This is a genomic window from Telluria sp. ZT3P26 (assembly GCF_059686035.1).
This window is the reverse complement of sequence record NZ_JCASII010000003.1, coordinates 286,892-401,514: the sequence shown is the minus strand read 5'-3', so window position 1 is coordinate 401,514 and position 114,623 is coordinate 286,892. Positions and strand designations below refer to the sequence as shown.

The 114,623-nt window shown below is 64.6% G+C and carries 104 protein-coding genes (1 of these 104 cut by a window edge); 56 read left to right on the top strand and 48 right to left on the bottom strand.

Features of this window, described 5'->3' with window-relative positions:
* On the top strand, window positions 1-933 hold the full coding sequence (locus tag AC56LN_RS12525) for a LysR family transcriptional regulator (protein ID WP_499572095.1): 933 nt from the start codon (window positions 1-3) through the stop codon (window positions 931-933).
* 18 nt (window positions 934-951) lie between these two features.
* On the opposite strand, the gene AC56LN_RS12520 is transcribed toward AC56LN_RS12525, so the two are convergent.
* Together AC56LN_RS12520 and AC56LN_RS12515 are read right to left on the bottom strand one after the other, a co-directional pair.
* On the bottom strand, window positions 952-2,559 hold the full coding sequence (locus AC56LN_RS12520) for a TonB-dependent receptor domain-containing protein (RefSeq protein WP_499572093.1): 1,608 nt from the start codon (window positions 2,557-2,559) through the stop codon (window positions 952-954).
* 9 nt (window positions 2,560-2,568) lie between these two features.
* On the bottom strand, window positions 2,569-3,105 hold the full coding sequence (locus AC56LN_RS12515; protein WP_499572091.1) for a TonB-dependent receptor plug domain-containing protein: 537 nt from the start codon (window positions 3,103-3,105) through the stop codon (window positions 2,569-2,571).
* 251 nt (window positions 3,106-3,356) lie between these two features.
* On the opposite strand from AC56LN_RS12515, the gene AC56LN_RS12510 reads away from it, so the two are divergent.
* The 6 genes from AC56LN_RS12510 (at window position 3,357) to AC56LN_RS12485 (ending at window position 9,930) form a co-directional block, all read left to right on the top strand.
* A complete protein-coding gene (locus AC56LN_RS12510) occupies window positions 3,357-3,671 on the top strand; it encodes a c-type cytochrome (RefSeq protein WP_499572089.1) in 315 nt (104 codons plus the stop codon).
* An 88-nt stretch (window positions 3,672-3,759) separates the two neighbouring features.
* Entirely contained in the window at window positions 3,760-4,491 is a 732-nt protein-coding gene (locus tag AC56LN_RS12505) for a hypothetical protein (protein ID WP_499572088.1), read from the top strand.
* Between the two features lie 358 nt (window positions 4,492-4,849).
* Window positions 4,850-6,436 carry a flavin monoamine oxidase family protein gene (locus AC56LN_RS12500; protein WP_499572086.1) on the top strand — a complete coding sequence of 529 codons (1,587 nt, stop codon included), beginning with the start codon at window positions 4,850-4,852 and terminating at the stop codon, window positions 6,434-6,436.
* Window positions 6,433-6,837, top strand: coding sequence for a c-type cytochrome (locus AC56LN_RS12495; RefSeq protein ID WP_499572084.1), 405 nt, complete (start codon window positions 6,433-6,435; stop codon window positions 6,835-6,837). Before AC56LN_RS12500 ends, AC56LN_RS12495 begins: the two co-directional genes overlap by 4 nt.
* A gap of 38 nt (window positions 6,838-6,875) precedes the next feature.
* Complete coding sequence (locus tag AC56LN_RS12490) at window positions 6,876-7,385, top strand: RidA family protein (protein WP_499572083.1); 510 nt, start codon at window positions 6,876-6,878, stop codon at window positions 7,383-7,385.
* Between the two features lie 67 nt (window positions 7,386-7,452).
* Window positions 7,453-9,930: a TonB-dependent receptor plug domain-containing protein gene (locus tag AC56LN_RS12485; RefSeq protein WP_499572081.1), complete on the top strand. Its 2,478-nt coding sequence runs from the start codon at window positions 7,453-7,455 to the stop codon at window positions 9,928-9,930.
* A gap of 9 nt (window positions 9,931-9,939) precedes the next feature.
* Here the strand turns inward: AC56LN_RS12485 and AC56LN_RS12480 are convergent, their stop codons facing one another.
* A complete protein-coding gene (locus tag AC56LN_RS12480; protein ID WP_499572079.1) occupies window positions 9,940-10,833 on the bottom strand; it encodes a rhamnan synthesis F family protein in 894 nt (297 codons plus the stop codon).
* 244 nt (window positions 10,834-11,077) lie between these two features.
* Between AC56LN_RS12480 and AC56LN_RS12475 the strand changes: the two genes are divergently transcribed.
* Window positions 11,078-11,779, top strand: coding sequence for a pirin family protein (locus AC56LN_RS12475; RefSeq protein ID WP_499572077.1), 702 nt, complete (start codon window positions 11,078-11,080; stop codon window positions 11,777-11,779).
* Window positions 11,780-11,790: 11 nt separating this feature from the next.
* Here the strand turns inward: AC56LN_RS12475 and AC56LN_RS12470 are convergent, their stop codons facing one another.
* Complete coding sequence (locus AC56LN_RS12470; RefSeq protein ID WP_499572076.1) at window positions 11,791-12,714, bottom strand: LysR substrate-binding domain-containing protein; 924 nt, start codon at window positions 12,712-12,714, stop codon at window positions 11,791-11,793.
* A gap of 171 nt (window positions 12,715-12,885) precedes the next feature.
* On the opposite strand from AC56LN_RS12470, the gene AC56LN_RS12465 reads away from it, so the two are divergent.
* Window positions 12,886-13,491 (top strand): DedA family protein, encoded by a 606-nt coding sequence (locus tag AC56LN_RS12465; protein ID WP_499572074.1) that lies wholly within the window; start codon window positions 12,886-12,888, stop codon window positions 13,489-13,491.
* A gap of 9 nt (window positions 13,492-13,500) precedes the next feature.
* Here AC56LN_RS12465 and AC56LN_RS12460 read toward each other — a convergent pair whose 3' ends face one another.
* Window positions 13,501-14,454, bottom strand: a complete 954-nt coding sequence (locus AC56LN_RS12460) for a DMT family transporter (protein ID WP_499572072.1) — start codon at window positions 14,452-14,454, stop codon at window positions 13,501-13,503.
* 48 nt (window positions 14,455-14,502) lie between these two features.
* Window positions 14,503-16,101 carry a methyl-accepting chemotaxis protein gene (locus AC56LN_RS12455; protein WP_499572070.1) on the bottom strand — a complete coding sequence of 533 codons (1,599 nt, stop codon included), beginning with the start codon at window positions 16,099-16,101 and terminating at the stop codon, window positions 14,503-14,505.
* A 307-nt stretch (window positions 16,102-16,408) separates the two neighbouring features.
* On the opposite strand from AC56LN_RS12455, the gene AC56LN_RS12450 reads away from it, so the two are divergent.
* Window positions 16,409-16,738 carry a hypothetical protein gene (locus AC56LN_RS12450; RefSeq protein WP_499572068.1) on the top strand — a complete coding sequence of 110 codons (330 nt, stop codon included), beginning with the start codon at window positions 16,409-16,411 and terminating at the stop codon, window positions 16,736-16,738.
* Window positions 16,739-17,031: 293 nt separating this feature from the next.
* Window positions 17,032-17,667, top strand: coding sequence for a TetR/AcrR family transcriptional regulator (locus AC56LN_RS12445; protein ID WP_499572066.1), 636 nt, complete (start codon window positions 17,032-17,034; stop codon window positions 17,665-17,667).
* 49 nt (window positions 17,668-17,716) lie between these two features.
* Here AC56LN_RS12445 and lpdA read toward each other — a convergent pair whose 3' ends face one another.
* Genes lpdA through AC56LN_RS12425 form a run of 4 tightly spaced genes read right to left on the bottom strand, consistent with a single transcriptional unit; the run spans window position 17,717 to window position 22,751 of the window.
* Window positions 17,717-19,120 (bottom strand): dihydrolipoyl dehydrogenase, encoded by a 1,404-nt coding sequence (gene lpdA, locus AC56LN_RS12440; protein ID WP_499572064.1) that lies wholly within the window; start codon window positions 19,118-19,120, stop codon window positions 17,717-17,719.
* A gap of 3 nt (window positions 19,121-19,123) precedes the next feature.
* A complete protein-coding gene (locus AC56LN_RS12435) occupies window positions 19,124-20,467 on the bottom strand; it encodes a dihydrolipoamide acetyltransferase family protein (protein WP_499572063.1) in 1,344 nt (447 codons plus the stop codon).
* A 2-nt stretch (window positions 20,468-20,469) separates the two neighbouring features.
* Complete coding sequence (locus AC56LN_RS12430) at window positions 20,470-21,516, bottom strand: alpha-ketoacid dehydrogenase subunit beta (protein ID WP_229424618.1); 1,047 nt, start codon at window positions 21,514-21,516, stop codon at window positions 20,470-20,472.
* A gap of 2 nt (window positions 21,517-21,518) precedes the next feature.
* Entirely contained in the window at window positions 21,519-22,751 is a 1,233-nt protein-coding gene (locus AC56LN_RS12425; protein ID WP_332532000.1) for a 3-methyl-2-oxobutanoate dehydrogenase (2-methylpropanoyl-transferring) subunit alpha, read from the bottom strand.
* A gap of 241 nt (window positions 22,752-22,992) precedes the next feature.
* Between AC56LN_RS12425 and AC56LN_RS12420 the strand changes: the two genes are divergently transcribed.
* Complete coding sequence (locus tag AC56LN_RS12420) at window positions 22,993-23,550, top strand: DinB family protein (RefSeq protein ID WP_499572062.1); 558 nt, start codon at window positions 22,993-22,995, stop codon at window positions 23,548-23,550.
* 144 nt (window positions 23,551-23,694) lie between these two features.
* On the opposite strand, the gene AC56LN_RS12415 is transcribed toward AC56LN_RS12420, so the two are convergent.
* The 5 genes from AC56LN_RS12415 to AC56LN_RS12395 form a co-directional block, all read right to left on the bottom strand.
* A complete protein-coding gene (locus AC56LN_RS12415; RefSeq protein ID WP_499572060.1) occupies window positions 23,695-24,354 on the bottom strand; it encodes an OmpW family outer membrane protein in 660 nt (219 codons plus the stop codon).
* Window positions 24,355-24,519: 165 nt separating this feature from the next.
* Entirely contained in the window at window positions 24,520-25,878 is a 1,359-nt protein-coding gene (locus AC56LN_RS12410) for an amino acid permease (RefSeq protein ID WP_499572058.1), read from the bottom strand.
* A gap of 322 nt (window positions 25,879-26,200) precedes the next feature.
* A complete protein-coding gene (locus AC56LN_RS12405; protein WP_499572057.1) occupies window positions 26,201-26,902 on the bottom strand; it encodes an MBL fold metallo-hydrolase in 702 nt (233 codons plus the stop codon).
* A gap of 43 nt (window positions 26,903-26,945) precedes the next feature.
* A complete protein-coding gene (locus AC56LN_RS12400) occupies window positions 26,946-27,764 on the bottom strand; it encodes a TlpA family protein disulfide reductase (protein WP_499572055.1) in 819 nt (272 codons plus the stop codon).
* A 19-nt stretch (window positions 27,765-27,783) separates the two neighbouring features.
* Window positions 27,784-29,109, bottom strand: coding sequence for a hemolysin family protein (locus AC56LN_RS12395; RefSeq protein ID WP_499572053.1), 1,326 nt, complete (start codon window positions 29,107-29,109; stop codon window positions 27,784-27,786).
* A gap of 337 nt (window positions 29,110-29,446) precedes the next feature.
* Here AC56LN_RS12395 and AC56LN_RS12390 point away from each other — a divergent pair, with 337 nt between their 5' ends.
* Window positions 29,447-31,138: a methyl-accepting chemotaxis protein gene (locus AC56LN_RS12390; protein ID WP_499572051.1), complete on the top strand. Its 1,692-nt coding sequence runs from the start codon at window positions 29,447-29,449 to the stop codon at window positions 31,136-31,138.
* Here AC56LN_RS12390 and AC56LN_RS12385 read toward each other — a convergent pair.
* Window positions 31,135-32,538: an aminotransferase-like domain-containing protein gene (locus AC56LN_RS12385; protein ID WP_499572491.1), complete on the bottom strand. Its 1,404-nt coding sequence runs from the start codon at window positions 32,536-32,538 to the stop codon at window positions 31,135-31,137. The two genes, AC56LN_RS12390 and AC56LN_RS12385, sit on opposite strands and share 4 nt — an antisense overlap.
* A gap of 114 nt (window positions 32,539-32,652) precedes the next feature.
* Between AC56LN_RS12385 and AC56LN_RS12380 the strand changes: the two genes are divergently transcribed.
* On the top strand, window positions 32,653-32,889 hold the full coding sequence (locus tag AC56LN_RS12380; RefSeq protein WP_499572049.1) for a hypothetical protein: 237 nt from the start codon (window positions 32,653-32,655) through the stop codon (window positions 32,887-32,889).
* Between the two features lie 17 nt (window positions 32,890-32,906).
* Here AC56LN_RS12380 and hmgA read toward each other — a convergent pair whose 3' ends face one another.
* Complete coding sequence (hmgA, locus tag AC56LN_RS12375) at window positions 32,907-34,202, bottom strand: homogentisate 1,2-dioxygenase (protein ID WP_499572047.1); 1,296 nt, start codon at window positions 34,200-34,202, stop codon at window positions 32,907-32,909.
* 174 nt (window positions 34,203-34,376) lie between these two features.
* Between hmgA and AC56LN_RS12370 the strand changes: the two genes are divergently transcribed.
* From AC56LN_RS12370 to AC56LN_RS12350, 5 genes are all read left to right on the top strand, one after another.
* Window positions 34,377-35,282, top strand: a complete 906-nt coding sequence (locus AC56LN_RS12370) for a LysR family transcriptional regulator (RefSeq protein ID WP_482898825.1) — start codon at window positions 34,377-34,379, stop codon at window positions 35,280-35,282.
* 34 nt (window positions 35,283-35,316) lie between these two features.
* Window positions 35,317-36,426, top strand: coding sequence for a 4-hydroxyphenylpyruvate dioxygenase (hppD, locus tag AC56LN_RS12365; protein WP_499572045.1), 1,110 nt, complete (start codon window positions 35,317-35,319; stop codon window positions 36,424-36,426).
* 66 nt (window positions 36,427-36,492) lie between these two features.
* Window positions 36,493-36,849, top strand: coding sequence for a CidA/LrgA family protein (locus AC56LN_RS12360; protein WP_499572044.1), 357 nt, complete (start codon window positions 36,493-36,495; stop codon window positions 36,847-36,849).
* Window positions 36,842-37,579 (top strand): LrgB family protein, encoded by a 738-nt coding sequence (locus AC56LN_RS12355; RefSeq protein WP_499572042.1) that lies wholly within the window; start codon window positions 36,842-36,844, stop codon window positions 37,577-37,579. Before AC56LN_RS12360 ends, AC56LN_RS12355 begins: the two co-directional genes overlap by 8 nt.
* A 69-nt stretch (window positions 37,580-37,648) precedes the next feature.
* Window positions 37,649-38,677 (top strand): patatin-like phospholipase family protein, encoded by a 1,029-nt coding sequence (locus AC56LN_RS12350; protein WP_499572040.1) that lies wholly within the window; start codon window positions 37,649-37,651, stop codon window positions 38,675-38,677.
* A 71-nt stretch (window positions 38,678-38,748) separates the two neighbouring features.
* Here the strand turns inward: AC56LN_RS12350 and AC56LN_RS12345 are convergent, their stop codons facing one another.
* Window positions 38,749-39,351 carry a hemerythrin domain-containing protein gene (locus AC56LN_RS12345; protein ID WP_499572039.1) on the bottom strand — a complete coding sequence of 201 codons (603 nt, stop codon included), beginning with the start codon at window positions 39,349-39,351 and terminating at the stop codon, window positions 38,749-38,751.
* A gap of 307 nt (window positions 39,352-39,658) precedes the next feature.
* Here AC56LN_RS12345 and AC56LN_RS12340 point away from each other — a divergent pair, with 307 nt between their 5' ends.
* Together AC56LN_RS12340 and AC56LN_RS12335 are read left to right on the top strand one after the other, a co-directional pair.
* On the top strand, window positions 39,659-40,663 hold the full coding sequence (locus AC56LN_RS12340) for a manganese catalase family protein (RefSeq protein ID WP_499572037.1): 1,005 nt from the start codon (window positions 39,659-39,661) through the stop codon (window positions 40,661-40,663).
* A 76-nt stretch (window positions 40,664-40,739) separates the two neighbouring features.
* The gene (locus AC56LN_RS12335) at window positions 40,740-41,648 is read left to right on the top strand and encodes a ZIP family metal transporter (RefSeq protein WP_499572035.1); all 909 of its coding nucleotides are present in this window, start codon (window positions 40,740-40,742) and stop codon (window positions 41,646-41,648) included.
* Between the two features lie 13 nt (window positions 41,649-41,661).
* Here AC56LN_RS12335 and AC56LN_RS12330 read toward each other — a convergent pair whose 3' ends face one another.
* From AC56LN_RS12330 to AC56LN_RS12320, 3 genes are all read right to left on the bottom strand, one after another.
* On the bottom strand, window positions 41,662-44,556 hold the full coding sequence (locus AC56LN_RS12330; RefSeq protein WP_499572034.1) for a putative bifunctional diguanylate cyclase/phosphodiesterase: 2,895 nt from the start codon (window positions 44,554-44,556) through the stop codon (window positions 41,662-41,664).
* Between the two features lie 11 nt (window positions 44,557-44,567).
* Entirely contained in the window at window positions 44,568-45,407 is an 840-nt protein-coding gene (locus AC56LN_RS12325) for a phosphate/phosphite/phosphonate ABC transporter substrate-binding protein (protein WP_499572033.1), read from the bottom strand.
* A 343-nt stretch (window positions 45,408-45,750) separates the two neighbouring features.
* On the bottom strand, window positions 45,751-47,091 hold the full coding sequence (locus AC56LN_RS12320) for an MFS transporter (protein ID WP_499572032.1): 1,341 nt from the start codon (window positions 47,089-47,091) through the stop codon (window positions 45,751-45,753).
* 162 nt (window positions 47,092-47,253) lie between these two features.
* On the opposite strand from AC56LN_RS12320, the gene cyoA reads away from it, so the two are divergent.
* From cyoA to AC56LN_RS12280, 8 genes are read left to right on the top strand one after another with little or no spacing between them, the layout of a single operon-like run.
* A complete protein-coding gene (cyoA, locus tag AC56LN_RS12315; RefSeq protein ID WP_183552478.1) occupies window positions 47,254-48,261 on the top strand; it encodes a ubiquinol oxidase subunit II in 1,008 nt (335 codons plus the stop codon).
* Window positions 48,262-48,263: 2 nt separating this feature from the next.
* Complete coding sequence (gene cyoB, locus AC56LN_RS12310) at window positions 48,264-50,273, top strand: cytochrome o ubiquinol oxidase subunit I (protein ID WP_482898815.1); 2,010 nt, start codon at window positions 48,264-48,266, stop codon at window positions 50,271-50,273.
* The gene (gene cyoC / locus AC56LN_RS12305; protein WP_499572030.1) at window positions 50,266-50,904 is read left to right on the top strand and encodes a cytochrome o ubiquinol oxidase subunit III; all 639 of its coding nucleotides are present in this window, start codon (window positions 50,266-50,268) and stop codon (window positions 50,902-50,904) included. The genes cyoB and cyoC overlap by 8 nt, the downstream gene beginning before the upstream one ends.
* Window positions 50,901-51,287 carry a cytochrome o ubiquinol oxidase subunit IV gene (gene cyoD / locus AC56LN_RS12300; RefSeq protein WP_332532021.1) on the top strand — a complete coding sequence of 129 codons (387 nt, stop codon included), beginning with the start codon at window positions 50,901-50,903 and terminating at the stop codon, window positions 51,285-51,287. The genes cyoC and cyoD overlap by 4 nt, the downstream gene beginning before the upstream one ends.
* A gap of 2 nt (window positions 51,288-51,289) precedes the next feature.
* The gene (locus tag AC56LN_RS12295; RefSeq protein ID WP_499572028.1) at window positions 51,290-52,117 is read left to right on the top strand and encodes an SURF1 family protein; all 828 of its coding nucleotides are present in this window, start codon (window positions 51,290-51,292) and stop codon (window positions 52,115-52,117) included.
* 50 nt (window positions 52,118-52,167) lie between these two features.
* Window positions 52,168-53,517: an ATP-binding protein gene (locus AC56LN_RS12290; protein WP_499572026.1), complete on the top strand. Its 1,350-nt coding sequence runs from the start codon at window positions 52,168-52,170 to the stop codon at window positions 53,515-53,517.
* The gene (locus tag AC56LN_RS12285) at window positions 53,504-54,043 is read left to right on the top strand and encodes a response regulator transcription factor (RefSeq protein ID WP_499572024.1); all 540 of its coding nucleotides are present in this window, start codon (window positions 53,504-53,506) and stop codon (window positions 54,041-54,043) included. Before AC56LN_RS12290 ends, AC56LN_RS12285 begins: the two co-directional genes overlap by 14 nt.
* 2 nt (window positions 54,044-54,045) lie before the next feature.
* A complete protein-coding gene (locus AC56LN_RS12280) occupies window positions 54,046-54,447 on the top strand; it encodes a c-type cytochrome (protein ID WP_499572022.1) in 402 nt (133 codons plus the stop codon).
* Between the two features lie 33 nt (window positions 54,448-54,480).
* On the opposite strand, the gene AC56LN_RS12275 is transcribed toward AC56LN_RS12280, so the two are convergent.
* The 3 genes from AC56LN_RS12275 to AC56LN_RS12265 form a co-directional block, all read right to left on the bottom strand.
* Window positions 54,481-56,064, bottom strand: a complete 1,584-nt coding sequence (locus AC56LN_RS12275) for an ATP-binding response regulator (RefSeq protein WP_499572021.1) — start codon at window positions 56,062-56,064, stop codon at window positions 54,481-54,483.
* Between the two features lie 78 nt (window positions 56,065-56,142).
* Window positions 56,143-56,904 carry a ZIP family metal transporter gene (locus AC56LN_RS12270; RefSeq protein WP_499572019.1) on the bottom strand — a complete coding sequence of 254 codons (762 nt, stop codon included), beginning with the start codon at window positions 56,902-56,904 and terminating at the stop codon, window positions 56,143-56,145.
* 216 nt (window positions 56,905-57,120) lie between these two features.
* The gene (locus AC56LN_RS12265) at window positions 57,121-57,621 is read right to left on the bottom strand and encodes a MarR family winged helix-turn-helix transcriptional regulator (RefSeq protein ID WP_482898807.1); all 501 of its coding nucleotides are present in this window, start codon (window positions 57,619-57,621) and stop codon (window positions 57,121-57,123) included.
* Window positions 57,622-57,737: 116 nt separating this feature from the next.
* On the opposite strand from AC56LN_RS12265, the gene AC56LN_RS12260 reads away from it, so the two are divergent.
* Window positions 57,738-60,566, top strand: coding sequence for a bifunctional diguanylate cyclase/phosphodiesterase (locus AC56LN_RS12260; RefSeq protein ID WP_499572017.1), 2,829 nt, complete (start codon window positions 57,738-57,740; stop codon window positions 60,564-60,566).
* A 77-nt stretch (window positions 60,567-60,643) separates the two neighbouring features.
* The gene (locus AC56LN_RS12255; RefSeq protein WP_499572015.1) at window positions 60,644-63,112 is read left to right on the top strand and encodes a penicillin-binding protein 1A; all 2,469 of its coding nucleotides are present in this window, start codon (window positions 60,644-60,646) and stop codon (window positions 63,110-63,112) included.
* Here AC56LN_RS12255 and AC56LN_RS12250 read toward each other — a convergent pair.
* On the bottom strand, window positions 63,075-63,647 hold the full coding sequence (locus AC56LN_RS12250) for a M23 family metallopeptidase (RefSeq protein WP_499572013.1): 573 nt from the start codon (window positions 63,645-63,647) through the stop codon (window positions 63,075-63,077). The genes AC56LN_RS12255 and AC56LN_RS12250 overlap by 38 nt on opposite strands.
* Before the next feature lie 205 nt (window positions 63,648-63,852).
* On the opposite strand from AC56LN_RS12250, the gene AC56LN_RS12245 reads away from it, so the two are divergent.
* The gene (locus AC56LN_RS12245; protein ID WP_499572490.1) at window positions 63,853-64,215 is read left to right on the top strand and encodes an META domain-containing protein; all 363 of its coding nucleotides are present in this window, start codon (window positions 63,853-63,855) and stop codon (window positions 64,213-64,215) included.
* Here AC56LN_RS12245 and AC56LN_RS12240 read toward each other — a convergent pair.
* Window positions 64,205-65,995 (bottom strand): sensor histidine kinase, encoded by a 1,791-nt coding sequence (locus AC56LN_RS12240; RefSeq protein WP_499572011.1) that lies wholly within the window; start codon window positions 65,993-65,995, stop codon window positions 64,205-64,207. The genes AC56LN_RS12245 and AC56LN_RS12240 overlap by 11 nt on opposite strands.
* A 195-nt stretch (window positions 65,996-66,190) precedes the next feature.
* Window positions 66,191-67,030 (bottom strand): glucose 1-dehydrogenase, encoded by an 840-nt coding sequence (locus AC56LN_RS12235; protein WP_499572009.1) that lies wholly within the window; start codon window positions 67,028-67,030, stop codon window positions 66,191-66,193.
* Window positions 67,031-67,223: 193 nt separating this feature from the next.
* Here AC56LN_RS12235 and AC56LN_RS12230 point away from each other — a divergent pair, with 193 nt between their 5' ends.
* From AC56LN_RS12230 to AC56LN_RS12220, 3 genes are read left to right on the top strand one after another with little or no spacing between them, the layout of a single operon-like run.
* Window positions 67,224-67,544: a thioredoxin family protein gene (locus tag AC56LN_RS12230; protein ID WP_499572007.1), complete on the top strand. Its 321-nt coding sequence runs from the start codon at window positions 67,224-67,226 to the stop codon at window positions 67,542-67,544.
* A complete protein-coding gene (locus tag AC56LN_RS12225; protein ID WP_499572006.1) occupies window positions 67,541-68,821 on the top strand; it encodes an MFS transporter in 1,281 nt (426 codons plus the stop codon). The genes AC56LN_RS12230 and AC56LN_RS12225 overlap by 4 nt, the downstream gene beginning before the upstream one ends.
* Window positions 68,818-69,294, top strand: a complete 477-nt coding sequence (locus AC56LN_RS12220) for a GNAT family N-acetyltransferase (RefSeq protein WP_499572005.1) — start codon at window positions 68,818-68,820, stop codon at window positions 69,292-69,294. Before AC56LN_RS12225 ends, AC56LN_RS12220 begins: the two co-directional genes overlap by 4 nt.
* A gap of 4 nt (window positions 69,295-69,298) precedes the next feature.
* On the opposite strand, the gene AC56LN_RS12215 is transcribed toward AC56LN_RS12220, so the two are convergent.
* Both AC56LN_RS12215 and AC56LN_RS12210 read right to left on the bottom strand, forming a co-directional pair.
* Window positions 69,299-70,102: a DUF481 domain-containing protein gene (locus tag AC56LN_RS12215; protein ID WP_499572004.1), complete on the bottom strand. Its 804-nt coding sequence runs from the start codon at window positions 70,100-70,102 to the stop codon at window positions 69,299-69,301.
* Window positions 70,103-70,230: 128 nt separating this feature from the next.
* Window positions 70,231-71,523 (bottom strand): NCS2 family permease, encoded by a 1,293-nt coding sequence (locus tag AC56LN_RS12210; protein WP_499572003.1) that lies wholly within the window; start codon window positions 71,521-71,523, stop codon window positions 70,231-70,233.
* Between the two features lie 143 nt (window positions 71,524-71,666).
* Between AC56LN_RS12210 and AC56LN_RS12205 the strand changes: the two genes are divergently transcribed.
* Both AC56LN_RS12205 and AC56LN_RS12200 read left to right on the top strand, forming a co-directional pair.
* Window positions 71,667-72,875, top strand: coding sequence for a hypothetical protein (locus tag AC56LN_RS12205; RefSeq protein ID WP_499572002.1), 1,209 nt, complete (start codon window positions 71,667-71,669; stop codon window positions 72,873-72,875).
* A 434-nt stretch (window positions 72,876-73,309) separates the two neighbouring features.
* A complete protein-coding gene (locus tag AC56LN_RS12200) occupies window positions 73,310-74,488 on the top strand; it encodes a glycosyltransferase (protein ID WP_499572000.1) in 1,179 nt (392 codons plus the stop codon).
* Window positions 74,489-74,591: 103 nt separating this feature from the next.
* Here the strand turns inward: AC56LN_RS12200 and AC56LN_RS12195 are convergent, their stop codons facing one another.
* Both AC56LN_RS12195 and AC56LN_RS12190 read right to left on the bottom strand, forming a co-directional pair.
* Window positions 74,592-76,955 carry a hybrid sensor histidine kinase/response regulator gene (locus AC56LN_RS12195; RefSeq protein WP_499571999.1) on the bottom strand — a complete coding sequence of 788 codons (2,364 nt, stop codon included), beginning with the start codon at window positions 76,953-76,955 and terminating at the stop codon, window positions 74,592-74,594.
* 111 nt (window positions 76,956-77,066) lie between these two features.
* A complete protein-coding gene (locus tag AC56LN_RS12190; RefSeq protein ID WP_499571997.1) occupies window positions 77,067-77,312 on the bottom strand; it encodes a hypothetical protein in 246 nt (81 codons plus the stop codon).
* Between the two features lie 185 nt (window positions 77,313-77,497).
* Here AC56LN_RS12190 and AC56LN_RS12185 point away from each other — a divergent pair, with 185 nt between their 5' ends.
* From AC56LN_RS12185 to AC56LN_RS12175, 3 genes are all read left to right on the top strand, one after another.
* Window positions 77,498-78,286 (top strand): DNA/RNA non-specific endonuclease, encoded by a 789-nt coding sequence (locus tag AC56LN_RS12185; RefSeq protein WP_499571995.1) that lies wholly within the window; start codon window positions 77,498-77,500, stop codon window positions 78,284-78,286.
* Window positions 78,287-78,298: 12 nt separating this feature from the next.
* Window positions 78,299-78,562, top strand: coding sequence for a hypothetical protein (locus AC56LN_RS12180; RefSeq protein ID WP_499571994.1), 264 nt, complete (start codon window positions 78,299-78,301; stop codon window positions 78,560-78,562).
* Between the two features lie 242 nt (window positions 78,563-78,804).
* Entirely contained in the window at window positions 78,805-80,535 is a 1,731-nt protein-coding gene (locus AC56LN_RS12175; RefSeq protein WP_499571992.1) for a hypothetical protein, read from the top strand.
* A gap of 183 nt (window positions 80,536-80,718) precedes the next feature.
* On the opposite strand, the gene AC56LN_RS12170 is transcribed toward AC56LN_RS12175, so the two are convergent.
* Both AC56LN_RS12170 and AC56LN_RS12165 read right to left on the bottom strand, forming a co-directional pair.
* On the bottom strand, window positions 80,719-81,636 hold the full coding sequence (locus tag AC56LN_RS12170; RefSeq protein ID WP_499572489.1) for a GGDEF domain-containing protein: 918 nt from the start codon (window positions 81,634-81,636) through the stop codon (window positions 80,719-80,721).
* A 243-nt stretch (window positions 81,637-81,879) separates the two neighbouring features.
* On the bottom strand, window positions 81,880-82,818 hold the full coding sequence (locus AC56LN_RS12165; protein ID WP_499571991.1) for a sensor histidine kinase: 939 nt from the start codon (window positions 82,816-82,818) through the stop codon (window positions 81,880-81,882).
* 172 nt (window positions 82,819-82,990) lie between these two features.
* Here AC56LN_RS12165 and queE point away from each other — a divergent pair, with 172 nt between their 5' ends.
* The 8 genes from queE to AC56LN_RS12125 all read left to right on the top strand — a co-directional run bounded on the left by queE (window position 82,991) and on the right by AC56LN_RS12125 (window position 89,785).
* Window positions 82,991-83,626, top strand: coding sequence for a 7-carboxy-7-deazaguanine synthase (queE, locus tag AC56LN_RS12160; RefSeq protein ID WP_499571990.1), 636 nt, complete (start codon window positions 82,991-82,993; stop codon window positions 83,624-83,626).
* Between the two features lie 30 nt (window positions 83,627-83,656).
* Window positions 83,657-84,103, top strand: a complete 447-nt coding sequence (gene queD / locus AC56LN_RS12155) for a 6-carboxytetrahydropterin synthase QueD (protein WP_183552419.1) — start codon at window positions 83,657-83,659, stop codon at window positions 84,101-84,103.
* A complete protein-coding gene (tadA, locus tag AC56LN_RS12150) occupies window positions 84,096-84,614 on the top strand; it encodes a tRNA adenosine(34) deaminase TadA (protein WP_499571988.1) in 519 nt (172 codons plus the stop codon). Before queD ends, tadA begins: the two co-directional genes overlap by 8 nt.
* Before the next feature lie 102 nt (window positions 84,615-84,716).
* Entirely contained in the window at window positions 84,717-85,634 is a 918-nt protein-coding gene (ldcA, locus tag AC56LN_RS12145; protein ID WP_499571987.1) for a muramoyltetrapeptide carboxypeptidase, read from the top strand.
* A 154-nt stretch (window positions 85,635-85,788) separates the two neighbouring features.
* Window positions 85,789-87,390 (top strand): ABC-F family ATPase, encoded by a 1,602-nt coding sequence (locus tag AC56LN_RS12140; RefSeq protein ID WP_183552413.1) that lies wholly within the window; start codon window positions 85,789-85,791, stop codon window positions 87,388-87,390.
* A gap of 52 nt (window positions 87,391-87,442) precedes the next feature.
* Window positions 87,443-88,576: a quinolinate synthase NadA gene (gene nadA / locus AC56LN_RS12135; RefSeq protein WP_499571985.1), complete on the top strand. Its 1,134-nt coding sequence runs from the start codon at window positions 87,443-87,445 to the stop codon at window positions 88,574-88,576.
* Window positions 88,573-89,436, top strand: coding sequence for a carboxylating nicotinate-nucleotide diphosphorylase (nadC, locus tag AC56LN_RS12130; RefSeq protein WP_499571984.1), 864 nt, complete (start codon window positions 88,573-88,575; stop codon window positions 89,434-89,436). Before nadA ends, nadC begins: the two co-directional genes overlap by 4 nt.
* Window positions 89,437-89,464: 28 nt before the next feature.
* Window positions 89,465-89,785, top strand: a complete 321-nt coding sequence (locus AC56LN_RS12125; protein ID WP_499571983.1) for a hypothetical protein — start codon at window positions 89,465-89,467, stop codon at window positions 89,783-89,785.
* 95 nt (window positions 89,786-89,880) lie between these two features.
* Here the strand turns inward: AC56LN_RS12125 and AC56LN_RS12120 are convergent, their stop codons facing one another.
* The 3 genes from AC56LN_RS12120 to nadB are packed head-to-tail and all read right to left on the bottom strand — an operon-like array spanning window position 89,881 to window position 93,265.
* Complete coding sequence (locus AC56LN_RS12120) at window positions 89,881-90,726, bottom strand: NAD-dependent protein deacetylase (protein WP_499571981.1); 846 nt, start codon at window positions 90,724-90,726, stop codon at window positions 89,881-89,883.
* A gap of 27 nt (window positions 90,727-90,753) precedes the next feature.
* Complete coding sequence (locus AC56LN_RS12115) at window positions 90,754-91,650, bottom strand: DMT family transporter (protein ID WP_499571979.1); 897 nt, start codon at window positions 91,648-91,650, stop codon at window positions 90,754-90,756.
* A 4-nt stretch (window positions 91,651-91,654) separates the two neighbouring features.
* A complete protein-coding gene (nadB, locus tag AC56LN_RS12110; RefSeq protein WP_499571977.1) occupies window positions 91,655-93,265 on the bottom strand; it encodes an L-aspartate oxidase in 1,611 nt (536 codons plus the stop codon).
* A gap of 173 nt (window positions 93,266-93,438) precedes the next feature.
* Between nadB and AC56LN_RS12105 the strand changes: the two genes are divergently transcribed.
* Together AC56LN_RS12105 and pnuC are read left to right on the top strand one after the other, a co-directional pair.
* Window positions 93,439-93,933, top strand: coding sequence for a pyridoxamine 5'-phosphate oxidase family protein (locus AC56LN_RS12105; protein ID WP_482898778.1), 495 nt, complete (start codon window positions 93,439-93,441; stop codon window positions 93,931-93,933).
* A gap of 105 nt (window positions 93,934-94,038) precedes the next feature.
* Window positions 94,039-94,653 carry a nicotinamide riboside transporter PnuC gene (gene pnuC / locus AC56LN_RS12100; RefSeq protein WP_499571976.1) on the top strand — a complete coding sequence of 205 codons (615 nt, stop codon included), beginning with the start codon at window positions 94,039-94,041 and terminating at the stop codon, window positions 94,651-94,653.
* Between the two features lie 77 nt (window positions 94,654-94,730).
* Here the strand turns inward: pnuC and AC56LN_RS12095 are convergent, their stop codons facing one another.
* Window positions 94,731-95,129 carry a hypothetical protein gene (locus AC56LN_RS12095; protein WP_499571974.1) on the bottom strand — a complete coding sequence of 133 codons (399 nt, stop codon included), beginning with the start codon at window positions 95,127-95,129 and terminating at the stop codon, window positions 94,731-94,733.
* A 197-nt stretch (window positions 95,130-95,326) separates the two neighbouring features.
* Between AC56LN_RS12095 and AC56LN_RS12090 the strand changes: the two genes are divergently transcribed.
* The gene (locus tag AC56LN_RS12090; protein ID WP_499571972.1) at window positions 95,327-96,493 is read left to right on the top strand and encodes a tyrosine-type recombinase/integrase; all 1,167 of its coding nucleotides are present in this window, start codon (window positions 95,327-95,329) and stop codon (window positions 96,491-96,493) included.
* A 207-nt stretch (window positions 96,494-96,700) separates the two neighbouring features.
* Here AC56LN_RS12090 and AC56LN_RS12085 read toward each other — a convergent pair whose 3' ends face one another.
* Complete coding sequence (locus tag AC56LN_RS12085) at window positions 96,701-96,979, bottom strand: hypothetical protein (RefSeq protein WP_258834191.1); 279 nt, start codon at window positions 96,977-96,979, stop codon at window positions 96,701-96,703.
* Window positions 96,980-97,449: 470 nt separating this feature from the next.
* Here AC56LN_RS12085 and AC56LN_RS12080 point away from each other — a divergent pair, with 470 nt between their 5' ends.
* Together AC56LN_RS12080 and AC56LN_RS12075 are read left to right on the top strand one after the other, a co-directional pair.
* Entirely contained in the window at window positions 97,450-98,019 is a 570-nt protein-coding gene (locus AC56LN_RS12080; RefSeq protein ID WP_499571970.1) for a hypothetical protein, read from the top strand.
* A gap of 529 nt (window positions 98,020-98,548) precedes the next feature.
* A complete protein-coding gene (locus AC56LN_RS12075; RefSeq protein WP_499571969.1) occupies window positions 98,549-99,415 on the top strand; it encodes a hypothetical protein in 867 nt (288 codons plus the stop codon).
* Window positions 99,416-99,715: 300 nt separating this feature from the next.
* Here AC56LN_RS12075 and AC56LN_RS12070 read toward each other — a convergent pair whose 3' ends face one another.
* The 8 genes from AC56LN_RS12070 to AC56LN_RS12035 form a co-directional block, all read right to left on the bottom strand.
* Entirely contained in the window at window positions 99,716-100,549 is an 834-nt protein-coding gene (locus AC56LN_RS12070; RefSeq protein ID WP_499571968.1) for a DNA-binding protein, read from the bottom strand.
* Between the two features lie 239 nt (window positions 100,550-100,788).
* Window positions 100,789-101,571, bottom strand: coding sequence for a hypothetical protein (locus tag AC56LN_RS12065; protein ID WP_499571967.1), 783 nt, complete (start codon window positions 101,569-101,571; stop codon window positions 100,789-100,791).
* Between the two features lie 140 nt (window positions 101,572-101,711).
* On the bottom strand, window positions 101,712-102,029 hold the full coding sequence (locus tag AC56LN_RS12060; protein WP_499571965.1) for a hypothetical protein: 318 nt from the start codon (window positions 102,027-102,029) through the stop codon (window positions 101,712-101,714).
* Window positions 102,030-102,088: 59 nt separating this feature from the next.
* Window positions 102,089-102,454 carry a hypothetical protein gene (locus AC56LN_RS12055; RefSeq protein WP_499571963.1) on the bottom strand — a complete coding sequence of 122 codons (366 nt, stop codon included), beginning with the start codon at window positions 102,452-102,454 and terminating at the stop codon, window positions 102,089-102,091.
* Window positions 102,455-102,463: 9 nt separating this feature from the next.
* The gene (locus tag AC56LN_RS12050; protein ID WP_499571961.1) at window positions 102,464-102,757 is read right to left on the bottom strand and encodes a hypothetical protein; all 294 of its coding nucleotides are present in this window, start codon (window positions 102,755-102,757) and stop codon (window positions 102,464-102,466) included.
* An 18-nt stretch (window positions 102,758-102,775) separates the two neighbouring features.
* A complete protein-coding gene (locus tag AC56LN_RS12045) occupies window positions 102,776-103,030 on the bottom strand; it encodes a hypothetical protein (protein ID WP_499571960.1) in 255 nt (84 codons plus the stop codon).
* Between the two features lie 983 nt (window positions 103,031-104,013).
* Window positions 104,014-104,253 (bottom strand): OsmC family protein, encoded by a 240-nt coding sequence (locus AC56LN_RS12040; RefSeq protein WP_499571958.1) that lies wholly within the window; start codon window positions 104,251-104,253, stop codon window positions 104,014-104,016.
* Between the two features lie 79 nt (window positions 104,254-104,332).
* Entirely contained in the window at window positions 104,333-106,123 is a 1,791-nt protein-coding gene (locus AC56LN_RS12035; RefSeq protein WP_499571957.1) for an amidohydrolase, read from the bottom strand.
* Window positions 106,124-106,378: 255 nt separating this feature from the next.
* Between AC56LN_RS12035 and AC56LN_RS12030 the strand changes: the two genes are divergently transcribed.
* The 3 genes from AC56LN_RS12030 (at window position 106,379) to AC56LN_RS12020 (ending at window position 109,988) form a co-directional block, all read left to right on the top strand.
* Window positions 106,379-108,070 (top strand): ATP-binding protein, encoded by a 1,692-nt coding sequence (locus AC56LN_RS12030; RefSeq protein WP_499571954.1) that lies wholly within the window; start codon window positions 106,379-106,381, stop codon window positions 108,068-108,070.
* A gap of 54 nt (window positions 108,071-108,124) precedes the next feature.
* The gene (locus AC56LN_RS12025) at window positions 108,125-108,757 is read left to right on the top strand and encodes a response regulator transcription factor (protein WP_499571953.1); all 633 of its coding nucleotides are present in this window, start codon (window positions 108,125-108,127) and stop codon (window positions 108,755-108,757) included.
* A gap of 133 nt (window positions 108,758-108,890) precedes the next feature.
* Window positions 108,891-109,988 (top strand): porin, encoded by a 1,098-nt coding sequence (locus AC56LN_RS12020; RefSeq protein ID WP_499571951.1) that lies wholly within the window; start codon window positions 108,891-108,893, stop codon window positions 109,986-109,988.
* A gap of 7 nt (window positions 109,989-109,995) precedes the next feature.
* On the opposite strand, the gene AC56LN_RS12015 is transcribed toward AC56LN_RS12020, so the two are convergent.
* Both AC56LN_RS12015 and AC56LN_RS12010 read right to left on the bottom strand, forming a co-directional pair.
* A complete protein-coding gene (locus AC56LN_RS12015; RefSeq protein WP_499571949.1) occupies window positions 109,996-110,619 on the bottom strand; it encodes a response regulator transcription factor in 624 nt (207 codons plus the stop codon).
* A protein-coding gene (locus AC56LN_RS12010; RefSeq protein ID WP_499571948.1) for a trifunctional serine/threonine-protein kinase/ATP-binding protein/sensor histidine kinase crosses the window boundary here: on the bottom strand, window positions 110,616-114,623 show its 3' portion. Its footprint extends 648 nt past the window's final position; the window shows 4,008 of its 4,656 coding nt (coding positions 649-4,656); its start codon lies beyond the right edge, outside the window; the stop codon is at window positions 110,616-110,618. The genes AC56LN_RS12015 and AC56LN_RS12010 overlap by 4 nt, the downstream gene beginning before the upstream one ends.

Below are 114,623 nucleotides of genomic sequence, written 5' to 3'. Positions count from 1 at the left end.
ATGGACAAGGTGAAAGCGATGCAGACGTTCGTGCGCATCGTCGAGGCGAACAGTTTCACGCGCGCGGCCGAGTCGCTCGACCTGCCGCGCGCATCCCTGACGGCCACGCTGCAGAATCTCGAACGCTACCTGGGCGCGCAACTCCTGCAGCGCACGACGCGCCGGCTGTCGCTGACGCCGGAGGGCGAGCGTTACTACGCCCACTGCAGCGCGATCCTGGCTGCCATCGATGATGCGGAAGGCGACTTTTTGGGCGAGCATGCCGGCCGCATGCAGGGCCGACTGCGCATCGACCTGCCGGGCGCGCTGGGCCGCGCCATCGTGCTGCCGCGCATCGGCGAGTTTCGCCAGGCCTATCCGGCGCTCGACCTGACCATCAGCCTGGGCGACCGCCTGGTCGACCTGACCGCCGAAGGCATCGATTGCGCGTTGCGCGTGGGTGACTTGCCCGATTCGAGCCTGGTGGCGCGCCGGATCGGCCTGATGCGCTTCGTGATCGCGGCCACGCCCGGCTACCTGGCGGGGCGGGGCACGCCTGCGACGGTCGACGAACTGGGCCAGCACGACGCGATCGTGCATTTCTCGGGCCGCACCGGGCGCGCGTTCGAGTGGACGCTCTCAGGTGAAGCAGAGGGTGTGGAGGGCGCGGTCCGGGTGGCGATGAATGGCGGCATCGCCGTCAACGACGCCGAGGCCAACCTGCTGTGCGCGTTGCAGGGGCTGGGACTGGCGCAACTGGCGCGCTATCAGGTGCGCGCGCACGTGGCGCAAGGCGCGCTGGCCGTAGTGCTGCCCACCCTGTGCCCGACGCCGATGCCGGTGTCCCTGCTGTACCCGCGGGGCCGCATCGCCAATCCGCGCCTGCAGGCGTTTGCCACCTGGCTGGCCGGGGTGTTCGAGGCCGACCCCGACCTGCGCCTGGCGCCGGATTAGCGCCAGTGCAAACGCGCCTCAGAAGTCCACGTTCATCGACAGCCAGAGCCGGCGTGCATCCAGCGTGTTGACGTAGACGCTGCCGTAAGTCGGCGCCGCTGCCGGGGTTGTGCGATAGGGCCGGTAGTCGATGAAGTCCTTGTCCAGCAGATTGTAGATCGCGGCATTGAGCGTGATGGCCGGCGTGACCTGGTAGCTGGTGCCAAGGTGCAGCATCGTGTAGCCCTTGAAGTCGCCCAGCGCCGCGCTGGCGGCACGGGTCGCGGCCGACGTCCCCGGATCGCGGAAGCGCTCGCTGCGGTGCTCGGCGCGCAGCCAGGCATTCCAGCCGGACGACACGTCCCAGGTCAGGCGCGCATTGAACGCATGCCTTGGCGTGTCGGATAGCGGTTTCCCCGCATTGTCGCCGCTTTCCTGTTCGCTGTCGGTATACGTGTAGTTGGCGCTGGCGATCCAGCCGGCGGCCAGCGGGAAGCGCGTCGCGAACTCGACGCCGCGCGTGACGGCCTCGTCCACGTTGATCGACTGGCCGAAGGCATCGACGTTCGGCCAGTTGCCGAAGCTGACGCAGCCGGGCCGGTTCGGTGCCGGGCGGTAGGTGCAGTTGATGAGGCCAGTGCCGCTGGTGATCTTGTCCTTGAAATCGTTGTTGAAGACCGTGGCATTGGCGGTCCAGCCGGCGCCGTTGTCGAAATAGGCGCCCAGTTCGGACGTGACGCTGGTCTCGGGCTGGAGGTTCGGGCTGCCCACGAGCGGGATCGTGCCCTGGCCGCCGAAGCCGTTGATGCCAGGGGTCAGCTGCTCGACGCGCGGGGTCTTGTAGCCCTTGCTCACGCCGCCCTTGACGGTCCAGCGGGGCGAGGCGCTCCAGACCAGGTAGCCGCGCGGGCTGGTCTGGCCGCCGAAGATGCTGTGGTCATCGTAGCGCGCACCGACCGTCAGCGACAGGCGCTCGTGCAGGCGCCACTCGTCTTCCACGAACAGCGCTTTCTGCGTGAACGCGAACGCTTGCGGCGCGACGCCGTCGATCATCTCGGCATCCCAGTGCTGGGCGCCGATGGTGGTCAGGTGCGCGCCCCACGGCACCAGCAGCTTGGTGTCGAACACCTTGCTCTCGACCTCCAGCGTGCGGGGCGTGCCGGGTACGGCGCCCGGCGTACCCGGCGGAATGGTGCGGCCGATGGTTTCCGTGTTGTTCACCATATAGCTGCTGTCCCAGGTGCCGAACGGCAGGCGCGCCTTGTACGACAGCGTCGTCTGGTCGCGGTTGTATTTCTGCTCCGGACCGTAGCCACCCGTGCCCAGCGTCCCGAGCTGGCCGCGCGTGTTGTCATAGGTCTGGCGCGTCCTGTCGGCGTCGAGCACGAATTCGTGGTTGCGGTGCGGGGTAAATGCCAGGCGCGCGCCCAGGTTGTCGACCTTCTGCCTGACCGGGTTGGCGTTCTGGACCAGCGGCCGGGCCGGGTTGATCTCGTCGTACGAGATGCTGGCCTCGTCGCGGCGCAGCGTGCTGCCGCGCAACGACAAGCCCAGCACATCGGCCGCGAGCGGGCCACTCAGGTAGAACTTGGCGCCCTTGACGTCGCCAAACTGGTCGTCTTCCTGCAGCGTATAGTCGGCTGCCACTGAGCCGGCCTAGCGCTTGCCGACCTTGCGCGTGATGATGTTGATCACGCCGCCCATGGCATCCGAGCCGTACAGCGTCGACATCGGACCGCGGATGATCTCGATGCGATCGATGGCACTCACCGGCGGCATGAAGCTGGTCGAGGTACCGCCGAAGCCATTCGGCGTGACATTGCCGGCCGCGTTCTGGCGCCGGCCATCGATCAGGATCAGCGTGTAGTCGCTCGGCATGCCGCGGATGCTGATGTTCATGCCACCGGTCTTGTCGCCGGACGCGCCCACGTCAATGCCTTCCACGCTCTCGAGCGCCTGCGCCAGATTGCCGAAGCGCTCTTTCTGAAGCTGCTCGCGGCTCAGCACCGTGATGGACGCCGGCGCTTCGCGGATCGTCTGCTCGAAGCCGGCCGCGGTGACAACCACGGTGGGCATGGCCGCCGGCAAGTCATCAAGCAGCGCGTCAGCGGCGAAACCGGCAAGCGGCATCGCGCCGATGGCCAGGCTCAGGATAGTGCGGGCAAACTGCGGGGCAGGCGAACGGTCGGTCATTCTTCAGGCATCCTTTTTTATCATTAGTATTTAAGCTTCGCGTCAATACGTAAAAAGAAGTAAAGATCGCGGAACGGCGCCATTCTAATCATAAATGCGAATCATTCCTATTCAAATTTTCATGGCGCGCGTGTCGGAAGCTGGTCATGCACCGGCGCGCTGCCCATGTCACCGGGGTTTCCCGCTATGATGGCGGGTGGTGCCCGCAGAGGGTGCCGGCCCCCTGCGATCAACCCAGCCACTGGAGCATCATGAAGACGTACCTGACCCTGACCATGGCGGTGACATTCGCCGTCGCCGCGATCCCTGCCGCCCACGCGAACCCCGACCTGGCCAAGGCCAAGGCCTGCATGGCGTGCCATGCCATCGGCGCCAAGCTGGTTGGCCCGTCCTACAAGGATGTCGCGGCCAAGTACGCGAAGGATGCCGGCGCCGAGGCGCGCCTGGTCCAGAAGATCCAGAAAGGCAGCAGCGGCACCTGGGGTCCGATCCCGATGCCGGCCAATCCGCAGGTTACCGAAGCCGATGCCAGGGTCCTGGCGAAATGGATCCTGGCGCAGAAATGACCCACCGGCGGCCCCGACCGGGGCCGCGATCACCGTGCCTGGCGCGTTCTTTGCATACAAGCAATGAACTCAACGCCAGGAGCGGCCGATGTTCTTGCACAACGATGTCATCGAATACCTCGATCCACCGGGCCATCTGGTGCGGATTCTCTGGATCGACGTGGCGCATGGCGTTGCGTATCTCTACCCGCTGCGGCAGCCGAGCGCCACGCCGTGCAGCACTCCCCTGCAGGTCCTGATCGCCGACGTCTTGATGCGACGCGCGCGCCTGCTGCTCACCGATCCGTGTCGTGCGCCGCGCGCCGAGGCCCCGTCCGGCAAGCACCGCCTGCTGCAGATGAAGGCGTGGGATGCCGTGAGCGCGCTGCACCGTGACGTACCGCAGGTGTACCTGCCACGCCCGCGTGCAGCCTTGCTCAGCGCCTATGCCGGCACCCATGCGGTGTCCGTCGCCACGCTCATGCGCTACCTGCGCCGCTACTGGGAGCGGGGCCAGACGATCGACGCGCTGCTGCCCGATTACGCCAACTCCGGCGCGCGCGGCAGGACGCGCTCGGCCAGCGCCGGCGTCAAGCGTGGCCGCCCGCGCAATGGCGCGACGAGCGGTGCCAATGCAGGCACGAACACCGACGCCGCGCTGCGGGCGCTGTTCGTGGCCGCCGCCGCGCACTTTGCCGCCACCCACCCGCGCTTCTCGCGGCCTGCGGCGTATCGCCAGATGCTGCTCGACCACTTCGCCGACTGTGCGCCCGGCGTCATTCCCAGCTACGGCCAGTTCAACTACTGGCTGGATCGCGACGGCGTCGACCACACCCATTGAAGTGCGTATTTACGCCACAACGGTGCAGTGTCGATTTGGCACGCTCCGGGCGTGTGCGCAGGCCCCGCTGGCCACTGGCCCTCGGTCCATTCCATGTTCCAACGAATAAAGTCTGGACGCGCCATGCCGTGCGCATCGGATACGCCAGCGTCACGTTTGTCAATACGAATGACAGTGTGCCTGTTCCGAATCTTGTTTGCATAGCACGACTTACGCGGTGCTTACATTCGGAAAAACAGGCGCAGCACTTTATTTTAATAAGTAACGTATTGACGTAATTGCCCCCTGCTTGGCACAGGTATTGCTGATAGGCCACTAGTTGCAAGGTCTTTCCAGTAACACCAAGTGGAGGTTATGCATGGATCGTTTGACACCGTCGTTGACCCGACGTGAGTTTCTGTACCGCGCCGCCGCCGTTGGCGGTTCGGCGCTGCTGATGAGTTCAATGAATGCCTGGGGCATGGGGATCGCGTCCAGGACCACGACCCCGCCCCTGCTCGCCGGCAGCGGCAAGGGCAAGAAAGTCGTCGTGCTGGGCGCCGGCCTGGCCGGCCTGACAGCAGCCTACGAACTGGGCAAGCTGGGCTACGAAGTCCAGGTGCTCGAGGCGCGAGCTTACGCCGGCGGGCGCTGCCAGACGGCCCGCAAGGGCTTCGCGCTGCAGGAGCTGGGCGGCGAGGCCCAGCAGTGCCGCTTCGATGCCGGCCAGTACATCAACCACGGCCCGTGGCGCATTCCGCTGGACCACCAGTCCACGCTGTATTACGCGCGCCAGTTCAAGGTGCCGCTCGAAGTGATGGTCAACGAGAATGACCATGCGTACGTGTACCTCGAGGATGGCGGTCCGCTGTCGAAGCAGCGCTTGCGCGGCGCACAGATCAAGGCCGACATGCGCGGCCACGTCGCCGAGCTGCTGGCGAAATCGGTCACGGGCCACCAGCTCGATACCCAGCTGACGGGCGACGACCAGCGCCTGCTGCTCGATTACCTCAGGCACGAAGGGGCGCTGGACGCCGGCGACCTGGCCTACAAGGGCCGCAGCGGGCGCGGTTTTGCCACCAACCCCGGCGCCGGCCTGGTGCCGGGTGCGGGCACGCCGTCCGATCCGCTGGCGTTTCGCGATCTGCTGGCGGCCCGGGTCGGCAAGGTCTACAGCGCGGTGCAGGAGTTCCCGATGCACGCGACGATGTTCCAGCCGGTCGGCGGCATGGACGCGATTCCGCGCGCATTCGCCCGGCGGCTGGGCGGGCGCATCCGCTATCTCGCCGAAGTCCAGCGCATCCGGCAGGGCGACGACAAGGTCACGATCGACGTGCGCGACACGGTCAGCGGCGTGCTCTCGCGCGTCACGGCCGACTATTGCCTGTGCACGGTGCCTCTGTCCGTGCTGCGCATGATCGACACCGATTTCTCCGACGGTTTCAAGGCCGCCATCAAGGCTGTCCCGTATGCGCCGGTCGGCAAGATCGGCCTGCAGATGGGGCGCCGCTTCTGGGAAGAAGACGACCACATCTACGGCGGCCACGTGCTGACCGACCTGAAGGGCATCAACACGATTTCGCTGCCGTCGGGCGGCTGGCAGCAGAAAAAGGGCGTCGTGCTGGGCTACTACCACTACGCGCTGGACGCCATTGAAGTCAGCGGGATGACGCCGCTTGAACGGACCGAGTTCGCGCTTGCGGCCGGCGAAAAGATCTTCCCGGCCTACCGGGCAAGTTACGAGAGCAGTTTTTCGGTTGCGTGGCACCGGGTGCAGTACAGCCTGGGTGGCTGGGCCGAATGGACCGATGCCGCGCGCAAGAGCGCGTATCCAGTCCTGCTCGATGGCGAGCGCCGGGTGCTGCTGGCCGGCGAACACCTGAGCTACCTGACCGGCTGGCAAGCCGGCGCCATCGAATCGGCGTGGCAGCAGGTCGAGGCGCTGCACCGGAGGGCCAGCGCATGAAGATCCTGACCATTGCACTGGCGATTGCCTGTTCACTGGCCGGTGCAGCCCAGGCCCAGACTGCCGCACCGGCAGACGGCAAGACGCTCTTCGCGAAAAACTGCGCCGCCTGCCACCAGGCCAATGGCCGCGGCATTCCCGGCGCGTTTCCCGCGCTGGTCGCCAGCCCGGTCGCGACCGGGCCGGTCGACGGCGTGGCCGACGTGCTGCTCAAGGGTCGCGGCGGCATGCCCGATTTCAGCGCCAGCCTGAACGACACCGATATCGCGGCCGTGCTGACCTATGCGCGCAGCAGCTGGGGCAACCACGCGCCACCCGTCGCCAGCGCCGAAATTCAGGCGCGCCGCATGGCGCTGCAGGTTGCGCCGGCAAGCGACAACCGCTTCGGCAACAAGCACTGATGCTGTTTTCTTTTTCCACGCCCATGAAAGACGATCCGATGACACTCGCTGCTTTTCGTTCTACCTCGTGCCTGGCCGTAGCGCTGCTGCTGGCCCCTGCCATCGCCAGCGCCGCAGCCGCGGACATCGTGCGCCACAAGATCCCGAACTCGGATTTCCCCATTGCCCTGGCGGTGTCGGTGCCACCCGGCGCCACGATCCACTTCATCAGCGGTCAGGTGCCGCCGGTTGTCGACAAGGCGGCCGGTGCGGACACCATTGCGGCCTTTGGCGACACCAGGACTCAGACGGTCGGCGTCCTGCAAAAGATCAGGGAGATCCTGGCCGGCATGGGCCTCGGGATGGGCGACGTCGTCAAGATGCAGGTGTTCCTGGTGGGCGATCCGGCGCAGAAAGGGCGCGCCGACGTTACCGGCTTCATGGCCGGCTATACCCAGTTCTTCGGCGGCGCGCAGCCCAACCTGCCGGCGCGCGCAGTGATGCAGGTTGCGGGCCTGAGCAATCCGGGCTGGCTCGTTGAAATCGAAGTCGTGGCAGCAAAGAAGTAAGCGGCGCGGCGCCGGCCCGGCCACGCCAACCATACCAATAACAGAATTCGCCAAACAGGGATCCACCATGTACAAGACCATCATTCATACCAGTGTCGCCGCCGCCTTGCTGTCGTGGGGCGTGGCTGCCCACGCCGCCGACAAGGCGCCTGATCCGGCGGTCGACACGCCGGCCGCCGCCATCGCGCCCGACGCCCCGGCGATCGCCAGTACCGGCGTCGTGATCGTCACGGGCACGCGCGCCGCCGGCCTGACGGTCGCGGACAGCGCCTCGCCGATCCAGGTACTCGACGCGTCGTCGCTGGCCCGCACCGGCCAACCCGACCTGATCCAGGCGCTGGCCCAGAACCTGCCATCGCTCAATGCCCAGGCTTTCGGCAGCGACATGGCGGCCATGACGTTGTCGGCGCGCCTGCGCGGGCTGTCGCCGAACAACACGCTGGTGCTGGTCAACGGCAAGCGCCGCCACGGCACCGCCAACCTGGCCGTGCTGGCCGGGGCGTTCCAGGGCGGCGCTGCGGCCGACCTGAACTTCATCCCGGTGGCCGCCATCGAGCGCGTCGAAGTGCTGCAGGATGGCGCGGCGGCGCAATATGGCACCGACGCCATCGCCGGCGTCATCAACATCATCCTCAAGTCCAATTACCGTGGCGGCAGCGCGAACGTGAATGGCGGCGGCTACATGGACGGCGGCGGGCACACCGGCGACGGCATGGTCAACCTTGGCCTCACGCCATTCACCGACGCTTTCCTGTCGCTGACGGCAGAGACGAAGTACCACGGCTTCTCGGAGCGCGGCGGGATCGATCCGCGCGTGGTCGATCCGGCCACGATGGCGGCGATGCCGTCGCTCGTGAATGCGCCGGGCTACCCGTACCTGAACAAGATCCAGGGCGACGCCCAGTACCGCCAACACATCTTTGCCGCCAATTTCGGCGTCGACCTGGGCGGCGACACCGAGCTGTACAGCTTTGCCACCTACGGCAAGAAGGAAGCGCGCGCCTTCGAGAATTACCGGATGCCGAACCGCCTGCCCACCATCTACCCGCTGGGCTTCAGCCCGCAGGAGACGTTCGACGAAGAAGACTATGGATTCACGCTCGGCATCAAGGGCAAGGTGTTCGGCAACTGGAACTGGGACCTGTCGAGCACCTACGGCAAGGACGTGGCCAAGCTGGGCGTGGCCAATTCGGCCAACATCTCGCTGTTTACCGATACGGGCGCGACGCCGCTGTCGTTCAAGGCCGGCGAATTTCAGGCCAGCCAGTGGACCAACAACCTCGACCTGCGCCGCGAGTTCGATGTTGGCATGGCCACGCCACTGACGCTGGCGCTGGGCCTCGAGCACCGCCGCGATACCTACGCGATCGTCGCGGGCGACGCCGCGTCGCGCTACAAGGAAGGTGCGCAGTCGTTCCCGGGCTTTTCGCTGACCGACGCCGGAAAACACAGCCGCAACAACAAGGCGGTCTACGCGAATATCGCGGTGCAGCCCGTTGCCGGCTGGACCGTCGACATCGCCGGACGCTTCGAGGACTTCAGCGACTTCGGCAACGCCAAGGTCGGCAAGCTCACGAGCCGTTACGACTTCACGCCGGATGTGGCCGTGCGGGCCACCTACAGCAACGGCTTTCGCGCGCCGACGCTGGCCGAATCGTTCTACTCGGCCACCAATGTGTCGCCACGCAGCGCCTTCGTGCAACTGGCCCCGAATTCGCCGGGCGCGCGCCTGGTGGGCATTGATGGCCTGAAGCCGGAAGCATCGACCAATATCAGCGCCGGCCTGGTGCTCAATCCGGCCGCCGGCGTGGCTGTCACGCTCGACGCTTATCAGATCACGATCCGCGACCGCATCGTCGGCAGCGGCTCGCTGTACGGTTCCGGCGGCGCGATCAATTCGCCGGCCGTCACGGCGGCCATCCTGGCCAATGGCAATGTGCTCGATCCGACCGTCGTGCAAACCGGCATCAATATCTTCACCAATGCGGTCAACACCCGTAGCCGCGGCGCCGAAGTGGTCGCCACCCTGAGCAGCAACTACGGCGCGTACGGGCGCGTGGACTGGTCGGCGGCGGCCAACTACAACAAGGTCGAGGTCATCAAGATCAACCAGGCGCCGACGCAGCTGGGCGCGCAGACGCTGCTCGACGCTACCGCGATCTCGCACCTGGAAACGGCTTCGCCCAAGGTGCGCGTGAACCTGGGCGGCTTGTGGCGCATCGGCGACTGGACCGTGAACCTGCGCGAGAATTATTTCGGCAAGTCGTCCGAACAGTTCTCGACCGACGGCGCGGTGTATCGTGAAAACCGGATCAAGGCGAGCCTCCTGACCGACCTGGAAGTGAGCTACCAGATCAGCAAGGCGTGGAGCGTGTCGCTGGGCGCGAACAACCTGTTCAACGAGTACCCGGACAAGGTCAATCCTTTGATCCTGGCAGAGCAGCGCGCCAACCTGGATAACGGTGCGGTGACGATCTACCCGGGCTTCTCGCCGTACGGGATCAACGGCGGTTACTACTACGCGCGCGCGGCCGTGAAGTTCTGAGCGCGGCGCTCAGACGTCGAGCGGGTGGCCGTGCTGGGCCAGCCGCTCGAGCACGAGGTCGCGTTCGATGTAGTTGCTGCTCTTGGTCAGCAAGGCCCGCTTGAGGAACGGGAAGCCGGCATCGAGCAGTTCCATCGGTTTGACGAGGGTCGGGTTGTGGACGCGGGTGGCGTCGCTGTACCACAGCGCGCCGACCGTCATCGAACGGGCCGCCACGCGCGCCATGCGCGTTTCCTGCAGCGCGATCACGTCCTGCGGCGCGCTCAGAGCGCCGAACGGAAAGAACACCGTCGCCAGGCGTGCCATGCGCGCCGGCGTCACCCCGCGCAGGCAGAATGCATACGACTGCACATGGTTGGTCATTTCGCTCGAGGCCGTGAAGCCGGTCAGGTCCCAGCGGCTGTTGTCCAGCACCGGGCGCAGTGGCACGAATGGCCCGAACACCGAATCGTTCATGACGATGACGTCGGCGCCCGGCGAGTGGCGGCTGAGATGGCGCAGCGCCAGCGTGTACGCCGAAAAATCGTAGCCTTCCATCGCTTTCCACAACAGCGCATCGCACAGGTCCGGCAGGTCGGCCGGTATGCGGCGCGCGTCCGCGCAACTGCACACGACGAGAATCGGCAGGCCTTCTTCGCGCAGGCGGGCCAGCGTGAAGCGGTGCGCCGGATGCAGGACGCCATCCGGCGCGAACAGAAAATACACGATCCACGCCGGCTGCGCGCTGGCCGGTTCCACGACGCTGGCGGCCGGGCGCCGGTGCACGGCGCGCACGAAGCGCTCGGCCATCTGGCGTCGTTCCCAGCGCATGACAGGGGAGGGCGTGAAGTCCCAGTCGCTGGTGATGCCATCGAGGATGAGTGCGTTCTGCGCGTGGGATGCCGTGGAATAGGTGCTATGCATAGTTGTAAATATGCTACCTGAGCACGGCCTGACAGGCGCACACGATTCAACCGCACTGGCCGCAACGCGGCGGATAGATCATCGAAAATATCGACGATAGGAGTGCAGATAACTCGTTTTTCATCGGCAGGTGCGGCAGGCATAATGACACCATCGCATCGAGAACAAGGCAACAGTCGACAGATGCCGGTGACGGCAGACAGATTCGAGCAGCTCGATCATCCCATCACGAAAGGAGCACACGATGTTGAACGTCCGTAAAAGCAATGAACGCGGTGCCGCCAGTTTTGGCTGGCTGAATTCGCAGCACTCGTTTTCGTTCGGTCATTACCACGACCCGAAACACATGGGGTTCGGCCCGCTGCGCGTCATCAACGATGACCACGTGGAGGCTGGCCGGGGCTTCGATTCACATGGTCACCGCAATATGGAGATCATTTCGTACGTGCTCGAAGGGGCCCTGGCGCACAAGGACAGCATGGGCAACGGTTCGGTGCTGCGCTATGGCGACGTGCAGGTCATGAGCGCCGGTACCGGCGTCGTGCACAGCGAATTCAACGGTTCCAAGACCGAAGGCGTGCACTTCCTGCAGATCTGGATCGAGCCGAACGAGATCGGCGCCGCGCCGCGCTACGAAGAAAAGCATTTCGACACCGCCTCGAAGACCGGCAAGCTGCGCGTCGTGGCGTCGAACGATGGCCGCGACGGTTCGGTCTCGATCCGCCAGGATGCGTCGATCCATGCCGGTATCTTCAACGGCGCCGATGGGGCCACACATGCCCTGGCCGATGGCCGCCAGGCGTATGTCCACGTGATTCATGGCCAGATCACGGTCAACGGCGTGGCGCTGAGCGGTGGCGACGCGCTGAAGATCACCGGCGAACCGGCGGTGACGCTGGGCCAGGCCGACGCGGCCGAAGTGCTGGTGTTCGACCTGCCGCAGTAAGGCTGTCCGGTTCACATGACCGGACACGGATCAACGGCCATGCGCGCGAACGGTGAACTCGTGCGCATCCGGTCGATCCACCATGTCAACGCTGCGCCGTCCTCGGTGCTGCGCCAGGCCAGGTAGAAGGTTTCATCGGGCTTGGGTTCGACCACCTGCTTTTCGATGAGCAGGCCACGCGCGATGGCCGGCCGGGCCCAGGCCTCGGGCAAAAAGCCAAAGCCCAGGCCCTGCACCTGGAACTCATACTTGGTGCGCATGTCGGGCACGGCCAGCGTGTCTTGCCCGAACAGGATGCCCACGGTGCGCGCGCCCAGCACGCGCGCCGAGTCCGATACCGTGATCGCCCGGTACGGCAGCAGATCGGCCTTGTCGAGCGGATGCGCGATGGCGGCCAGCGGATGGTGCGACGCGACGGCAAACACGAAGCTGCTCGTGCCGATCGGTTCGGCCGTGTAGCCGCCGCCCGACGGGCCGTCGCCGGCAGCGCCCACGAGCAGGTCGACGCGGCGGTCGAGCAGGGCGTCCCAGGTCCCGCCCAGCGACTCGCGCGCGATGCGCAGGCGCGTGTGGTCGGCCACCTCATAGAACGCTTCGATATCGCGCTGCAGGCCGCTGGCGGCCAGCACCGAATCCATGCCGATGGCGAAGTCGGTTTCCCAGCCCGAGGCCACGCGCCGCACGCGCGACTCGAGGTCGCCCGCGGCGCGCAGCAGGTAGCGGCCTTCCTTCAGCAGCGCCTGCCCGGCGGGCGTGAGCGTGACCTTCGGCCCGAAGCGGTCGAACAGGCGCACGCCCAGGTCGTCCTCCAGCTTGGCGACGGTGTACGAGATGGTGGACGGCACGCGAAACAGTTCCTTGGCCGCGCCGGCAAACGAGCCGCGACGGGCAATGGTGTCGATGATCTGGAGGGCGTCGAGGCTAAGTTTGAGCAAGTGGGCATCCTGGGTTCGGTATCTGGCCATGGTAGCGGCAAGTTCAGGCATCACCAACCCCCCCGGAGGCGAAACATCGCATCGCCGTGTTGACCTGCGTGCGCAGCAGAACAGATGTGTTTTTTAAAAGTCGTTATCGTGGAGGCTGCCAAATCATATGGAGTGCGTCCCGTGTTCGAGTTCATCACCGAGTTCATGCAGAAAAGCGGCTATCTGGGCGTCTTTGCCCTGATGGCGCTGGAAAACATCTTTCCCCCGATCCCTTCAGAATTAATCATGCCATTTGCCGGTTTCGTTGCCGCACGCGGTGACCTGAACGTGATTGGCGTGCTGGTGGCCGGCACGGCCGGGTCGGTGGCCGGCGCGCTGCCCTGGTATTACGCGGGCCGGGTATATGGCAAGGAGCGGCTGGAAGCCTTCGCCGACAAGCACGCGCGCTGGATGACGGTGACGCACGGCGATATCGAACATGCGATGGCCGCGTTCGAAAAGCATGGCAAGAAAGTGGTGCTGCTGGGACGGTTGATTCCGGCGATCCGCACGCTGATCTCCGTACCGGCTGGCCTGGCCAAAATGTCGATGGGGCAGTTCCTGCTGTTCTCGACGATCGGTTCGCTGATCTGGACCGGCATCCTGACCGGTGCCGGTTACGCGCTGGAGAGCCAGTACGAACGCGTCGCGCAGTACGTCGACCCGGTGTCCAAGGCGGTCCTGATCGGCCTGCTCGGCTGGTACCTGTATCGCGTCGCGACCTTCAAGTCGCGCAGCAAGACCTGATCCGCTGCGTCAACGGCGTTCCTGGTCGGGCAGCGTGACGCCGCCGTGGTCGATGGCGCCATGCAGCCGCACCGACCACCCCACACCGGCGATCAGCAGCGCAATCGCCGCCAGTTCGAGTGGCCGGGGCGCAGTGCCCCGGTAGATGCAGCCGTACAGCAATGCGAACAGCGTTTCGAACAGGATCAGCTGGCCGCCCAGCGTGACCGGCACGCGGCGGCTTGCCACATTCCAGAAATGGTTGCCGATGACGGAGGCGCCCAGCGCGAGCAGCGCGTTGCAAGCCCAGAACACGGTCCAGTTGCGGGCGCCGGCGTCCGGCGCGCCTGCATCGAGAAATGCGAACGGCACCAGCAGCAGTGACAGCACGCCCGTGGCCAGGCCATACAACGCCGACCACTCGGCGCTGCTGAAGTGCGGGTTGGTCTTCAGGTAGCGCGCATTGTCGAGCGCGTACCAGCTCCAGCACAGCAATGCACCCGCAGCGCACAGCACCCCACCGGCGATGCCGATGGCGGAGGCGTCGACCGGGGCGTGCGCGAAGGTGTCGATGTTGATGCAGCCAATGCCGGCCGCCACCAGCAGCAACGGGGCCAGCATGCGCCGCAGGGGCACGGCGCCGTGGTCGTGGCGGCCGAGCAGCGTGACCACCAGCGGCACCATGCCGACGATCAGCGAGGTGGGCGCGATCCCGGCATATTGCACGCCATACGCCAGCAACACGTAATACACGATGTTACCGGCGAGTGCGTGGCGTATCAGTGCGTACAGGTCGGCGCGGCTCAGGCGGCCAAGCAGCACGCGCAGGCGCGGGCCCACGAGCACGAGCGCAAGGGCGCCATACGCCAGATAGCGGCCGGCAGTGAGCTGCAAGGGCGTGAACGCCGCCAGATAGGCCGGCGCGAGGAACACGATGCCCCACAGGGCCCCGGCCAGCAGGCCGCACAACACACCGATACCCATTTGCCGTTCTTTCCCGTGATCGCGTCAGCCGGGCATTCTAGCAGCGGCTCAGGCTGCCAACGCGATGCGCGACGCCGGCCGCGCCAGGCGCGCAGCCGTTGCCGGGGCTGGATCGAGGCGGAAGGTGGCCACCACGGATTCGAGCTGACCAGCCTGTTCGCGCATCGCGTCGGCGGCGGCTGCCGCCTGTTCGACCAGCGCGGCGTTCTGCTGCGTGACGCGGTCCATCTCGACGATGGCGGTGTTGACCTGCTCGATGCCGGCCGTCTGCTCTTCGCTCGCGGCGGTGATCTCGTTCATGATCAGCGTGACCTCGTCGATGCTGCGTACGATCTGCTGCATGGTCGTGCCGGCCAGATCGACCTGGCGCGTGCCTTCGCGAACCTGGGCCACGGAATGATCGATCAGGCCCTTGATTTCCTTGGCCGCTGCGGCCGAACGATGGGCCAGCGTGCGTACTTCACCGGCCACGACGGCAAAGCCGCGACCCTGCTCGCCGGCGCGGGCGGCTTCGACCGCCGCATTGAGCGCAAGGATATTCGTCTGGAACGCGATGCCGTCGATGACGCCGATGATGTCGACGATGCGCTGCGAGGACGCGTCGATGCGACCCATCGTCCCGACCACGTCGGCCACCATGCGGCCGCCTTCGCCCGCCACGCCGGCCGCGGTGGCGGCCAGGCTGTTGGCGCGATGCGCATGCTCGGTATTCTGGCGCACGGTCGAGGTCAACTCTTCCATCGAGGCCGCTGTTTCTTCGAGGGAGCCCGCTTGCTGCTCGGTCCGGGCCGACAAGTCCTGGTTGCCGCTGGCGATGTCGGCCGAGACGTGCGCGATGGTCGCGGTGCCGTCGCGCACCTGGCCGACGATGCCCGCCAGGTTCGTGTTCATGCGGCCCAGCGCATCGAGTAACTGGCCGACTTCGTCGCGCCGACCGGCTTCGATGCGGCTGGTCAGGTCGCCGGCAGCGACGCGTTCGGCCACCGCGACTGCGCTGCGCAGCGGCTGCGTGATCGAGCGGGTGATGAACCAGGCGCAGGCGACACCCAGCAGCAGCGCCGCACCGGCCAGCGTGAACAGGACGATCCGGGTATTCGCGTACGTGTCGAGAATGGTGGTGGCAATGACGCTGGTGGCTGCGCTCTGCATGTCGGCAAACTTGCCGACGACTGCCAGGTACGAGCGCGTCTGCGGCACCATGCGATTGCGGTAGATGTCGTCAATCCGGGCAGGGTCGCCGGCGCGCTTGGCGTCGAACAGCGCGTCGCGCGCTGCCATATAGGCGACCCGCTCCTGCTGGACCGTCTTAAACTGTTCGCGCACGCCGGGGTTGGCAAGGGCGGCGTCGATTTCCTTCTGCAGCACGTTCGAGCGCGCGGTGATCGCGGCACGCCGGGCGGCAACGACGTCCAGGATCGTGGCGTCGGGTGCGTGATACACGGTCTCGTTGATGGCCGAGTTGACCTCGATGTTGCGGCGCCATTCAGCGATGTTGCGCTGGTTCTTCATGCTGGTGTTGACGAGGCGGTGGGTCTTGCTGCCTGCCTGATCCATGCGTGTGAGCGCGGTCACGCTCATGGCGGCAAGCAGCACGAGCACGATGGCAAAGCCCAGGCCGAGGCGGGCACCGATGGTGAGATTCTTCATGGGGATGGTCCTGACGGTCGGATAGTGCGGCGCCGGATAACGGCGCTGCAGATGGCACAATGCGGGAGACGCTCTGGCACTGGCACGGGCGGTGCCAGGCATGCGGTTCGTCGGCAGTATAGCGCCGGTAAAGACAGAAATGTTGCATTGCGGCAAAACCGCAACTCGGTAGTGGTACCGATTGCCAAGGGTTGCAGGTGATGCATGCCGTGCACTCCCAGTCCTACACGGGACGGGCGCACGCGCCTATTGCGGCACACGGTGGCAGGACTAAGATGGTTGCACTTAATCTCATCAGGAGCGCAACATGCCAATCGATAACGACAACAAGGATCAGGACATCAAGGGCCGCAACTGGGACCAGCTCACCACCGGCACGACCAGTGTAGCGACGATGGGCGCCGGCTCCACCGGCGACGTTGCCGGCAGCGGCAGCAAGGAATCCGCAACTGAGCCGGACAGCGAGAACGCAGGGACCGACGCGCTGGCAGCGAACGGGCAGGCAGGTCGCACCGACGACCTGCTGGCTGGCGGCTCCAGCGAAGAGCAGGGCGATGAAGGCTTCCAGGGGAAGACCGACGCCGATGGCAAGCAAGGCAGCCAGTCCGCAGCCGGCACTGGCAGCGGTAACAAGTAATTCCCACGGAGGGCAATGTGCAGTCTGGCGCATTGCCCTTGCAACACTTGCCTTCCCGATAACCTTCCTGGGCCATCGTGCATGGCAGGCCACCAACTGATGTCGTCAGGCGGCCGGCCGGCTGTCCTCAGTTCCCCATGTCGCTCAGAATAGATAGGAACGTCGTTGCAGCGCTGATCCATTGATTGTCTGCTAGGCTGACCGGTAACCCGGATGCTGTGAGCTCGAGTCAGTCCCGGTACTGACATGACAGCTTGTCATCATTATTAGTGATAATGTGTCAGAATGTTGCAATGACTCAAGAGCTATCCAACTCCCGCTCCTATCGCGGACAGACGCCAGAGCAACGTCGCGCTGATCGACGCAGTCGGCTGATTGCCGGCGCGATCAGCGTATATGGCGAGCGCGGCTATCACAATGCGACCGTCAAGGCGGTTTGCGACGCTGCTGGTCTCACCGAGCGGTACTTCTACGAATCGTTCGCGAACAGCGAAACGCTCTTGATCGATTGCTACAATTTCGTGACAGATTCGGTGCTGAAACAAATCCTGCAAGCGGGCGGAACGACGCGCGGCGGCAAGGTTGCGCGCGCGCGAGCCATGCTCTACGCTTATTTCTCTCTGCTGCAGAGCGAGCCCCGCTCGGCGCGCGTCTTCCTTGTGGAAATACGTGGAGTCAGCGTTGCCGTCGACCGTACGTTCGACGATTCGCTGCGCGAGATCGGCAAGGCCGTGGCAGGTCTGCTGGCGCCGGAAGCACTGGACGACGAGTTATTGCAGGCTGGGGTGGTCGGTGGCGTGATTCATATAGCAATGCGCTGGATCGCGTGCGGCTATGCGCCGCCGATCGACCAGGCGGTGGCCACCGCGCTGCGCCTTGGTACCGTTCTGGTCGACCGGCGCCGTGCGGCGCCGTCTGCGCTGGACTGAACCAGCGCAGACGACCGCACTACCATCCGTGTGTTGGATGGCGTGCGGATCAGATATGCAGTGCGTGGCCCAGCGCGCGCAGCGCTGCTTCCTGCACCGCTTCACCGAGGGTAGGATGGGCGTGGATCGTGCGCGCCACGTCTTCCAGCTGCGCGCCCAGTTCGATCGACTGCGTAAAGCCCGCCGCCAGCTCCGCCACGCCGACGCCCACCGCTTGCCAGCCCAGGATCAGGTGGTTGTCCTTGCGCGCGACGACGCGGACAAACCCGTCCGTGCTCTCGATCGTCATGGCCCGCCCGTTGGCGCTGAACGGGAAGCTGGCGCTGATGGCGTCGATGCCGGCCGCTGCCGCTTCGCCAGGGGACATGCCGGCCACGACGATTTCGGGATCGGTGTAGCACACCGCCGGAATGGCCGCCGGATGGAACCAGCGCCGTTTGCCGGCAATGATCTCGGCGACCATCTCGCCCTGCGCCATCGCGCGGTGCGCCAGCATCGGTTCACCGGTCAGGTCACCGATGGCCCAGACATTGCGCATCGACGTGCGGCATTGTTCGTCGACCTTCACGGCGCGCCCGTTCATGTCGAGCATCAGGTGTTCGAGGCCCCAGCCGGTGGTTGCCGGCTTGCGGCCCACGGCCACCAGCACCCGGTCGGCTTCGAGATACGCTTCCACGCCGGACGCGTCGCGCACCTTGACCCGTTCGCCCTCCATGCCCAGCACTGACGTCGCCAGACGGACCTCGACACCCAGGCGTTCGAGCGAACTGGCAACCGGCTTGACCAGGTCGGCATCGTAGGCTGGCAGGATGCGCTCGGCCGCTTCGACGACCGTGACCTGGCTACCCAGCTTGCGAAACGCCGTGCCCAGTTCCAGACCGATATAGCCGGCGCCGACGACCACCATGCGGCGTGGCACGGCGTTCAGTGACAGTGCCTCGGTCGATGAAATGACCGGCCCGCCGAATGGCATGAACGGCAGTTCGACGGCGTGCGAGCCGCTCGCCAGCAGCAGGTGTTCGCAGCGGATGCGCACCGGCTCTTGCCCGCTGCCTTCGTGCGGCTGCACTTCGACCGTCTTGCCGTCCAGGACACGCGCCCAGCCGCGCACGACGCGCACGCCCTGTTTTTTCAGCAGCGCGCCGACGCCGCCGGTCAGGCGCTTGACGATGCCGTCCTTCCAGGCCACCGTTTTCTCGAGGTCGATGCTGGGCGAATCCACCCTGATGCCGAGCGGCGAGGTTTGCGCCGCGTAGTGGACGGTCTTGGCGTATTCGTCGGCCGCATGGATCAGCGCCTTCGACGGAATGCAGCCGATGTTCAGGCAGGTGCCGCCCGGCTGCGCGCCCTCGACGAGGACGGTGGGGATGCCCAGCTGGCCGGCGCGGATGCCCGCCACGTAGCCGGCCGGGCCGCCACCGATGATCAGGAGTGTCGTATTGATCGTCTCCATCGCTTACTCCACGAACAGGGTTGCAGGAAACTCGAGGTAACCCCGGATCGACTGCACGAACTGGGCGGCCACCATGCCATCGATGACGCGGTGGTCGAACGATGACGACAGGTTCATCATCTTGCGCGCGACCATCGCGCCGTCACGGATGACGGGGCGGTCGACGATGCGGTTGACGCCGACGATCGCGACCTCGGGCCGGTTGATGACGGGCGTCGTGACGATGCCGCCCAGCGCGCCCAGGCTCGTGATCGTGATCGTCGAGCCGGTCAGTTCGTCGCGCGTGGCCTTGCCGCTGCGGGCGGCTTCGGCCAGGCGTGCAATTTCGGCCGCGCTCGACCATGGATCGCGCGATTCGGCATGCCGCACGACCGGCACCATCAGGCCCGATTCGGTCTGCGCCGCGATGCCGATATGGGCTGCGTCGTAGGTCGTCAGGGTGTTGGCTTCGTCGTCGTAGCGCGCGCTCATCATCGGGTAGCTGCGCAGCGCCAGCACCACGGCGCGCATCAAGAGCGGCAGCAGCGTCAGCTTGCCGCGCTCCTGGCCATAGCGTGCATTGAGTTGCAGGCGCAGCGCTTCGAGTTCGGTCACGTCGACTTCTTCGACGTAGGTGAAGTGCGGGATGTTGCGCTTGGCTTCCTGCATCTTCTCGGCGATCTTGCGCCGCAGGCCAATGATCTGCGTCGCATGTTCGCCGTGTTGCTCGGCGTAGCGCTCGTCCATCGCGCCACCCGCCGCGCCGCCGCGGCGCCCGGCCACGTGCGCATCCAGATCGGCGTGCGTGATGCGGCCCGCAGGCCCGCTGCCGGGCACGAACTGCAGCTCGACGCCCAGGTCCCAGGCGCGCTGCCGCACGGCCGGCGGGGCCAGCGGTTTTTCGCCGTCGGCGCGCAGTAGCGCGCCGGACGTGGCCCGCGCTGGTGCTGGCCTGGCTGCCGGAGCAGGTGCCGGTTTGGCCGGCGCAGGGGCCGGTGCTGATGTTTCTGCGGCATGCGCCGCCACGGCCTCGAGCTGTGGTTCAGCGACTTCTTCGGCCGGCGCCGTGGCCGCGCCCGATTGCACTGGCTCCTTGCGCGCCTTGTCGGCGCTGACGTTACCGGCGCCAGCGACCTCGAGGCGGATCAGTTCCGCGCCCACGGCCAGCGACTGGCCGATTGCGCCGCCCAGGCTCGTGATTGTCCCGGCGACGGGCGACGGAATTTCCACCGTCGCCTTGTCGGTCATGACGTCGGCCAGCACCTGGTCTTCGCGCACCGTGTCGCCCGGTTGCACGTGCCAGGCGACGACTTCCACTTCGGCGATGCCTTCGCCCAGGTCCGGCATCTTGATGACATGAATCCCCATGATCAACCCTCCATCACGCGTTTCAGGGCCGCGCCGACGCGGTCGGGCCCTGGAAAGTAAGCCCATTCCTGCGCATGCGGATACGGGGTGTCCCAGCCGGCCACGCGCCCGATCGGCGCTTCCAGCTGGTAGAAACAGTGTTCCTGAATGAGCGCAGCCAGTTCGGCGCCAAAGCCGCTTGTCTGCGTGGCCTCGTGCACGATCACGCAGCGGCCCGTCTTTTGGACCGACTTGACGAGCGTGTCCAGGTCGAGCGGCCAGATGCTGCGCAGGTCGATCACCTCGGCATCGACGCCCGATTCACGGGCGGCCGCTTCAGCGACCCAGACCATGGTGCCGTAGGCGATGACGGTGACGTCGTTGCCGGGACGGACGATGGCCGCCTTGTCCAGCTCCACCGTGTAGTAGCCGGTCGGGACGTCGCCTTTCGGGTGACCCGACCATGGCACGACAGGCCGGTCGTGGTGGCCGTCGAACGGGCCGTTGTACAGGCGCTTCGGTTCCAGGAAGATCACCGGATCGTCGTTCTCGATCGACGCGATCAGCAGGCCCTTGGCGTCGTACGGGTTCGATGGCATCACGGTGCGCAGGCCGCACACGTGGGTGAAGAACGCTTCCGGGCTCTGGCTGTGGGTCTGGCCACCGTAGATGCCGCCGCCGCAAGGCATGCGGATCACCATCGAGGCCGTGAATTCGCCGGCCGAGCGGTAGCGCAGGCGCGCCGCCTCGGACACGATCTGGTCGGTCGCCGGGTAGAAATAATCGGCAAACTGGATCTCGACCACGGGGCGCAGCCCGTACGCGGCCATGCCGACCGCGGTGCCGACGATGCCGCCTTCGGAAATCGGCGCGTCGAATGCGCGCGATTTGCCGTACTTCGCCTGCAACCCGTCAGTCACACGGAACACGCCGCCGAAGTAGCCGACGTCCTGGCCGTAGACGACGACGTTGTCGTCGCGTTCCATCATCACGTCCATGGCCGAGCGCAGCGCCTGGATCATGGTCATCGGCACGGTGGCCGCATCTTTTGGTAAATCGTCGCGTGCCATGCTCATACCCCCAGCTGTTGACGCTGACGGCGCAGATGCTCCGGCATGTCTTTATAAACGTCCTCGAACATCGTCGCGGCGCTCGGTGCGCGCTCGTCGCCCAGGATGCCGAAACTCTCGGCTTCTTTTTGCGCGGCCAGGATCTCGGCTTCGAGCGCCGTGTGCGTCGCGTCGTGCTCTTCGTCCGACCACCAGCCCAGATTGGTCAGGTACTGGCGCAGGCGGGCAATCGGATCGCCCAGCGGGAAGCGGGCGTAATCGTCGGCCGGGCGGTAGCGCGCCGGATCGTCCGACGTCGAGTGCGGGCCGGCGCGGTAGGTCACCCATTCGATCAGCGTCGGGCCCAGATTGCTGCGCGCGCGTTCGGCGGCCCAGCGCGAGGCGGCCAGCACGGCCAGGAAATCGTTGCCATCGACGCGCAGCGACGCGATGCCGCTGCCCACGCCGCGCGTGGCGAAGGTCACGCTCTCGCCACCGGCAATCGCCTGGAAGCTCGAGATCGCCCACTGGTTGTTGACCACGTTGAGGATCACCGGCGCGCGGTACACGTGGGCAAAGGTGAGGGCGGTGGAGAAGTCGGATTCGGCGGTGGCGCCGTCGCCGATCCAGGCCGACGCGATCTTGGTGTCGCCCTTGATGGCCGAGGCCATGGCCCAGCCGACCGCCTGCGGGTACTGGGTGGCAAGGTTGCCCGAGATCGTGAAGAAGCCGGCGCTGCGCACCGAGTACATCACCGGCAACTGGCGCCCCTTGAGGGGATCACGCTCGTTCGACAGCAGCTGGCAGATCATGTCGACCAGCGGCACTTCGCGCGCCATCAACAGGCTTTGCTGGCGGTAGGTCGGGAAATTCATGTCGCCGTCCTGCAGCGCGAGCGCGTGCGCGGTACCGATCGCTTCTTCGCCGAGGCTGATCATGTAGAACGACATTTTTTTCTGGCGCTGGGCGATAACCATGCGCGCGTCAAAAATACGGGTCTTCATCATCGTGCGCAGGCCAAAGCGCAGCAGGTCGCGGTCGGGCGCTTCGGCCCACGGGCCGACGGCGTTGCCATGCTCGTCGAGAACGCGGATGAGTTGCTGGGCCATGTCGCTCGTCTCGAGCGGGGCGACGTCGATGGGCGGGCGCCGGACAGCGCCGGCAGGGGTCAACTGGAGGTACGTAAAATCGGTCTTGCAGCCCGGACGGCCGGTAGGCTCCGGTACGTGCAGCGACAGAGGATTGCTCTGGCTCATATGTGCTTCCCTTGTGAGGTGTTGTGCAGCATGAAGATCATAACGTGCTGATTGACGTTTACGTCAACTGCGGCAAGTTATTTTCATATTGCTATGCACCATACGGGAGCGGCGCTCGCAGACGAAACGGCGGGCTCGTGGAGCGGCATGCTGTGTTTGCGCTCAGGCAGTGAGGGCTACGCGATGCAGCAATTTAATTTTCGGACGCTAGACGCGCGGGTGAGAGAATCGAGCTTTCCCCATGACCGGAGGCATCATGCCGACCTGCGACGACATCCTTCTGCTGGGACGCTACAACGTGACGATGAACCGCCAGCTGTACGACGCGGCCGCGACCTTGCCGCATGAGGCAGTCACTGCCGACCGTGGCGCCTTCTTTGGATCATTGCTGGGAACGTTGAACCATCTGGTCGCAGGCGACAGCATCTGGCTGTCACGCTTTGCTGGCCATGCGAGCGACTTTCGCGCGCTCGAGACGCTACGTGGCGCGGCGATCCCCAGTGACTTGCGTCAGTCGTACGGGGACAGCCTGGCGCTGCTGCGCGTGCAGCGCGAGCGGATCGACGGGATCATCATGGCACTGGCGGCCGAGGTAACGGAAGCCGATCTGGCCCACGTGCTGGTTTACCGCAACACGCGTGGCGCCTCGTTCTGCAAGCCGTTCGGCAGCTTGCTGCTGCACTTGTTCAACCACCAGACCCATCACCGTGGCCAGGCCAGCACCTTGCTGACGCAGGCCGGCGCCGACATCGGCGTGACCGACCTGCTGGTGCTTATCGGGGACCAGCCGCCAGCGTGACGCTGGCGCGCCGCTCGCGCAGCCAGAACCCCAGGCCCGGCAGAGCCAACCTGCTGAAGCGGGACGGTGGTGCTTCAATGCGATGCAGCAAATTCATCGAGCAAAGCAGGCCGCTGAAAGGCAGATGAACGTGCCTCGGGCCGCTTAGAACAGATAAGTGACGCCGAAATTGAGCGAGGCTGGTCGATATTTCGGCTTGCCGATCAGCATATTGCCGGCATTGGATGCCTTGAAAGTGCCGGTGTCGACGTTGCTCCAACGCGCATCGTCGCTCAGGCGCCAGCGGGGTGACACGCTATACTCGACGCCCACGATCGCTTGTACCGCCACGCCGCCCTCGCGTGAATACTCCTGCTCCGACCCGTTTCGGTCAACGTCGATATCCAGCCCGATCACGTAGCCAAGACCCGCGCCGATGAACGGACGTAACGCGCCGCGGGCGGGGAAGCGGTAGTACGCGTTCAAGAGAACCAGTTCCGAAAAGATGTTGCCATCGACTTCGACACCACCGACGCGCCTGAGATAATTGCCGCGCTCGTCCAAAGCCAGCTCGACGGCCCACCCGTTGCCGAAGCGACGACCCACGGCGGCGCCAAAACCAAGACCGCCACCAAATTTGGCCGTGCCTCCCACACCGGGACCGGTAGGACGGAACTCGGAAAAGCTTGTCGATGGCGCTGCGGGGACGCCCCCGTAAGCGCTGGCGTAGAAGGCTGCTTCGTCCTGGGCGACTGCCGCCAACGGCGCCAGCAACAGGACTGCGGTGACAAAACTGACGTAGCGCAACTTGAAAGGCTGGTTCATGGCAGTCCTCCGGGGATGGAACTACGGAACAGAACAGCCAATCACTTTACAGCTTTTTCGCGTGCTGTAAATACCAGTTTCGCCACACACCGGGTCATCGGGAGGGCGTCCTGTGCGCACGCAAGCGGGCATACCGCGCACTCGCGCGCACAGCGAAGTTAGGGTTTATCCCGTCAGCGCGGCGCGCCGCTCGCGCAGCCAGAACCCCAGGCCCAGCAGCGCCAGCCAGATCGGGATCAGGATCACCGAAATGCGCAGTCCCGGCGTGATCGCCATGATCACGAGCAGGATGGCGACGAACGCCAGGCACACGTAATTCGATAGCGGGAACCACGGACTGCGGAACAGTGTCGCCTGGCCCGCCTGGTCCTTGCTGCGCCGGAAGCGCAGGTGGCTCCACGAAATCATCGCCCAGTTGATCACGAGCGCGGCGACAGCCAGGCTCATCACCATGCCGAGCGCTTCGTCCGGCAGGAAGTAATTGATCAGGATCGCCGAGCCGGTGGCGATGGCCGACACGGCCAGCGCATTGAGCGGCACGCCCCGTGCATTGGTGCGCATCAGCGCGCGCGGTGCATTGCCCTGCGCGGCCAGGCCGAACAGCATGCGGCTGTTGGCATACACGCAGCCGTTGTAGACCGACAGCGCGGCGGTCAGCACGACCAGGTTCAGGACGTTGGCGACCCAGCCGTTGTCGAGCGCGGCGAAGATCAGCACGAACGGGCTGCCGCCGGTGACGACTTTCTGCCACGGGAACAGCATCAGCAGCACGGCCAGCGCGCCGATGTAGAAGATCAGGATGCGGTACAGCGCGTTATTGGTGGCGCGCGGGATCGTGCGCGACGGGTCGTCCGCTTCGGCGGCCGTGATGCCGATCAGTTCCAACCCGCCGAACGAAAACATGATCACCGCCATGGCCATGGCCAGGCCAGCGACGCCATTCGGGAAGAAGCCGCCATGGCGCCACAGGTTGGACACGCCCGCCTCGGGGCCGGCGCCGCCACCGATCAACAGGTACAGGCCGAACACGATCATGCCGACCACGGCCGCCACCTTGATGACGGCAAACCAGAATTCCAGCTCGCCGAAGGCCTTCACGTTCAACAGGCTGAGCAGGTTAACCAGCACGAAGAAACCGAGCGCCGACACCCACGTTGGCAGTTCCGGAAACCAGTACTGCATATAGATCCCCAGCGCCGTCAGTTCGGCGAGGCTGACAAGGATGTACATGACCCAGTAATTCCAGCCCGAGACAAAGCCGGCCCAGCGCCCGCAATACTTGTCGGCGAAGTGGCTGAACGAGCCGGCCACCGGTTCGTCGACGATCATCTCGCCCAGCTGGCGCATGATCAGGAAGGCGACCGCGCCGGCAATCGCATACCCGAGCAGCACCGAGGGGCCGGCCATCTGGATGGTCGAGGCGATGCCGAGGAACAGGCCGGTGCCGATGGCGCCGCCCAGGGCGATCAGCTGGATGTGGCGGTTCTTGAGACCGCGCTTGAGTTGGTGGTGCCCGTCGTCCATCGTCGGTGTCTTGATCTTGCTATAAAGACAGGGATTCTACTGCATTGGCGGGACGCGGCAAACTCGCGCCACGGTTTTGCTTGTCACGCTATGCTGGCGGTGATGGCAATTCGCCCACACTCACTGGAGACAAGCATGCGCAAGATGATCATGATGGCCCTGGCGGGCCTGCTGTGGAAACAGTTTCAGACCAAGGTCATGAAGCGTCCGGTTGCCCAAAAGAAGACCTGGCGTTACTAAGCACCAAAGCAAGAACCGTCACGCATTGGGTGACGGTTCGACAGGCGCGGCTTCGGCCGCGCCTTTTTTTTGCCTGCTGAAATCACACGCCGTGCGCCAGCCCCAGGTTGCGGTTGGCCGGTACCGCGACATCCATCAGGCCGGGACGCGGCAGGTCGAGCGCCGCCATCAGCGCGATGAAATCGGGGCGTGCGCGTCCGGCGAGGCGGGCATTGTGCACGCGCTCCCAGCCAATGGTCGAGACCGACTGGCCCTTGTAGTCGTGGCCAGGCCAGACGCGCGTGGCCCCGTCGAGCGTGAACAGCTTGCCGGTGACGCTGTCGTACAGGTCGCCCGCGCTGCCGCCCTGGAAGTCGGTGCGGCCGCAGCCGCCGATCAGCAGCGTGTCGCCGCTGAACAGGTTGCCGCGCCACAGGTAGCACATGCTGCCGGCCGTGTGGCCCGGCGTGTGGATCACGGCAATCTCTTCACCCTCAGCGAAGCCGATCCGGTCGCCGTCCAGCAGCTGGATTTCCGCTGGCGCGATGCCACAGCCGCCCGGCGCGCACGCCTTCGCGCCCGTGTGGGCACGCAGGCGTCCGGCGGACGTAACGTGATCGGCGTGCGCGTGCGTTTCGAACACGTGCGTCAGGCGCAGACCCAGGCGTTCGAGGTGCGCAAGGTCGCGTTCGAAATGGCGGTCGACCGGGTCGATGATCGCCGCGTCGATGGCGCCGGGCGCGGCCAGGATATAGGTGAAGGTGGACGACTCGGCGTCGAACAGCTGGATCGGGTTCAGTTGCATGATGGGTTCCTCGGTAGCGCCCATGTTGTACCACAAACGTGGATCAGGGCCGGATGGCGGCCAGCTTGTCGGCCAGTGTCGCGGGTGAGAGTTCACCCACATGGCGCGTGCGCAGGCGGCCTGCCGCATCGTAGAACAGCGTCGTCGGCATGCCGGCTGCGCCAAGACGCGCCGCGACCTGGCTGCCCGGGTCCAGCACGATCATGGTCAACTGCGCTGGCACCGGCAGGCGCTCGCGCGCGATGTACGCGGCCACGGTGGCGGCCGACTCGCCCTGGTTGACCAGCACGAACGCGATCTCCGGGTGGGCTGCCTGCGCCGCCATCAGGGCCGGCATTTCGCGCCGGCACGGCGGACACCAGGTGGCCCACAGGTTCAGCACGACGGGGCGATTGGCAAAGCTGCGCAGCGCGACCTCGCGGCCATCGAGCTGGCGCACCATCACGTCCGGCAGCGGGGTGTGGGCGGGCGTCAGTGCCTGGTTCAGCAGGGTGCCGCCAAACCAGACGGAGCAGCCGGCCAGCATGCAGGCCAGCACGGGCCGCCGCAGCGCTGCCTGGCGGCGCGTCAGCTCGGCCCCGACCACGCAGGCCGCAATCAGGCCGGCCACCGATGCGAAGCCACCGTCCCGGATATCGAACACGCTCCAGGGTGCGGCCAGGTAGATCGCATGGTGCTTCAGCACGAACGCGAGGCGGGCCGACAAAAAACCGGCCACGATCATGCGCCACAGTGCGCCGCCCGGATCGATGCCGCGCCGGCGTCGGAACCATTCTGCGACGAGCGTGGCGGCCAGCACCGCCGCCAGTGACAGGGCGACGGCGATCGGGATGTACAACGGCCCCAGCCGGATGGCGTCCATCAGCTCTGGCGCGCCCGGCTCATTCTTCGGCCGGCAGCGGCTCTGGCAGCGCGAGCTGTTCGATCAGCAGCTTGTCGATCCGGTTGCCGTCCATGTCGACCACTTCGATGCGATAGCCGTTCCAGTCGAACGACTCGGACGCTTTCGGGATATACCCGAACTGGTACAGCACGAAGCCGGCCAGCGTGTGGTACGCGCCCAGTTCTTCGTCCGGGAAGCGCTCGGTGGTGTTGAAGACGTCACGGAAGCGGTCCAGATCCACGCCGCCATCGAGCAGCCAGCTGCCATCCTGGCGCTGCACGGCGTCCGGATCGGATTCTTCGCCGTTGACGGTGACGTCGCCCACCAGCGCGCTCATGACGTCCGACAGCGTGACCATACCCTGGATGTCGCCGTATTCGTCGACGATCAGCGCCAGCTCGGCCCGGTTTTTCTTGAACAGTTCGAGCAGCACCATCGCGCCGACGGTCTCGGGCACGAACAGGACGTCCTGCACGGCATGCTCGATATTGACCGCCTCGAGCGAGCCGTGGCGCACCGACTGGGCCAGCAGGTCACGCACCTTCACGAAACCGAGGATCTGGGCCCGGTCGCCACGGTAGACCGGGAAGCGGCTGTAGGTGTGGCAGGCGATCAGTTCGAGCGTGTCGCGGCGTTCGGCGTCCAGGTCGATCATGATCAGGTCGACGCGCGGCGTCATCAGCGCTTTCAGGTGCCGGTCGTCCAGGCGCAGCGCGCGCGAGACGATGTCGTACTCGGTCTTTTCGAACAGGCCGGCATCGGTGCCTTCCTTGAACATGCCGGCGATGTCTTCTTCGGTCGGCGCTTCCTCTTTGGCGTCATGGATGCCAAACAGGCGCACGATCGCTTCGGTCGTCAGCGACAGCACCTTGACGAACGGCGACATGATCAGCGACAGCGCCGACAGCGGCGGGGCGATCAGGGTCGCCATCGTCTCGGGATGGCGCATCGCGATGCGTTTCGGGACCAGTTCGCCCAGCACGATCGAGACGAAGGTAATCGCCAGCACCACGATGAACAGTGCGATTTCGTAGGCGTACGGCGCCAGGAAGCCCACCATTTCGATCTGCGGCTGCAGGCGCGTGACGAGCGAGGCTTCACCGAAGGCACCGGTGAAGATGCCGATCAGCGTGATGCCGACCTGGACGGTTGACAGGAAGTGACTCGGGTTGTCGGCCAGTGCGATGGCACTGCGGGCACCGCGACTGCCTTCTTGTGCGCGCCGTTCGAGGCGCATGCGTTTTGCGGAAACGAGAGCGAGTTCGCTCATCGCGAACACCCCGTTCAGGAGGATCAGAACGAGGATGATCAATATATCTGACATGACAAGCAGAAGGCCTATGGCCGGGCATACCGGGCCGTGGCCGGGTACGCCACCATGGCGTACGGACGAATCATGGCATAAATGACAAAAGCGTGGAATACCGCTTGGCCTGCGCATCGCTCCACGCCGTGTCTCAGGCCTGTCATCCGCACGTTGACAATCAAATAAAAAGAAAAAACGACAAATAATTAATTAAAACGAATAACGTTTCAAAACAATTGATTAAAACAAATACGGAGATTAAATTTGATTCTTAGGGGAAATTAGCATCAACTTCCCGGCCTCCTGCACGCCCGATCCCGTCGGACGATCGCTCAATTCATCTGGAAGGAACATTGTGAGACTGACTAACTGGAAACTGGCCACGCGCCTGGGGATGGGATTTGGCCTGCTGATGGTCTTCCTGATCATCCTGGCCGCGGTGACGATTACGCGCATCAACGCGTCGAATCAGGCCATCGGCTTCATCCTGGAAGACCGCTACGTCAAGGTCGTGCTGACCCAATCCATCGAAACCGAGATCAATGTCCAGGCGCGCGACTTGCGCAATGCGATCATTCTCGGCGCGGACGAAAAAGCGCAGATCGCGGCGCTCCTCGACAGGATCGCCGGGTCCGTGCACAGGACCGACGGATTCATGACCAAACTGAAAAGCATGATCAATACGCCGAAGGGCGAAGCCCTGTTCGAATCGCTGAACCAGGCTCGTGGGAAATATGGTGTGCCACGCACAGCGACGATGGCATTGCTGCGAGAAGGGAAAACCGCCGAGGCGGGTGCGTATTTGCTGAAGGAGGTCACGTCACCACAGGCAGAGTTTTCGGCCGCGCTGGACGCCATGTCGAGTTTCCAGGCGTCGCTGATGGAAAGTGAAGGGGCAAAGGTGCGGGCCGATGCGCAATCGGCAGTCTGGATCGCCGTTGCGCTCACCATCGGCGCCCTGATTGCCGCGACGATCGTCGCCGTGCTGACAATTCGCTCGATCACCGTGCCTGTCAACCGCGCGCTCACGCTGGCCCAGGCAGTGGCCAGCGGCGACCTGCGTCAACGAATCGACCAGACTGGTACCGATGAAATCGGGACGCTGCTGACGGCGTTGAAGAACATGACTGCGAATCTGCTGGACATCGTCGGTCAGGTACGTTCTGGCGCCAACGAGATTGCCACGGCCAGCAAGGAAATTTCGGTCGGAAACAACGACTTGTCTGCGCGGACGGAGCAGCAGGCCAGCGCGCTGGAGGAAACCGCATCATCGATGGAAGAGCTGAATTCGACCGTCAAACAGAACAGCGAGAATGTGCATCAGGCAAATGCTCTGGCACGGTCGGCGTCGGAGATTGCCCGCGAGGGTGGTGCGGTGGTTGCCGAAGTCGTCACGACGATGGGCGTGATCAGCTCTACGTCAAACAAGATCGTCGATATCATCGGCGTCATCGACGGCATCGCCTTCCAGACCAATATCCTGGCATTGAATGCGGCCGTGGAAGCGGCGCGCGCGGGCGAACAGGGGCGCGGATTTGCCGTGGTGGCCTCGGAAGTGCGTAACCTGGCCCAACGTTCGGCTGCAGCGGCCAGGGAAATCAAAATCCTGATCAGCGACTCGCTGGACAAAGTCAATGTCGGCAACGAGCTTGTCTCCAAGGCGGGCGCAACCATGACGCAAGTGGTCGGCAGCATCGAGCGCGTCACCACGATCATGGGCGATATTGCCGCTGCCGGCCGGGAGCAGGATGCCGGCATCGAGCAGATCAACCAGGCGATCACCGAAATGGACGCGGTCACGCAACAGAACGCCGCGCTGGTCGAGCAGGCGGCAGCTGCCAGCACCTCACTGCAGGAGCAGGCTGCGCAACTGGCCCGGGTGGTCAGCATCTTCCAGCTCGCAGACACGGATGCCCCAAACGCTGCACCGCGCGTACCGGATCGCCCCCGCAAGCCGGTTGCAAACGCGGTCGTGTCGACGACTCGCGCACAGGCCACCAGGCGCGCACCGGCATCAACGACGGAGCTCGCCTGGGAACAGTTCTAGCGAGTCAGCCCGGCGCTGAACGAAGCGGGCCGCCGGGCGATCAGCGCCGACAGCCGTTGCAGCCCGGCCTGCAACTGTTGACGGTCCTTGATGTTGCCCAGCGAGAGCCGGATCGCATTGACGGACTGGCTCCCTGCCGCGAAGGCATCCGCCGGCGTCACCACGATGCCTTCGCTCGCCGCGGCGGCTGCCAACTGCGCCGCGTTCCAGCAGGCGGGCAAGGTCAGCCAACCATGCAGGCCCTCGCCAGGGCCGCTGTACTGCCCGGCCAGGGCAGAGCGCGCCATCCGCTGGCGCAGGCGCGCTTCGTCGCGTATGCCCTGCATCAATCTGGCGGCTGACCCGTCGACGATCCACTGGGTGGCCAGCGCGACCGATAGTGGCGTGGCCAGCAAGGCGAATGATCGCAGCGCCGCCAGGAAGCGGGCGCGCTGGTCCGGGTCGGGCAGGACCACGAACGCGACACGCAAACCGGGGGCCAGGCATTTCGACAAGGTCGAGACGTACAGCACGTGGTCTGGGGCAAGTGTCGCGATCGGCGGCGGCGGGGCGTCCGCCAGCAGCCAGTAGGGATCGTCCTCGAGAATGCGCACGTCGCAGCGCTGCGCGATGCCGGCAAGCGCCTGGCGCCGGCTCGGGGGCATCGTGACCGCAGTCGGGTTCTGCAAGGTGGGATTGAGGTAGATAAGCCCGGGCTTGTCGCGGCGGCAGGCTTGCTCGAGCCGCTCGGGGACCATCCCATGTTCGTCGGCCTCCACAGCCACAAGGCGTCGGCCCAGATGGGTCACGGCGTCGCGCAAACCGGGGTAACCCATCGGTTCAGCCAATACCGTGTCGCCTGGCGCTGTGTGTGCAAGGATGGCGGCGGCGATCGCTGCCTGCGCACCCGGACAGACCACGATGTGCGCGGGATCCAGTCGTCCGCACATCGGTTCGAGCCAGGTGGCGCCAGCCTGGCGGTCAGCATCGCTGCCCCCGCCCAGATGATAGGCCATCAACAGTTGATTGTCGGCACTCAGCAGCACCTGGGACAAGCCCTGTTTCAGCATGTCGTCGACGTCCACGCCGGCAGGCGGTGGGGGCGTGTTCATGCTCAGGTCGATCACCGCGGCGAAGCCGACTTTCGGAGCGGCCACGTACGTGCCGCGCGCGCCGCGCCCCTCCAGCAGGTTGCGGCGCCGGGCTTCATCGTAGGCGCGCGTGACGGTGGTCAGGTCGATGTCCAGTTGTACTGCCAAGTGGCGCTGCGGCGGCAGGCGGTCACCCGGCGCCAGCGATCCGGCCACGATGGCCGCTTGCAACGCATCCGCAATCTGCAAAAAACGGGGACCGCCATTCGTGGTCAAATGCGGCAGCCAGACGGGAACCTGCGGGTCGGGCACGGGCCTTGCCTGGGACATTTTGTCTCGATGTATGGAAATTGCTTTCAAGTAGTATGCTTGAAAACTCTCCCCGCCGGCGCTGTCGTTACTTCATCGACCGTGTGCGGCAACAGCCTGGAAATATGCACAACAATGGAATGGTTCCCGATCGTCTTCTTTACCTTCAAAGCGCTCGTGCTCGGCACGGGCATGTTTTTCGCCATCAAGTGGCATTACGATCAGGGCAAGAAAAAGAATGGCATGGACCGGCGCACGCTGGTGATCGGCGTGGCCAAGGTCGTCCTCATCTTCGTGGTTCTGCTCGCGGTGCTCGGCTACCTGACGCTGTTACTGGTGCGCAAGCTCGGCCTGGACTGGACCATCCCCTGACGACAGGCGGGGCCTCGTCAAGGCGTGCTGCGAAAGCGCTTGGTGATGCCGGCCCAGCACTGCTGATAATCCCCCTGCAATTGCGGTGACGCCAGCGCCTGCGCGGTGGGCACCAGCACATTGCGGGTCTCGAACATGAACGCCATCGTGTCGCTCACCTTGTGCGGCTGGCGCGTGTCGGCGCTGCTGGCCTTGTCGAAGGTTGCGGCGTCCGGCCCGTGCCCGCTCATGCAGTTGTGCACGCTCGAGCCACCCGGCACGAAGCCGTCGGCCTTGGCATCGTAGGCGCCGTGAATCAATCCCATGAACTCGCTGGCCACATTGCGGTGGAACCAGGGCGGGCGGAACGTGTCTTCGGCCACCAGCCAGCGTGGCGGGAAGATCACGAAGTCGAGCGTGTCGACGCCGGGCGTGTCCGATGGCGCTTGCAGCACGAGGAAGATCGACGGATCGGGATGGTCGTAGCTGATCGACCCGATGGCATTGAAATGACGCAGGTCGTATTTGTACGGCGCATAGTTGCCGTGCCACGCGACCACGTCCAGCGGCGAGTGGCCGATCGGCGCGCGCCAGAGCCGCCCGCCGAACTTGGTGACCAGCTCGAAATCGCCTTCGAGATCCTCGTAGTGCGCCACCGGCGTCAGGAAGTCGCGCGGATTGGCCAGCCCGTTCGAGCCGATCGGGCCCATGTCGGGCAGTTGCAGCAGCGCGCCGAAGTTCTCGCACAGGTAGCCGCGCGCTTCGCCATCGGGCAACATCACCTGAAAACGCACACCGCGCGGGATCACGGCGATTTCCTGCGGCTCGACGTCCAGCACGCCCAGTTCGGTGGCAATGCGCAGGCGCCCCAGTTGCGGCACGATCAGCAGTTCGGCGTCCGCATTGTAGAAATAGCGGCCGTCCATCGAGCGGTTGGCCGCATACAGGTGCACGGCGCAGCCCGTCATCGCCTCGGCCGAGCCATTGCCTGCCATCGTCACCCAGCCATCGATGAAGTCGGTCGGCACTGTCGGCATCGGCAGCGGACTCCAGCGCAACTGATTTGGCGGCGCGGCATTGTCGAAGCGGCTGACCAGGCGCGGCGCGTCCAGCGGCACGAAGCTGCCATGCACGGCCGCCGGCCGGATCCGGTACAGCCACGAGCGCCGGTTATGGCTGCGCGGGGCGGTGAACGCGGTGCCGGAAATCTGCTCGGCATACAGTCCGTACGCCACTTGCTGCGGCGAATTGCGGTGCTGCGGCAGGGCGCCGGGCAGCGCTTCGGTGGCGAATTCGTTGCCGAAGCCGGACGAGTAACCGGACGGGTGGGTCATGCTGTGTCTCCTGGAACAGGTGTTGGGCGTGCGATTGCGGGTCGATGGCAGCACTCTAGAATAATCCCGTCAGTTTTACGAGATGAATAGAAAAATGTAGACTATTGATTCCATGAATACTGCTGGCTTCTACCACCACCACCCGTGGACAATGCGCCAGCACCACCAAACACCATGATCGAACCGCGCACCATCGACCTGAATTTGCTGTCCGTGTTCCAGGAAGTCTATCGGGAGCGCCAGATTTCCAGCGCCGCCCGCCGTCTTGGCCTGAGCCAGTCGGCGGTGAGCAATGCGCTGGCGCGGCTGCGACGCGCCTTTGGCGACGAGCTGTTCGTGCGGACCGCGAGCGGGATGCAGCCGACGCCGCTGGCGACGCAGATGGCCGAACCGATCGGGGCGGCGATGGCGCAGGTGGCGCTGGCGCTGAACCAGCGCAGCCGGTTCGAGCCGGCCACGAGCAGCCGCCGCTTCGTGCTGGCGATGACCGATGTGGGCGAGGTGTACTTCATGCCGACGCTGATCGAGCGCTGCCGGCAGCTGGCGCCGCACGTGGAACTCAGTTCGGTGCGCGTGGGCGCGGCGACGCTGAAGGAAGAAATGGAAGGCGGGCGGGTCGACCTGGCTGTGGGCCCGTTCGAGGATGTATCCGATGCGCTGTACCAGCGGCACCTGTTTCGCCAGCCGTTCGTGACGATGTTCCGCAAGGGGCATCCGCTGGGCAAGGGCGAATTGACGCTGGCGCGCTTCGCGGCGGCCGAGCATTTGCTGGTGGACGCGGCCGACAGCCCGTACGACCGCGTCAACGCAGTGCTGGCCCGGGCCGGGATTGCGCCGGCGACGCGCTTTCGGGTGCCGCACTTTACGGCGGTGCCGTACATCGTCAGTTCGAGCGACCTGGTGGTGACGGTGCCGCAAAAACTGGCCGAACGGGCCGGCCTGCCGTTCGCACTCGAATGGGCAACGCCGCCACTGGATCTGCCGCCGCTGCAAACGAATATTTTTTGGCACCGCCGCTTCAACCAGGATCCGGGCAATGTGTGGTTGCGCGGTTTGCTGGCCGACGTGTTCGCGGAATGACCGTCAACGCAAGACCGTATACAAGGAAGAGACAATGGCAGACCTGTTTGACAATCCCATGGGCCTGATGGGCTTCGAGTTCGTCGAGTTCGCTTCGCCAACCCCGGGCGTGCTCGAACCCGTGTTCGAGGCGCTGGGCTTTACCAAGGTGGCCGTGCACCGCTCGAAGGACGTCACGCTGTATCGCCAGGGCGGGATCAACTTCATCATCAACAACGAGCCGAAAAGCTACGCGGCCTATTTCTCGGCCGAGCATGGCCCGTCGGCCTGCGGCATGGCGTTCCGTGTGCGCGATGCGCACAAGGCCTATGCCAGGGCGCTGGAACTGGGCGCCCAGGCGGTCGAGATCCCGACCGGCCCGATGGAGCTGCGCCTGCCGGCGATCCGCGGCATCGGCGGCGCGCCGCTGTACCTGATCGACCGCTTTGACGAAGGCGACACGACCGGCAAATCGATCTATGACATCGACTTCCGCTTCATCGAGGGCGTGCCGCGCAATCCGGAAGGCCACGGCCTGAAGATCATCGACCACCTGACGCACAATGTGTACCGCGGCCGCATGTCGTACTGGGCCGGCTTCTACGAGAAGCTGTTCAACTTCCGTGAAATCCGCTACTTCGACATCAAGGGCGAGTACACGGGCCTGACCTCGAAGGCGATGACGGCGCCGGACGGCATGATCCGCATCCCGCTGAACGAAGAAGGCAAGGCGGGCGGCGGCCAGATCGAGGAATTCCTGATGCAGTTCAACGGCGAAGGCATCCAGCACATCGCGCTCTTGAGCGAAGACCTGATCGCCACGGTCGACAGCCTGCGCGCCGCTGGCGTGCCGTTGATGACGGCGCCACCCGAGACGTATTACGAAATGCTCGACGAACGCATCCCGGGCCATGGCGAAGATGCCGAGCAGCTCAAGATGCGCGGCCTGCTGCTCGACGGCACGGTCACGGACGGCAAGGCGCGCCTGCTGGTGCAGATCTTCGGCGTGGCGCAACTGGGCCCGGTGTTTTTCGAATTCATCCAGCGCAAGGGTGACGACGGTTTCGGCGAAGGCAACTTCAAGGCGCTGTTCGAATCGATCGAGCGCGACCAGGTCAAGCGCGGGGCCCTTGGCGCCGCCAGCGAGGCAACCACCGCTGCCTGACCAGTAATTTGTTATCCTGCGTGTTTGCGGCGGCCCCTGGCCGCCGTCTTGCATCAAGGAGAAAGCATGCTGGCGGCGTTCGCAGTCCTGTTGTTGTTCCAATGCCTGGGGGAGGGCGTCGTCTTCGTATTGCGCCTGCCGCTGCCCGGCCCCGTTGCCGGCATGCTGCTGCTCGTGGCGGCGCTGATCATGTTCCCAAAATTGCAGTTGCTGGTCGAGCAGGCCGCCAATGCGCTGCTGGCGCATCTGTCGCTGCTGTTCGTGCCGGCCGGCGTGGGCATCGTCGTGGCCGCAAGCAGCGGCAGCGGTCACTGGCTGGCGATTGTCGCATCGGTTGTCGTGAGCACGCTGCTGGCGCTGGCCGTCACCGGCCTGCTGCTGCGCGGCATGAAGGGCGGGACTGCGAAAGACCGCGATGCCTGATTTCGCCGGCCTGCACCAGTTCTGGGTTTACCTGGCGGCCTCGCCGTTGCTTGGTTTGACCATGACGCTGTGCGCCTATCTGGCCGCGCAGCGCATCGGCGCCTGGTGCAAGGGCGCGCCGATCGCCAACCCGGTCGCGATCGCGATTGCCATCGTGGTGGGCATCCTGAGCCTGTCCGGCATGTCCTATGAACGGTATTTCGCCGGCGCGCAGTTCGTGCACTTCCTGCTCGGCCCGGCGACCGTGGCGCTGGCCGTCCCGCTGGTGCGCCAGCTGCCGCGCCTGCGCCAGCACTGGCTGCCCCTGACAGCGGCGCTGCTGGCCGGCTGCGTGACGGCGATCGTGTCGGTGGTCGTAGTGGCGCAGTTGCTGGGCGCAACGCCCGCACTGATCGCCACGCTCGCGCCCAAATCGGTCACGTCGCCGATCGCCATGGCCGTGGCCGAGCGGCTGGGCGGCCTGCCTTCGCTGACCGCCGCGCTGGTGATTGGCACCGGCATCTTTGGCGCCATCTTCTCGACCTGGTTGTTCCAGCTTCTGCGCGTGCGCCCGGACGCGGCGCGCGGGTTCGCCATGGGCCTGGCCGCGCACGGGATCGGCACGGCGCGCGCGTTCCAGCTCAGCCCCGAGATGGGGGCGTTTGCGGGACTCGCGATGGGGTTGAATGGCGCGCTGACGGCGCTGCTTGCTCCCTGGCTGGTGCCGCTCGTGACGCGCTGGATGGCGTAAAGTCTGCGCTGCGCCGCACAATCGATGCAGGGATTACGCTGACGCTTCGATGACTTTCCTGAGCAGATCGTGACCGACCATAAAACAATCAGTCTGGCCATCCAGGGCGGCGGCAGTTATGGCGCCTATGGCTGGGGTGTGCTCGACCGCCTTCTGCAGGAGCCGGGATTGCAGATCGACGCGCTCAGCGGGTCAAGCGCCGGCGCGGTCAATGCGGTCGTCATTGCAGACGGCTATGCACGCGGGGGCGGGCGCGAAGGTGCGCGCAAGGCACTCGACAAGTTCTGGCGCGCGATCGGCACGGCTGCGTCGATGAGTCCGCTGCAGCGCACGCCGCTCGACCGCATGGCGCCGCATTTCACGATGGCGTTTTCGCCGGTGTACCACTTGCTGGAAATGGCGGGTGCCATGGCTGGTCCGACGCTGGAAGGGCCGCTGACGCTCAATCCGCTGCGCCACTTTCTCGCAGCCACCATCGACTTCGAGCGGGTACGCGCCTGTGAAGAGCTGCAGCTGTTCATTGCCGCGACCAATGTGCGCACCGGCACGGGCAAGCTGTTCAGGCGCGACGAGATGGATGTCCAGCGACTCCTGGCCTCGGCCTGCCTGCCAACCGTCTTTGCTGCGGTCGAGGTCGATGGCGAGATGTACTGGGATGGCAGCTACGTGGCCAATCCACCGCTGGCGCCGCTGATGGCGCACGGCGATGGAACAGATGTGGTGATCATCCAGAACAATCCCATCGCCCGTCCCGACATGCCGCGCACGGTGGCCGACATTGCCAATCGCGCCAACGAGATCGCGTTCAACATCAGTTTCGTCCGTGAAGTCAGCGCAGTGCAGTTTTTCGGAAGCGCGACGGATGAAATGCGCGGTGCGGGGGCGACGCCTGCCGCCAAGTTTTTGCACCTGATCAGCGGTAACGAGCACCTGGCGGCGCATGGCATTTCTGCCAAATTCAGTGCCGAGATGCCTTTCCTGCAGCACTTGCACGATCTTGGCGTGGCCTCGGCCGATACCTGGCTAAAGGAGAATGGGGTCCATCTCGGCGCGAAATCGACACTTGACCCAATGCCCGTCTTTTATCCCGACCTGTAGAACGTAAAAAACACCGTCGCCGTTGCCGGGGGCGGTGCTTGACAGCGACGCTGTGCTACGTCGGCGACGCGTTATGCGTCCGTCGATTTTTCCTGCCAGGTCTTCTTGGGCGTCAGTGCGAAGGCCGCAATCAGGGCGCCAATTACGCCGACAGCAAGCGCCGTGCTGCTGCCGGAGAAGCCAACCAGATGTTCCTTGGCCAGCTTGCCCGCCTTTGGACCGACGAGCTGGAGGCGGCGACGCGTCATCGCGGCGCCCAGCTCCGACAGGCGCGCCTTGCCCAGGATGTTCTCGGCATCGGGCAGCAGGCGCGTTTCTTCGTCGGCCACGTGATGAATCACGTCGCGCATCAATTCCATCACCAGATCATCGTGGCGCGGATCGGCGCCGCTGGTGCGGCGCAGCTGGGCAATCAGGCGGCGCATGTCGTCGTGTTCCGGTTCAGCCTCATGGATGAACGACTGCTTCGCATCTTCGCGCCGCATCACGGGATAGAAAATCTCTTCTTCCAGCGTTGCATGGATTTCCAGTGCATCGCAGATGGTGTCGGCCAATGCTTTCTTGACCGTCGGGCTTTTGTCGCTCGAGTACTGGTGGAACGTGACCATGACGTGGGAATGATCAAAGCGGATCATGTCAGTGATGGTCGGGCTGAGTTGTTTGAGATTGAACATGGTTGTACCCCCGATGTGATTGTTTGTTCACTATCGTGAGCCAGTCCGGGGACCTTGGCTGTAGGCGCGCGTGCCGGTCCCATGTCAGTCATATTCCAGCTGGCGCAGCCGAACCCGGTGGAGTGTTGATTTGAAATAACATTGTGTCAAATTAGTCCTACACGAACTCGAGATTACAACTTACGGATGACCAATAGTTGTCATGAGATTATGTGGTCACTGGGCTGCCGATCGAGACGACGGCCCGTCCTGGACGGTCACGCATGACGCGTGCCGCAAGGATGATCACCCATTTGAGGATACTTTCATGTTTGCTCACAATAAGCGTTTGCAGTACACCGTGCGCGTCAGCGGCCCCAATCCCGGCCTGGCGAATCTGATGCTCGAACAGTTCGGCGGCCCGCAGGGCGAACTTGCCGCCGCCATGCGCTACTTCACCCAGGCAGTTGCCGAGGACGATCCAGGCCGCAAGGACCTGCTGTTCGATATCGCGACCGAAGAGCTGAGCCACCTCGAAGTCATCGGCAATATCGTTGCGATGCTCAACAAGGGTGCCAAAGGCCGTCTGGCCGAAGGGGTCGACATGGAAGCCGACACCTACCGCAGTATCACGGGTGCCGGTAACGACAGTCACATCACCCAGGTGCTGTACGGCGCTGGCGTGCCGTTGACCAATTCGGCCGGTGTGCCATGGACGGCAGCCTACATCGACTCGATCACCGAGCCAAGCGCCGATCTGCGGTCGAACATCGCCGCCGAAGCACGCGCCAAGATCGTCTACGAGCGGCTGATTTCACTGACCGACGACCCGGGCGTCAAGGAAGCACTGGGTTTCCTGATGACGCGCGAAGTGGCACACATGAAGTCGTTCGAAAAAGCGCTGTACGCGATGGAACCGAACTTCCCGCCCGGGAAAATGCCCGTGGTGCCGGCGTTTTCCAGCGTCTACTACAATATGTCGCAGGGCGACGGTGAGGTGCGCGGCGCATGGAACCAGGGCGCCGACTGGGACTTCATCAGCGACCGCGACAAGCAGATGGCCGTCGATGGCGGCGCGGGCGATGCCGAAGTGGCGCTGCCGACCGACGATATCGACGTGCTGGAAATGATGGCGGCGCGGACGCTGTCGGACCCGATGGCCATGCCGCGCACCGGTTCCGAACTGGGCATGATGCAATCTGCATCCGGTGGTACGATAGGTGGTAGTAGCGGAAATGCAATGGGCGAGCCGACGGTGGCCTCGCGCGGCGGTCCGCTTGATGACACCGGTATCGCCAAGACAAAGAAGGCCCGCGTCAAAAAAACGTCGTAACCAGAACGCACAGCTTTTGCCCACGCCGCCTGCCACATGATCTGTGGCAGGCGGCATTCAGTTATCAGGAAGCCGCATGGATAGTCAAGTCGAGAAAGCCCCACCACACCGTGGCATGCCGAGCTGGCTTACCCCACGTCGCGCGATCGGTTTCGCTATCTGTACCGTTGTCTTGTTTATCCTGATCGGCAGTATGATCGAGCAGTTCATGAATGCCAACCCGAAGATGCTGGCCGCCTTGCTCGGCGGCAGCGCGGCAGCAGCGGCGACCGCGCTCGGCACGCTGCCCGTCTTGTTTGCCCAGAATTTTTCTCGTCGTACTTACGATTCATTCCTCGGTTTCGGCGCCGGCGTGATGCTGGGCGCCACCGCGTTTTCGCTCGTCATTCCGGCGCTCAATGCGGCTTCCTCGGCCGGCGCAGGCAGCTGGGAAGCCAGCCTGATGGTGGGCGCCGGCATCCTGGCCGGGGCCGGTGCGATTCTCCTGATGAGTCGCGCGGTGCACACCGACAGCATTCTCTCCAGCGATCCCGACCAGGTGTCGCTGCGGCGCGCGTGGCTGTTTGTCTGGGCGGTGGCGTTGCATAACCTGCCGGAAGGCCTTGCCATTGGCGTTGCCTTCGCCGGCATCGACCTCGAAAAAGCCACGTCGCTGGCCACGGGCGTGTCGATCCAGGATGTGCCGGAAGGCCTCGTGGTGGCGCTGGCGCTGCATTCTGTCGGTTACAGCCGCCTGGGGGCGGTCGGCATGGGGATCGTGTCGGGCCTGATCGAGCCGATTGCCGCCGTGTTCGGCGTTGCGCTGATCGGTATCGCCGCCGGCCTGCTGCCGTATGCACTGGCCGCTGCTGCCGGCGCCATGCTGCTCGTCATCGTCAACGATGTGATTCCCGAATCGCGCCAGTCCGGCAATGGCACCCAGGCCAGCATCGCGCTGGTGATCGGGTTCATCGTGATGACGGTGCTCGATACCGCGCTGGCCTGAGCCGCGCGCAATATCACATCACCAGCATGGCGTCGCGCTGCGCGCCTGGCGATGCGCCGCCAGCTGCGCGGGTGAAGCAACTGGCCGGCACCAGCGGCCGGTCGACGTAGTAGCCCTGGATTTCGTCGCAGCCGAAGCGCTTCAGTTCACACAACTGCTCGAGATTTTCCACACCTTCGGCCACCACCTTCAGGTTCAGGCTGTGGGCCAGGTTGATGACGGCGCGGGTAATCGCCGCATCGTCGCTGTCGTGCGGCAGGTCGCGCACGAAGGTGCGGTCGATCTTGAGCGCGTCGAGCGGGAACCGCTTCAGGTATGCCAGGCTCGAGTAGCCGGTACCGAAATCGTCAATGGACAGGCGCATGCCCAGTGCCTTGATCCGTCCCAGGGTCTCCACCGCAGCGTCCGGGTTCATCATCAGCATCGATTCGGTCAGCTCGAACTCGAGCAGTGCCGGTGCGATGCCGCTGGCCGTCACGATGCGCTCGATTGTCGCGGCCAGATCATCCTGCTCGAGCTGGCGCGCGGACAGGTTGATCGCCACCGGCACGATCGGAAATCCGTCGGCGCGCCAGGCGCCGAGCTGGCGGCAGACTTCCGCCACAACCCATTCGCCTACCGCGATGATGAGCCCCGTGTCTTCGAGGATGCTGATGAACGCGAGCGGCGGCACGAGGCCACGCTCCGGGTGGTTCCAGCGCAGCAGGGCTTCGAAGCCGCTGGTCCTGCCCGTCACGAGGTCGAGCTTCGGCTGATAGTGCAGCAGGAATTCGCGCCGCTCCAGCGCCTGGTGCAGCTCGGCTTCGAGCTTGATGCGCTGGGTGGTGGCGTCGTGCATGGCGGCGCTGAAAAACTGGAAATTGCCGCGGCCATTGTTCTTTGCCGCATACATGGCCGTGTCGGCGCTCTTGAGCAGCGCCTCCGCGTTGGCGCCGTCTTCCGGATAGCGCGCCACGCCGATGCTGGCCGAGACGAACAGTTGCTGGCCCTGCAGCAGGAAGGGCGCCGCCAGCGCGTCGATGATCTTGGTGCACAGCGTGCCGATGTCGCCGTCGTCCACGACGTCGGGCAGGATCAGCGCGAATTCGTCGCCGCCCAGCCGCGCGACCAGGTCGCCGGGACGGGCGCAGGCCTGCAGGCGCTTGGTGGCAAGAACCAGGAGCTGGTCGCCAACGCCATGCCCCAGCATGTCGTTGACCTTCTTGAAATGGTCCAGGTCGATGAACATGACGCCTGCGCGGCGTGCCTGCGCGGCTGCCGCGCCGATCGCCTGGTCGAGGGACTCGGACAGGTGGCGCCGGTTCGGCAGGTCGGTCAGGGCGTCGTATTGCGCCAGATAGGTCAGGCGCTGCTGCGCCGTGTGACGTTCGATCGTGGTTGCCAGGATGTGCGTAATGCTGCGCAGGAAGTTGCGGTCGTCCGGCGCGAACTGGCGTGCATCGTCGCCGAACACGGCCAGCACGCCAAACGGGCTTTCCGTGCAAATCACGCAGGCATCGGCGCTGCTGCGCACCTGGTAAGCGTCGCCGACTGGCACGAACAGGGGGCGCAGCAGATCGGCCGGCTCCTGCTGCGGCATCGGGCCCAGCGGGCAGTCGAGCGCGAAGCCGGTGGCCGCAGCCAGTGTGCCGCTGCCAGCGCGCAGCACCAGTGAACGCCCGATCGGCGCCGGTTCCAGCGAAAACAGTGCTGCGGACGGCGCGTCCAGGCCGGTTGCCGCGGCCTGCACCGCCTCCTGGAACACGTGGTGCAGATCGGTGGCCGTCAGGGCCACGCGACCCAGCTCCGCGATCAGGTTCTCGCGGCGGGCCGTGGCCAGGATCGTGCGCTCGAACGCCTTGCGCTCGGTGATGTCGATATCGATGCAGATATAGCGTTCCACGCCACCGGCGTCGAACATCGGCACGATCGTGCGGTGCCATTGCAGCGTGCGGTCGCGCCCGGCAATCGTGACATCCCCCTGCCAGACCACCGGCGCCGGCGTCCAGGCCGGTGCCGCACCGGTGATGCTCAGGCTCGCCAGGGGCTGGCCCACGACCTCGTCGCGCGACAGGCCGCTGTTGGCGATGAACTGGTCGTTGACCACGGCAATGCGGCCCTCGACATCGATCTCGGACACGATTGCGGCCTGGTCCATCGCGCTCTTGTGCTGGACCAGTGAATTCATCAGGAGTTCGATGCGCTCGCCATACTGCACGCGCAGGCTGGCCGTGCCCCGGTTGACGGCGAGGATCGCTTCCTGGATCTCGAGCGGCGCATCTTCGTGCAATGGCGCCTCGGCCGTGACCAGGCCTGCAGCGACGTCATGCTCGAAGGCGCGCAGACCGCCGAGCCGTTCCAGCCACCGGCGCAGCAGCACGCGCATCAGGAGCAGGCTGGCCGAGGCCAGTACCAGTGCCATCGCCGCGGTTTCCATGACGAGCTGCCACAGTTGCGCCGCGAGCCGGTTCACGTCGAACGACAGGCGCATGACGCCATAATCCTTGCCGCCCACCGAGATGACCCGGTTGACATCGTAGAACCGCTCGACGATCAGCGCCGTGAACCAGGCGGGCGGGGCGGCGTGCTGGCTGTCCTGCGCCTCCAGGCTGATCGCGCCGCCGCTTACTTCGAGAAACTGCGCCCGTTTGAACGGGGACTTGACGATCATCTTGCCCAGCGTGCGCTTGACCGTGTCGTAATCGCCGATGACCACGCTCTCTTCGATCGGCTGGATCACCGCCTCGACCAGCATCAGCGCGTTGTCCTGCGTCTCTTCGATGTGCTGCAGGTACTGGTAGCGGTAGAACATGCCCAGGCCCGCCGCCATCATCAGCAGCAGCGTGGCGGCGAACACGCCGAACACGCGGCCCATCAGGGAGCGCGGCAGGAAGACACGCTTGAGCAGGCGCAGCAAAGAAGATGTCATGGCGAAGGGTGTCAGCGCAGGCTGGCCGGCAGGTCGGCGTAGAACGCGCGATAGCTGGCATAGTCGGCCTGGGTGGCAGCGACAAACGACAGCGGCACCGGGGCGTGGATCAACGCTGCCGATTCCGCCAGGACGCGCTTGCCGTCAGGGTCGTTGTGCATCGTCAGGAAGGCATTGGCGACAGCGCGCACCTGGTCGGCCGGCACGCGCGGCGACGCCATCAGCGCGAGGTCATTGAACGGCGCCGACGTCCACAGCACGCGAAACGCGCTGCCTTCACGGCCGCTCCAGTTGGCCACGAGCTGGGAATTGGCGCCAACGGCCTTGACCATCCCGGCAAACAGCTGCGTGAATGCGGCGTCGTGATTGCCGGCGAACACGACGTTCACGGGAATGTCGGCGCGCAGCAATTGCGCATAGTTGACCTTGTAGGCAACCAGTGCTTCCGGGCCGGGAAAACTCACGGCAGCGCCGGCCAGTTCGCGGATATCCCGGATCGGCGAGTCGGCCGGCACCACGATCTGCCCATGCACGGGCGGCGAGTTGCGCCGCCCGAACACGGTCCAGCCCATCTTGTCGCGCTCGGGACTGAACAGGTGATTGGAGAAGGCAAAGTCCACTTCGCGGGCCAGCACGAAGCTGGTCGTGTCCGCCGAGGTACGGCCAAGCTTGAGCTTCATGCAGACCTTGCTCCTGGCCGATACGTAGCTGATGATCGGATTCCAGAAGCTGGCCGAGACCTGGACATTGAACTGGTTGACCGGAGAAAAGTTGTAGCAGGCCGGCGGCGCGGCGATGGCCGACTGCGCGACGAAAACGGCGCCAGCCACCAGCGACAGTGGTAATTTCATGGTGTGCGATCGTGAAGACAATAAGAAATATGGCCACGTCCGGCAAGCCGGATCGGGCTCCCCGATGTCGTGCTGTTCGGCAGACAAGCCGGGTGCCCTGTTGCCGTCCGGGCCAGCGGGCAAGCGTCGTCATCCGTCAATGGATGTACGAGCTGCCACTGTAGCGCGGACCGGTAGGGCAAACGCAAGGCATCTGTAAAGATCATACCATCAGCAAAGATTGCTGGCTGGAATGCAATGTTGTATTTTGCGACGCCACCGGTTCATGTCCTGTGCATGCAACCGGAAACAACAACGGCCCCGAAGGGCCGTCGTTGTTGCGAGCAGATCAGACTAAGACAACTCAGTCACGAATTTCCAGCTTGCGGTTCAGGCTCAGCGCAGCCAGCGTGGCCACGGCGGCCGACAGCAGGTACAGGCTGACGTAACCCAGGCCGAAGTTCGCCGACAGGCCCAGGGCGACCAGCGGGGCAAACGCCGCGCCAACCAGCCATGCCAGATCCGACGTCAGCGCCGCACCGGTATAGCGGAAGTGCTTCTGGAAGTTCGACGTCGTGGCGCCCGCTGCCTGACCATACGACAGACCCAGCAGGGTGAAGCCCACCAGGATGAAGGTGTTCTGACCAGTCGTGCCGCCATCGATCAGCGATGGCACAAAGATCGAGAACAGCGCGATCAGTGCGGCCAGCGTGCCCAGCGTGGTACGGCGACCGACCTTGTCGGCGATGTAGCCCGATGCCAGGATGCCCAGTGCAGCCAGCACGGCGCCGCCCATCTGGACCAGCAGGAACGATTCGACAGGACGGGTATCGTACAGCTGGATCCACGACAGCGGGAACACGGTCACCAGGTGGAACAGCGCGTAGCTGGCCAGCGCGGTCATGGCGCCGATGACGATATTGGTGCCCTGATTACGCATCAGTTCGCCAACCGGTGCCGGCGACATGTGCTTGCTGTCCAGCAGGCGTGCGTATTCGGTGGTCGAGACCAGGCGCAGGCGGGCGAACAGGCCGACGACGTTGATGGCGAAGGCGACGAAGAACGGGAAGCGCCAGCCCCAGGTCAGGAAGTCTTCCTGCGACAGGTTGCCGATCAGGTAAGCGAACACGCCGGCAGCGATGACGAAGCCGAGCGGTGCGCTCAGCTGGCCCAGCATTGCGTACCAGCCGCGCTTGCCTTCAGGTGCCGACAGGGCCAGCAGCGATGGCAGGCCATCCCACGAGCCGCCCTGGGCCAGGCCCTGGCCGATGCGCAGCAGTGCCAGCATCACGATGGCGGCGCCGCCGATTTCGCTGTAGCTCGGGAGCAGGGCGATGACGACGGTGCAGGTACCCATCATGAACAGCGCGATCAGCAGTTTCATGTCGAGGCTCCAGCGCTTCTGGATCCACATGAACAGCAGCGTACCGAACGGACGCGCGATGAAGGCGAACGCGAAAATGGTAAAGGCGTACAGTGTGCCTTCGAGGCGATCGGCAAACGGGAAGAAGATCGACGGGAACACCAGCACCGAAGCGATGGCATACACGAAGAACTCGAAGTACTCCGCTGAACGACCGACAATGACGCCAACGGCGATGTCACCGGGAGAAATGTGCTCGTCGCGGGCGTTGATATTGCGTGCGCCGCTGTTCGGGCTGGTGATTGGAGCGGCGTCGTCGCCGCCGTGGGTGGTGCTGTGCATGGTTAGTTCTCCAAAAGTCGTGTCGCGGTCGCCACTATTGTGGGTAACACTATTGTTAAAATTGCATTATGGCAAAGGGTGGGACAAACTGTCCAATGTTCTTTGACGACCGTTGGCAGTACAGTAGCATGCTCTCCCTCCATGTAACGTTAGATACCTAGCATGATTCCACAAATTGTCCGCCGCGGACTGCCATTACTTCTCCTTGCAGCGCTAGCTGGCTGCAATACCGTTGTAATGAATCCCACCGGCGATATAGCAAAGCAGCAGGCCGATCTGATCGTCATATCGGTTCTATTAATGTTGATCATCATCATTCCGGTGATGTTGCTGGTCGTCTGGTTCGCCTGGCGCTACCGCAAGGGCGCCAATGCGGCCTACGAACCTGACTGGGACCACTCGACCAAGCTCGAGCTGATTATCTGGGGCGCTCCGCTCCTGATCATCATCGTGCTGGGCCTGATTACCTGGGTCAGTACCCACAAGCTCGATCCGTACCGTCCGCTCGACCGCATCGATGCCAACCGCCCGCTCGCCGCGTCGGTCAAGCCACTTGAAGTACAGGTGGTGGCGCTGGACTGGAAATGGCTGTTCATTTATCCAGAGCAGGGCATTGCATCGGTCAATCACCTGGTGACCCCGATCGACGTGCCAGTGCGCTTCAAGATCACGTCGTCGACCGTGATGAACACGTTCTACATCCCGACCCTGGCTGGCATGATCTACGCGATGCCGGGCATGGAGACGGAACTGAACGCGGTGCTGAACAAGACCGGCGATTATCGCGGCCTCTCGGCCAACTTCAGCGGCGATGGTTTCTCGCACATGAAGTTTGCCTACAAGGGCGTGACGCAGGCCGATTTCGACACCTGGGTCAAGGAAATGAAGACCGGTACCGAAGTGCTCGACCGCGCTGACTACATGGTGCTCGAAAAGCCGACCGCCAAGGAGCCGGTGCGCCATTACGCACAGGTCGAGCCCGCGTTGTTCAACCGCATCCTGAACCGCTGCGTTGCTGAAGGCACCATGTGCATGAATCAGCAAATGCACGAGGATCACAAGCGCAACGAAATGGCTGCGGCCATCCGCCAGCTGCCGAAGGATGGCAAGTCCATGCTGGCCGAGGCGCTGGAAATGTGCGTCGCCCCTTTTAACACTGTGAAGAAGTAACCATGCAAGACACTTTCGACTTGACGAAGTTTATCTTCGGTCGGCTTGGCTGGGACGCAATTCCCTTCCATGAGCCGATCCTGCTTGCTACCTTCGCAGGTGTGATCGTAGGCGGTGTTGCCCTCGTGGGCATCCTGACCTACTTCCGCCTGTGGGGCTCCCTGTGGAAAGACTGGATCACCAGTATCGACCACAAGAAAATCGGCATCATGTACATGATCCTCGGTCTCGTCATGCTGCTGCGCGGCTTTGCCGATGCCCTGATGATGCGTGCCCAGCAGGCGCTCGCCTTTGGCGACAACGCCGGCTTCCTGCCGCCGCACCACTACGACCAGGTCTTCACCGCCCACGGCGTGATCATGATCTTCTTCGTGGCGATGCCGTTCGTGACGGGCCTGATGAACTACGTGGTGCCACTGCAGATCGGTGCGCGCGACGTGGCCTTCCCGTTCCTGAACAACTTCTCGTTCTGGATGACCACGATGGGCGCCGTGCTGATCATGGCGTCGCTGTTCGTCGGTGAATTCGCACGTACCGGCTGGCTCGCGTATCCGCCGCTGTCAGGCATCCTGGCCAGTCCGGGGGTGGGCGTCGACTACTACATCTGGTCATTGCAGATCGCGGGTGTCGGTACCTTGCTGTCCGGTGTGAACCTGATCGTCACCATCATCAAGATGCGCGCACCAGGCATGGGCCTGATGAAGATGCCAGTCTTCGTCTGGACCTCGCTGTGCACCAACATCCTGATCGTCGTGACCTTCCCGATCCTGACCGCCGTGCTGGCCATGCTGGGCATGGACCGCCTGTTCGACACCGCGTTCTTCACGAACGACCGTGGCGGCAACGCGATGATGTACGTGAACCTGATCTGGATCTGGGGTCACCCTGAGGTCTACATCCTGATCCTGCCAGCGTTCGGTATCTTCTCCGAAGTGGTCTCGACCTTCTGCGGCAAGCGCCTGTTCGGCTACACCTCGATGGTCTACGCGACCTGCGTCATCATGGTGCTGTCGTACCTGGTCTGGCTGCACCACTTCTTCACGATGGGTTCGGGCGCCAGCGTCAATGCGTTCTTCGGCATCACGACGATGATCATCTCGATTCCGACCGGCGCGAAGCTGTTCAACTGGCTGTTCACGATGTACCGCGGCCAGATCCGCTTCGAACTGCCGATGATGTGGACGATCTCGTTCATGCTGACCTTCACCATCGGCGGCATGACCGGCGTGATGCTGGCGATTCCTGCGGCCGACTTCGTGCTGCACAACTCGCTGTTCCTGATCGCCCACTTCCACAACGTGATTATCGGTGGCGTGGTGTTCGGTATCTTCGCGGGCCTGAACTACTGGTTCCCGAAAGCGTTCGGCTACAAGCTCGACAAGTTCTGGGGCACCGTCTCGTTCTGGCTCTGGTCGATCGGTTTCTGGGTCGCGTTCACGCCACCGTACATCCTGGGCTTCATGGGCTACACCCGCCGCGTGAGTCACTTCGATGACATGTCGGTCCAGTGGCTGTTCCAGATTTCGTTCCTGGGCACCCTGATGATCGCCGGTGGTATCGGCGCGCTGCTGATGCAACTGTATGTCAGCTTCCGTGACCGCAACACCGCACGTCTGCGCGATTTCACGGGCGATCCGTGGGATGGCCGTACGCTGGAATGGTCGACCTCGTCGCCACCGCCGGACTACAACTTCGCGTTCACGCCGGTGGTGCACGACAACGACACCTTCGCCGACATGAAGAAGAACGGTTACCAGCGTCCGCTCGCCGATTTCGTCGCGATCCACATGCCGAAGAACACCTGGGCCGGATTCGTGATCTCGGCACTGGCGTGCGCGGTCGGCTTTGCCATCATCTGGCATATGTGGGCCCTCGTGATCGGGGCGTTCATCGTCCTGCTCGGTACGATCATTGCCCATACCTTCAACTACAAACGCGATTTCTACATTCCGGCTGAAGAAGTCCTGAAGACCGAAACCGCACGTACTCGTATGCTGGAAAGCCATGTCTGACATTAAAGCAACCATGACAGGCGGGTTGACACCCGCCGAAGTGACCGCGCGCTACATGGCGCGGGAGCACCACCCGGAGCAGGGCACGCTGCTCGGCTTCTGGCTCTACCTGATGAGCGACTGCCTGCTGTTCGCATCGCTCTTCGCTGCCTACGCCGTGCTGGGCCGCAACTACGCAGGCGGCCCGACCGGCGCCGAGCTGTTCGAACTGCCGCTGATCGCGCTGAACACCGGCTTCCTGCTGGTGTCGTCGATCACCTTCGGCATGGCCATGATCTCGGCGCAAGCCAAGAACGTGGGCAAGACCAAGCTGTGGCTGGTCGTCACGGGCCTCTTGGGCGTGGCGTTCCTGTCGCTGGAAATCTATGAATTCCAGCACCTGATCCACCTGGGCGCCGGTCCACAGCGTTCGGGCTTCCTGACCGCGTTCTTCTCGCTGGTCGGTACCCACGGCCTTCACGTGCTGTTCGGCATCGTCTGGCTGGTGACCCTGTTCGTGCAGCTGTCCAAGCACGGCCTGACGCCGGAAAACTTCCGTCGCCTGGCTTGCCTGTCGCTGTTCTGGCACTTCCTGGATCTGGTCTGGATCTTCGTGTTTACCTTTGTCTACCTGATGGGAGTGCTGCCATGAGCGATCATCACAACGAGCACGACCATGGTCATCATGGTCATGACAGCTACCAGATCCACTACAGTGGCAAGGATTACGCGATCGGCTTCGTCCTGTCGCTGATCCTGACCGCGATTCCGTTCTGGCTGGTGATGGGCAACGTGCTGGCCCCGGACATGACCCGCTGGGTCATCCTCGGCTTCGCCGCGGTCCAGCTGGTGGTCCAGATGGTCTACTTCCTTCACCTGAATTCGAAGGCGGAAGGCGGCTGGAACATGATGGCACTGGTGTTGACGCTGGTGCTGCTGGTCATCGTGATGTCGGGCTCGATCTGGGTCATGCACCACATGAACACCAACATGATGCCGGGCATGGGTGCTGAAAACACCTCCGACATGACCTGACGATGGTCATGCACGAGCAGCAGGCGCCGACCGTTTCGGCGCAGGACCAGCCCCCACCGCGCCGTTCGCCGTTCGTGCGGCGCCTGGTGGCGGTGTTGGCCTTGCTGCTGCTCGTGCTCTTTGCAGTGCTGGGGACCTGGCAGGTGTTTCGACTGCAATGGAAACTGGACCTGATCGAACGCGTCGATGCACGCGTTCATGCGACGCCTGCTGCGCTGCCTCCGGTGGCGCAGTGGCCGCAGATTTCCAGAGAATCCGACGAATACCGGGCCGTTGCCCTGTCGGGTCACTATCTCTACCCATTTACCGCACCCGTCCAGGCCCTGTCCGAACTGGGTGCCGGCTTCTGGCTGCTCACGCCGTTCTGCACGGACGAGGGCCACATTGTTTTTGTCAACCGCGGCTTCATCCCGTCATCGGGCGACATCGCCACGCGCTTCCCCGCGCGCACCGCCGGGCCTGATGCCTGCGCCGCACCGGGCGAAGCCGTCAAGCTCACCGGCCTGCTGCGCATTGCCGAACCCAAGGGCGGTTTCCTGCGCGACAACGACCCGGCCGGCAATCGCTGGTACTCGCGTGACGTTGCCGCCCTGACCGCCGCGCGCGGGTTCGATCCCGCCATCACGGCGCCGTTTTTCGTCGATGCCGGCAAGAACCAAGACCCAGTGTCCGCGCCCGAGCGCGCGGTCGGCGGCCTGACCGTCATCTCGTTCCCAAATAATCACCTCGTCTACGCGCTGACTTGGTATGCTCTCGCCCTCATGGTGGCCGCAGCCTGGTGGTGGGTGGCCCGCTACGAGGCGAAGCGTTCCCGCAACGCCGACGATTAAACGCGCCGTCCGCACTGCCGGGTAGCGGCGCACTGAACGAACGGGTTCCGATGCAATCTCCACTCGATTTCTTCGCCAGGGCGGCGCGCACGTCGCCGTCGGCGGCGGCCGCGAACGTGGAATTTGCGGCCGGCCACAAGAACATGCTGCAGCTGATCGAGCTGCGCTGGATCGCCGTCATCGGCCAGGTCACGACCATCGCCGTCGCGATCCTGCTGTTCGGGATCGGCCTGCCGCTGGTGCACATGCTGCAGGTACTCTCGTGCCTGATCGCCTTCAACATCGCCAGCCATCTGCGCTGGCACGAGCGGCGGCCGGTGTCGAATGGCGAGATGTTCCTGGCCATCCTGGTCGATGTCTCGAGCCTGACCGTGCTGCTGTACCTGTCCGGCGGCACCACCAATCCATTTGCCTTCCTCTATCTGCTGCAGGTCATCGTGTCGGCCGTGCTGCTCGACGTGCTGTGGACCTGGAGCATCGTCGTCATCACGATCACCTGCATGGCGGGCCTGGCGGCGTTCGCCGAGCCGCTCGCGCTGCCGTTCGACCACGAGCGCGGGATCGGCAGCCTGTACGTCCAGGGCTTGCTGGTCTGCTTTGCACTCAATGCAGCGCTGCTGGTGCTGTTCGTCTCGCGCATCTCGAACAATGTGCGCGACAAGGCAACGCAGCTGGCGGCGCTGCGCCAGAGCGCGACGGAACAGGAGCACATCGTGCGCATGGGCCTGCTGGCCAGCGGCGCCGCGCACGAGCTGGGCACGCCGCTGTCGACCGTTTCGGTGATCCTGGGCGACTGGAAGCGCATGCCGGCATTTCGCGATGATCCCGAATTGCTGGGCGAGCTGACCGAGATGCAGACGCAGCTCAAGCGCTGCAAATCGATCGTCAGCGGCATCCTGCTGTCGGCTGGCGAAGCGCGCGGCGAATCGGCCGAACGCACGACCGTGCGGGGCTTTCTCGACGGCCTGGTGGAACGCTGGCAGGCCAGCCGCCCGGTGCGCGCTTTCACGTACAATAATCGGATCGCCGACGACTGGCCGGTCGCGAGCGACTCCGCGCTGCGCCAGACGGTCGACAACCTGCTCGACAATGCGCTGGAAGCCTCGCCCGACTGGGTTTGTTTTGATGCGCACATCGACGAGCGCACGCTGGTGCTGTCCGTGCTCGACCGTGGTCCCGGCTTTGCGCCCAGCATGCTGGCGCAATTCGGCAAGCCCTACCAGTCCACCAAGGGCAAACCCGGTGGTGGCCTGGGCCTGTTCCTCGCCGTGAACGTGGTGCGCAAACTTGGTGGCACCGTCACGGCGACCAACCGGCCGGAGGGTGGCGCCGAGGTCATGCTGCGGTTGCCGATGTCGGCCATTGAACTGGAAGAGGAGCTGAACGATGCCGAACCCTGAGCCGCTGCTGCTCATCATCGAAGACGACGAAGCCTTCGCCCGCACACTGAGCCGTTCGTTCGAACGACGTGGCTACCGCGTGCTGGGCGCGACCGGCCATGATGAAGCCTCCGCCATCCTGGCGCAGCACAATCCCGGCTACGCCGTGGTCGACCTGAAGCTCAAGGGCCAGACCTCGGGCCTGGCCTGCGTGCAACTGCTGCACGAGCACGACCCGGACATGCTCATCGTCGTGCTGACCGGCTTTGCCAGCATCGCCACCGCGGTCGAAGCCATCAAGCTCGGCGCCGTGCAGTACCTGGCCAAGCCATCGGATGCCGACGATATCGAAGCGGCGTTCGGACACGTGGCCGGCAGCGCCGAGATCGAGGTCACGAACCGCTCGACGTCGATCAAGACGCTGGAATGGGAGCGCATCCACGCCGTGCTGGCCGAGACCGATTTCAATATTTCCGAGGCCGCGCGCCGGCTGGGCATGCATCGCCGCACGCTCGCGCGCAAGCTCGAGAAGCAACGGGTCAAGTAATCATGCGCGCGTTCATCATTGGCTGTGCACTGCTGCTTGGCACGGGCGCCGAAGCGCTCGCAGCGTCCGCCCAGGCACAGGTCGATGCCGGCCGCCGCCTGTTCGCGCGCTGCACCAACTGTCATGAAGTAGGGCCCGGCGCCCGCAATGGCTTCGGGCCGCAATTGAACGGGATCGTGGGCCGCAAGGCGGGCAGTGCCCCCGCGTATGCCTACTCGGCGGCATTGAAGAAGGCAGGCTTCGTCTGGAATGAGCAGAACCTGGTCGCGTTCATTCGCGACAGCGAGAAGGTCGTGCCCGGCAACAAGATGCGGTTTCTCAGCTTCATGAGCGAGAAGCAGGCGGGCGAGATCGTGGCCTACCTGCGCACGCAAGGGGCGGTCACGCCGTCACCGAAAAAATAACCAGGCCGGCGCGGCGCCTGGTGCGCTGGGGTGTTACGCGTTTGCCTTGATTTCCGCCAGCGTACGCGCATCGAACAGGCTCAACAGCGCTTCCATCTGCACCGGCTTGTTCAGGTGATGGTCGATGCCGGCATCGACCGAGCGCTGGCGTGACTCGGCGTCGCTCCAGCCGGTCAGCGCGACGATGAACGTGCTGTTATCCAGCAGACCCTGCGCGCGGGCAGCGATCGCTACCTCGTATCCGGTCATGTCGGGTAAGCCAATATCGAGCAGCAAGACCTGGTAGCGCTGCTGCGCCAGCGCGGCCAGGGCAGCGGCGCCGGTATGGGCGATCTGCACGGCGAAACCGTGCAGTCCGAGCAGTGCCTGCAACAGTTCGGCGGCATCCACATTGTCGTCGACGACCAGCACCGACGGCGCCTGCCGGGGCGCTTCGATGGCCAGCGGCGCCGGCGTGGTGATGGCTACTACGGTGCTTTCGGCGTTCAACGGCAGCGCGATCTCGAACATCGCGCCGCGACCTTTCCCGTCGCTGTGGGCGGTGAGCGTGCCGCCGTGGCGCGCAACCAGGTCGCGCGTGAGCGCCAGGCCGATGCCCAGGCCACTATTGCCGTCGTTGCCGCTGCGGCCTTCCTGCGTGAACATCTCGAACAGCCGCGGCAGCATCTCCGGAGAAATGCCGCGCCCGTTGTCGGTGACCCGGATGCGGGCCATGCCGTCCGGCCCGGTGCTGATGTGCAAATGGATCTCGCCCTTGCCAGCCGAGAACTTGAAAGCGTTGTGCAGCAGGTTCGACACGCACTGGGCGATGCGCGTGCTGTCGACCTGCACGGGAATCGGCTGCGGCGGCAGCGTCAGCTGGAAGTTCGCGCCCGATTGTTCGATCATCGGTCCACTGGTTTCCAGGGCGCTGGCGATCACATCGCGCAGGTCGGCCGGCGCAACCTGCAGCGTCAGTTTGGCCGAGTGGATGCGCGACGCGTCGAGCAGGTCGTCGACCAGGCGCGTCAGTTGCAGACCCTGGCGCGTGATGATGCCTGCGGCGCGCGCCAGCGGTTCGTCGGCGCCCGCGCGCATGGCGATCAGCTGGGCCGCCGACAGGATTGGCGCCAGCGGATTGCGCAGCTCGTGCGCGAGCATCGCGATGAATACGTCTTTCTGCCGGTTCGCTTCGCTCAGCTCGGCCTGGCGCAGGACGAGCGCGTCCTCGCTTTCGCGCAACCGGGTGCCGGTGGCGCGCAGTTTGCGCATGGCCAGGTTCATCCGTTCGATGACCAGGCAGTCGACAACCAGGATCGACGCGAAGAAGATCAGCGCAATCAGGTCGCTGTGCGCCATCGCGGCCGGCGCCAGGCGCGGGCCCATGAAGAATGCCCAGGCAGCCCAGGTGCTCAGGAACGCCGTCAGCAGGCCGGGCCCGAGGCCGGCAAGATAGGCCGCCAGCAGTACGGCAGGGAAGAACGACAGGAACGGGAAGCCGCGCGCCGGCAGGATGTCGACCAGCATGAAGCGGGCGGCCAGCGCCACGAGGAACAGGAACACGGCGAACAGATAGCGCAGGACGGGCGGCGCCGCGCCGTCGCGCCAGGTGCCGCCGGAAAACTGGGGTTGCATCATCAGGGTGAAGTGAGAGTTGCGACGCCGGGGAGGTGACGTTGCTGGAAAGCCGATTATAAACAGTTATTCCTGGCAAGTTCAGCTGGAAAGCTTGCTCAGTGCAAAGGCCGCGAGAAATCCCGCGGTGACGATCAGTCCGGCAAAATCATGGGTTTCGTCGAACGCTTCGGGAATCATCGTGTCGACCACCATGGCCAGCACGCCACCGGCCGCCACCGCCGTGATGGCGGCGAGAATTTCAGGCGGGAACTCGTGGAGCAGTGTGAAGCCAGCCGTGGCCGCGAGGCCCGATGCGACGGCAATCGCCGCCCAGATGCCCATGATGTAGCGGGTCGAATGGCCGGCGCGCTTCATGCCCGCAGCGCTCGACAACCCTTCCGGCAGATTCGACAGAAACACCGCCGCCACCATCGCCATGCTGACGCCTTCGCCGCCCACGAGCGACAGGCCGATGACGATCGACTCGGGGATCCCGTCGAGCAGGGCGCCGATCGCGATGGCCGTGCCGCTGGCCTTGGCCTTCGGATCGGCACCCTCCGGTGGCGTGGAGCGCTTGCGGTGCTTGGCGCCCTTGCGCGCGAGCAGCCAGTTGGCGCCCGTGTAGATGCAGGCGCCGATCACGAAGCCGGCTGCCGTCGAGGCGAGCCCGCCGGTCTCGACCGCTTCGTCCATCAACTCGAATGACAGCGCCGAAATCAGCACGCCGCTGCCGAATGCCATGATCGCAGCGACGAGACGCTGCGGCACCTGATAGCGTACGCCGGCTGCGGCGCCCAGCAGCAGGGCGCCGCCCGCCAACAATCCCCAACCACCTGCCTGCAACCAGCCTGCTATTTCCATGCTTCTTCCTGTCGTGTTGCACTACGCGGCGAGCCAAGGTGTCCATTGGCACAAATAAGGTTGCCTTGATTATACTTTTCGGGCAATATGAGGACGTGGCAACCGGATGACTTAACCCGGTTTCCCCGATCAGCAAAGAAGCGGTGAGCACCGCTTCTTTTCGTCCCCCGCACTCGTCGGGGGGCTTTTTTTTCCAGACCCTGTCGATGCTGCCTGCTATGGCTGGCCAAGCGGAATCTTGCCGGCCGCTTCATCGGCATCGAGCTGCGCGATCAGACTGCCCAGATCCTGTTCGAGCCGCAGCAGCGTCGATTCGTCGAGCGTGGCGAGCGCGTTCGGCAGCACGCCGGCCAGGGGCGCCGGCGCGCGGCGCAGCACTTCCTGGCCCGCCGGCAGCACGCGCAGGGCCACGCTGCGCCGGTCCGCGCCTTCGCGCGCTGCACTCACGTAGCCCCGGTCGACCAGCGAGCGCACCAGATTGCTGGCGGTGGACTGGTGGATGTCGAGCGCGCGGCTCAGGCTGGTTGCGCCGATCCCGGGCTGGCTGTCGATCACCGACAGCGCCCAGACCTGGGCGCCGCCCAGGCCGGATTCATGCTCGAGCTGGCGAAAGTGGGTCTTGACCGCATTGAAGACGATACGGAACTGCCGCAGCACGCGCTGGGGCGGCGCGTCGGTTGGCAAGGACGGAGAAGGGGCGTGGGGTTCGGACGACATGCGCGAGATGATAAAGCAAGCGTTGTCAAAACGCATCAGCGCACCGCAGATTCTTCGATATCGGCGCACCGCGAGCGCTGCGCCCGCGCCGCCCGTTCTGCGCTAGCATCCGGTGTATGCGCAGCGCATATTTCCGCCGCTCGTCCGTGCCCGGCCACGGCCTGTCAATGGCCGCGGTGGTCACCTGTCTGCTCGGATTGACGCTCACTGCAGCGCTGTGCGGGGGCGTGCGCATGCTGGAATCCCGGCGCGCCGAGGCCGAATTCGCGCAGCGCGCTGGCGTGCGCGTGGCGGCGGTCACGCGCGCGTTTGCCGAAGCGGTCGATGCGGCGCGCGCCGCAGGCCTGCTGTTTCGCGCCTCGCACCGGATCACGCGCGACGAGTTCGATGCCTTCGCAATGCCGCTGGTGGCGAACCACGGCTACCTGAAAGCGATCGTGTTCCAGCGCTTCGTCAGCGCCGCCGACCGCCCGGCATTCGAGGCAGAACGCCGGGCATTCTGGCCCGACTTCCAGATCCGCGAACGCGTACCGGGCAGCGCCACCGCGCTGGTGCGCGCCGGCGAGCGCCCCCTGTATCTGGTCAACGATTACGTTGCCCCCATCCTCGGTAACGCCATTGTGTTCGGCATTGACGCATGGGCGTATCCGCCCTTGCGGCGGGTCAGCCAGAACGCGATCGATGCCGCCGAGCCGGTCGCCAGTCCGCTCGTCACGCTGCTGCAGGGCGGCGGCAGGCGCCATGGCATCGTGATCACCGTGCCCGTGTACCGGGGCAACGGGCGCCCCGCGGACGTGCCGGCGCGCCGCGCGGCGGTGGTCGGGCACGTCGAGGTGGTGATCGATGTCGCGCTGCTGGTCGGCGGCACCCTGCATGCGGTCCGCCTGCTGGACGACGCCGCTGTTGCCTTGTCGCTGCAGGGGCCGGACACGACGGGGCAGATGGTGACGGCGTACCGGCACGGAACGCTTCCCCGCGCCGACGGCTGGGGGACGCGCGTGCGCGGCGACGCCCCGTTGCGCCACCGTGAGTCCTTCGAGATTGCCGACAGCAACTGGCAGGTCGTGGTCGACGAACAGCCGCACGCGGTCGGCCGCCACACGGCCGAGCTGGTAGCGTTCGCGCTGGGTCTGGTGCTCAGTGTGACTGCCGCGACGCTGGTCCAGCAACGCGTGGCGCGCACGCGCCGCATCGAGGCGCTGGTCCGGCAGCGCACCGTCGCGCTGGAACGGGCCACCGGGTCGCTGCGTGTCTATGAGCGGGCGATGGCGTCCAGCGCCAACCCGATCCTGCTGGTCGATGCCGGGGCGCCGGCGTACCCGATCGGTTACGCGAACCCGGCCTGCGAGCGCACCTTCGGTTACGCGCCGCACGAACTGGGCGGCCAGCCGCTCGCGCTGCTCGTCGGGGCCGACCGCGACCAGCCGGCGGTGCACGCGTTATGCGCATCGCTGCGCCAGCAGCGCGAGGACCACGCGCTCGTAACGATGCACACGCGTGACGGCGCCGAGCTGATCAGCGACGTCTACATCGCCCCCGTGCGCGGCGCCGACGGCACCGTCAGCCAGTTCGTCGTAACCGTCTACGATGTCACCACGGCCAAACGCTACGAAGCCGAACTCGCGCGCCACGCCCATTACGACACGCTCACGGGCCTGGCCAACCGCGCGCTGCTGACCGATCGCATCGAGCGCGCGATTGCGGCTGCGCTAACGACGGCAAACCGCGCGCCGGTGTGGGTCGTGCTGCTCGACGTCGATCACTTCAAGCTGATCAACGATACGCTGGGGCGGCGTGCCGGTGACGACGCGCTGCGTCGCGTCGCCACGCGCATCAGGCGCACACTGCGGCCGCTCGACACGGCGGCGCGTGTCGGCGGCGACGATTTCGTGCTCGTGCTGTGCGGCTGCGGCGACGAACGCCAGGCCGCAACCCGCATCCAGCAGGTGCGTGACGCGGTGGCAGAACCCCTGCAGCTTGGCGACCAGCACGTCGTGTTCGGCTGCAGCGCAGGCGTGGCGGCCTGGCCGGTCGACGGTGACGACGCCGACACGCTGGTCAAGCACGCCGAAATCGCGATGTACCGCGCCAAATCGGACGGGCGCAACGCGGTGCAGTTCTATGCCCCGCACATGAATGCGCAGGCATTCGACCGGCTGGCGCTGGAGAGCGCGCTGCGCCACGCGCTGCGCGAGCAGCAATTCACGCTGCATTTCCAGCCGCAGGTCGATCTGGCCAGCGGCCGCGTCGTGGGCACCGAGGCACTGATCCGCTGGCGCCATCCGCTGCTGGGCACGGTACAGCCGGAACGCTTCATCGGCCTGGCGGAAGAGACCGGCCTGATCGTGCCGATCGGTGCCTGGGTGCTGCAGACGGCGTGCCGCCAGAACCGGCACTGGCAGCGTGGCGGTCTGGGGCCGCTACGGATTGCCGTCAACCTGTCGGCGCGCCAGTTTGCCGAACCCGGCCTGGTAACCAGCGTCGAGCGCGTGCTGCGCGAGACGGGCCTGGCGCCCGGTTCACTCGAGATCGAACTGACCGAAAGCATGATGATGGGTGACATCGAGTCGGCGATCCACACGATGGAATGCTTCAAGCGCATGGGCGTGACCCTGTCGATCGATGACTTCGGCACGGGTTACTCGAGCCTGCAATACCTGAAGCGACTGCCGGTCGACGTGCTCAAGATCGACCGTTCGTTCGTGCAGGACATGGTGGGCAGCGCCGACGGGGCGGCGCTGGTCGACGCGATCATCTCTCTGGCCCATGGCCTGCGCCTGCACGTCATTGCCGAGGGCGTCGAAACCATCGCGCAGCTCGACTTCCTGCGCGGCGCAGGGTGCGACCAGGTGCAGGGCCACGTCTACAGCCGCCCGCAGACGGTGGAGCGGATCGAGGCGCTGCTGCGCGCCGGCCACATCGAGCCCAATCCCGGCGCCGTCTGAGGCAACGGCGCGCCGGGCGCAGGCCACCTGTCGGCTATACTTGCCGAATTGACAGATTGAGCAGGCAGGAACAGCGCGTGGACCAACACCAGAACGACGACAGTACGGGCAGCACGCCTGCGCCGACCATCCGGCAACGCGTGCAACTTCTCGCGCGGCGCGCATTCGCCGGCGCGCAGACGGGGGCCGGCGCGCTCCGCTCCGGCGCGCAGCAGCGCCTGCACGGGCGCCCGCTGCCCGTCAAGCTTGCCCTGATTGCCCTGTGGTCGATGGCGGCCGGGCTGATGGCCATCCTGGCCTGGCTGCTGATCCTGATCCCGCTCACGCCCGGCATCGACGACCTGGAGCAGGCCAGCCAGTCGCGGCCGACCGTGATCCTCGACGCCGGCGGCAAGTCGCTTGGTACCTTCGAGCAGGGCTTGCAGGAGCGCGTCAAGTTGTCGCAGATTTCGCCGCACGTGGTCAAGGCATTGATCTCGACCGAAGACCACCGCTTCTATGACCACCACGGCATCGACTTCCGGCGCGTGGGTGGCGCCCTGTGGTCGAGCATCAAGGGCAATCCGCAGGGGGGCTCGACGATCACGCAGCAACTGGCGCGCAATATGTTCCCGCAAGAGATCGGGCGTGCGCGCAGCATCAACCGCAAGATGAAGGAACTGATCACCGCGATCAAGATCGAGAATACCTACAGCAAGACGCAGATTCTCGAGGCCTACCTGAACACGGTGCCGTTCCTGTACAACGCCTACGGCATCGAGATGGCCGCGCGCACTTATTTCAACAAACCCGCCCTCAAGCTGGACGTGCTCGAGTCGGCCACGCTGGTGGGGATGCTCAAGGGCACGCACTACTACAATCCGGTCGCCAATCCGGTGCGCTCGCTGGCGCGCCGCAATGTCGTGCTGGGCCAGATGCGCAAGCATGGTGCGTTCGACGACCGGCGCTATGCGGCGCTGGTGAAACGCCCGCTACGCCTGCGCTTTGCGCGTCTGCCGGACCGCAGCGGCAAGGACAACCACTTCAGCGCCTACGTGCGCAAGTGGCTGCTCGACTGGGCCGACGAGAACGATGTCAACCTGCAGCTCGATGGCCTGGTGGTGCGCACGACGCTCGACGCCGGCCTGCAGGCGGATGCCGAGCGCGCCGTCAGGCGCCAGGCCGACATGCTCCAAGCGATTGCCGACGTCGAATGGGCGAACCCGAATGTCCCGCGCTCGACGTCGGGCAGCATGTACACGTCGATGCGGCGCAATGTCGATCCGTTCTCGTACTACTGGATCACGCACGGGCGCGAAATCGATGCGTTCGTGCGCGAGACCGGCGCCTACCGCAACGCCGTCGAGGGCGGCGAAGCGCCAGCGGATGCACTCAAGCGCATCAAGGCCGACCGCAGCTTCATGGCCGACCTGAAGAGCGCCAAGTCGCGCCTGGAAGCGGGCTTCGTCGCGATCGACCCGGCCACCGGCGAAGTGCGGGCCTGGGTCGGCAGCCGGGATTTCGAGCGCGACCAGTTCGACCACGTGGCCCAGGCCGCGCGCCAGCCCGGTTCGACCTTCAAGCCGATCGTCTACGGCGCCGCGCTCGAACGGGGGATTCCGCAAGACCAGCAGTACCGCGACGTGGTGCAGTCATTCCGCGGCGCGAATGGCAGCGTCTGGAAGCCGACCGACATGAGCGGCAACACAGGCCGCTCGATGTCGATGCGCGATGGCCTGATCTATTCCAAGAACACGATCACGGCGCAGGTGAGCCAGGAGGTGGGCCTGCAGCCGATCATCGACCTGGCGCAGCGGCTGGGCATCCGCCAGAGCAAGCTCGAAGCGGTGCCGGCGCTGGCGCTGGGCACCAGCCCGGTGACGCTGCTGGAAATGGTCAGCAGCTACGCGACCATCGCTGCGCAGGGCGAATACCGCAAGCCGATTTTCGTACGCCGCATCGAAGACCGCGACGGCAACGTCATTGCCGACTTCGGCGGCAGCGCGCCCGAGCGCGCGATGTCGCAGCAATCGGCGCTGACCCTGATCGACATGCTGCGCGGGGTCGTCACGCGCGGCACGGGCGCCGGCGTGCGCAGCCGCTTCGGCATCTATGGCGACGTCGCCGGCAAGACCGGCACCACGCAGAACAACGCCGACGGCTGGTTCATCATGATGCATCCGAACCTGGTGGCTGGCGCCTGGGTGGGCTTCAACGACAACCGCGTGGCCATCCGCAGCACCTACTGGGGGCAGGGCGGCCACAATGCGGCGCTGCTGGTCGGCGACTTCTTCCGTGGCGCGCTCGAGTCGAAACGCCTCGATGCGGCGGCCCTGCTGCCGGGCGGCAAGCGCCCGGAGCCCCGTCGCTATGAAGAAGCGCCCGAAGAAGAGATCTTCGAGGAAGCGCCGATCGAGCTGGCGCCCGGATCGCGCGCCGACCAGCTGGACATGCTGCAGCAGCCGGTGCCGATCCAGCAGGAAGAGGCGATCGAGGTGACCGAACCGCCGGTCGAGGGACCGCCGCCGTCTAGCGGCCAGTTGCCGCCGACGCCGATTCCGCCTTGATCGTCGCCGCTGCGGCCGGCTCGGCGCGCAGCAACGGATACGGGTTGATCGCGCCGCCCGTCTCGTAGATGCCGTAGTGCAGGTGCGGCGGCGTGCCCTTGGCATTGCCCGTGTTGCCGACATAGCCGAGAACGCGGCCGGCCTCGATGCGCATGCCGGCCTCGACATCAGAATAGCGGTCCAGGTGCGCATAGTAATGGCGCTGGCCGCCCGGACCCGTGACCCAGACCACCAGACCGCCGAGACGGTTGGTGCCGACCTGCGTCACGATGCCCTCGGTGCTGGACACGACTGGCGTGCCGCGTTTGGCGAAGATATCGATGCCCTCGTGCTTGCGGCCTTCGCTGCGCGCGCCGCCCCAGGTGTCGCGCAGCGCGCGCGTTCGCACGCCCTCGACCGGCACCGGCAGCGCCGTGGGTGTGGGCATCGAGGCCAGCCGCATCGTGTACAGCGCCCGTTCGATGGTGGGTTGCAGCAAGGCATAGCCCAGTACCAGGATGATGGCCACCACGAGGGTGCGCAGGAAAATTCGCATAATGGTCTCGTATTGACAAGGTGACATCAGTCAGGTGGGGACACTTTGCCGGATTCCCAGCCTGCAGAGCGGTTCATTCCGGGCAGATGCGATATTCTGGGCGGCTACTTTTTCTGGAGAGAATCGATGATGCGTTCAACCCTTTGTATCCTGTCCGTCAGCCTCGCACTGGGCGCGTGCTCGGGCACACCCAGCAGCCCCATCGCTGGAAGACACCAGCTGGCGCCTGGCGTCATTCCAGACGAACGATGACGGCAGCAAGCCGCTGCGTCCCGGCGCGCCGGACGGCTTCACGCTGAGCTTCGGCAAGGAGGGCCGCCTGGCGGTCAAGCTCGACTGCAATCGCGGCAACGGTCCATGGCAGGCAGTGGCCACCGATGCGACGGGCGGCACGCTGAGCCTCGGGCCGGTCGCGACGACCCGCGCCATGTGTCCGCCGGATGCCGTCGGCACGCGACTGGCGCAGGACCTGCCGGCGCTGCGCACCTGGCGCCTGCAGGACAATCGCCTGCACACGGCCCTGCCAGCTGACGCCGGGGTCTATGTGTGGGAACGCATCACGCCGTAGCCGGCACACGCACGATGAAGCAACTGCCTTTGCCGGGCCCGTCGCTGTGCACGGCAACGGTGCCGCCGTGCAGCGCGGTCAGTTGCTTGACCAGCGCCAGGCCCAGGCCCAGGCCGCCCTGGCCACGGTCGATGCTGGTCGGCCCCTGGACCAGCACGTCGAAGATCAGGGGGTGCAATTCGGGCGCGATGCCCACGCCGGTGTCGCTGACGCTGAGCGCCACCGCGTCGCCGTCGCGCCAGACGCGCACGTCGACCCGGCCGCCTTTCGGGGTGTACTTGACGGCGTTGTGCAGCAGGTTGTCGACGACCTGTTCCAGGCGCGTGTGGTCGCCGTCGACCCAGGCGTCGGGGATCGCCTCGATGGTCCAGGCGTGGTCACCGGCATCGACCAGCGCCTTGGCCTCGGCGCTGCTGCGCACGATCGCCGCCAGGTCGACGCGGGCGCGGTGCAGCACGATCTTGCCCGACAGGATGCGCTGCACGTCGAGCAGGTCGTCCACGATGCAGGTCAGGTGACGCATCTGGCGCCGGCTGATGTCGCGCGCATTGGCGGCAATGTGCGGCTTGAGGTTCGGCATGTCCAGCACCGACATCGCGCCCGAGATCGCCGCCAGCGGGTTGCGCAATTCATGGCCCAGCATGGCGAGAAAATCGTCCTTGGCGCGGCTCTGGGCTTCGGCCAGGCGGCGCGCGTGCTGTTCGCTGACCAGGAGCAGTTCGCGTTCTTCCTGTAACGACTTGCGCACCTGGCTTTCGCGCGCCAGCGCTTCGCTGGTCGTGGCCAGGCCTTCGACCAGCGCATCGACTTCTTCGACCCGGGTGCGGGCAGGCAGGGCGATGGCGCCGGAGGCCAGCAGCGAGACCGCCGCTGCTGCCTGGCTCAGTGCACGCTCGAGCGTGCGGCCAAGGTACAGGGCAACCACCACGGCCAGGCCGAGCAGCAGCGCCAGCACCAGCGCCGCATACCAGGTCGCGGTACGCGCAGCTGCCTCGATCTGCGCCACCGGCACGCCGATGACGATGGTCCAGTCGCTGCTTTTCGAGCGGGTAAACACGCCGTAGACGTCGCGCCCGTCCTGCGTCACGTGGCGAAACACGCCGTGATTTGCCGCGCGGGTGGCCGCCAGGAAGTCGGCGCCCATCGGCTGGCCCAGCGTGTCCGAGCCGCGGTTGCGCATGATGGCCACGCCATCGCGGTCGAAGATGCCGACCTTCCAGTCGTCGCCGATGGCATCGTGGCGCAGGATGCGCTCGAAGAAGCGCACGTCGAAGATCTGGCTGACGATGTTGTACTGGCCATCTTCGAGCGGCGCCGGCACGCTGACCGCGACCGCCGGAAGACCCGAATATTCGTCGATGAAATAGCCCGACACGAGCGTGCCGCGTGCCAGTGACACCTGATTCGACCAGTCACGGGTCTGGGACAGCATCTTGGTGCCCATCGGTGCCTGTGTGGTGAACAATTCGCGGCCGCTGCTGTCATACAGCACGGTCCACGACTGCGCATTGCCGTTATTGGTGCTCGAAGTCCAGCTGTGCAGCCGTGCATAGTCGTGCTGGCGCATCCATTCCGAATACGCAACGCTGCGTAGCGACGCTTCGGCAGCGGCGATTTCGCGGTCGATCTGGAACGCGGTGGCGCGTGCCATTTCGCGGACGCTGCGCAGGCGCGAGTCGCGCTCCCAGTCGAGCAGCATGGACAGGCCGATCCATGAGGCAATGGCTACGGGGAGCAAGATCGCGCCTGCCATCAGGAACAGGTATGTGCGGGTTTTCATCGATGGTCGGCAACGGCCGCGACGAGAAGACAGCTTCCGGAAAAGGCCGGGTGCCGCGTCGGGCAAGCGCGTATTGTACTTAAGTTAATAGTCGACTGCGTGAAACGGACGTGCGCGTGCAGGCCGCCTGGGCAGCCTGCACGCGCACGGTGGGGACCAGCGCCGGTGCTCAGCGCGGGCGATCGGTACAGACGATCACAGAATCGGCGTGCCGCCGGTCACGGCAATGCGCGCGCCCGAGATATAGCTGGCTTCGTCCGACGCCAGCATCACGAACGCCGGCGCCACTTCCTTCGGCTGGCCAGGGCGCTTCATCGGCGTTTCGTCGCCGAAGCTTTCCACTTCGTCCGGCGGCATGGTTGACGGGATCAGCGGAGTCCAGATCGGGCCCGGTGCGACCGAATTGACCCGGATGCCTTTGTCGGCCAGCAGTTGCGACAGGCCGCCCGTGAAGTTGGCGATCGCGCCCTTGGTGGTGGCGTACGCCAGCAGCGTCGGCTTGGGCTTGTCCGAGTTGATCGACGTGGTGTTGATGATCGACGAGCCGCGCGGCATGTGCTTCACGGCGGCTTTGCACAGGTGGAACATCGCCGTGATGTTCACCTGGAAGGTGTAGTCCCACTCGGCGTCCGGGATGTCTTCGATGGCCTCATGGCTCATCTGGAACGCGGCGTTGTTCACCAGCACGTCGATACGCCCGAATTCGGCCACGGCGCGCTCGATGACTGCGCGGCAGTGCGCCGGATCGGCCAGGTCGCCCGGCACCAGGATGGCACGCCGGCCCGCTTCTTCAACCAGGCGCGCCGTTTCCTTCGCGTCGTCGTGCTCGTTCAGGTACGAGATCAGCACGTCGGCGCCTTCGCGCGCATAGGCCAGCGCCACGGCGCGGCCGATGCCGCTGTCGCCGCCGGTGATGACGGTGGCCTTGTCCTGCAGGCGACCGGAGCCGCGATACGTCGTTTCGCCGTGATCGGCCTTGGGGTTCAGGGCCGCTTCGCTGCCCGGTGGTGTTTGCTGTTGCGATGGCATGTTCATCGTTATGGCCTTTCGAATTGGATAGCTGACTGCATGTGGAGCCAGCGTGCCCGCGTTTGCGCTGGCGGTCGGTTCGGTGACACACCCAGGGGCAGGCCTGCGTCAGTAGCAACCCCGATAGGCCGGCAGCGCGTTTTCGGGTAGGCTTATGCTATTGACAAGGCCAAACCATGGCCGATACCAGGAGACCCGCATGCCAACACCCTATGCTACCCACCAGCCCGAGCGCGCCGAGATCGATGCAGCGCCGGGCCTTGTCGTCCTCGATTTCGGCACCGACTGGTGCGGCTATTGCCGCGCAGCGGAGCCTGCCATCGCCCAGGCCGTGGCTGCGTATCCGGCCGCCAGCCACGTCAAGGTCGAGGACGGTCCCGGCCGGCCACTGGGGCGCTCGTTCCGCGTCAAGCTGTGGCCCACGGTGGTGGTGCTCAGGGATGGTCACGAAGTGGCGCGCGTGGTGCGCCCGGCCGACGCCGGCGCCGTGAGTGACGCACTGGCCAAGGCGGCCGCATGAGCGTTGTCACGGCCAACAAACCGCGCACCGTCCTGTTCGCCAGCTTGATCGGCACGACGATCGAATTCTACGATTTCTATATCTACGCAACGGCGGCGGTGCTGGTGTTTCCGCGCCTGTTCTTCCCGACCGCCGATCCCGGCGCCGCGATGCTGCAGTCGCTGGCGACATTCGCCATTGCCTTCTTCGCACGCCCGGTGGGTTCGGCAGTGTTCGGGCACTTCGGTGACCGCGTGGGCCGCAAGGCGACGCTGGTCGCGGCGCTGCTCACGATGGGCCTGTCCACGATCCTGATCGGCCTGTTGCCTACCTATGCGCAGATCGGCGTGGCTGCGCCGCTGCTGCTGGCGCTGTGCCGCTTCGGCCAGGGCCTGGGGCTGGGCGGCGAATGGGGCGGGGCGGTGCTGCTCGCCACTGAAAATGCACCGCCCGGCAAGCGCGCCTGGTACGGGATGTTCCCGCAGCTGGGCGCGCCGATCGGCTTTTTCCTGTCCGGCGGCGTGTTCCTGCTGCTGGGCGAAGTCATGACCGATGCCGATTTCTTTGCCTGGGGCTGGCGCATTCCGTTCCTGGCCAGCGCCGTGCTGGTGGGCGTGGGCCTGTACATCCGCCTCAAGATCACCGAGACGCCCGACTTCCAGAAGGTCCTGGACAGCAAGGCGCGGGTCAAGGTGCCGGTGGTGACGGTCATGCGTGATCATCGCCGCGCGCTGGTGCTGGGCACATTCATTGCGCTGGCAACTTTCGTTATCTTCTACCTGATGACGGTGTTCGCGCTGAGCTGGGGCACGGCAAAACTCGGTTACACCCGCCAGCAATTCCTTCTGCTGCAACTGTTTGCGGTGCTGTTCTTTGCGCTGACCATTCCGCTGTCGGCGCTGCTGGCCGACCGCCGCGGGCGCCGCACCGCGATGATGCTGGTGAGCGGGGCGATCGCCTTCTTCGGCCTGCTGTACGGGCCGCTGTTTGGCGCCGGCGGTGCATGGTCGGTCGGTGCCTTCATGGTGCTGGGCATGTGCCTGGTGGGCTTTACCTACGGACCGCTGGGCACGCTGCTGGCCGAGCTGTTCCCGGCCGAAGTGCGCTACACGGGCGCGTCGCTGACATTCAACTTTGCCAGCATCCTGGGCGCCTCGGTGGCGCCGTATATCGCGCTGTGGCTCGGTACCAACTACGGGCTCGAGTATGTCGGTTATTACCTGAGCGGCGCGGCGCTCATCAGCCTGGCGGCGCTGATCATGGCAAGAAGCCTGATGCCGCGCACTGCGGCGGCGTGACCGGACGCCGCTTCGGCGCCCTGACGGGGCGTGCGCCGCAGCCGTCCGATGCGGCGTTCATCGCATCGCTGTACCTGGCCACGCGGCCCGACCTGGGCGCGTTGCCGGTGCCGCGCAGCGTCATCGAAGGCATCGCGCGGCATCAGCAGCGGCTGCAGGCCGACGAGTATGCGCGGCGCTATCCCGCAGCCGAAACATGGCTGCTCACGGATGGTGCGCAAGCGGTGGGGCGGGTGGTACTGGACTGGACGGGCGACACGCTGCGCGTGGTGGATCTGGCGGTGGCGCAGGACCGGCGCCGCCAGGGTGTGGCGCGCACCGTGCTGGTGGCGCTGCAGGCAGGGTGCCGTGGCCAGCGCGCACTGACGCTGCGGGTGCGTGCGGAGAATGCCGCTGCACGCGCGCTGTATGCGGCGTGCGGCTTTGCCGTGGTGCGGGACGACGGCGCGACGCTGGAACTGCGCTGGGCCTGAACGCCTAGAACGAATAGACCATCGTCAGCGAGGTCTGGGTGTCGGTGTTCTTCTTGTCTTCGGGGACGCTGCTGTCGTTACGCACGCTGAACCCCGCCTTCATCTGCATGCTGCCGTTGATCTTGGTCGACAGGGATGTCTCGGCCACCGAGTGGGTGTTCGACGTGCCTTTTTCGACGCTGATCGTTTGCGCGAAGAAGGCCGACGGGCTGACCTGCCAGCGGAACTGCGCTGCGCCGCGCACGGTCAGGCCATCTTCTTCTTCATCCGTTTCGCGCTTGCCGTTGAAGTAGCCCGGACCGATCTCGACGTCGAGCGTCTTGTCCGGCGCCGTGTACCAGCGCGAGCCGTAACCGACGGACAGCGACGAATAGCGCACATACGCGCCAAACTTGTCGTTCACGTGCGAGCCCAGGATGAAGGCGCGGCGTCCGTCGCCCAGCAGCTTGAACGAGGCCTTGGCCGACGTGGCCCAGCGCTCGGCCGAGCGCGTGCGCTGCAGTTCGCCTTCTTCGTTCTCGTACTCGTCTTCCTTGAAGTAGCCGCTGGCAATGAATTCATGGCTCCACTGCGACGTCTCGTGGCGGGCGTCGATCTTGCCCGTCACGGACGTGCCGCTCGTATTGCCGGAGGTATTGATCGCGCCGAGTTCGGCCGAGGTGAACCAGCCACCATCGGGAATCGCCGGCATCATGACCTTCAGAGGCGCGTGGACGTCGCCAACCTGGGGGAGATCGGGGGCCGCGTTGGCCGCGCCGTGGACGCTGACAAACAGCAGCGCCAGGATCGGGGATAGTTTCATCAGCATCCGTAGAGAAGCGTGGGCCGCACCGCACCGCCGGACTTGTGCAGGGCAACCGGCCCATCGTTCGTGAATCGTGCGCGGCAGCTACGTTGCCGCGAGTTGACCGATATTGTAACGCATTGCCTTCCCGATCACGCTCCGACGTAGGCGATCTTGAATGCAAACAGCCCGGCAATGACCCAGACCACCGGCTTCACATCACGTGCGCGGCCCGTCAGCAGCTTGAGCACCGCGTAGCTGATGAAGCCGAACGCAATGCCTTCGGCGATCGAGTACGTGAACGGCATCCCCAGCGCGGTCACGGCCGCCGGGATGCTTTCGGTGGTATCACTCCAGTCAACGTCCCCCAGATCGGCCAGCATCAGGCAGGCGACGAACAGCAGCGCCGGCGCCGTGGCGTAGGCCGGCACCACGGCAGCCAGCGGCGCGATGAACAGGCAGGCCAGGAACAGCGCCGCGACGGTCAGTGCCGTCAGGCCCGTACGGCCGCCGACCTGCACGCCGGCCGCGCTTTCGATGTACGCCGTCGTGCTCGACGTCCCCAGCACGCTGCCGGCCACGATGGCGCCGCTGTCGACCAGCAGAGCCTTGTTCAGGCGCTCCATCTTGCCCTCGACCAGCAGGCCCGCGCGGCGCGCCACGCCCATCAGGGTGCCGGTCGCATCGAACAGCTCGACCAGGAAAAACACCAGCACCACATTCAGGATGCCGGCGGCCAGCGCACCCGGGATGTCGAGCGCGAACAGCGTCGGCGAGATCGGCGGGGGCAGCGAGAACACGCCCTGGTAGGTATTGCCACCGAAGAAGAAGCTGAGGACGGTCACCAGCACGATGCCGATCAGGATCGCGCCGCGCACCCGCAGGCGATCCAGCGCGACGATCACGAAAAAGCCCAGCACGGCCATCAGCGCAGCGGGCTGGTGCAGGTCGCCCGCCTTGACGAGCGTGGCCTCGCTGGCGACGACGATGCCGGCATTCTTGAGGGCGATGAGCGCGAGGAACATGCCCAGCCCGACCGTGATCCCGACCCGCATCGAGCGCGGAATGCCGTCGACGATCATCGCCCGCAAGCCGACCATCGTGACCAGGATGAACAGGCAGCCGGAGATGAACACGGCGCCCAGCGCCGCCTGCCACGGAATGCCCATGCCGAGCACGACGGCGTAAGCGAAGTAGGCGTTCAGGCCCATGCCGGGCGCCATGGCGATCGGGTAGTTGGCGTACAGGCCCATCAGGGCAGTGCCGGCAGCGGCGACGAGGCAGGTGGCGACGAAGACCGACTCCCTGGGCATGCCGGCGTCGCCCAGGATCGAAGGATTGACAAAAATGATGTAGACCATCGTCAGGAACGTGGTCAGGCCGGCCGTGAGTTCGGTGCGGATGGTCGTGTTGTTGGCGCTGAGCTGGAAGAAACGGTCGAGCATGGTGATCCTGCAAATTACGGTAGGGCGAAGCATATCACTGCGGATCGTGCCGTGCGTCGGGTGGCCGGTGCTGTCAGGGGCCATGCCACGGTGTTACCATGCCAGCTCGATCCTTTGTTCACCTTCATTGACTTCATTCAGACATGCCAAAAAACAAGCGTCCGGTGCCCCGCACCTCGAACAACACACGCGAACCGGACACCAATGCCCAGGCCCAGGAAATGGCCGATCTGGCGCTCGAGATCGCCGAGCGCGAAGACCTGGCATCCAGCGAGCCCGACGATGCCAGGCGCGAACAGCTTGCTCTCGCCGTGCGCAAGGCGGTGCGCAAGAAGCGCGACGAGGTCCTGTACGAGGCGATCGAGCTGGCCCGCTTTACCGATCCGCTGGCCTGCCGCGTGCTGCGCGGGTGTATTGAAGAAGAAGCGGCAACGCTGCGCGTGGGGCGCGAAGGCAGCCCGGAACACGACATCGACGCCTTCATGGTGCCGCTGTTCGTGCGCAGCGAGGGCGGCCTGGTGGCGCAGCAGACATTCCAGGACGAGGCGGCCTTCGAGGCACTCGTGGCCAGCTTCCAGACGGCCGGACTCGATAGCCCGGATGCGCGCGTGATCCTGCTGCAGCACGCATTCGATCTGGGCGAAATCGACCATATCGCCTACGGCACGCTGCACGAGATGCTGCGCGAAGCCGCTGCCTCGCTGATGGAAAAGAAGCTGCAGCCGGCCCCGACCATTTCGGCCAGCATGCGCGGCTGGACCGGCGAGCCGGTCGCGCCCGACGAAACCGCGCTCGAACTGCGCTTCCTGCTCGGCTTTTCGTTCAAGCGCAGCGACGATGCGTTTTACCGGATTCCGAAGGACGAGGCGGGCAGCGACGCGTATTTCGCGGTGCGCATGGACCGCTACCGTGACTGGACCGTCGCCGTCGCGCCGCTGGTGGCGCGCTGCCTGGCGGCCGACCCTGCGCGGCTCGAGGTGAACTTCCTGTACCAGGACCTGTTCTATGGCGCCAAGGAGCAGGGCGTCGCCGAGCTGGCGACACTGGGTGTGCTGGCCGAGATCAAGGGTCTGCTGCTGGCCAAGGACCTGGCACCGGATGCCGTGCATGCGACTGTTGCGCCGATCGATATGGGTGAACACATCCTGCTGCGCGCGAACCTCTACGCGCTGGACGGCGGACAGCCATGGGGCAGCGTCGAGAAACCGGTCGATCTGGCCGCCGATCTGGTCGCCGAAGTCGACGAACTGTGCGACGCACTGCTGTCGATCGGCCTCGAAGGTGTGTCGATCGCCGCCGGTTTCAGCGGCGACGGTCACGCTGAAGGCGCCGAGCCTTACCAGCCGGTCTGAGTCACCCAACCTCTTCTAGACGCGCCGGCCGGCGCGTCCGCCCATCCCGTCACTACTGGAATTACCAACCCGTGGTGCGATGCAAACGCGATTTCACGACGATTTCGGTCGCTGACTTTCGGTGTGCCATGTCAAGATTTCACCTCTGCTCGTAGTGGAACTTCCTGTCGCGCTGTAGGACGCCACTGACACCAGATCGGGTCCGGCGGGGCGTCTCCCTATGACGCTCGACAGGGGTAACCTGCGGTCGCGTTACATTTGTTGAAATATTGCTCTGCACAACTCAAAAGATTAAGAAAATTGCATGTTACGATCCACTCGTCCGGCCAGGTTCCCGCGCGTACGCAGCGGTGGTCCCAGTAGAGAGAGAAGAACCGTCCGGCAGCACAATTACCAACAACTATAGCGCCACCAAGGCGAAAAGGAAAACTCACATGCCGACCCTCATCGTGTTCTGCCATCTCCGCTGGGATTTCGTATTTCAACGTCCCCAGCACCTGATGACACGTCTGGCTCAACACTACAAGATTCTCTTCGTCGAAGAGCCGATGCACACGGATGGTGAAGCGCGCCTGGAAAAGATGGAAGTCGCTGACAACATCACCGTCTGCCGTCCGCACACGCCGATCCACCAGTGGGGCTTCCACGATGACCAGCTCCCGACCCTGCAAGTCCTGCTGGCCGATCTGGTGCCTGCCGGCGAAGAGCCGGTGGTCTGGTTCTACACCCCGATGGCGCTGCCGCTGCTGCAGGGTCTGAAGCCATCCAAGGTGATCTACGACTGCATGGACGAGCTGGCGATGTTCAAGAACGCGCCAAAGCAGCTGCTGCAGCGCGAAAGCGCCTTGCTCAACATCGCCGACGTGGTGTTCACCGGTGGCCCGAGCCTGTACCAGTCCAAGCGCGACCGCCACGCCAACGCCCACTGCTTCTCGAGCAGCGTTGACGCCGCCCACTTCCGCCAGGCGCAGGACACCGCAATCTCGCATCCCGACCAGGCCCATATCGCCCATCCACGCCTCGGTTTCTACGGCGTGATCGACGAACGCTTCGATGTCGACCTGGTCTCGAGCATGGCCGATGCGCATCCGGAATGGCAGATCGTCCTGGTTGGTCCAGTGGTCAAGATTGATCCGGCAACGCTGCCAAAACAGGCCAATGTGCACTACATGGGCCAGCGCACGTACAACGAGCTGCCGCAGTTCCTGGCCGGCTGGGATGTCTGCCTGCTGCCGTTCGCTATCAACGACTCGACCAAGTTCATCAGCCCGACCAAGGTGCTGGAGTACATGGCGGCCGAGCTGCCATCGGTCTCCACGCCGATCACCGACGTCAAGGTGCCATACGGTGACGTGGTCGAGATCGCCGAATCGCACGCCGACTTCATCGCGGCCTGCGAACGCCAGCTGGCGCTGACGCCTGACGCCCGTGCCACCATGGCAGCGCGCATGCGTGAAGTCGTCGCCGGCACGTCGTGGGATCTGACCGCCAGCAGCATGCACGCGCTGATCGAAGGCGCAGAGCGCAGCAACAAGGTCGAGCGCTTCTTCGCGACCAGCCAGGAAGCCGTGCCAAGCACGCCGGATCTGGTGGCCGTTGCCCACGCCGGTTAAACGGATCAGCAAGCAGTCATGAAAGGGCCGGTGTCGCAGGACACCGGCCCTTTTTACGTGGCGCCCTCCATCCCGGTGCGCCTGTCGTGACCGGTGCCGGGCGCTAGGCGATCTGCCGCAGCACGTCTTCGATCGCTTCCACCGTGGCCGGCTTGGTCAGGTGCGCGTCGAAGCCGGCCTGCGCGGTGCGCTCGCGGTCCGTCTCGCCACCCCAGCCGGTCAGCGCCACCAGGCGCACGGCCGCGTATCGGGCCTCGGCGCGGATCCTGCTGGCGACCTCGTAACCGGACATGCCCGGCATGCCCAGATCGAGGAATATGACGTCCGGCATCAGGCCCGGGAGCATGCGCAGGGCCTGGTGGCCATCATTGGCAACCGGCGCGCTGTGGCCCAGCATGGACAGCAGCGCGGCCAGGGTTTCGGCCGCATCCCGGTTGTCGTCGACGACCAGTATGCTGCGCGACTGCAAGGCTTGTGCTGGCGCTGCAGTGGCGACCGGCGGCACGTCACGAACCGGCTCCCCCGTCAATGGCAGGCGCACGGTGAATACGCTGCCGGCATTCGTGCCGGCACTGTCGGCGCGCACGCTGCCGCCGTGCAGTTCGACCAGGCTGCGCACCAGCGACAGGCCGATCCCCAGTCCGCCCGAGCCAGGTTGTTGCGCCTGGCCGACCTGCGTGAACATCCTGAATACCGCTTCCAGCGCATCCGGTGCGATACCTATGCCGTTATCGCTCACGGTGACCACCGCCTCGTCGCCGTCGCGGCTGGCGGCCAGTGCGATGCGCCCGCCCTTGGGCGTGTAGCGTGCGGCATTGTTGAGCAGGTTGCTGATCACCTGCGTCAGGCGCGTCGGATCGGCCAGCAGCGGCAGCGGGTTGGCTGGCAGCTGCAGGTCGAAGGCGTGGCGCGCGGCCTGGATCAGCGGCATGCTCGTTTCGATCGCGGCCTCGATGACCGTGGCCAGGTCGACCGGCTCGCGGCGCAGCTCGACCTGGCCGCGCTGGATGCGGGCGACGTCGAGCAGGTCGTCCACCAGCAATACCAGGTGGTCGAGCTGGCGGCCCATGATCTCGTGGACGCGACTGACGGCAGCGGCGTCGTCCGGCGCGCGCCGGATGAATTGCAGGCCGCTGCGGATCGGCGCCAGCGGGTTGCGCAGCTCGTGCGCGAGCGTCGCCAGGAACTCGGTCTTGAGCCGGTTGGCCTCGGACAGGTCGTTCGCCATCTGGCGCAGCGCAGCGTCCGACCGGCGCCGTTCGGTCACATCGGTAAACAGGACGGCGAGACGATGGGGCTGCGGGCCACCCAGCCGTGTGGCATACACGTCGTACCAGCGTGACAGACCCCCGGCCTCGTTCTCGAAGCGTACCGGTTCTCCGGTGGTGGCGACCCGCCCGTACGTGTCGAACCAGTGCTGCTCGTGGCGTGGGACGAAGTCGCGCATGGTCTTGCCGACTGCGTCGACGAGGCCGGTATGCTTGATGAACGCGGGATTGGTTTCAATGAAGCGGTAGTCGCAGGGCTTGCCGTCGTCGTCGAACAGCACGTCGATCACGCACAGGCCTTCGTCGATCGAGTCGAACACGGTGCGGTAACGTTCTTCGCTCGCGCGCAGCTGCTGCTCCGCCTCGAGCTGGCGGGTGGTGTCGATGATCACGCCGCGCACGACGCGCGCCTTGCCCTGAAGATCAGTCTCGACGTGGCCGCGTGCCATGACCCAGCGCCAGCCGCCATCCGGCAGCCGGAGCCGGTAGGTCGCGCCGTAGGTGCTGCAGGCGGCAATCGCGGCGCTGATGCCGGCGGCCGTCGATTCCACGTCGTCGGGGTGGATCGCAGTGAGGTAGCGCGCCAGTGGCGCGCTGCACCGGTCCTGGCGCGGCACGCCGAACAGATCGGCCACGCGGTCGTCGGCCTCGACGCGATCGGCGCCGATGTCCCACGACCAGATGCCCAGCTCGGCAGCTTCGATGATGCGCGCCAGGCGCCGGCTGGTCTCGTCAAGCGCCGCTTCGGCGCGGCGGCGCTCGATCTGCGTGTCGAAGGCGGCCGTGTAGAAGCGTGCCTTGGCGCGCAGGATCGTCGGCGACAGGGGTTCGGTCAGCACGGCAATGACGCCGGCATCGTACAGCGCCTCTTGCGGCATCGGCATCGGTAGCGGCAGGCCGATGGCAACGATGGGCGTCAGGCTCGAGCGCGCATTGGTGCGGACGGCATCGATGACCGCGAGCATGCTGTCAGCGTCACCCGAGTAGCCGACCAGGACCAGCGCAAAATCCTGGCGCCGCACGTGTTCCAGACCCTGTTCGAGGGAGGTGGCATGCAGCACCGTCCGGCCAAGGTCGCTCGCGATCCGGGTGACAACCGGGTCGATGTCGGCGCGCTTGCAGATAAACAGGATGCAGCTACGGAAAAGGTCGACGGGACGGTCAGGACTGTCGGGACGGTCGTTCGAATCGGTCAACATGCGCCTGGCTTACGAGTGTGTTTATTCTGTCAATCTAATGTGCTGTTGGAAATGTGTCAATCTGCAATTCGGCGGATACCAGGCCCCGGGCGCCAGCGGGGCCCGGGTTTGTCAGGTCTTGTCCGGGACCGGCTGCGACGGCACCGGGGTTTTCAGCGACTCTGGCAACGCATCGGCGATGCCATTGCCAGGCGCCTGGCCGATGCGCCGCGCTTCGTCGGAGTGCTGGTCGAGGCTGACTTCTTCGGCGACATCGAATCGGCCGTCTTCAAAGCCTTCTTCGCCCGGCAGCAGGTTCTCGGAGCGTTGCTGCTCGCCGCCGGCAGGTTTGCGCTCTGGCTGTTCGTGGTTTGTCATCGTGATCTCCATGGATGGTGTGCTGTGTGCCGATTATGGCGCAGCACATGCGGGCAGGGCGCACGCCAACATACGCTGTGCGCGACGACGCCAGCCGCGCCGCTGGCGTTGTGCCCGTGAATTTTATGCGCAAGGAATTGTCGCTCGGCTAGAATGCCGGCTGTTTCCCTTCTTGTATCGTCACCATGTTCCGATTGTCTCTTGCCGGTGTCGTCGCCCGGATCGCATTTGCCGGTGCGCTGCTCGCGTCTGCCGCCGTCCAGGCTGCCAGTTGCCCTGTCCACTATCTCGATGGCCGCTTGCCGGAAATCCAGAATCAGAAACTGGCGGTGTCAACACGCGAGCTGTGCTACGGCGTGTTCGGCGTCATGCACTCGGGCGTGACCCGCACGCCGCTGTGGTCGGCCGAGTACGTGCGCGCCGATAATCTCAAGCGTGCCCAGGGGCTCGACCGCGACGACAAATTCCATGCCGAGGCGCGCCTGCCGCGTGGCCAGCGCGCCGAGTTGTCCGATTACGCCCGCAGCGGGTTCGATCGTGGCCACCTGGCGCCGAATGCGAACATGCCTGATCGCCGCACCCAGCGCGAGAGTTTTTCGCTGGCCAATATGGTCCCGCAAGACCGCGACCATAACCGCAAGATCTGGGCGCCGATCGAAGGCGCCGTGCGCACGATGGCGAAGAACGAAGGCGAGCTGTACGTGATCACGGGCCCGGCGTTCCTGGGCACGAGCCTGAAAAAAGTCGGCAACGTGATCGTGCCGACCCATTTGTACAAGGTGGTCTACAGCCCGCGGCAGCGCCTGGGCGCGGCGTGGCTGACGGAAAACCGGGCCGACGCGCCGATCAACGTCGTGCCGGTTGCCGAACTCGAGCGTATCGTCGGCATCGAATTGCTGCCATCGCTGAGTACGCAGCAAAAGGAGCGCATGCTGCGCCTGCCGAAGGTCAAGCAACCCAAGAAACGTTCATAACACGGAGGATCCATGAGCAAGAAAAAACCGGTCAGCTTTGTCCCGTTCGCCAATGAAGCCGATGTCATCGGCATCGGTGACCTGATGCTGGAAAACCGGCTCGATCGCATCACGATTTCGGGCGACGTCGACCTGACTGCCGACGTGCCCGGCCTGGAGCATGCCCGCCGCCTGCACGCCGTGCTGGGCGAGATCGTGGCTGCGCTGGAAGCGCGCCAGTTGCCGGCGCAGTTGCCACCGCCCGAAGTCAAGACCATCGATAATCCCTTCGCCTGAGCTGTCAGGCTTGCCAGCACGCACTGTGTTCACCGCCCGGGCCTGCCCCGGCGGCTGTTCGTTTTGTTCCCCCTTCTGTCATGACGCTGTCATCCGGCGCACGTGCGCTGCACGATGCTAAATTTCCGCTCGTCAATGGTGCGCGAGTTTCAACGAGAATAGAGTAATGTTGACAACATAGCGCGAACGAAACGGCGGCGTCGTCGCCCGCGCAAGACTGACTATTTTTCGGAGGAACGACCATGCAACATACCCTCGTCGCGGTGTTCGATAACCGCACGGATGCACAGAACGCACTGAACGAATTGCTGTCGTCGGGCTTTACCCGCACCGATGTGCGCTTGTCGTCGACCGAAGCCGACACGATTGGTCAAAACGACAGCTTGAGCACGTCGTCGGACCTCGATACCGCCCGTAGCGCCGATGGCGACACCGGCATCACCGCCAGCATCAAGAATTTCTTCGGCGACCTGTTTGGTTCCGATAACGCTGAACACGTCAACCGCTACGAAGGCGCTGTCAACAGCGGCCGTCACGTGCTGACGCTGGTTGCGAACTCGCTGCCGGAAGTCGAGCGCGGCGCCGACATCGTCGAACGCTACGGCCCGACCGACATCGATGAAACGTCGAGCGGCACGCCAGACCTGGCATCGACCGGCTTCAGCAGCGGCGCCATGCACGCCGGCAGCACGATCGGCATGCAGCAGGCATCGTCGATGTCGGCGCAGTCGTCGTCGACCAGCACCGGCTCGGTACAGGCCGCCTCGATTCCGTCGCTGGACAACCCAGGCGACCGCCAGCTGTTCCAGCACCAGGAATCGCTGGGTACGTCCGATCTGACCAACTCGACCCACCAGGAACCGCTGGGCCAGAGCGGCCTGACCGCCACCGGCGGCACGTCGCTGCAAGGCTCGACCCTGCGTGACACGGCGATCCAGGGTTCGGCGCTGGAAGGCTCGATCCGCCAGGGTTCGACCGCAGTCGATCGTGGCGATTCGCTGCAGCGCGACACCAGCATGGGCGGCGTCGGCACCACCGGCACCACCGGCACCCGCTTCACTGACAAGCAGCGTAACGGCGTGCGCATCTTCTCGCGCGGTCAGTCGGATGCGGCCATGGGCGCGGCAACCGGTTTCGAATCGGGTTCGGGCAGCAGCGCCATGGGTGGCTACAGCGGCGACGACACCTACTACCGCAATCACTTCGACACCACCTACGGTGCCACCGGCGCATCGTACGACGAGTACGCACCGGCCTACAGCTACGGTAGCGAAGCAGCCCGCAGCGGCCGTTACACCAACGGCGCCTGGGACGACATCGAAGCCGACCTGCGCAATGACTGGGACAGCCGTTACGCCAACGGCGGCGAGCCATCGACCTGGGAAAAGATGAAGGCTGCCGTGCGCCATGGCTGGGAACGCATGACGCGTGACGACGACGACATGTACCGCGGTCACTACGACAGCACCTACGCAGCATCGGGCGAGAAGTACGACGACCTGAAGCCTGCCTATTCGTACGGCACCGAAATGCGCCGCAGCGAGATGTACCGTAACCGTCCATGGGACGATGTCGAGACCGACCTGCGTACGGGCTGGGACAACCGCATCGACGGCACCCGCGAATTCAGCACGACCGGCAGCGACAGCAGCGAGCCTTCGGCCTGGGATCGCGTCAAGAACGCCGTGCGTCATGGCTGGGACAAGATGACCGACGACAATGACGACGACATCTACTACCGCAATCACTGGAATTCGGTCTACGGCAGCACCGGTGGCGCCTACGACGAATATCGTCCGGCCTACAACTACGGTACCGCCATGGCGCGTGAAGAGAAGTATCGCAATCGTCCATGGGCCGATGTCGAAACCGATCTGCGCAGCGACTGGGACAACCGTTATCCAGGCGAGCAGTCGACCTGGGACAAGATGAAGTCGGCAGTGCGTCACGGCTGGGAACGCATGATGCGTTAAGCGCATCCGGCAGCAGTGAAGTGCAAGTAAGAAACGGCGCCGCTTGGCGCCGTTTTTTTTGGGCCGGTTGTTTTGGCGTAGGGTGGACGGGTTCCCCGTCCACGCGTTCAACGAACCTTGGCGACCACGAACCGGATCGATGTGGTCAGGCTGCCTCTGCGAATACGAACCGGATCGATGTGGTCAAGCCGCCTCGGTCATCGGCAGGCTGATGCGATTACGCCCCAGGTGCTTGGCGCGATACAGGGCCGCGTCGGCGATGGCGACCAGCTGGTTCGCATGGTTGTCAGGCCCGGCGATGGCCGTGGCCGCACCGATCGACACGGTGACGTGCCCGGCGGCGAAGCAGCACGGCAACTGCAGTTGCTCGACCCGGGCGCGAATCCGCTCGGCGACGATGGCCGCGCCCTTGAGCGACTGGTTCGGCAGGACCACGGCGAACTCTTCGCCACCATAGCGCGCCACCAGATCGTTGGCGCGCATTTCGCTGGCCACTGCGCGCGCGACGCGCTTCAGGCATTCGTCGCCGCCCAGGTGACCGTGCGCGTCGTTGTACGCCTTGAAATTATCGACATCGACCATCAGCAGCGAGAGCGGCTGCATCTGGCGCAGCGCACGCGCCCATTCCGCTTCCAGTGTGTCGTCGAAGCAGCGCCGGTTGGCCAGGCCGGTCAGGCCGTCGCGGGTGGCCAGTTGTTCCAGGGCCGCCTGGGCCATTTTTTCTTCGGTCAGGTCGCGCAGCGTTTCGACGACGGCCGACAGCTGGCCGTTGGCGCCGAAGATCGGGCTGGCATCGGCCGCCAGGTAGCGGCGGCGCCCGGCGCGCGGCATGTCGCACCAGCTTTCGATGGACAAGCCCGGCGACGAGCGTCCGTCGTCGGTCGTAGCGCCGGCGGCGTCGGCCCGGGCGGGCTCGGACCGGGTGCGCAGGACGAGATCGGCGAGGGTGGGGCGCTGCACGTCGTAGAAGCTGCGCCAATGGTCGGTGGTGCCGAGTACCTCGCTCGCCGCCACGCCCGTCAAGTGCTCACAGGCACGGTTCCAGATCGTCACGCGCGCATGCGTATCGAGCACGAAGACCGGTACCGACAGGCTTTCCATCAACTGACCGACGAAGGCGACGTCATGAAGCAGGACGGTCGGATCGGCGGCGCTGCTGCTTGTGTTGATCATGAGCAGTCCTCTGCGATTGGTAGCGCTTCGGTTTGCGGCAACCGGGTAGCTGCCGTCAGGAACCGATTCTGCTACTGGCATCACGACACGCTATTGATCTTGAGCAAGGAGGTTCCAGCGTTGTGTTTAACGTACACGGTTGTGCGGTCGCACGTGGAGTAACCCGGTGCGTCAGGCAACCGTGACCAGTTCGGCGGCGCGATTCCGGACCGGCAGCGACAGGGACCAGCGGCCGGTGTGCCCGGCGGTGGCGATCACGCGCAGCACGCCGCCCATCGCGCGGATCTGGTCGATCAGCTCGGCCGAAAGTGACGCCACTTCGCCTGGAGCGCTGGCGCAGCCGTCGATTTCCAGCCCCAGCGAGCCAGCGTTTTCCAGCAGGCGTACGTGCAGTTCGCCGTGCTGGATGCGCGCGGCAGTGGCAAGTACATCCTGCAGCACCCGAAACACCGCCAGCCGCGCGCCGCGATCCTGGCCCGCGCGCGAGCCGGGATCGATGCCGGCTTCGAAGCGGTAGCGCATGCCGTACAGATGGGCGTGTTCGGCCAGGCAGCGCTCGAGTGCATGACGCAGGCCGTCGCCGGGACCGAAGCCGCGCAAGCCACCCGCCACCGCACGCATGGCCCCGAGTGCGCCATCGATATTCGTGATGGCGCTGTCCAGGCGGCTGGTCAGTGCCGGTGCCTGGGCGGTAATGGCGCTGTCATGCAGACTCGCCAGTTCGGCGCGCAATGTCAGCAGGCGGCGGCCGAGTTCGTTGTGCAGTTCGCGTGCGATGCGGGTGCGTTCGCTGTCGCGCACGTCTTCGTTCTGGCGCACCAGGCGGTACACGACGTCGTGGTTGTCGGCCAATGCCTGTTCGGACTGGGCGCGCGCTTCGCGTTCAGCCACCAGTTGGCCATGCAAGGTGCGGGCACGCTCCTCGAGACCCAGGCTGCGGCGCAGGCTCAGGCATGCGAGCAGCAGACCCGCCATGGTGACGATGACGCAGGCCAGCAGCTCGGGTGGTGCGCTGCGCAGGGCCACGGGCACCATGAAATGGGCTTCGCTGGCGCTGGCGCCGCAGGCGACGAAGGGCATGGTCGCCGGCAAAAACATGTGTTTGTTCATGGTTGCCCTCGGGTCGGATTCGGAAGTTTCCGTAAGAACTTACCGCTCGACTCTCGTAGGAATATTGTGCAGTCTCAAACCTGACGTTTCCGACACGGTCTCGGCGTTCGATGACGTTGGCTGCGCCAGCGAATGCGCCGCGTTATAATGGAAGGTTGACGAGAGGCTTAACGTGACTTACAGCATCAAAGAGATCTTCTACACCTTGCAGGGCGAGGGCGCCCACGCCGGCCGGCCGGCCGTATTTTGCCGGTTTTCCGGCTGCAATCTGTGGACCGGCCGCGAGCAGGATCGCGCCACGTCGATCTGCCAGTTCTGCGACACCGATTTTGTCGGCACCGATGGTGAGCGCGGCGGCAAGTTCAAGGAAGCTGCGCTGCTCGCTGCCGAGATCGACGGCCTGTGGCCAGCCACCTACCCGGCCAGCAAATACGTCGTGTTCACTGGCGGCGAACCGCTGCTGCAACTCGACCGTGCGCTGATCGACGCCATGCACGCGCGCGGCTTTACCATCGCCATCGAAACGAATGGCACCCTGCCGGTGCCGGAAGGCGTCGATTGGATCTGCGTCAGCCCGAAGATGGGTTCGACGCTGGTGGTCGAAAAGGGCAGCGAAATCAAGGTCGTCGTCCCGCAAATCGGGCAAGACCTGGCGGCGTACGAGCGGCTCGACTTCGAGCATTTCTTCGTGCAGGCGATGGACGGACCGCTGGCGGCGCAGAATATCCGCCTTGCGATCGAGACGTGCCGCGCCAATCCGAAATGGAAGCTGAGCCTGCAGACGCACAAGCTGCTCCAGATTCCCTAATTTACTGACCAATTACCTGATAAAGCAGCAATGTTGACCATTACCCGCAAGCTCGAATTCGATGCCGGACACCGGATTCCCGACCACAAGAGCCAGTGCCGCAACCTGCACGGCCACCGATACACCCTCGAGATCACGCTGACCGGCGAGGTCATCGACGCTGACGGTAATTCCGACAACGGCATGATCATGGACTTCTCCGACGTCAAGGCGCTGGCCAAGCAGCACCTGGTCGACGTGTGGGACCATGCCTTCATCGTGTACGAAAAAGATGACAAGGTGCTGGACTTCCTGTCGTCGCTGCCGGACCACAAGACTGTGGTCATCGACCGCATCCCGACGGTAGAAAACCTGGCGCAGGTGGCCTTCACGATCCTCAAGACCGTGTTCATCGACCGCTTTGGCACGGGCCTGCGCCTGCACAAGCTCGTGCTGCACGAAACCCCGAACTGCTGGGCCGAGATTACCGATGCCTGATGTGTCGTCCGCAGTCGTGCATGACAATGCTGCGGATGCCGCGCACGAGCGGTTCATGGCGCTCGCCCTGGCCCAGGCACAACTGGCGTGGGACCGTGGTGAAGTGCCGGTCGGCGCCGTCGTGGTCAAGGACGGCGAAGTGATCGCAACGGGTTTCAACCAGCCGATCAGCGGCCACGATCCGACGGCGCATGCCGAAATCGTGGCGCTGCGCGCCGCCGCCGACAAACTGGGCAACTACCGGCTGCCCGGTTGCGAACTGTACGTGACGCTCGAGCCGTGCATCATGTGCTCGGGGGCGATGATGCACGCACGCCTGGCGCGTGTCATCTACGCAGCCACCGACCCGAAGACCGGCGCCTGCGGCTCGGTCGTGAACCTGTTCGACGAGCCTTCGCTGAATCACCATACCGGGGTGATCGGCGGCGTGCTGGCTGATCAGGCCAGCAGCCTGTTGCGCGCCTTTTTTGCCGAGCGGCGTGCATTGGCGAAGAAAGCCAGCGCGGTCTGATCATTCGAGGGCATTTGGCTGGCGCTGCCGGCCGACCTTGATCGGTACCGGTGTGCGCGGTAAGATGTTTGCAGATTCCACACACCGTCTCATCGCCCACCTGTGATCACTTCCCGTTTCGGCATCGCCATCGTGGCACCTGCCGGCTGCACCAACGATCCGCTCGCTGTCGAGCGCGCCATCGCACGCTTCGAAGCCCAGGGCTGCCGGGTCCGCAATTACTACGATCACAGCTGTATCCATCAGCGCTTCGGCGGCACCGACGAAGCCCGCCTCGCGCAACTGCACGCGGCGGTGCGAGATCCCGACATCCACCTGATCATCGCGCTGCGCGGTGGCTACGGCATCAGCCGCCTGTTACCTGCCATCGATTTCGACGCGATTGCCGCCAGTGGCAAGATCATCGTCGGCTTTTCCGACGTCACGGCGCTGCACATGGGCCTGATGGCGAAGACAGGCGCGCTCAGCTACGCCGGCCCGATGGTCGCTGGCGACTTCGGCGCAGAAGAGGCGGTGCCGTTCACGCTCGACGACTTCTGGACTTGCCTGGCCGGGCCGACACACACGATCCTGGAGACCGCCAGCGGCAATCCGCAACTTGACGTGCGCGGTACGGTCTGGGGCGGCAACCTCGCGATGATCGGCTCGCTCATCGGCACGCCATACTTTCCACGGGTCGACGGCGGCATCCTGTGGCTCGAGGACATCAGCGAACACCCGTACCGCGTCGAGCGCCTGCTGTTGCAGCTGATGCAAGCGGGGGTGCTGGAGCGCCAGCAAGCCGTGGTGCTGGGGGACTTTTCCGGCTACCGCCTGGGGCCGCTGGACAATGGCTATGACTTCGACACGATGCTGGCGTATGTGCGCCGCACGTTGCCTGTGCCGGTGCTCACGGGGCTGAGCTTCGGCCACATCCCCCGGCGCGTCACGATTCCGTTCGGCGCGCAGGGACACCTGCAGTCTGACGCCGACGGATTCAGCCTGCTGCTGTCGGATTACCCAACCATGCGCCGCCCCTGAACGCGCGTCGGGTAACGGCGCCCGGTAACGGTGCCCGGTAACGGTGCCCGGTAACGGCACCCGGTAACGGTGCCCGCCAATCCAGCCCATTCGCCCTGCAGGGCATGCGATGGTAAAATAGTCGGTTAATCAAATACGCTTTTGGGGTCATACAGTGCTATCCACAGCCAACATCACGATGCAATTCGGCGCCAAGCCGCTCTTCGAGAACATTTCCGTGCGCTTCGGCGACGGCAACCGCTACGGCCTGATCGGCGCCAACGGCTGCGGCAAGTCGACATTCATGAAAATCCTGGGCGGCGACCTCGAGCCGTCCGCCGGTAACGTCAGCCTCGATCCGGGCGAGCGCCTGGGCAAGCTGCGCCAGGACCAGTTCGCCTACGAAGACACGCGCGTGCTCGACGTCGTCATGATGGGCCACACCGAGCTGTGGAACGCGATCGCTGAACGCGATGCGATCTACGCCAACCTCGAAGCCACTGATGACGACTACATGAAAGCCGCCGAGCTCGAGGGCAAGGTCGCCGAATACGACGGTTACTCGGCCGAAGCGCGTGCCGGCGAGCTGCTGCTGGGCCTGGGCATCGGCACCGAGCTGCACCAGGGCCCGATGAGCGCCGTGGCACCGGGCTGGAAACTGCGCGTGCTGCTGGCGCAGGCGCTGTTCTCGAATCCGGACATCCTGCTGCTCGACGAGCCGACCAACAACCTGGACATCAACACGATCCGCTGGCTGGAAGACATGCTCAACGAGCGCAATTCCACGATGATCATCATTTCCCACGATCGTCACTTCCTGAATCAGGTCTGCACGCACGTGGCCGACATGGATTACGGCACGCTGAAGGTGTATCCGGGTAACTACGACGAATACATGCTGGCCTCGACGCAGGCACGCAACCAGCAACTGTCGAACAATGCCAAGGCCAAAGAAAAGGTCGCGGAACTGCAGGACTTCGTGCGCCGCTTCTCGGCCAACAAGTCCAAGGCGCGCCAGGCTACGTCGCGTGCCAAGCAGATCGACAAGATCAAGATCGAGGAGTTCAAGCCATCCTCGCGCGCTTATCCGTTCGTGCGCTTCGAAGGCGAGAAGAAGCTGCACCGCCTGGCGGTGGAAGCCGAGAACATCTCGAAAGCCTACGATCGTCAACTGTTCAAGAATTTCTCGATCATGGTCGAAGCCGGCGAGCGCATCGCGATCATCGGCGCCAACGGTGCCGGCAAGACCACGCTGCTGCGCACGATTGGCGGCGAGCTGTGCGGCTTGCAGCCGGATGGCGGCCGCGTCAAGTGGGCCGAGAACGCGAATCCAGGCTACATGCCGCAGGATCCGACCGAAGAATTTGCGGTGGGCGACAACCTGACAGACTGGATGGGCCAGTGGACGCAAGAAGGTGACGACGATCAGGCCGTGCGCTCGATCCTGGGTCGCCTGCTGTTCGGCGGCGACGAAGTCAAGAAGTCGGTCAACGTGCTGTCCGGTGGTGAGAAGGGCCGCATGATGTACGGCAAGCTGATGCTGGGCCGTCACAATGTGCTGCTGCTGGACGAGCCGACCAACCACATGGACATGGAGTCGATCGAGTCACTGAACATCGCGCTGGATAAATACGCCGGCACCCTCATCTTCGTCTCGCATGACCGCGAGTTCGTCTCGTCGCTGGCCACGCGCGTGCTGGAAATCCGTGAAAACGAGATCGTCGACTTCCGTGGCAACTACGAGGAATACCTGGCGAGCCAGGGCATCGACGCGTAATGTAGCAAAGGCAGGGCCGGCGCGGCCCTGCCATGTGGAGACCGAGAAGAGTATGGACACCGTACCGATCAAGACGTATGAATACGACCGGCCCCAGGCCGGCCTGGCCTGCACCGCCGAGGCCTGGGCACGCATCCCCAGCGCGCCCGAACTGGCCGAACGCAACGCGCTCAAAGACAAGATCCGGCGCCTGCTGAAAGAAAAAGGCGCGGTCCTCGTCGCCCACTATTATGTGGACGCCGACCTGCAGGACCTGGCCGAAGAAACGGGCGGCTGCGTGTCCGACTCGCTCGAGATGGCGCGTTTCGGCCGTGACCACGCCGCGCAGACGCTTGTTGTCGCCGGCGTGCGCTTCATGGGCGAGACGGCCAAGATCCTCAGCCCCGAAAAAACCATCCTGATGCCCGATCTCGACGCGACCTGTTCGCTCGACCTCGGCTGCCCGGCCGACGAGTTCGCGGCCTTCTGCGACCAGCATCCCGACCGCACCGTCGTCGTCTATGCCAACACGAGTGCCGCAGTCAAAGCGCGCGCCGACTGGATGGTGACGTCGTCCATCGGCCTGGATATCGTGGCCGAGCTGCACGCGCAGGGCAAGAAAATCCTGTGGGCGCCCGACCGCCACCTGGGCTCGTACATCCAGGCCAAGACCGGCGCCGACATGCTGCTGTGGCAGGGCTCGTGCCTCGTCCATGACGAGTTCAAGGGCATCGAACTCGACCTGCTCAGGGCCGAATACCCGCTGGCCAAGGTGCTCGTGCACCCCGAGTCGCCGGCGAACGTCGTGGCGCAAGCCGACGTGGTCGGCTCGACCACGCAGCTGATCAATGCCGCGCAGACGCTGGACGCCACCCACTTCATCGTCGCCACCGACAATGGCATCCTGCACAAGATGAAGATGGCCGCCCCCGGCAAGACGTTCATCGAAGCGCCGACCGCCGGCAACAGCGCCACCTGCAAGAGCTGCGCACATTGCCCGTGGATGGCGATGAACGGCCTGCGCAATCTGGCAGAGGTGCTCGAAGCGGGCGGCAACGAAGTACATGTCGACCCTGCCATCGGCCTGCAAGCCAAGCGCGCGATCGACCGCATGCTCGATTTTGCCGCCGCCAAACGCGCCAAAGCGCTGCCCACCGGCGCGCTCGAACAGAATGCCCCCATGTTTTCCGGAGTAGGCCCCGCATGACCAGTCTGCACAATCCCCACGCCCAGTTTGATGACAAGCTGCAGGCGGCATTCGAACAGAATATCCTTGCCGCACTGCTGGAAGACATCGGCAGCGGCGACCTGACCGGCAAGCTGGTGCCAAGCGATACCCGCGTTACGGCGCGCGTGATCGTGCGCGAATCGGCCGTGCTGTGCGGCGCGCCGTGGTTCGAAGGCGTCATGCTCGCGGTCGATCAGGACACCGACATCGCCTGGCAGTTTGCCGAAGGCGATCTGATGCCGGCCAACAGCACCGTCTGCACCATCACGGCGAACCCGCGCGCGCTGCTCACGGCCGAGCGCGCCGCGCTGAATTTCCTGCAGTTGCTGTCCGGCGTGGCCACTGCCACCCGGCGCTACGTCGACGTCATCGCCGGCACGAACGCGGCGATTCTCGACACCCGCAAGACATTGCCGGGCTTGCGCCAGGCGCAGAAGTACGCGGTGCGCGTCGGTGGTGGCAAGAACCAGCGCATGGCGCTGTATGACGGCATCTTGATCAAAGAAAATCACATTGCCGCGGCCGGGGGCGTCACGGCAGCGCTGGCCGCTGCTGCCAGTCTGAACGCCGGCGCACCGGTGCAGATCGAAGTCGAAACCATCGCCCAGCTCGAAGAAGCGCTGGCGGCTGGCGTCAAGTCGGTCCTGCTCGATAACTTCGACCTGGCCATGATGCGCGAGGCGGTACAGGTGAATGCCGGCCGGGCGCTGCTGGAAGCGTCGGGTGGCATCAATCTGGAGACCGTGCGCGCGATTGCCGAAACGGGCGTCGACCGCATCTCGATTGGCAGCCTGACCAAGGACGTGCGCGCGACCGATTACTCGCTGCGCATCGTCTGATCGCACCGTTCAACTCTCAGACCACACTATGTCGATCACCACCAAATTGAAGCGCTCGCTCGTGTTCCGCCTGTTCTGGCTCGGCTTCGGCCTGCTGCTGGGCGTGCCCCAGCTGATGGACGGTATTCTCTACAATATGAAGGGCGAACTGTTCTTCGGTATTGGCATGCTGCTGGTCGGTATTCGCGGCTTCCTGCGGCCGGTCGTGCTCAGCCGGGCGATGGCGATGCAGCGGGATGCAGCGGCGTCGGATGCGTCGATTGGCTCGCCCGTGTTGCACGGCGTGCTGTCGCTTGCGATGGCGGCAGCTTTGATCACTGGCCTGGTGATCAAGTTCGGCAATAATTAGTAGGGTGGACGGCTGTGCCGTCCACGCGTTCAATCACCTGTTGCGCACCACGAAATCAGCTTAGTTTGAACGCGTGGACGGGAAACCCGTCCACCCTACGCATCGAGTAACCCGGCCACGATCGGCAAGACACGCTCGGCGGAAGCTTCCAGCTTGAGCGTCAGCATATCGTCGGCCCGCGTGCGCCCCAGATTCAGCGCCGCAATTGGTTTACCCGCCGCTTCGGCCAGCCGACAGAACCGAAACCCCGAATACACCATCAGCGAAGAGCCGACCACGAGCAGTGCGTCGGCCGCTTCCATCCGCGCCAGCGCGGCTGCCGTGCGCGCCGCCGGCACATTGTCGCCAAAGAACACGACGTCCGGCATCAGCGTGCCGCCACAGTGCATGCATGCGGGCGCCGTGAATTCCGTCACCGCATCCGGATCGATCTCGGCGTCGCCATCGGGCAGCGGCTGGGCGAGGACCTGGCGCAGGCCCGGATTGTCGGCCTCCAGTTGCACTTGCAACGCGGCGCGCGTGAACGTCGCGCCGCAGCCGAGGCACGCCACGTGGTGGATATTGCCATGCAATTCCAGCACATCGCGGCTGCCCGCCTGGGTATGCAGGCCATCGACGTTTTGCGTGAGTATCGAGCCGATCCGGTTATCTGAACCAAGTGCAGCCAGCGCGCGGTGGCCGGCGTTCGGCGCGGCGCCGGACATCATCCGCCAGCCCACCATGCTGCGCGCCCAATAGCGGCGCTGGATCGCCGGGTCGCGCCGAAATTCCGGCCCCTGGATCGGCAAGCGGCCACGCCGCACGCCATCCCGGTCGCGGTAATCGGGAATGCCGGACGCCGTCGACAGGCCGGCGCCGGTGAGCACCAGCGCACGTGGATATTGTTCGAGAAACGCCGCCAGCTGGGTGGCTGCATATTGTTCGCTAAGTTCGTCGTTCATGGGTGGAATCGTACCACCGCTCTGCGTTTATCGCGCCGACACGACGATCCCGCCGACGATCAGGCCGAAGGCCGCGACGTGGTACAACTGCGGCAGTTCGCCCAGGAAGGCGGCCGACAGCAGCGCCGTAAACAGTGGCGTCAGATTGATGAAGAATGCACTGATCCCGGGGCCGGCGCGCTGGACACCCTCGCCCCAGCAGCGCATGGCGATGATCGCCGGCCCGATCGCCAGGTACAGCAGGGCGCCGGCAAGGGGCCAGCTCCAGACGATCTGCGGCGCGCCCAGCGCCCACTCGCCGCCGGCCAGCGCCGCCGACCACAGCACGCCGTACGCCACTTGGGCCAGCAGGAAGGCAGCCCACTCCGCACGCAGTGCCGGCACATCGTTCTTTTGCATCAGCGACCAGCTGTAGAACGACCAGACGATCGTCGCCACGATCATGATCAGGTCGCCCGCCACGAGGCGCAGCGCGGCCAGCTCGGCCAGGCTGCCCCGGCACATGACGACCAGCACGCCGGCAATTGACAGCACAGCCCCGCCGATCTGGCGGCCCTTGACCGGCACGTCATAGAAGAAGCGGCCGACCAGCAGCATCCAGACCGGCACGCCGGACGCAACGAGCGTCACGTTCAGCGGCGACGATGTCGTCAGCGCCAGGTATTGCATGGAATTGTACAGTCCGATGCCCAGCAGACCGAGCAGGGCGTAGCGGCGCCAGTTACGCAGCACGCCGCTGCCAGGGCGCAGCGCGGCACGGCCCAGGACGAGCAGAATGAAGAGGGCGATCGACCAGCGCAGCAGGTTGAGCGTCATCGGCGGCATGGCGTCGCGCACGAGACGGCCGATGATGGCATTGCCCGCCCAAAGCACGGGCGGGATGCTCAGCAGCAGGCCGGTGGTAAACGATAGTCGCTGCCGCACGATGCTAGCGCCGGCGCGGCGTGAGCACGCTCGGGAGCGCCTTTGGCAACGTATCCGGGAAATCGCGCGAATAGTGCAGGCCGCGGCTTTCATGGCGCGACATCGCGCTTTTGACGATCAGGTGCGCCACTTCGACCAGGTTGCGCAGCTCGAGCAGATCGGGCGTGATGCGGAAGTTGCGGTAGTACTCGTCGATCTCTTCCTTGAGCAGCTTGATCCGGTGCAGCGCGCGCTCGAGGCGCTTGGTCGTGCGCACGATGCCAACGTAGTTCCACATGAAGCGGCGCAGCTCGTCCCAGTTGTGGGCGATCACCACTTCCTCATCGGCGTTCGTCACGCGGCTGGCGTCCCAGTCCGGCAGCGCAGGGTTGGCAATCGCCGGACTCGCCGCGATCTGCTGCGCGCAGGCACGCCCGACGACGACGCATTCGAGCAGTGAATTGCTGGCCAGCCGGTTGGCGCCATGCAGGCCGGTGCAGGCCACTTCGCCCACCGCATACAGGCCGGGAATATCGGTGCGCCCGGCCAGGTCGGTGACTACACCACCGCAGGTAAAGTGCACGGCCGGCACGACGGGGATCGGCTGCTGCGTGATGTCGATGCCCAGCTCGAGGCAGCGCGCGTAGATGGTCGGGAAGTGCTCCATCAGGAATGCGGGCGGCTGGTGGCTGATGTCGAGGTTGACGTAATCCAGGCCTCGTTTTTTCATCTCGAAGTCGATCGCCCGCGCCACGACGTCGCGCGGCGCCAGTTCGCCGCGCTCGTCATGCGCCGGCATGAAGCGCTCGCCGGCCTGCACGCCCGCTTCGGGCGGGAGCTTGAGCAGGCCACCTTCGCCGCGGATCGCTTCGGTGATCAGGAACGATTTCGCATACGGGTGGTACAGGCAGGTGGGGTGAAACTGGATGAACTCCATGTTCGACACCCGGCAGCCGGCGCGCCAGGCCATGGCGATGCCGTCGCCGGTGGCGGTGTCCGGGTTCGTCGTGTACAGGTAGACCTTGCCGGCGCCGCCCGTGGCCAGTACCGTGTGTTCCGCTTCGAAGGTGAGCACGTCGCCACTGTTCACATCCTGCACGTGCAGCCCGTAGCAGCGCGGCTGGCCGCCATGCGCAGCCTTGGGCCGCAGCTTGTCGGACGTGATGACGTCAATGGCGACATGGTGTTCGAACAGCGAGATATTCGGATGCGCGCGGACCTTCTGTTCCAGCGTGACCTGCACGGCGTACCCGGTAGCGTCGGCCGCATGGATGATCCGGCGCTGGCCATGGCCGCCTTCACGGGTCAGGTGAAAGCCCATTTCGGCCGTGGCGTCGCGCGTGAATGGCACGCCCTGATCGATCAGCCATTCGATCGCTTCGCGCCCGTGTTCGACGATATAGCGGGTGGCGGTTTCGTCGCACAGGCCCGCGCCGGCAACGAGCGTGTCGGCCACGTGCTGGTCGTGGCTGTCGCCCGAATCGAGCACGGCGGCAATACCGCCCTGGGCCCAGCTGCTGGCCCCATCGAGGAGGGTGCGCTTCGAAATGATGGCAACCTTGCGGGTCTGGGCCAGATGCAGGGCTACCGACAGGCCGGCCAGGCCGCTGCCGACGATCGCGACGTCGAATTTCATGGGATGGTTGAAATGTTTACAGAGGCAATACTATAAGCGATTTGCCACCGCCTGCGGGACAGCCTGACCAGGGCAAAGTCATCCGTAGCGGGTCGCAAATGTACGCCCGCGCACCGAAGCGCGGCGTGCGGCGCGCTAGGATGGGTCATTACTCACCCAATCAAGGATTCACCATGACCGCAGACCGCACCCACGTAGCAGCCCTCGAAGACCGTATCGGTTCCCTGCGCTTTGCCATGTTCACGTTCCGTGACCAGCACGATCACCTGGCCAGCCAGCCAATGACCAAGCAGGACGTCGATGCCGAAGGCGGCATCTGGTTCTTCGTGCACTCGGCCACCGACCTGTGGGACAGCATCGCGCACCAGCCGGAAGTGAACATCAGTTTCTCGGAACCTGACGACAGCACCTATGTGTCGGTCAGCGGCACCGCCGAGCGCATCGTCGACCGTGACAAGATTCGCAGCATGTGGAACCCGATGGTCCAGGCATGGTTCCCGGCCGGCCCGGAAGACCAGCACGCGGTGCTCGTGCGCGTTGTCCCGCACGCAGCCGAGTACTGGGATTCGAACGACAGCAAGATGGTGCGCCTGTTTGCCGTCGCCAAGGCAGCCGTGACCGGCAAGCAGCCGGACCTGGATTCGGAGCACGGCACGATCAAGCTGTAAGCATTCTTCTGCACTAACTTGCGGCGGGGCATGAGAGTGGCGTAGAGTAGCCGCTCTCATTCAGAGGACACTCGATATGTTCCCAGCCTGGCTCCGCCGCATCCGATGACATTCCCCCTCGAACTGGCCGCGAACATCTTCACGGCTGCTGCGATCTTTCTCGCCGGCCGCAACAACGTCCATACCTGGTGGACCGGGATTGTTGGCTGCACCCTGTTCGGCTTGCTGTTCATGCAGGCGCAGTTGTATGCCGATGTCGTGCTGCAGGCTTTCTTTGTCGTGACAGGTGTACTGGGTTGGTGGCGCTGGTTGCATGGCAAGGGCGGCGCGCCGCTGCCGGTTACCCACGCGGGCTGGCGCACGATGGCATGGATGACGCCTGTCGGTCTCATCGCCACGGGCGCGTATGGCGCTGCACTGCACTTCCATACCAATGCTTACGCACCGTTCATTGATTCCGCAGTTCTCGTGTTTTCCGTCATCGCGCAATTGCTGATGATGGGACGGCGCATCGAGAGCTGGCCCGTCTGGCTGCTGGTCAACACCATTGCGGTGCCGCTGTATTTCAGTCGCGGCCTCTATCTGACGGCGTTTCTGTATTTGTGCTTCTGGGTCAATGCGATCGTGTCGTGGATCTGGTGGCGCAAGTTGGCCCAGCGGGAGCAGGAAGCAATGCAGGACTCACGCAGTGCGTATGCTCCTGCAGAAAGCCCGCCGTGACGCTTTCATGTCGGCTTTGCCTGCGTGAATAGCGGGCAGGGTGAACACGGAAACTTCAGCGACGGGCACAGTACGCATCAGCGTGTGAATGGCGGCAGATCACCTGCAGTTTGGTTGCCGCCCGTTTCCGGCGCGCCCATGCCAGTCACTTTCGGGCCAGCCTGGCCCGGTCGCGTATCCTGCGCGCCTGGATTGGCATGCGTTGCCGCCGTATCAAGCGGTACGGTGCTTGGCGCTTCCGGCTGCGGCGCGGCGCTGCCGTCAGTGATGGGCGGCTCATTGCCTTCGGCACCATTGGGTGCGTTCACGTATGGACCTGATTGATTGCGGGTCAGCCCCGGGCCGCCATTGCCGCCGGTTTCCGTCTGCGTTTCATGCGATGGCGTAGCGCCTTGCTGGCCGCTGGTCTGGCCGCCGATACCGACGGTGGCGTCGTCCTGGGCTGCAGTCGTCGATGCGGGTGCGTTGCTGTTCATGGTAATCCCCTTTGCTAAATGGATAAGCCATTGTCATGCAGGGCAGGGCAGATACGTATCGGAGCGCAGGGCATGGCGCTGTAGGACGACAGCGCCCGTCACGGGTAATCCAGTGAAAATTTCGGGCATCAGCCCTTACGAAGGCCGGCGGCGCGGTGCTATACTGTATATCCATACAGTTATCTTATCGTGCTTTCATGCCTGTGTTCGTATCGATCACTCTCGACCCACTGCCGCCTGAGGATCCCGATCGGGCAGCCGCCAGCCGGCTCGGTGCGGCCAGCTTTTCCAGCATGTACGACGAGCCTGTCACCTCGGCGACGAGCGATGCCGAACTGGCGCGAGAATACATCTCTCATGGCGAGCTCAGCCCTAAGTCGGTCGCCAATCTGCAGAAAGAGCTGTATCGGTTCCTGACGTGGTGTCGCGAAGAAGCGGGCAAGACGTTCCAGCAGCTGAACGTCGGCGACCTCAATCTGTACAAGGAATTCATCCGGCAACCGCCGCCTGCCTGGATCAGCACCACCAAATGGCCACGCAACGATCCGCGCTATCGGCCGTTCACGGGGCCACTGTCCGACACCAGCCGCCGCCAGGCGATGATTGCGATCAAGGGCGTGCTGACGTTTGCCGAGCAGACCGGCTACCTTCGCCGCAATCCTGCGCGGCTCGTGCGCAATGTCCGCGCTGCGCACGCGAGCCGCATCACCCGCTACCTCAGTCCGGCGGCGATTGCCTATGCGCTGGCCGCGGCCGAAGCACGGCCTGGCGATACCGAGGCAACGGCCCGGCAACGCGCGCGTGACCGCTTCCTGCTGATCGCGTTTGCCCAGACCGGCGCGCGCCTGAACGAAATCGTCAGCGCGACGATGGGCGCCGTCTACAGCGAGGGCGACGGGCGCTGGTGGCTCGACGTGCTGGGCAAGGGCAACAAGCCGCGTCGCCTCCCGGTGCCCCCGGCCACCATCGGCGCCTACCGCGACTACCGGCGCGCGTTCGGTCTGCTTGAACAGACGAGCAGGGGAGATCGCATGCCCCTGGTGCTGTCGAGCAGGACGAAAGAATATGTAGGGATTACCGACGAAGCCGCATCCGAAGCGCTCAAGGCGATCTTCCAGCTGGCAGCGGATGACGCGGCGGCGAAGGGGGATGGTGACAGCGCGTCGACGCTGCGTCTGGCATCACCACACTGGCTGCGCCACAGCATGCTGACAAATCATGCGAACAGTGGCGTGCAGCTCAAGACGCTGCAGGATACGGCAGGGCACGCGAATATCGCGACGACGGCAGCGTATCTTCACAAGACCGACCATGAGCGACATGATGAAATCCTTCGCTCAAACGGTGACAAGGGCATTAAATGAGGCAGGGGGATATTGGGTCCCCTAGTCTAAAAAGTAACTAACCAACAATGAAATCCGATTCACCAATAAAACTCAAGCGCCAACAACTTCGAAAAAGACAGCGTCACATAAACAGGCAGCCAGAAAAGGGGGCGGGTCTGGACTGACGGTTGAGAGCGGAAGTCAGAAGGGGACTTATCGACGCTCCCTTGTGACACCGCCACTTGATTACACCGGGATCGACGAGGTACCGCCTTCAGCGCTGCCGTAATTCTGCAACTCGTCGAGTGTCAGACGGCGTTCGTTCAACGCCGTAATGATCGCACCGAGTTGTTCGTCATCCGGCTGGATATACACGATCCGCTGTTCGAGAAGATTGTCCCAATACGGCGTGTAGGGAACAGCGGTTTCGGTCATGACCTCGGCGGCAAAGCTGCCATCGTGCATTTCGCCAACAAGGGTGATGCGTGTCGTGGCCGGGACGGTATTCTGGACGGTGATGTTCATGATCTGCCTTTGAGTGTTCAGTAAGTGTCGTTCCATTGTCACGCAGTCATCGGTTGCGCGCAAATCTCTGGTCGCGTGCCGTGCGCGCCGCGAGCCGTAGGCGACGACCCTGTCACTCGCATGCTGGGCGCTGGCGACTATGGCGCCATGGAAGGCACCGGGCAATTGAACAAAGCCGATGAACGGCATTAGTGGACCAACGATTGCGTTCAGAGTGGGGCAGGAAGGTGACTTATGTGCACGGGTGCGCTGTGATTGATCGGGTATGCCACCGATACACACTGGCCATCCGTTCCGGACTGAATACAGTCCTGGATCTGCCGGTTGGTAAGGTAACTAACCACAAAAAAGAACAAGGCTGAATCCCCATAATTCAACATTGCAGACTCCGAGAATAATACCTAAACACCCACAAACCGCCAGAAACAAAAAACGATGTGTGTTGCCGTAGCGGATACGTGCGATAGTTCATGTCGGGAATGACGCACAAAATATGTTTCAGCCTTTTTGATCATATCCCTTTACATTGTCACTTCGGCCGAGTCTTTGCCCAAGTTCCCAACTTCGGGTGCAATGCAGGCGCCGGCCTTCATGCACCCGCGGTCGAATGGATGGTCGGGCTCATCTTGGGCATGATCACGCCCACGGCGAGCGGGGATACAGGTAAGACACTCCAGGCAAAATTAATCTTCATCCTGATTCAACGGGCCGCATCTTCGCAGGTAACACCAACTTCAAAAGGAACGGCAATAAAGATGGAAAGTTTCGCATTATGGCAGGCAAGGGTGGCGGAAAACAAAGCAAATGATGACCGCGCAGCGGTTCTGTTCCTGGCATATCAGTCCGTCTCGGAGTCACAGGCAATTGCTGCCGGCCTCGAATTGGTCGGGACGACCTGGGATGTCAGCGGCGTGCAGGTCAAAGCCTACAAGCCGAAGCCGGCCGGCGCGCTGCAGTACGGTTGCGTCGTCTGCGGTGTAAATTCCAAGCATTATCAAGGCATGTATTGCTGCGGTAAAAAGCGCGTTGCAGTCAGCTAAGCGGCTGGTGTCTTTCGTTCGGTAGCAGGGCACAAGGGGGCGAGCAAAGGACCGGTCCAATCCGTAACCGTTTGTAGACGCGCAGTCCTGGCGACGGCCGACCTCACCATGAAAGATGCCAGCGAACACACTATTACGACGATCATTTCTGGCAGAGGTGGGCATTGGCCAGGCAGACGGGGAGTGCGGTCGAACCGGTCAACGGCCAGAAGGGATAGCGGGGTATGGCGGCGAAACGAAGGCGAGCCAGAACGGTGATTCACAAGGCAACTGCGGTAAATAATTTCAGCGACAGTCGAACAGTCGCAGACGCCCTTCGAAGCGTCCACCAAGGCACTTTACGATTAGGAAGCCTTTCTGGGCATGAGCGTTTCGCGCTGAGGTGCGCCAAGTGACAACCAGGACAATCTAAATCTCAATCGACATTAGGGAATATATTGTCGAGTTAAAGTATGGAACGAGAGTAGTTCCTTGTCCCCTTTGTTCGATAAGGGTAGAGTCCCAACCTTGATCAAATATACATTGCGTGATGAAGATTGAACATATTTCCGCTGGCGCCGACCCCGATTCGCAACGCAATGATGACCACGTCGCAGTGTTTACTTCCGCCGGCGTGAGCGACATTGTCGTCATTGACGGTGGCTCATCCGTGGCAGAGCGGGATTACATCGACGAACAACGCGGAGATGTTGCATGGTTCGTCCACGCGTTTACCAGTTCACTGCAAAAAATGTTGATACCAAGGCGCGATCAGTCTGATTGCGTCGAGATGGCGATCGCCGATGTCCGGGCGCAGTTCAGGCATCTGGCATCCGGGACCAATGTACCGGTGCACGCGTGGCCAATTGCAGCAATGACCTGGTTGAGGATTTCGCATCACGGCGAGGCTGCAACTGCGACGCTGTACAGCCTCGGTGACTGCAAAACGCTCCTGTGCACGAACTCAAGTCCGTGTGTCGACCTGGATCCATTCGTGAATCCACAGGAAGCTGTTCTACAGGATGCGATTGCAAGGTTGACAGCCGACGGGATCAAGGATCCGGTGAGCCGACGGGAACAGATGCTTCCCATGCTGCGTGCTCGCCGCGAATCGCAGAACATGGCGCCGGCGCCCAGTGTCCTGTGTCTCGATCCGCACGGACCGTTCCATGCGCGTCTACGCAGCGTCGAGTTGTCGCGTGACGCCAGCGTACTGGTGATGACCGATGGCTTCTATCGGCTGGTCGATCTCTACGGCCTGTACACCGACGCGGGGCTGATGGAGGCGTGCATTAAGCGTGGACTCGAGGTGCAACTCGAGGAGTTACGGAACTTTGAAGCGACAGGAGCACGGACTGCGGCACGTGCAGTGAAGGCGGCAGACGATGCATCTGCTGCGCTCTGGACTGCATCGTAGTTCGCACCAAGAGCGGGGCATGCCTGCTGTCCGATGCGGGTTCTTGCATCATCACACATATCGTATTTAACATAATATAGATTATGCGGTGTTTGTGATTTATCGCTGGCCGTGTTCACACGTTGAGTTCAGATAGCAGCATTCGGAAGCAAAAAACTGTCAGATGCCGCTGTCATCATCTGTCTCATAAATTTGCTTCCAACCGCTTCCGGGAAATGCGTCGGGCGACCCTTCGTTCAGCTTAGATGATCTGGTGTCGATCTTCAACTGCACCAGCGGCCGTCAGCCCCGTCCAGCGCGTCAAACCCGGACGGCCCGCCGATCGCCACCGCACTGCCTTGAGCACGGCAGCCGCGCCTCGACCGCCTGCAGCTGCTCGACCTTCTTCGCTTGGTTTCGGCTGGCTTCACGTGCAAGATGCAGAGCCTGCTTGACCGAACCGAGTTCGGTCGCGAGCGCGGCTGCCTCCTTGTTCAATCGCGTCAACTCTTCCTGCTTGAGCGAAAACGCAAGCTGCGCCTGCTTCAGTTCCGTTTGTAGCCCATTGACCTGGTGCTCATGCCGGCGTTGCTCCTGTTCGCGCTGCTCCTTGGACGCCATACGATAATGTCCCAAGGCGTCCCGCGCATCTTTGTGCGTTTCTTCCAGCGACTCTTGGTGCCGTTCGGCGTCGGCCAGCCTGTCATTCAAATCAAGCACGCGCTGCTCCGCGGTATGCCGCGCGATCTTTTCGGCGCCGAGCTGGTTTTGGACGGTCGCAAGGTCCTGCTCGCACGCTTCAAGGCGCCGCGAGACATCGTTGACAGCCCGCCGCGCCTCGCCGAGCGGCGCTTCCAGTTCAGCCCGGGCACGTTCGTCAGCGGCGCGCTGATCGTCCATCCGCGCCCGCACCTCGTCGAGCTCAGCCGTAGCCTCCCGTTTCAGCTGTTCTGCCAGCTGCGTCGCCAGGGCGAGGATGGCATCGCTGACAGCCTGTGTCGCGCCGCCCTCCTCGACCTCGATTTCCCGCAAGTATTTGTGGATCGTCGTCTTGGACCCTGTATTGCCTAACGCAGCCCGGACCGCGTCGATTGATGGGTGTCGGCCCTGAGCGATCGCCTCGTCACGGGCGCGTTTGACATCTGAAAAATACACACCTGAGGGAGTTCATCACATACCCCACGAAATAAACGACGCGCCTTAGTGGACGAACCGGACGAGTGGGGCGTCGAGCGGCCGAGCTGCTCACCCTTCGGCGTTCGAGGTCGTCATCATGCCCTCTAGATGGATCACGCCGTTTTCCTTTATAACTCAACGACGTTCGCCGGGTCGTTGCGCGCTGGCAGCACGGCGGTGTGTTGACTGCGAAAATCTCTGCTGCCAGTAGCGGTCTCTCAGGCAGCCGCCCCTGCACGCGCAATGGCCAGCAAACTCGCGCGCGCGCGCATCGCACCGATCAGTTCAGCGCGGATGGTCTGCGTCAGCGCGCGCGGATGGCGCACCCGCCAGCCCAGGCAGGGGGGTGACTCGATTTGCATCGGCCAGAACTCTCGCGGCTTGAACCCGTCGAGCGTCGTGTACCGGTTGCCGATCTGATCCTTGAGAAACTTGTCGTAATTGGGCCCCGAGGCGAACACGACGAGATCCGGCTGCAGGACTTCCAATTGGATCGCCAGCAGCTGCCCGGAGAGGATCCGGATCGAGGCGAGCTGGGACGCTTTAGTGGCGGTCAGGCCGTTCAAACTCACACACAGCAGGTTACCCCACTGGATCGCGCCGGCGCCGGGCGCGAGGAAGGACCGTAATGCGGTGCGCAGCTGCTTGCGGAACTGCAGGAAGACATGCCCACCCGGCCGCTCTTCCGCAGCGGCGCAGCTATACGACTTCATCTGAGCGCGCACATAGGTGTCTAATGCTGCCGGCGTACGTTCGCCGGTCGCCAGGGCATGCATACCGATGCCCCATCTGCGAGGATCTTGGCCGATCAGCATAACGCGCACTTGGCTATCGAGGTAGGCATTGGCGACTGTAGGCAGGAAGAGACCGGACAGTACTCCGTTTCTTTCGCGCTCGGTAATTGCTGAAAGCTGATGGATATCCAGTTTTGCTAGATAGCGCTCGCGCAGCAGGATGTTGGCCTGCTCGGCATCGGCGTACGGCAGGCGCGCCGCGCTCATACCACACCCGGAAGTGGCGCCAAGATATGCGCCACAGCGACGCTGGCCCGATCGCGGATGCGAATGGCACAGCTCGCCGCTTTTGCCGCAACGTCGCCGAGTCGAGTGATTAGGTTCGTGTCCACGTGTGTTTTCCGCGCTTATGATTTTAGTGTCGAGGGCTTGTACAGTTGGGAGCCGAGAATGCCTTGCTCGCCATTTGTTTCTTCCACCGCCATCACCAGATCCGCGACTGCATCCGGATCACCAAGCATCGCGTGGGTAGTGTTTCCACAACTGCACATACCGGCGAACACTGATTGGATTCCCGGCATCCCTCGTGTGTCCATTACAAGGATGTCCGTGATCTCAGCTTCGCACGCGTTGCATACGATCATTGCGGGTTTCATCACCTTGATCCTGTCCTGCGCCTGCTTTGCACGTTCCCCTTGCGAGCCCCGTTGTTTTGCTTGTCCCATAGCATTTCCGTAATTCCTAGAGTTTCGGTTTAGATTCTGAGCCGCTTTGCCGCTGTTGTTCAGTGCTTCGGTTTACCCTGTCGCTCCAGGCACTCGTCGAGCGAATTGCCAAGCTCAGTAAGCTCTGCATCCGCGTCCCTTGCTGCCAATTGCATTTCTTCATTCGTCAAAGAATGCTCTACCTCGACCAATTCGATTCCGTGGATCGCTGGAAATTTATCTACGATTCCCTGTAGCAAACCATCGAATTTCTTTTGCGGAAAGCGAAGCGCTGGCGTTTTGTCAGAAACATCTTGATCCACGTGTTCAGCCGAAATGTCCTGGATTTCTCTTGCCTGCTGCAAGAGCCAGCCACGCAGCTTGAGCGGGGATAGGTCATCCGGCGTGTTGATGACGAAGATACGCAGTTGTACGTTCGTGTTCAAAATGTTTTCCTACGCCCCGATGTGGGTCTGATTATGGCGGCAATCCAGGTCTGGATATTCAGCAGCAAATTGTTCGGTGGCATAGTCCGAGAGTCCCTCAGCCCATGCTATCGCAGCGCGCTCGGCATGGGAACCAGCACCGAACTCGATCGCTTTCTTCCTGTTTGTATGCCCCACCACCGTTGCATCGGCGGAGACACGCCACTTTCGCTTCGGCGGTCGAGCTTCCCCGAACATCCGTGGAAGTTTCATCGCAATTTGAGCCAAGTCGTAGGGGGCGTGCTCCGCAGGTGATTTAGTCATATTGGCGTTTTCCTTTGGTTACCTGATACGAACACGACTCGGGCCAGTCATGTTCAAAAGCTCGACCCTCTCAGCAGCGATGCAACGCGGTTCGTTGCGCCGGCGGTCGGAAGAAAGCAAAGAGCAAAAACCACTCGCCTGCTTGAGCGCCTTCTCATCCTTTTGAAGCAGGCTGATCTGGCGTTGAACTTCCTTGGCGAATTCTTCGTTCGTGAGCGCGTATGCGTTCGAGAACAGCGAAACAGCTGCAAGCACTAAGATCATTTTTTTCATTCTAGGTCCGCTACATGGCGGTCTTTCAATTGCCTGCTGCCGGCAGGACATCGGGCGCGCAAGACGCTTTTCCCTTGCTGGCCAGGCACAACACCGGGCCTCTCATTGACAATGCCAGCTCGCGACTGGCATAGGTACGACTCGGATGCTCCTACCTTAGCCAGTCCAACGGCATTACCATCGCGGCGACCACGATGACCGTCCACGCGAACAAACAAGCCAGGCAGTAAATGAATGCCTCAAATTGGTAACCGGAGTGCCAAGGAATGATTGCGAGGAACGCATGCCCAACGCCGCTCGCCGATTGGCTTAGCGCCAAAGCCTCTCGCCTTCTGGTGCCCATCCGAAGCAGCTTCTTACTCAGCGGCGCTACCCCAAGCCGGATAGGTGGATACCACCGACCGAACCCGCGCATTAATGCTTCTATTCTTTTGCCCATTTTTCCGCTGTTTTCTCTTTCAGAGCCCCTGTTTCCGCGAGGCGCCGTTCGGGCTAGTGCCCACATTTCTTTAAGGCGACCGTTCGAGCCGCGTTGTTCAGTAGTTTTCTCGGCAGTCAGGGGCGCAACAGCCTTGCATCAAATTCGGTCAGGGCCGTGCCCAGGTCGCGCCACTCCTGCAACCGCCCCAGCATAACCAGGACGGTATGCCACGTTAATGACAGTGAGAGAGAATGAACATCACGAGCACGGCTACTGCCCACAATTTCCAGATTCTGTTCATTTGAGACTCCTTTCTTGAGTTCCAACCGGCTTGGTTGTCTCAGGTATAGGGAGCAGTCTCACCAATCTTTCTGTTTCGAAACAATTTCTTACAATTCCTTGAACGAACCCATTTCCCTTTGATGCGGTGAACTACTCTGGCATTGTCGATACACAAGCAGTCTTGGGTCAGGTCGCACAAAAATGGGTCTCGTAGTGCATGAAGCCTTTTAGTTTGGCACGGCACCTCAGGTACTCAACACCGTTCTTCGCCTTCTCTGTTTCAGACTCGCAATAGAACTCCGAAAGCGGCACCATAGAGCCGTCGAACAGCGTGAAGTGCGCGTACAAGTTTGAGTGTGAGCGCGGTACATGCGCCCAATGCTGCCGCCAACAGATCGTGAAGCTCGGGGCCGGTCGCTTCGCCTCCTGCTTCAACCGACGCATCCGACGTCAGGCGATGCGAACCTACCTCGATAATCTGCTGCAGCTTGCCTTCGCCGTGATGCGTGCTGATCTCCATTCGATATCTCCCTGTTCGCTGTGACGTTTCATTCGCGAGCGCAGGACGCCATGCGTGCAAGAACTGCAGTTGCCACCCTTCAGCGCTGCTGGTAGCCGCCGTAAACAGCCACCGGACTCCAGGCCGGCGACACCGGCGGCAATTGCGGATTCAGCGGCGAATAAGGACCGGCGCCGTAGACCACCGTGCCGTTCACCACGGTCAACAGGCTTTCCAGGCGCTTGATGCCTTCCGCCTCCATCGTGAAGTAGTCGTGGGGCAGGACCACGAAGTCGGCGTACTGGCCGCGCCGAATTGTTCCCTTGAGCTTCTCTTCGCCACTCATCCAGGCCGAACCCGTGGTCATCAGTTTCAGGGCCTGATAGCGGCTTGGTACATCCCTCGCCTGCCAGGTCGCCATGCCGCCGGCGGTCTTGCCAGTGGCTGCCCAATACAGAGACGGCCAGGGGTTATAGCTCGACACCCGTGTGCCATCGGTGCCCAGGCCGACCGGGATCTTCATGTCCAGCATCTTGCGAATCGGCGGCATCTGGCGCGTCTGCGCGCCATAGCGCTTCCAGTAGCTCTCGCCCTGGAAGTGCATGCGGTCCTGGACCGCGATGCCCCCGCCCAGCTTCTTGATGCGCGCCAGTTGGGCATCGGTGACAGTTTCCGCGTGGTCGACAATGAAGCGCAGCCCGTTCAGCGGTGTTTTTGCGTTGACCCTCTCGATCACCGCCAGGTCGCGGTCGATGCTTTCGCCGTAGGTGGCGTGCAGCCGGAACGGCCAGCGCTTCTGCACCAGCAGGCTGACCACCTGCTCCAGCTCGTCCTCCATGTGGGTTGGCAGGTCGGGACGTGGTTCCAGGAAGTTTTCGAAGTCGGCCGCGCTGGCGACCAGGTTCTCGCCCGCACCTTCCGCCGAGAAGCCATTCGGATAGAACATGTGGTCGTTCTTCTTCGGGTGGGTCATGCCGATCCAGCGCTGGAAGTCTTCCAGTTCCTTGCCAGGACGCTGAGCAAACAGGTAGTAGGCGGTGCGCACGGTGAGCTTGCCCTCGCGCGCCAGCCCGATCGTCACGCCATAGTCGTCCGGGTAGTTCTGGAAGCCACCGCCGGCGTCGATGACGCTGGTCACGCCCAGCCTGTTGAGTTCGCGGTAGTAGTGCAGCGTGGAATTGACCTGGTCTTCGCGGCTGAGCTTGTTGGTCTTGGCCAGCGTCGAGTACAGGATCAGCGCATTCGGCTTGGCGATTAGGCGCCCTGTCGGATTGCCGTTGGCGTCCAGCTCCACCACGCCATCCTTGTACGTCGTCTCGCTGGTGTAGCCGAGCGTCTCGATGCCTTTCCTGTTCAGGAAGCCCAAGCCGTACAGGTAGAGAACGAAGACCGGCCGATCCGGTACGGCCGCATTGATCTCCTCCAGCGTCGGCAAGCGCTTTTCGTCGAACTGGTACTCGTTCCAGCCACCCACCACCTTCACCCATTCGCCTTCCGGCGTGCGGGCAGCTTGCTCCTTCAGCATGTCGAGCGCGCGCTTGAGCGAGGTCACGCCGTCCCAGCGCAGCTCCATGTTGTAGTTCAGGCCTTCGCGGATCACATGGGTGTGCGAATCGTTCAGGCCGGGAATCACGGTGCGCCCGCCGGTGTCGATTACCCGGGTCGTGGCGGTCTTGTGCTTCAGCACAGCGGCATTGCTTCCCGTTGCCAGCACCTTGCCGTCCTTGACCGCGACGGCCTGGACGAACTCGCCCTCGCGGACCATGGTGGCAATCTTGCCATTGGTGAGGATCAGATCGGCCTGGGCCTGGGCCGCCGCCGCGGCCAGCAGGCCGGAGGCCAGCAACGCCGCATGGACGCCGGTACGACGGGATGGGATGGTGTGGTTCATGGCGCTTCTTTCGTTGGTATCAAGCGAGATGCATGCTTTTCTTACCATAGCAGCGTAGCAACTGGCCGGCCCCTGTCATTTTGCGGGGGCGGACGGCAGCGCAGTCGGCTCTTCGGGCATCCGGGCCCTGCAAAAACACACGCGCATAGAACTATCGTATGAATGATATGTCAACGCAAGCAGCCATAATCAATCGGCGGCGACCTTCTGCGCCCCGCCCCAGATTGTTCACTCGATGAAAGCACGTCCCATCCCATGAACCAGGTTCCACACACTGCCCTGTCAGTCCGGCCCCTGCGTGATCCACACCCACATGCGGCGTCATCTAGCGCAAGCGCGGTCAGCCGCAAGCCCGATGCGGCCTGGCAGCTGGCGGCAATGGTCACGTCGGTCATGGCCAGCCTGGAACAGGCGGCCTGCGAACTGGCCTCAATCTGCGAAGATGACGCAGCGCCGGCCTGCGCTGCGCTCTGCCTTGCGAGTACCGGGTTTGCGGCAGGCATGCCCTTGCCGGAACTGGCGGGCCGCCTGGCCCAGGCCAGGCGCCGGCCCGCGGGCGCGCAGGACCGGGCGGAACTGGCCGGCCGCGCCGCGCTGGTGGACATTCTGCTGGTCGGCGACGAAGCGGTGGCATCTTCCGCACCCGATGGCGCGATGCTCGAACATCGCTTCGGCCACTGGCTCACCGTCCTGCAAACAGCCTGGTATGCGGATGCGCAAACCCAAGCCATGAACGCCATCGCCCGCGCCCGCGCCCTCGCCGCTGCACCGCAGCCTCCGGCAGAGCGCATGAGTTTTCACCTGTTCGCTGCGCTGACCATGTCGCGCAACATGGACGCTGGTGCCGACTGCAAGCCGGACATCCATTGTGCGGAGCTGCGCCGCATGGCCTGGCTGCACCCGGCCAACGCCGCCAGCTTTTCCCTGCTGGCAGATGCAGCGCACGCGCGGCACAACGGCGAGGTCCTGGCCGCCTTGCGCGGTTATGAGGCGGCGGCCGACGCGGCCACCGGCCAGGGGCGGCACTGGATGGCTGCCCTGGCCTGGGAAGAAGCGGCGCACCTGGCCCAGGCTAGCGGCCTGGGCTCGGTCACCGGTCACTTCCGGCAGGCCGCGCTTACCAGCTACGGCCACTGGGGAGCCCACGGCCGGCGTGCCTGCCTGCGGTCACGGTGGGGCCTGGTGGAGTCCGGCCACGCGGGCGAATCGCCCAGCTTGCCGACGGAGGCGCATGCGGTTCAAGCGGCCGGCCTCGGTGAACTCGGCTTGTCGATCGCGCACGAGGTCAACCAGCCGCTGGCGGCAATTTCGCTGCACGCCGCGGCGGCCAGGAAATGGCTGCGCAAGGCTGAGCCGGACATTGACCGCGCCCTTTCATCGATCGCCCTGATCAGCGACGCCGGGCGGCACGCCGGCGAGATCGTGCGCAGCATGCAGCGGCTCGCGGCGCACCGAAATAACGATATGGGGCAGGTGAAGGTCGACCAGACCGCGCGCGACGTTCTCCAGCTCCTGCAGCGCCGCATGCGCAAGGAAGGCATCGACGTGAAGGCTGCGCTGGGCCTGGGCGAGACGACGATTCACGCCAATGCCACCCAGCTGCAGCAGGTCATGACCAACCTGCTCGTGAATGCGATCGAGGCGTTGACCGGCTCCAGCGCACCGGCCGGACCGAAACAAATCAGTATCGCCACGCGCCCGCATGGCAGCCACGAGGTGGAAGTGCGCATCAGCGACAACGGCCCCGGCGTCCCCTTGCACCACCGCGAGCGCGTGTTCGGTAGTCTGTTCACCACCAAGCCCGGCAGTACCGGCCTGGGACTGGCAATCTGCCTGGCCATCGTGCGCGCACACGGGGGGCGGATCGCCTACGAGACGGGTCAGCCCCGCGGTGCCTGTTTCCGCTTCATTGTTCCCATGCACCCAGGCCGGCTTGACCTGGGCTGAAAGCCGCGCCAGACTGTGATTCGTTTTACAGCTTGCCCACATCGACATGGACACATGAACCATCCCGACCAGCCGATCCGCGTGATGATCGCCGACGACCACCCCATGATGCGCGACGGGATTGCCGCCACCCTGCGCGCCCAGGGCGGCATGGACATCGTCAGCCTGGCCAGCAATGGCGCCGAAGCCATCGCCCAGTTCGCTCGCCACCGGCCGGACGTGACGCTGATGGACCTGCAAATGCCGGTCAAGGATGGGCTCGAGGCGATTGTGGCGATTCGCGCCTTGCATCCCGATGCACGCATCATTGTGCTGACGACCTTCAGCGGTGACGCGCGCGTGATCGCCGCACTGAAGGCGGGTGCCACCGGCTATCTGCTCAAGGACGTGACCGCGGCCGAACTCGCTCATACGGTACGCCACGTCTACCAGGGCGCGAGCGTCATCGCGAAGGTGGCCCAGGATGAGGTTGATGGCCACTTCCCTGCCGACAAGCTGTCTGCGCGCGAACTCGAGGTGCTGCGTCTTGCTGCCAACGGCAATTCCAACCGCATGATCGGCGCCATCCTCACCATCAGCGAACCCACCGTCAAGAGCCACATGAGCACCGTGCTCGTCAAGCTGGGCGCGAGCGACCGCACCCACGCGGTGACCCTGGCCATCAAGCGCGGCTACATCACCCTGTAGCGCCCGTCCGCCTTGCACGCAGTGCGACCCCGTCATTCGGCAGGGTCGCGCTGCGCGGCGCCGCCGTAGGATAGACGTTACGGACCTTGCAGCCATGGTCCGCCGCTCTTCACCACCACGGCATCGATCGACCATGAAAACACGACTTCTCCCGGCAGGCATGCTCGCCATGCTTCCCTTTTGCATTGGCTCGGCCGCCCGGGCCCAGTCCGACACGGTCCAGATGTACGGGCGCCTCAATCTCGGCGTGGAATCGGCGCATGCCGGCCGCTCGCTCCCTGCCGCATCGCGCCTGACGCGGCTGGCGAACTACCGCTCGGTGATCGGACTGCGCGGCAACGCCCCGCTTGGCGAGGGACTGCATCTGATCTGGCAGGTCGAGGGCGCGGTTGCGCCCGACACCGGCGCCGGCGCCCTCGCCTCGCGCAACACGCGGGTCGGCCTCGAAGGCCGCTGGGGTACCCTGTTTGCCGGCAACTGGACCACGCCCTACAATGCCTCGACCGCCGATCTCGATCCCTTCTACGTGACGACGGCAGGCTACATGAGCATCATGGGCAACGGCGCTGCACCCAGCAGCGACAACCTTTCCGATATCAGTTCCTTCGATCGCCGCCAGCAGAACAGTCTGCACTACTGGACGCCGGCCTGGCGGGGCCTGTCGCTACGCCTGGCCCACGGCTTCAGCGAGGAGCGTCCCGCTGGCGGCGCCCGCCCGGCGCTGGACTCGGCAGCCCTGCTGCTTGAGCGCGGGCCGCTGTACGTGGCACTGGCCCATGAACGCCATCGCGATTACCACGGGCCGGGCCGCGATGACCGTGGCACCAGGCTGGCGCTGGCCTATCGCGTCGGCCCGACGCGCCTGGCGCTGGTCGGCGAACGCCTGGATTACCGCACCAAGAGCGGCGCGCTGCGACGCGACGCCTGGTACATGTCCGCGACCCGGCAGGTTGGCCAGCATACCCTGAGCCTGGGCGTGGCAAAAGCGCAGGACGGCAAGGGCACCGCGAGTGAACGGATCGGCTGCATCAGCGCAGGACCTGGCACCGGCGCGGTCCACGCCACCATCGGCTATGAGCTGGCCCTGTCGCGTCGCACCACCATGTTCGCCTTCCACACGCGGCTGCACAACGATGATCGCGGGGCCGTCGACTTTGCCATCAACGGACTGGATCCGGTCGCAGGCGCCCACCTGCGCGGCACCGCGCTCGGCATCAGGCACGCATTTTGAACCCGTACTAGCGGCTGCGCGCCCTTGCGATTTGGAGCCGCTCGGCATAGCGCACCAGGTCGGGCAAGGAGCGCGCGCCCATTTTGTCCATCACCTTGCGCTTGTGGGTCTTGGCCATGATTTCGCTCACGCCCAGGGCGTCGGCCACCTGCTTGTTCAGCAGGCCTCCGATGACCAGCTCCATGGTTTCGCGCTCGCGTGGGGTCAGGCTCGACAGGCGCTGGCGCAGTTGCGCCGTTTCCCGGCGCGCCGCCAGGTTCGCCTCGTCGGTGCGCAGGCCGTCACGCACCGCGCGCAGCAGTTCGTCCGGCGCGACCGGCTTGGTGAGAAATTCGATGGCGCCGGCCTTCATCGCCTGCACCGTCAGCGGAATCGACCCGAACCCGGTCATGAATATGATGGGCATGTCGCTGCCCTGGCGCGCCATTTCAGCGGCGACCTCCAGGCCGCCCAGCTCGGGCATCTTCATGTCGCAGACCAGGCAGGCCGCCGTATCCGGGCGCGCTGCCCCGATGAACGCCGCACCGGCCGCAAACCCGCGCGCCTCGAAACCCTCGGCCGCGAGCAGGTTCAGGATCGATGCGCGCACCGCATCGTCGTCATCCACCACGAATACCATTGACGCCGTCATGGCGAATCTCCTTTGATGTCGGCCGTCAACGGCAGGATGAAGACCAAGTGACAGCCATGCGGTGCGCGCGGCTGCGCCCGGATGGTGCCACCATGGGCTTCGATGATCGATCGGCATACTGCCAGGCCCATGCCGATCGCCCCGGGCTTGGTGCTGACAAACGGCTCGAACATGGCTTCCAGCCCTGCCTCGCAGCCGCCAACGCCGTTGTCCGACACCTGGACCTCGACGCCGTCGCGGACGCAGAAGGTCGCCACCTGCAGGATTCGTTCACGGCCCGTGGTGGCGGCCATCGCCTCGATCGCATTGCCCAGCAGGTTGGCCAGTACCTGCTGCAACTGTACCGCGTCGACCTCGATGCGGTCCGGATCGGCTGCCAGGTCGAGCATCACCCTGATTTCATGGCGTTCCAATTCGCCGCGCGCGAGCGCGAGGGCATCCCGTATCATCGCATGCAAGTGGGCCGGGTGGAACACGGGGCTTTGGTGTCCCAGCGCCTGCAGGGTCTGGATGATCCTGCCGGCGCGCTGGCTCTGGCCGACGATGTCGTGCAGCAGGCCGCCCAGCTTCTCGAGTGCCGGTGTGTCGCGCTGCAGCCAGCGCAGGCCGGCGCCTGCGTTGCTCGAGATCGACATCAGCGGCTGGTTCACCTCGTGCGCGATCGCAGCCGTCAGCTGGCCCACCGTAGTCAGCCTGGCGCCGCGCACCAGGTCCTCCTGGGCCCGCCGCAGCGAAGCTTCCTCCGCTTTCCGGCGCGTGACGTCGCTGACCGTACCGACGTAGATGTCGGTCTCGTTGTCGGCCATCGGCTGCCCGATGACGGACAGGTGGCGGACTTCCCCCTTGGCCCCCGTGATCCGGTGCTCGAAACGAAACGCCTTGCGGGCGGCGGCGGCCTCGCCCAGCAGGTGCGCGGCGTCGGCGCGGTCGCCCGGATGGATGCGCGCCATCAAGGCGTCAAAGGCGATCCACGTCACCTCCGGATCGAGGCCGAAGATGCGGCGGAACTCGGGGGAACAGTTGACCACGCCGTCCTCGATTTCCCAGGTCCAGCTCCCGCTCTGGTTGATCCCTTCCCCCAGCAGCAGGGTCGCGCGGCTTTCCCGCAAGGCGCGCTCGGCCTGGCGCCGCTCGCGGTTTTCCTGCAGAAGCTCGGCATACAGGTTCGCATTCTCAAGGGACACGGCCGCCTGCGCTGCCAGCAGCGACAGCAACTGGGTATGCTCGCCGGTGAAGCCGCTGGACGACAGGCGGTTCTCGAGATACAGCATGCCGACCAGTTGCGATCGCTTGATCATGGGAATCGCGATTGCAGCGCAGCGCGGGTGAGTGCGCAGGTAGGGATCGAGCGCATGGCCGGGAGGACGCTGGCTGTCGCTGACACTGACCACCGTGCGCGAGCGCAAGGCGGTATGGATGAGCGTGAGTGGAAGATCCAGTTCGCCCGGCGTCGCCTGCGTCATGTCGATGTCGACGCCGTCGGCGCCGAAGCGCGCGCTGGCCTGGACCAGCAGCCGGTCGCCATCGCGCCGCAGGAGCACGCCGCGCTGGGCGCTCGCATATTCCAGTGCAATGCTCATCAAGGCCTTGACCAGCGGCGCCGGGTGGATTTCTTCCGACAGGGCGCGGGTTGCACGAATGACGCCGTCGATGTCACGGATCGCCCCGGTGGCGCCGGGCGGGCCCAAAGGAGCCGCGCCGCCCGACCCCGGACAGGCATCCTCGAGTCGTGCCACCTTGCCGAGTGCGCCCCAGCGGCGGTAGGCCGCGCACGCGGCGCTGGCGTGCGCGCTCGCCGCGGTGGCCATTCCACCATGCCTGGCCAGCCGCGCCGCACATTCGTGCGCGATCCCTTCGATGTGCGCGCTGCCGCCATCCTTCGCCAGCGCCGCCGCGTGTTCGTAGGCCGCAAGCGCGGCCATGGCCTCGCCGCCGCGGTCGAGGACGGCGGCGGCGGCCAACGCGAGCTTGTCGGCAAAGCCGCGCGGGTAGCCGGCGGCCCAGGAGGCAAGCTGCGCGACATGCGCGTCAACACGCGCGCGCGCGACAGCGTCTCCAGCGTCGCCAGCGGCCAGGCCAGGCGCGCGGCACATGACAAGGATGCTGAACAGGTGGTAGTCGGCCTGGTGCAGGTGCGCTGGCGCGGACCATGCGAGCAACCCGGCCTGCTTCAGGCAGAACAGGGCCTGCGCATCATCGCCATCCAGGTAATCGAGCATGCCGATGTAGAGCCAGTGCCAGAAGCGCAGCGTCGACATGGATTCGGCAAAGCCGTTGCCGGGCTGCTCGTGCCGGCACAGCAGCGCCGTTCGCGCGCTGCCGGCCGGTTTGACCGTCCTCAGGCAGTCCACGACATCGCGCTGCACGCACAGGATCGCTTCCACATCCGCGAAGCCGACCTGGGTGACGAAGGCCAGCGCGCGTTCGATTTCCTCGCGCACCGCCTCGAGCCGGTCGCCTCGCGCAAGCAGGATACAGGTCCGATGGCAGGCTTCGAAGCAAGCGATCGTGAAGTCTCCCTGCGCGCGCGCGGCCTCGAAGCCGGCCTGGGCGCAATCGAGCGAAAAGTCCAGCGGCCGGGTCCAGACGCTCGCCTGGTCGAGCGCCAATAGCACTTGCGCCTCGTGCGAAACGTAGCCATGCCGCCCGACCAGCTCGCGCGCCTGCTGCGCATAAGCGAAGCCGTCGTCGAACGCGCGGTAGCGCTCGCATACCACGACGCCGAGCCAGGCGAGCGACACGGTCGATGCCGGCGTCATGCCATGCCGCAGTGTCAGTTCCAGCATGTGGCACAGCTGCATGAACAGCAGGTTCAACGACGTGAAGGCGGCGGGCACCAGCAGGCTGGCCAGCAGCGATACCACGATCCGGGCGTCGGGATCCGTCAGCGGCGCCAGCGTGCGCAGCCCGTCCAGCCGCTCGCGCAGCGCAGCGTAGGCGTTGTCGCAGGCTTGCTCCGACGGTTCCCGGGGAATGGCGATGCCGAATCCGCGCAGGGCGTCGAGCGCGATGTTGCTCGCCTCGTGGTAGCGGCCGCGCCGTACCTCCAGCTCGACCGCGAGGCACTGCACCTGGGCCCGGACGAACCGGTCCGTCACCGCCGCAAGCAGCTTGCGCACCAGCGCAGCGCAGTCGTCCAGCTGGCCGGTCAGGAAGCGGCCATGGGCCAGTTCGAGCTCAATGTCGAGGGCGAGCGCGGCGCCCGGTACGGACGCCGGCACCCGCGTCAGCAGCTCCAGGGCCTGCAGCTGGTAGCTGCAGGCCGCAGCGTAGGCGCAGGCGCGGCGCGCCAGCCGGCCTGCGCGCAACGCCAGCGTTGCCAGTTCGACCGCCTGCGCGGCCGGCACCAGGGCGCCGGCGTGCGCCAGGTGGTCGACCCCATGAAACAAGGTACGGTCCTGGCCGTCCAGCCGCGCGCGCGCCAGCAGCACGACGGCTGCCGCGTAGTGCAGCCGGGTGCGGCCGGACGGCTCGAGCATGGCGCAGGCCGCCTCCTGCAGGCGGTCATGCGTGAAGACGTAGATTTCGCCGCGCCGTGCCAGCACATCGGCGCGCAAGGCTGGCGCGAGCCTTTCGGCAAGCGCCTCCGACCCGGCGCCGGAGACTTCGCACAGCAGGGCCAGGTCGGCCGTCCGTCCCAGCACAGCGATCGTGCCGAGCAGTTCATGCAGTTGCTGTGGCAGCTGGATCAGGTCCTGCAGGGCCAGGCCCAGCATATTGTCCGTGAAGGGGCGCCGCCATATCCCGTCGAAGTCGAACTGCCAGCCCGTCTCCCCGAAGTGCGCCAGGCCGCCGTCGGTCAACCCCTGCAGGAACTGCCGCACGAAATACGGGTGCCCGCCCGTTTTGTGATGCACCAGGCCGCCAAGCTGTTCCAGCTGCGGCTGCGCGCCCTCGAAGGTATCGGCCAGCATCTGCCCCAGTTCTGCCAATGACAGGGGCTCGACTGCCAGCTCGCGGTAGTAGGCGGCGCGCTCGGCCAGGCGCCGGCCCATGCCGGCGGC

Coding starts and splice junctions, on each gene's coding strand:
- AC56LN_RS12380 (WP_499572049.1), top strand. CDS start 32,653: ATGGAATGGTTCCCGATCGTCTTCTTTACCTTCAAAGCGCTCGTGCTC.
- AC56LN_RS12420 (WP_499572062.1), top strand. CDS start 22,993: ATGACCGGAGGCATCATGCCGACCTGCGACGACATCCTTCTGCTGGGA.
- AC56LN_RS12275 (WP_499572021.1), bottom strand. CDS start 56,064: ATGATGCAACCCCAGTTTTCCGGCGGCACCTGGCGCGACGGCGCGGCG.
- AC56LN_RS12295 (WP_499572028.1), top strand. CDS start 51,290: ATGGTCATGCACGAGCAGCAGGCGCCGACCGTTTCGGCGCAGGACCAG.
- AC56LN_RS12170 (WP_499572489.1), bottom strand. CDS start 81,636: ATGGAAAGCCTGTCGGTACCGGTCTTCGTGCTCGATACGCATGCGCGC.
- cyoA (WP_183552478.1), top strand. CDS start 47,254: ATGATTCCACAAATTGTCCGCCGCGGACTGCCATTACTTCTCCTTGCA.
- AC56LN_RS12285 (WP_499572024.1), top strand. CDS start 53,504: ATGCCGAACCCTGAGCCGCTGCTGCTCATCATCGAAGACGACGAAGCC.
- AC56LN_RS12495 (WP_499572084.1), top strand. CDS start 6,433: ATGAAGATCCTGACCATTGCACTGGCGATTGCCTGTTCACTGGCCGGT.
- AC56LN_RS12325 (WP_499572033.1), bottom strand. CDS start 45,407: ATGAAATTACCACTGTCGCTGGTGGCTGGCGCCGTTTTCGTCGCGCAG.
- cyoD (WP_332532021.1), top strand. CDS start 50,901: ATGAGCGATCATCACAACGAGCACGACCATGGTCATCATGGTCATGAC.
- AC56LN_RS12090 (WP_499571972.1), top strand. CDS start 95,327: ATGCCTGTGTTCGTATCGATCACTCTCGACCCACTGCCGCCTGAGGAT.
- AC56LN_RS12085 (WP_258834191.1), bottom strand. CDS start 96,979: ATGAACATCACCGTCCAGAATACCGTCCCGGCCACGACACGCATCACC.
- hppD (WP_499572045.1), top strand. CDS start 35,317: ATGGCAGACCTGTTTGACAATCCCATGGGCCTGATGGGCTTCGAGTTC.
- AC56LN_RS12455 (WP_499572070.1), bottom strand. CDS start 16,101: ATGAAGAATCTCACCATCGGTGCCCGCCTCGGCCTGGGCTTTGCCATC.
- AC56LN_RS12185 (WP_499571995.1), top strand. CDS start 77,498: ATGTTCCGATTGTCTCTTGCCGGTGTCGTCGCCCGGATCGCATTTGCC.
- hmgA (WP_499572047.1), bottom strand. CDS start 34,202: ATGACCCACCCGTCCGGTTACTCGTCCGGCTTCGGCAACGAATTCGCC.
- AC56LN_RS12485 (WP_499572081.1), top strand. CDS start 7,453: ATGTACAAGACCATCATTCATACCAGTGTCGCCGCCGCCTTGCTGTCG.
- AC56LN_RS12095 (WP_499571974.1), bottom strand. CDS start 95,129: ATGAACAGCAACGCACCCGCATCGACGACTGCAGCCCAGGACGACGCC.
- nadA (WP_499571985.1), top strand. CDS start 87,443: ATGGACACCGTACCGATCAAGACGTATGAATACGACCGGCCCCAGGCC.
- AC56LN_RS12175 (WP_499571992.1), top strand. CDS start 78,805: ATGCAACATACCCTCGTCGCGGTGTTCGATAACCGCACGGATGCACAG.
- AC56LN_RS12385 (WP_499572491.1), bottom strand. CDS start 32,538: ATGTCCCAGGCAAGGCCCGTGCCCGACCCGCAGGTTCCCGTCTGGCTG.
- AC56LN_RS12200 (WP_499572000.1), top strand. CDS start 73,310: ATGCCGACCCTCATCGTGTTCTGCCATCTCCGCTGGGATTTCGTATTT.
- AC56LN_RS12370 (WP_482898825.1), top strand. CDS start 34,377: ATGATCGAACCGCGCACCATCGACCTGAATTTGCTGTCCGTGTTCCAG.
- AC56LN_RS12075 (WP_499571969.1), top strand. CDS start 98,549: ATGAAGATTGAACATATTTCCGCTGGCGCCGACCCCGATTCGCAACGC.
- AC56LN_RS12500 (WP_499572086.1), top strand. CDS start 4,850: ATGGATCGTTTGACACCGTCGTTGACCCGACGTGAGTTTCTGTACCGC.
- AC56LN_RS12250 (WP_499572013.1), bottom strand. CDS start 63,647: ATGCGAATTTTCCTGCGCACCCTCGTGGTGGCCATCATCCTGGTACTG.
- AC56LN_RS12040 (WP_499571958.1), bottom strand. CDS start 104,253: ATGGAGATCAGCACGCATCACGGCGAAGGCAAGCTGCAGCAGATTATC.
- pnuC (WP_499571976.1), top strand. CDS start 94,039: ATGACATTCCCCCTCGAACTGGCCGCGAACATCTTCACGGCTGCTGCG.
- AC56LN_RS12125 (WP_499571983.1), top strand. CDS start 89,465: ATGTCGATCACCACCAAATTGAAGCGCTCGCTCGTGTTCCGCCTGTTC.
- AC56LN_RS12490 (WP_499572083.1), top strand. CDS start 6,876: ATGACACTCGCTGCTTTTCGTTCTACCTCGTGCCTGGCCGTAGCGCTG.
- AC56LN_RS12210 (WP_499572003.1), bottom strand. CDS start 71,523: ATGCTCGACCGTTTCTTCCAGCTCAGCGCCAACAACACGACCATCCGC.
- AC56LN_RS12430 (WP_229424618.1), bottom strand. CDS start 21,516: ATGGCACGCGACGATTTACCAAAAGATGCGGCCACCGTGCCGATGACC.
- AC56LN_RS12445 (WP_499572066.1), top strand. CDS start 17,032: ATGACTCAAGAGCTATCCAACTCCCGCTCCTATCGCGGACAGACGCCA.
- cyoB (WP_482898815.1), top strand. CDS start 48,264: ATGCAAGACACTTTCGACTTGACGAAGTTTATCTTCGGTCGGCTTGGC.
- AC56LN_RS12105 (WP_482898778.1), top strand. CDS start 93,439: ATGACCGCAGACCGCACCCACGTAGCAGCCCTCGAAGACCGTATCGGT.
- AC56LN_RS12195 (WP_499571999.1), bottom strand. CDS start 76,955: ATGTTGACCGATTCGAACGACCGTCCCGACAGTCCTGACCGTCCCGTC.
- AC56LN_RS12035 (WP_499571957.1), bottom strand. CDS start 106,123: ATGAACCACACCATCCCATCCCGTCGTACCGGCGTCCATGCGGCGTTG.
- AC56LN_RS12060 (WP_499571965.1), bottom strand. CDS start 102,029: ATGGGACAAGCAAAACAACGGGGCTCGCAAGGGGAACGTGCAAAGCAG.
- AC56LN_RS12235 (WP_499572009.1), bottom strand. CDS start 67,030: ATGAACATGCCATCGCAACAGCAAACACCACCGGGCAGCGAAGCGGCC.
- AC56LN_RS12320 (WP_499572032.1), bottom strand. CDS start 47,091: ATGCACAGCACCACCCACGGCGGCGACGACGCCGCTCCAATCACCAGC.
- AC56LN_RS12290 (WP_499572026.1), top strand. CDS start 52,168: ATGCAATCTCCACTCGATTTCTTCGCCAGGGCGGCGCGCACGTCGCCG.
- AC56LN_RS12415 (WP_499572060.1), bottom strand. CDS start 24,354: ATGAACCAGCCTTTCAAGTTGCGCTACGTCAGTTTTGTCACCGCAGTC.
- AC56LN_RS12260 (WP_499572017.1), top strand. CDS start 57,738: ATGCGCAGCGCATATTTCCGCCGCTCGTCCGTGCCCGGCCACGGCCTG.
- AC56LN_RS12395 (WP_499572053.1), bottom strand. CDS start 29,109: ATGTCAGATATATTGATCATCCTCGTTCTGATCCTCCTGAACGGGGTG.
- AC56LN_RS12480 (WP_499572079.1), bottom strand. CDS start 10,833: ATGCATAGCACCTATTCCACGGCATCCCACGCGCAGAACGCACTCATC.
- AC56LN_RS12215 (WP_499572004.1), bottom strand. CDS start 70,102: ATGCTGATGAAACTATCCCCGATCCTGGCGCTGCTGTTTGTCAGCGTC.
- nadB (WP_499571977.1), bottom strand. CDS start 93,265: ATGAAATTCGACGTCGCGATCGTCGGCAGCGGCCTGGCCGGCCTGTCG.
- AC56LN_RS12020 (WP_499571951.1), top strand. CDS start 108,891: ATGAAAACACGACTTCTCCCGGCAGGCATGCTCGCCATGCTTCCCTTT.
- AC56LN_RS12400 (WP_499572055.1), bottom strand. CDS start 27,764: ATGGACGCCATCCGGCTGGGGCCGTTGTACATCCCGATCGCCGTCGCC.
- AC56LN_RS12045 (WP_499571960.1), bottom strand. CDS start 103,030: ATGAAAAAAATGATCTTAGTGCTTGCAGCTGTTTCGCTGTTCTCGAAC.
- AC56LN_RS12340 (WP_499572037.1), top strand. CDS start 39,659: ATGTTTGCTCACAATAAGCGTTTGCAGTACACCGTGCGCGTCAGCGGC.
- AC56LN_RS12525 (WP_499572095.1), top strand. CDS start 1: ATGGACAAGGTGAAAGCGATGCAGACGTTCGTGCGCATCGTCGAGGCG.
- AC56LN_RS12510 (WP_499572089.1), top strand. CDS start 3,357: ATGAAGACGTACCTGACCCTGACCATGGCGGTGACATTCGCCGTCGCC.
- AC56LN_RS12265 (WP_482898807.1), bottom strand. CDS start 57,621: ATGTCGTCCGAACCCCACGCCCCTTCTCCGTCCTTGCCAACCGACGCG.
- AC56LN_RS12475 (WP_499572077.1), top strand. CDS start 11,078: ATGTTGAACGTCCGTAAAAGCAATGAACGCGGTGCCGCCAGTTTTGGC.
- AC56LN_RS12025 (WP_499571953.1), top strand. CDS start 108,125: ATGAACCATCCCGACCAGCCGATCCGCGTGATGATCGCCGACGACCAC.
- AC56LN_RS12165 (WP_499571991.1), bottom strand. CDS start 82,818: ATGAACAAACACATGTTTTTGCCGGCGACCATGCCCTTCGTCGCCTGC.
- AC56LN_RS12515 (WP_499572091.1), bottom strand. CDS start 3,105: ATGACCGACCGTTCGCCTGCCCCGCAGTTTGCCCGCACTATCCTGAGC.
- AC56LN_RS12065 (WP_499571967.1), bottom strand. CDS start 101,571: ATGAGCGCGGCGCGCCTGCCGTACGCCGATGCCGAGCAGGCCAACATC.
- AC56LN_RS12405 (WP_499572057.1), bottom strand. CDS start 26,902: ATGCAACTGAACCCGATCCAGCTGTTCGACGCCGAGTCGTCCACCTTC.
- AC56LN_RS12240 (WP_499572011.1), bottom strand. CDS start 65,995: ATGAAAACCCGCACATACCTGTTCCTGATGGCAGGCGCGATCTTGCTC.
- nadC (WP_499571984.1), top strand. CDS start 88,573: ATGACCAGTCTGCACAATCCCCACGCCCAGTTTGATGACAAGCTGCAG.
- AC56LN_RS12335 (WP_499572035.1), top strand. CDS start 40,740: ATGGATAGTCAAGTCGAGAAAGCCCCACCACACCGTGGCATGCCGAGC.
- AC56LN_RS12435 (WP_499572063.1), bottom strand. CDS start 20,467: ATGGGGATTCATGTCATCAAGATGCCGGACCTGGGCGAAGGCATCGCC.
- AC56LN_RS12460 (WP_499572072.1), bottom strand. CDS start 14,454: ATGGGTATCGGTGTGTTGTGCGGCCTGCTGGCCGGGGCCCTGTGGGGC.
- AC56LN_RS12355 (WP_499572042.1), top strand. CDS start 36,842: ATGCCTGATTTCGCCGGCCTGCACCAGTTCTGGGTTTACCTGGCGGCC.
- AC56LN_RS12505 (WP_499572088.1), top strand. CDS start 3,760: ATGTTCTTGCACAACGATGTCATCGAATACCTCGATCCACCGGGCCAT.
- queD (WP_183552419.1), top strand. CDS start 83,657: ATGTTGACCATTACCCGCAAGCTCGAATTCGATGCCGGACACCGGATT.
- AC56LN_RS12330 (WP_499572034.1), bottom strand. CDS start 44,556: ATGACATCTTCTTTGCTGCGCCTGCTCAAGCGTGTCTTCCTGCCGCGC.
- lpdA (WP_499572064.1), bottom strand. CDS start 19,120: ATGGAGACGATCAATACGACACTCCTGATCATCGGTGGCGGCCCGGCC.
- AC56LN_RS12190 (WP_499571997.1), bottom strand. CDS start 77,312: ATGACAAACCACGAACAGCCAGAGCGCAAACCTGCCGGCGGCGAGCAG.
- AC56LN_RS12225 (WP_499572006.1), top strand. CDS start 67,541: ATGAGCGTTGTCACGGCCAACAAACCGCGCACCGTCCTGTTCGCCAGC.
- AC56LN_RS12180 (WP_499571994.1), top strand. CDS start 78,299: ATGAGCAAGAAAAAACCGGTCAGCTTTGTCCCGTTCGCCAATGAAGCC.
- AC56LN_RS12015 (WP_499571949.1), bottom strand. CDS start 110,619: ATGACGGCGTCAATGGTATTCGTGGTGGATGACGACGATGCGGTGCGC.
- AC56LN_RS12280 (WP_499572022.1), top strand. CDS start 54,046: ATGCGCGCGTTCATCATTGGCTGTGCACTGCTGCTTGGCACGGGCGCC.
- AC56LN_RS12050 (WP_499571961.1), bottom strand. CDS start 102,757: ATGACTAAATCACCTGCGGAGCACGCCCCCTACGACTTGGCTCAAATT.
- AC56LN_RS12120 (WP_499571981.1), bottom strand. CDS start 90,726: ATGAACGACGAACTTAGCGAACAATATGCAGCCACCCAGCTGGCGGCG.
- AC56LN_RS12360 (WP_499572044.1), top strand. CDS start 36,493: ATGCTGGCGGCGTTCGCAGTCCTGTTGTTGTTCCAATGCCTGGGGGAG.
- cyoC (WP_499572030.1), top strand. CDS start 50,266: ATGTCTGACATTAAAGCAACCATGACAGGCGGGTTGACACCCGCCGAA.
- AC56LN_RS12345 (WP_499572039.1), bottom strand. CDS start 39,351: ATGTTCAATCTCAAACAACTCAGCCCGACCATCACTGACATGATCCGC.
- AC56LN_RS12080 (WP_499571970.1), top strand. CDS start 97,450: ATGTCGGGAATGACGCACAAAATATGTTTCAGCCTTTTTGATCATATC.
- AC56LN_RS12410 (WP_499572058.1), bottom strand. CDS start 25,878: ATGGACGACGGGCACCACCAACTCAAGCGCGGTCTCAAGAACCGCCAC.
- AC56LN_RS12425 (WP_332532000.1), bottom strand. CDS start 22,751: ATGAGCCAGAGCAATCCTCTGTCGCTGCACGTACCGGAGCCTACCGGC.
- AC56LN_RS12230 (WP_499572007.1), top strand. CDS start 67,224: ATGCCAACACCCTATGCTACCCACCAGCCCGAGCGCGCCGAGATCGAT.
- AC56LN_RS12450 (WP_499572068.1), top strand. CDS start 16,409: ATGCCAATCGATAACGACAACAAGGATCAGGACATCAAGGGCCGCAAC.
- AC56LN_RS12205 (WP_499572002.1), top strand. CDS start 71,667: ATGCCAAAAAACAAGCGTCCGGTGCCCCGCACCTCGAACAACACACGC.
- tadA (WP_499571988.1), top strand. CDS start 84,096: ATGCCTGATGTGTCGTCCGCAGTCGTGCATGACAATGCTGCGGATGCC.
- AC56LN_RS12270 (WP_499572019.1), bottom strand. CDS start 56,904: ATGGAAATAGCAGGCTGGTTGCAGGCAGGTGGTTGGGGATTGTTGGCG.
- AC56LN_RS12030 (WP_499571954.1), top strand. CDS start 106,379: ATGAACCAGGTTCCACACACTGCCCTGTCAGTCCGGCCCCTGCGTGAT.